The 112291-nt window shown below is 62.4% G+C and carries 107 protein-coding genes and 2 tRNA genes (2 of these 109 running past the window's edge); 55 read left to right on the forward strand and 54 right to left on the reverse strand.

Features of this window, described 5'->3' with window-relative positions; all coding sequences use genetic code 11:
- From ACZ51H_RS03455 to cyoA, 6 genes are all read right to left on the reverse strand, one after another.
- A protein-coding gene (locus ACZ51H_RS03455; RefSeq protein WP_464802446.1) for an ATP-binding protein crosses the window boundary here: on the reverse strand, positions 1-770 show its 5' portion. It extends 559 nt beyond the left edge of the window; the window shows 770 of its 1329 coding nt (coding positions 1-770); its start codon is at positions 768-770; its stop codon lies beyond the left edge, outside the window.
- Positions 767-1483, reverse strand: coding sequence for an SURF1 family protein (locus ACZ51H_RS03460; RefSeq protein ID WP_464802447.1), 717 nt, complete (start codon positions 1481-1483; stop codon positions 767-769). The genes ACZ51H_RS03455 and ACZ51H_RS03460 overlap by 4 nt, the downstream gene beginning before the upstream one ends.
- Complete coding sequence (gene cyoD / locus ACZ51H_RS03465; protein WP_464802448.1) at positions 1480-1869, reverse strand: cytochrome o ubiquinol oxidase subunit IV; 390 nt, start codon at positions 1867-1869, stop codon at positions 1480-1482. The genes ACZ51H_RS03460 and cyoD overlap by 4 nt, the downstream gene beginning before the upstream one ends.
- A complete protein-coding gene (gene cyoC / locus ACZ51H_RS03470; protein ID WP_464802449.1) occupies positions 1866-2510 on the reverse strand; it encodes a cytochrome o ubiquinol oxidase subunit III in 645 nt (214 codons plus the stop codon). Before cyoC ends, cyoD begins: the two co-directional genes overlap by 4 nt.
- 6 nt (positions 2511-2516) lie before the next feature.
- Complete coding sequence (cyoB, locus tag ACZ51H_RS03475; protein ID WP_464802450.1) at positions 2517-4535, reverse strand: cytochrome o ubiquinol oxidase subunit I; 2019 nt, start codon at positions 4533-4535, stop codon at positions 2517-2519.
- Positions 4536-4745: 210 nt separating this feature from the next.
- Positions 4746-5888 (reverse strand): ubiquinol oxidase subunit II, encoded by a 1143-nt coding sequence (gene cyoA, locus ACZ51H_RS03480; RefSeq protein WP_464802840.1) that lies wholly within the window; start codon positions 5886-5888, stop codon positions 4746-4748.
- Between the two features lie 166 nt (positions 5889-6054).
- On the opposite strand from cyoA, the gene ACZ51H_RS03485 reads away from it, so the two are divergent.
- Positions 6055-7386, forward strand: coding sequence for an MFS transporter (locus tag ACZ51H_RS03485; RefSeq protein WP_464802451.1), 1332 nt, complete (start codon positions 6055-6057; stop codon positions 7384-7386).
- Here ACZ51H_RS03485 and ACZ51H_RS03490 read toward each other — a convergent pair.
- The 4 genes from ACZ51H_RS03490 to ACZ51H_RS03505 form a co-directional block, all read right to left on the reverse strand.
- The gene (locus ACZ51H_RS03490; protein ID WP_464802841.1) at positions 7383-8228 is read right to left on the reverse strand and encodes a glycosyltransferase family 2 protein; all 846 of its coding nucleotides are present in this window, start codon (positions 8226-8228) and stop codon (positions 7383-7385) included. The genes ACZ51H_RS03485 and ACZ51H_RS03490 overlap by 4 nt on opposite strands.
- Before the next feature lie 4 nt (positions 8229-8232).
- Positions 8233-9507, reverse strand: a complete 1275-nt coding sequence (locus ACZ51H_RS03495) for an ammonium transporter (protein ID WP_464802452.1) — start codon at positions 9505-9507, stop codon at positions 8233-8235.
- A 323-nt stretch (positions 9508-9830) separates the two neighbouring features.
- Entirely contained in the window at positions 9831-10508 is a 678-nt protein-coding gene (locus tag ACZ51H_RS03500) for a head GIN domain-containing protein (protein WP_464802453.1), read from the reverse strand.
- A 141-nt stretch (positions 10509-10649) separates the two neighbouring features.
- Positions 10650-11876, reverse strand: coding sequence for an NAD(P)/FAD-dependent oxidoreductase (locus ACZ51H_RS03505; RefSeq protein WP_464802454.1), 1227 nt, complete (start codon positions 11874-11876; stop codon positions 10650-10652).
- A 189-nt stretch (positions 11877-12065) separates the two neighbouring features.
- Here ACZ51H_RS03505 and ACZ51H_RS03510 point away from each other — a divergent pair, with 189 nt between their 5' ends.
- The gene (locus ACZ51H_RS03510; RefSeq protein WP_464794661.1) at positions 12066-13964 is read left to right on the forward strand and encodes a potassium transporter Kup; all 1899 of its coding nucleotides are present in this window, start codon (positions 12066-12068) and stop codon (positions 13962-13964) included.
- 57 nt (positions 13965-14021) lie between these two features.
- Here the strand turns inward: ACZ51H_RS03510 and ACZ51H_RS03515 are convergent, their stop codons facing one another.
- Positions 14022-14453 carry a universal stress protein gene (locus ACZ51H_RS03515; protein WP_464802455.1) on the reverse strand — a complete coding sequence of 144 codons (432 nt, stop codon included), beginning with the start codon at positions 14451-14453 and terminating at the stop codon, positions 14022-14024.
- A 243-nt stretch (positions 14454-14696) separates the two neighbouring features.
- Between ACZ51H_RS03515 and ACZ51H_RS03520 the strand changes: the two genes are divergently transcribed.
- Both ACZ51H_RS03520 and ACZ51H_RS03525 read left to right on the forward strand, forming a co-directional pair.
- A complete protein-coding gene (locus ACZ51H_RS03520; protein WP_449471955.1) occupies positions 14697-14984 on the forward strand; it encodes a type II toxin-antitoxin system RelE/ParE family toxin in 288 nt (95 codons plus the stop codon).
- Positions 14984-15283: a HigA family addiction module antitoxin gene (locus tag ACZ51H_RS03525; protein WP_460987889.1), complete on the forward strand. Its 300-nt coding sequence runs from the start codon at positions 14984-14986 to the stop codon at positions 15281-15283. Before ACZ51H_RS03520 ends, ACZ51H_RS03525 begins: the two co-directional genes overlap by 1 nt.
- Positions 15284-15443: 160 nt before the next feature.
- Here the strand turns inward: ACZ51H_RS03525 and ACZ51H_RS03530 are convergent.
- Positions 15444-15520, reverse strand: a tRNA-Met gene (locus ACZ51H_RS03530).
- Positions 15521-15750: 230 nt separating this feature from the next.
- On the opposite strand from ACZ51H_RS03530, the gene ACZ51H_RS03535 reads away from it, so the two are divergent.
- The 5 genes from ACZ51H_RS03535 (at position 15751) to trxB (ending at position 20963) form a co-directional block, all read left to right on the forward strand.
- On the forward strand, positions 15751-17160 hold the full coding sequence (locus ACZ51H_RS03535; protein ID WP_460987890.1) for a circularly permuted type 2 ATP-grasp protein: 1410 nt from the start codon (positions 15751-15753) through the stop codon (positions 17158-17160).
- Positions 17161-17287: 127 nt separating this feature from the next.
- A complete protein-coding gene (locus ACZ51H_RS03540; RefSeq protein WP_449472041.1) occupies positions 17288-18220 on the forward strand; it encodes an alpha-E domain-containing protein in 933 nt (310 codons plus the stop codon).
- A 16-nt stretch (positions 18221-18236) separates the two neighbouring features.
- Entirely contained in the window at positions 18237-19109 is an 873-nt protein-coding gene (locus ACZ51H_RS03545) for a transglutaminase family protein (protein ID WP_460987891.1), read from the forward strand.
- A 24-nt stretch (positions 19110-19133) separates the two neighbouring features.
- Positions 19134-19871, forward strand: a complete 738-nt coding sequence (locus tag ACZ51H_RS03550; RefSeq protein WP_460987892.1) for a proteasome-type protease — start codon at positions 19134-19136, stop codon at positions 19869-19871.
- 129 nt (positions 19872-20000) lie between these two features.
- Complete coding sequence (trxB, locus tag ACZ51H_RS03555; protein ID WP_464794666.1) at positions 20001-20963, forward strand: thioredoxin-disulfide reductase; 963 nt, start codon at positions 20001-20003, stop codon at positions 20961-20963.
- 177 nt (positions 20964-21140) lie between these two features.
- On the opposite strand, the gene ACZ51H_RS03560 is transcribed toward trxB, so the two are convergent.
- Together ACZ51H_RS03560 and ACZ51H_RS03565 are read right to left on the reverse strand one after the other, a co-directional pair.
- Positions 21141-21431: a phosphopantetheine-binding protein gene (locus ACZ51H_RS03560; protein ID WP_464802456.1), complete on the reverse strand. Its 291-nt coding sequence runs from the start codon at positions 21429-21431 to the stop codon at positions 21141-21143.
- 29 nt (positions 21432-21460) lie between these two features.
- The gene (locus tag ACZ51H_RS03565; RefSeq protein ID WP_464802457.1) at positions 21461-22468 is read right to left on the reverse strand and encodes a GNAT family N-acetyltransferase; all 1008 of its coding nucleotides are present in this window, start codon (positions 22466-22468) and stop codon (positions 21461-21463) included.
- A gap of 50 nt (positions 22469-22518) precedes the next feature.
- On the opposite strand from ACZ51H_RS03565, the gene ACZ51H_RS03570 reads away from it, so the two are divergent.
- The 19 genes from ACZ51H_RS03570 (at position 22519) to ACZ51H_RS03660 (ending at position 46253) form a co-directional block, all read left to right on the forward strand.
- Positions 22519-24051: an acyl-CoA ligase (AMP-forming), exosortase A system-associated gene (locus ACZ51H_RS03570; RefSeq protein ID WP_464802458.1), complete on the forward strand. Its 1533-nt coding sequence runs from the start codon at positions 22519-22521 to the stop codon at positions 24049-24051.
- Positions 24048-25280, forward strand: coding sequence for a pyridoxal-dependent decarboxylase, exosortase A system-associated (locus ACZ51H_RS03575; RefSeq protein ID WP_464802459.1), 1233 nt, complete (start codon positions 24048-24050; stop codon positions 25278-25280). Before ACZ51H_RS03570 ends, ACZ51H_RS03575 begins: the two co-directional genes overlap by 4 nt.
- Before the next feature lie 133 nt (positions 25281-25413).
- Positions 25414-26058: an XrtA/PEP-CTERM system exopolysaccharide export protein gene (locus ACZ51H_RS03580; RefSeq protein WP_449472051.1), complete on the forward strand. Its 645-nt coding sequence runs from the start codon at positions 25414-25416 to the stop codon at positions 26056-26058.
- Position 26059: 1 nt separating this feature from the next.
- The gene (locus ACZ51H_RS03585) at positions 26060-27577 is read left to right on the forward strand and encodes an XrtA system polysaccharide chain length determinant (protein ID WP_464802460.1); all 1518 of its coding nucleotides are present in this window, start codon (positions 26060-26062) and stop codon (positions 27575-27577) included.
- Between the two features lie 11 nt (positions 27578-27588).
- Positions 27589-28506, forward strand: coding sequence for a P-loop NTPase (locus tag ACZ51H_RS03590; protein WP_464802461.1), 918 nt, complete (start codon positions 27589-27591; stop codon positions 28504-28506).
- The gene (locus tag ACZ51H_RS03595; protein WP_464802462.1) at positions 28503-30086 is read left to right on the forward strand and encodes a hypothetical protein; all 1584 of its coding nucleotides are present in this window, start codon (positions 28503-28505) and stop codon (positions 30084-30086) included. Before ACZ51H_RS03590 ends, ACZ51H_RS03595 begins: the two co-directional genes overlap by 4 nt.
- A gap of 19 nt (positions 30087-30105) precedes the next feature.
- The gene (locus ACZ51H_RS03600; RefSeq protein ID WP_464802463.1) at positions 30106-31317 is read left to right on the forward strand and encodes an XrtA/PEP-CTERM system-associated ATPase; all 1212 of its coding nucleotides are present in this window, start codon (positions 30106-30108) and stop codon (positions 31315-31317) included.
- Between the two features lie 9 nt (positions 31318-31326).
- A complete protein-coding gene (locus ACZ51H_RS03605) occupies positions 31327-32175 on the forward strand; it encodes an XrtA system polysaccharide deacetylase (RefSeq protein WP_464802464.1) in 849 nt (282 codons plus the stop codon).
- Entirely contained in the window at positions 32172-33242 is a 1071-nt protein-coding gene (locus ACZ51H_RS03610; RefSeq protein ID WP_464802465.1) for a FemAB family XrtA/PEP-CTERM system-associated protein, read from the forward strand. Before ACZ51H_RS03605 ends, ACZ51H_RS03610 begins: the two co-directional genes overlap by 4 nt.
- Positions 33239-34468 (forward strand): TIGR03087 family PEP-CTERM/XrtA system glycosyltransferase, encoded by a 1230-nt coding sequence (locus ACZ51H_RS03615; RefSeq protein WP_464802466.1) that lies wholly within the window; start codon positions 33239-33241, stop codon positions 34466-34468. The genes ACZ51H_RS03610 and ACZ51H_RS03615 overlap by 4 nt, the downstream gene beginning before the upstream one ends.
- Complete coding sequence (xrtA, locus tag ACZ51H_RS03620) at positions 34465-36000, forward strand: exosortase A (RefSeq protein ID WP_464802467.1); 1536 nt, start codon at positions 34465-34467, stop codon at positions 35998-36000. The genes ACZ51H_RS03615 and xrtA overlap by 4 nt, the downstream gene beginning before the upstream one ends.
- An 11-nt stretch (positions 36001-36011) precedes the next feature.
- Positions 36012-37907 (forward strand): XrtA/PEP-CTERM system amidotransferase, encoded by a 1896-nt coding sequence (locus tag ACZ51H_RS03625; protein WP_464802468.1) that lies wholly within the window; start codon positions 36012-36014, stop codon positions 37905-37907.
- Positions 37908-38001: 94 nt separating this feature from the next.
- Positions 38002-39351 (forward strand): sugar transferase, encoded by a 1350-nt coding sequence (locus tag ACZ51H_RS03630; RefSeq protein WP_464772210.1) that lies wholly within the window; start codon positions 38002-38004, stop codon positions 39349-39351.
- On the forward strand, positions 39351-40484 hold the full coding sequence (locus ACZ51H_RS03635; RefSeq protein ID WP_464802469.1) for a glycosyltransferase: 1134 nt from the start codon (positions 39351-39353) through the stop codon (positions 40482-40484). Before ACZ51H_RS03630 ends, ACZ51H_RS03635 begins: the two co-directional genes overlap by 1 nt.
- Before the next feature lie 63 nt (positions 40485-40547).
- On the forward strand, positions 40548-41300 hold the full coding sequence (locus tag ACZ51H_RS03640) for a class I SAM-dependent methyltransferase (protein WP_464772212.1): 753 nt from the start codon (positions 40548-40550) through the stop codon (positions 41298-41300).
- A 29-nt stretch (positions 41301-41329) separates the two neighbouring features.
- Entirely contained in the window at positions 41330-42619 is a 1290-nt protein-coding gene (locus tag ACZ51H_RS03645; protein ID WP_464772586.1) for a hypothetical protein, read from the forward strand.
- Positions 42616-43761 (forward strand): glycosyltransferase family 4 protein, encoded by a 1146-nt coding sequence (locus ACZ51H_RS03650; protein ID WP_464772213.1) that lies wholly within the window; start codon positions 42616-42618, stop codon positions 43759-43761. Before ACZ51H_RS03645 ends, ACZ51H_RS03650 begins: the two co-directional genes overlap by 4 nt.
- Complete coding sequence (locus ACZ51H_RS03655; RefSeq protein WP_464772214.1) at positions 43758-44510, forward strand: FkbM family methyltransferase; 753 nt, start codon at positions 43758-43760, stop codon at positions 44508-44510. Before ACZ51H_RS03650 ends, ACZ51H_RS03655 begins: the two co-directional genes overlap by 4 nt.
- A complete protein-coding gene (locus ACZ51H_RS03660; RefSeq protein WP_464802470.1) occupies positions 44511-46253 on the forward strand; it encodes an MFS transporter in 1743 nt (580 codons plus the stop codon).
- Position 46254: 1 nt separating this feature from the next.
- Here ACZ51H_RS03660 and ACZ51H_RS03665 read toward each other — a convergent pair whose 3' ends face one another.
- Complete coding sequence (locus ACZ51H_RS03665) at positions 46255-47949, reverse strand: amidohydrolase (protein WP_464802471.1); 1695 nt, start codon at positions 47947-47949, stop codon at positions 46255-46257.
- A complete protein-coding gene (locus ACZ51H_RS03670) occupies positions 47946-48815 on the reverse strand; it encodes an NAD(P)-dependent oxidoreductase (protein ID WP_196226316.1) in 870 nt (289 codons plus the stop codon). The genes ACZ51H_RS03665 and ACZ51H_RS03670 overlap by 4 nt, the downstream gene beginning before the upstream one ends.
- 97 nt (positions 48816-48912) lie before the next feature.
- Here ACZ51H_RS03670 and ACZ51H_RS03675 point away from each other — a divergent pair, with 97 nt between their 5' ends.
- The gene (locus ACZ51H_RS03675; RefSeq protein ID WP_449472074.1) at positions 48913-50160 is read left to right on the forward strand and encodes a threonine ammonia-lyase; all 1248 of its coding nucleotides are present in this window, start codon (positions 48913-48915) and stop codon (positions 50158-50160) included.
- Positions 50161-50283: 123 nt separating this feature from the next.
- On the forward strand, positions 50284-51102 hold the full coding sequence (locus ACZ51H_RS03680) for an arginyltransferase (protein ID WP_460987918.1): 819 nt from the start codon (positions 50284-50286) through the stop codon (positions 51100-51102).
- 36 nt (positions 51103-51138) lie between these two features.
- Here ACZ51H_RS03680 and ACZ51H_RS03685 read toward each other — a convergent pair whose 3' ends face one another.
- From ACZ51H_RS03685 to ACZ51H_RS03705, 5 genes are all read right to left on the reverse strand, one after another.
- The gene (locus ACZ51H_RS03685) at positions 51139-51516 is read right to left on the reverse strand and encodes a VOC family protein (RefSeq protein WP_464802472.1); all 378 of its coding nucleotides are present in this window, start codon (positions 51514-51516) and stop codon (positions 51139-51141) included.
- A 54-nt stretch (positions 51517-51570) separates the two neighbouring features.
- A complete protein-coding gene (locus ACZ51H_RS03690) occupies positions 51571-52422 on the reverse strand; it encodes an RcnB family protein (protein WP_449472078.1) in 852 nt (283 codons plus the stop codon).
- Positions 52423-52546: 124 nt separating this feature from the next.
- Positions 52547-53035, reverse strand: coding sequence for a GAF domain-containing protein (locus ACZ51H_RS03695; RefSeq protein ID WP_464802473.1), 489 nt, complete (start codon positions 53033-53035; stop codon positions 52547-52549).
- Between the two features lie 9 nt (positions 53036-53044).
- Complete coding sequence (gene arfB, locus ACZ51H_RS03700; RefSeq protein ID WP_464802842.1) at positions 53045-53449, reverse strand: alternative ribosome rescue aminoacyl-tRNA hydrolase ArfB; 405 nt, start codon at positions 53447-53449, stop codon at positions 53045-53047.
- Positions 53436-54113, reverse strand: coding sequence for an RluA family pseudouridine synthase (locus tag ACZ51H_RS03705; protein ID WP_464802474.1), 678 nt, complete (start codon positions 54111-54113; stop codon positions 53436-53438). The genes arfB and ACZ51H_RS03705 overlap by 14 nt, the downstream gene beginning before the upstream one ends.
- Positions 54114-54178: 65 nt before the next feature.
- Here ACZ51H_RS03705 and ACZ51H_RS03710 point away from each other — a divergent pair, with 65 nt between their 5' ends.
- A complete protein-coding gene (locus ACZ51H_RS03710; protein WP_464802475.1) occupies positions 54179-55165 on the forward strand; it encodes an acyltransferase family protein in 987 nt (328 codons plus the stop codon).
- A gap of 104 nt (positions 55166-55269) precedes the next feature.
- On the opposite strand, the gene wrbA is transcribed toward ACZ51H_RS03710, so the two are convergent.
- Positions 55270-55869 (reverse strand): NAD(P)H:quinone oxidoreductase, encoded by a 600-nt coding sequence (gene wrbA / locus ACZ51H_RS03715; protein ID WP_460987924.1) that lies wholly within the window; start codon positions 55867-55869, stop codon positions 55270-55272.
- Between the two features lie 113 nt (positions 55870-55982).
- Positions 55983-56702: a pirin family protein gene (locus tag ACZ51H_RS03720; protein ID WP_460987925.1), complete on the reverse strand. Its 720-nt coding sequence runs from the start codon at positions 56700-56702 to the stop codon at positions 55983-55985.
- Between the two features lie 108 nt (positions 56703-56810).
- Here ACZ51H_RS03720 and ACZ51H_RS03725 point away from each other — a divergent pair, with 108 nt between their 5' ends.
- Together ACZ51H_RS03725 and ctrA are read left to right on the forward strand one after the other, a co-directional pair.
- Positions 56811-57704, forward strand: a complete 894-nt coding sequence (locus ACZ51H_RS03725) for a LysR family transcriptional regulator (RefSeq protein WP_460987926.1) — start codon at positions 56811-56813, stop codon at positions 57702-57704.
- Between the two features lie 209 nt (positions 57705-57913).
- Positions 57914-58621, forward strand: a complete 708-nt coding sequence (gene ctrA / locus ACZ51H_RS03730) for a response regulator transcription factor CtrA (protein ID WP_196226306.1) — start codon at positions 57914-57916, stop codon at positions 58619-58621.
- Between the two features lie 204 nt (positions 58622-58825).
- On the opposite strand, the gene ACZ51H_RS03735 is transcribed toward ctrA, so the two are convergent.
- Positions 58826-59515 carry a hypothetical protein gene (locus ACZ51H_RS03735; RefSeq protein WP_464802476.1) on the reverse strand — a complete coding sequence of 230 codons (690 nt, stop codon included), beginning with the start codon at positions 59513-59515 and terminating at the stop codon, positions 58826-58828.
- Between the two features lie 100 nt (positions 59516-59615).
- On the reverse strand, positions 59616-60920 hold the full coding sequence (locus tag ACZ51H_RS03740; protein ID WP_464802477.1) for a S8 family serine peptidase: 1305 nt from the start codon (positions 60918-60920) through the stop codon (positions 59616-59618).
- A gap of 88 nt (positions 60921-61008) precedes the next feature.
- Between ACZ51H_RS03740 and ACZ51H_RS03745 the strand changes: the two genes are divergently transcribed.
- Both ACZ51H_RS03745 and ACZ51H_RS03750 read left to right on the forward strand, forming a co-directional pair.
- Entirely contained in the window at positions 61009-61497 is a 489-nt protein-coding gene (locus ACZ51H_RS03745) for an RNA polymerase sigma factor (protein ID WP_464802478.1), read from the forward strand.
- Complete coding sequence (locus ACZ51H_RS03750) at positions 61494-62189, forward strand: anti-sigma factor family protein (protein WP_464802479.1); 696 nt, start codon at positions 61494-61496, stop codon at positions 62187-62189. Before ACZ51H_RS03745 ends, ACZ51H_RS03750 begins: the two co-directional genes overlap by 4 nt.
- A gap of 24 nt (positions 62190-62213) precedes the next feature.
- On the opposite strand, the gene ACZ51H_RS03755 is transcribed toward ACZ51H_RS03750, so the two are convergent.
- From ACZ51H_RS03755 to ACZ51H_RS03775, 5 genes are all read right to left on the reverse strand, one after another.
- Positions 62214-62972: a metallophosphoesterase family protein gene (locus tag ACZ51H_RS03755; RefSeq protein ID WP_464802480.1), complete on the reverse strand. Its 759-nt coding sequence runs from the start codon at positions 62970-62972 to the stop codon at positions 62214-62216.
- A 45-nt stretch (positions 62973-63017) separates the two neighbouring features.
- A complete protein-coding gene (dcd, locus tag ACZ51H_RS03760; RefSeq protein ID WP_449472091.1) occupies positions 63018-63572 on the reverse strand; it encodes a dCTP deaminase in 555 nt (184 codons plus the stop codon).
- 8 nt (positions 63573-63580) lie between these two features.
- The gene (locus ACZ51H_RS03765) at positions 63581-64024 is read right to left on the reverse strand and encodes a cytidine deaminase (RefSeq protein WP_464802481.1); all 444 of its coding nucleotides are present in this window, start codon (positions 64022-64024) and stop codon (positions 63581-63583) included.
- A complete protein-coding gene (locus tag ACZ51H_RS03770) occupies positions 64021-64647 on the reverse strand; it encodes a glycoside hydrolase family 25 protein (RefSeq protein WP_449472094.1) in 627 nt (208 codons plus the stop codon). The genes ACZ51H_RS03765 and ACZ51H_RS03770 overlap by 4 nt, the downstream gene beginning before the upstream one ends.
- Before the next feature lie 72 nt (positions 64648-64719).
- Positions 64720-65202: a UPF0262 family protein gene (locus tag ACZ51H_RS03775; RefSeq protein ID WP_196226297.1), complete on the reverse strand. Its 483-nt coding sequence runs from the start codon at positions 65200-65202 to the stop codon at positions 64720-64722.
- Positions 65203-65321: 119 nt separating this feature from the next.
- On the opposite strand from ACZ51H_RS03775, the gene ACZ51H_RS03780 reads away from it, so the two are divergent.
- Positions 65322-66806, forward strand: coding sequence for a replicative DNA helicase (locus ACZ51H_RS03780; protein WP_196226296.1), 1485 nt, complete (start codon positions 65322-65324; stop codon positions 66804-66806).
- 42 nt (positions 66807-66848) lie between these two features.
- Here ACZ51H_RS03780 and ACZ51H_RS03785 read toward each other — a convergent pair whose 3' ends face one another.
- Positions 66849-67244, reverse strand: coding sequence for an MAPEG family protein (locus ACZ51H_RS03785; RefSeq protein WP_464802482.1), 396 nt, complete (start codon positions 67242-67244; stop codon positions 66849-66851).
- A 342-nt stretch (positions 67245-67586) separates the two neighbouring features.
- Between ACZ51H_RS03785 and cobA the strand changes: the two genes are divergently transcribed.
- The 5 genes from cobA to ACZ51H_RS03810 are packed head-to-tail and all read left to right on the forward strand — an operon-like array spanning position 67587 to position 71519.
- Positions 67587-68375 (forward strand): uroporphyrinogen-III C-methyltransferase, encoded by a 789-nt coding sequence (gene cobA, locus ACZ51H_RS03790; RefSeq protein WP_464802483.1) that lies wholly within the window; start codon positions 67587-67589, stop codon positions 68373-68375.
- Positions 68372-68668, forward strand: a complete 297-nt coding sequence (locus ACZ51H_RS03795; RefSeq protein ID WP_449472101.1) for a DUF2849 domain-containing protein — start codon at positions 68372-68374, stop codon at positions 68666-68668. The genes cobA and ACZ51H_RS03795 overlap by 4 nt, the downstream gene beginning before the upstream one ends.
- A gap of 2 nt (positions 68669-68670) precedes the next feature.
- Positions 68671-70302 (forward strand): nitrite/sulfite reductase, encoded by a 1632-nt coding sequence (locus ACZ51H_RS03800; RefSeq protein WP_464802484.1) that lies wholly within the window; start codon positions 68671-68673, stop codon positions 70300-70302.
- On the forward strand, positions 70295-70735 hold the full coding sequence (locus tag ACZ51H_RS03805) for a DUF934 domain-containing protein (RefSeq protein ID WP_464772232.1): 441 nt from the start codon (positions 70295-70297) through the stop codon (positions 70733-70735). Before ACZ51H_RS03800 ends, ACZ51H_RS03805 begins: the two co-directional genes overlap by 8 nt.
- Positions 70728-71519 (forward strand): phosphoadenylyl-sulfate reductase, encoded by a 792-nt coding sequence (locus tag ACZ51H_RS03810; RefSeq protein ID WP_464802485.1) that lies wholly within the window; start codon positions 70728-70730, stop codon positions 71517-71519. The genes ACZ51H_RS03805 and ACZ51H_RS03810 overlap by 8 nt, the downstream gene beginning before the upstream one ends.
- 144 nt (positions 71520-71663) lie before the next feature.
- On the opposite strand, the gene astD is transcribed toward ACZ51H_RS03810, so the two are convergent.
- Both astD and ACZ51H_RS03820 read right to left on the reverse strand, forming a co-directional pair.
- The gene (gene astD, locus ACZ51H_RS03815; RefSeq protein ID WP_464802486.1) at positions 71664-73097 is read right to left on the reverse strand and encodes a succinylglutamate-semialdehyde dehydrogenase; all 1434 of its coding nucleotides are present in this window, start codon (positions 73095-73097) and stop codon (positions 71664-71666) included.
- 125 nt (positions 73098-73222) lie between these two features.
- On the reverse strand, positions 73223-74617 hold the full coding sequence (locus ACZ51H_RS03820) for a protein adenylyltransferase SelO family protein (RefSeq protein WP_464802487.1): 1395 nt from the start codon (positions 74615-74617) through the stop codon (positions 73223-73225).
- 67 nt (positions 74618-74684) lie between these two features.
- Here ACZ51H_RS03820 and ACZ51H_RS03825 point away from each other — a divergent pair, with 67 nt between their 5' ends.
- The 4 genes from ACZ51H_RS03825 to ACZ51H_RS03840 all read left to right on the forward strand — a co-directional run bounded on the left by ACZ51H_RS03825 (position 74685) and on the right by ACZ51H_RS03840 (position 78396).
- Positions 74685-75554, forward strand: coding sequence for an alpha/beta fold hydrolase (locus ACZ51H_RS03825; RefSeq protein ID WP_464802488.1), 870 nt, complete (start codon positions 74685-74687; stop codon positions 75552-75554).
- Positions 75547-76686: a glycosyltransferase family 4 protein gene (locus ACZ51H_RS03830; protein ID WP_464802489.1), complete on the forward strand. Its 1140-nt coding sequence runs from the start codon at positions 75547-75549 to the stop codon at positions 76684-76686. The genes ACZ51H_RS03825 and ACZ51H_RS03830 overlap by 8 nt, the downstream gene beginning before the upstream one ends.
- 94 nt (positions 76687-76780) lie before the next feature.
- A complete protein-coding gene (locus ACZ51H_RS03835; RefSeq protein ID WP_460987942.1) occupies positions 76781-78184 on the forward strand; it encodes an NAD(P)H-dependent flavin oxidoreductase in 1404 nt (467 codons plus the stop codon).
- Positions 78184-78396 carry a DUF2093 domain-containing protein gene (locus tag ACZ51H_RS03840; RefSeq protein ID WP_196226283.1) on the forward strand — a complete coding sequence of 71 codons (213 nt, stop codon included), beginning with the start codon at positions 78184-78186 and terminating at the stop codon, positions 78394-78396. The genes ACZ51H_RS03835 and ACZ51H_RS03840 overlap by 1 nt, the downstream gene beginning before the upstream one ends.
- Before the next feature lie 545 nt (positions 78397-78941).
- Here ACZ51H_RS03840 and purU read toward each other — a convergent pair.
- From purU to ACZ51H_RS03855, 3 genes are all read right to left on the reverse strand, one after another.
- Positions 78942-79808 carry a formyltetrahydrofolate deformylase gene (gene purU, locus ACZ51H_RS03845; protein ID WP_464802490.1) on the reverse strand — a complete coding sequence of 289 codons (867 nt, stop codon included), beginning with the start codon at positions 79806-79808 and terminating at the stop codon, positions 78942-78944.
- Between the two features lie 71 nt (positions 79809-79879).
- Positions 79880-80899, reverse strand: coding sequence for a 2-oxoadipate dioxygenase/decarboxylase family protein (locus ACZ51H_RS03850; protein ID WP_464802491.1), 1020 nt, complete (start codon positions 80897-80899; stop codon positions 79880-79882).
- Between the two features lie 73 nt (positions 80900-80972).
- Positions 80973-82019 carry an SPOR domain-containing protein gene (locus tag ACZ51H_RS03855; protein ID WP_464794710.1) on the reverse strand — a complete coding sequence of 349 codons (1047 nt, stop codon included), beginning with the start codon at positions 82017-82019 and terminating at the stop codon, positions 80973-80975.
- Between the two features lie 180 nt (positions 82020-82199).
- On the opposite strand from ACZ51H_RS03855, the gene ACZ51H_RS03860 reads away from it, so the two are divergent.
- From ACZ51H_RS03860 to ACZ51H_RS03870, 3 genes are read left to right on the forward strand one after another with little or no spacing between them, the layout of a single operon-like run.
- A complete protein-coding gene (locus ACZ51H_RS03860; RefSeq protein ID WP_449472118.1) occupies positions 82200-82922 on the forward strand; it encodes an AAA family ATPase in 723 nt (240 codons plus the stop codon).
- A gap of 16 nt (positions 82923-82938) precedes the next feature.
- Positions 82939-83457, forward strand: coding sequence for a hypothetical protein (locus ACZ51H_RS03865; protein WP_196226278.1), 519 nt, complete (start codon positions 82939-82941; stop codon positions 83455-83457).
- A 13-nt stretch (positions 83458-83470) separates the two neighbouring features.
- Positions 83471-84769: an SPOR domain-containing protein gene (locus tag ACZ51H_RS03870; RefSeq protein WP_464802492.1), complete on the forward strand. Its 1299-nt coding sequence runs from the start codon at positions 83471-83473 to the stop codon at positions 84767-84769.
- A 239-nt stretch (positions 84770-85008) separates the two neighbouring features.
- Here ACZ51H_RS03870 and ACZ51H_RS03875 read toward each other — a convergent pair.
- The 3 genes from ACZ51H_RS03875 to moaA form a co-directional block, all read right to left on the reverse strand.
- Positions 85009-85083, reverse strand: a tRNA-Asn gene (locus ACZ51H_RS03875).
- 79 nt (positions 85084-85162) lie between these two features.
- Positions 85163-85939 carry an NAD kinase gene (locus ACZ51H_RS03880; RefSeq protein WP_196226276.1) on the reverse strand — a complete coding sequence of 259 codons (777 nt, stop codon included), beginning with the start codon at positions 85937-85939 and terminating at the stop codon, positions 85163-85165.
- Positions 85936-86949, reverse strand: coding sequence for a GTP 3',8-cyclase MoaA (gene moaA, locus ACZ51H_RS03885; protein WP_464802493.1), 1014 nt, complete (start codon positions 86947-86949; stop codon positions 85936-85938). Before moaA ends, ACZ51H_RS03880 begins: the two co-directional genes overlap by 4 nt.
- A 121-nt stretch (positions 86950-87070) precedes the next feature.
- Between moaA and ACZ51H_RS03890 the strand changes: the two genes are divergently transcribed.
- Entirely contained in the window at positions 87071-89089 is a 2019-nt protein-coding gene (locus tag ACZ51H_RS03890; RefSeq protein WP_464802494.1) for a putative bifunctional diguanylate cyclase/phosphodiesterase, read from the forward strand.
- Positions 89090-89095: 6 nt separating this feature from the next.
- On the opposite strand, the gene ACZ51H_RS03895 is transcribed toward ACZ51H_RS03890, so the two are convergent.
- The 4 genes from ACZ51H_RS03895 to ACZ51H_RS03910 all read right to left on the reverse strand — a co-directional run bounded on the left by ACZ51H_RS03895 (position 89096) and on the right by ACZ51H_RS03910 (position 94235).
- Complete coding sequence (locus ACZ51H_RS03895; protein ID WP_464802495.1) at positions 89096-89824, reverse strand: TorF family putative porin; 729 nt, start codon at positions 89822-89824, stop codon at positions 89096-89098.
- A complete protein-coding gene (locus ACZ51H_RS03900; RefSeq protein WP_460987950.1) occupies positions 89811-90221 on the reverse strand; it encodes a hypothetical protein in 411 nt (136 codons plus the stop codon). Before ACZ51H_RS03900 ends, ACZ51H_RS03895 begins: the two co-directional genes overlap by 14 nt.
- A 135-nt stretch (positions 90222-90356) precedes the next feature.
- Positions 90357-93818: a transcription-repair coupling factor gene (gene mfd, locus ACZ51H_RS03905; RefSeq protein ID WP_464802496.1), complete on the reverse strand. Its 3462-nt coding sequence runs from the start codon at positions 93816-93818 to the stop codon at positions 90357-90359.
- A gap of 147 nt (positions 93819-93965) precedes the next feature.
- Positions 93966-94235: an FAD assembly factor SdhE gene (locus tag ACZ51H_RS03910; RefSeq protein ID WP_460987952.1), complete on the reverse strand. Its 270-nt coding sequence runs from the start codon at positions 94233-94235 to the stop codon at positions 93966-93968.
- Positions 94236-94320: 85 nt separating this feature from the next.
- On the opposite strand from ACZ51H_RS03910, the gene recG reads away from it, so the two are divergent.
- Complete coding sequence (recG, locus tag ACZ51H_RS03915) at positions 94321-96384, forward strand: ATP-dependent DNA helicase RecG (protein WP_464802497.1); 2064 nt, start codon at positions 94321-94323, stop codon at positions 96382-96384.
- 84 nt (positions 96385-96468) lie between these two features.
- Here recG and ACZ51H_RS03920 read toward each other — a convergent pair whose 3' ends face one another.
- Together ACZ51H_RS03920 and tyrS are read right to left on the reverse strand one after the other, a co-directional pair.
- Positions 96469-96822 carry a PilZ domain-containing protein gene (locus ACZ51H_RS03920; protein WP_449472133.1) on the reverse strand — a complete coding sequence of 118 codons (354 nt, stop codon included), beginning with the start codon at positions 96820-96822 and terminating at the stop codon, positions 96469-96471.
- A gap of 75 nt (positions 96823-96897) precedes the next feature.
- A complete protein-coding gene (gene tyrS / locus ACZ51H_RS03925; RefSeq protein WP_464802498.1) occupies positions 96898-98115 on the reverse strand; it encodes a tyrosine--tRNA ligase in 1218 nt (405 codons plus the stop codon).
- Between the two features lie 130 nt (positions 98116-98245).
- On the opposite strand from tyrS, the gene ACZ51H_RS03930 reads away from it, so the two are divergent.
- Positions 98246-99334, forward strand: a complete 1089-nt coding sequence (locus ACZ51H_RS03930) for an anhydro-N-acetylmuramic acid kinase (protein ID WP_464772588.1) — start codon at positions 98246-98248, stop codon at positions 99332-99334.
- Between the two features lie 6 nt (positions 99335-99340).
- Here the strand turns inward: ACZ51H_RS03930 and ACZ51H_RS03935 are convergent, their stop codons facing one another.
- Positions 99341-100516 carry a vWA domain-containing protein gene (locus ACZ51H_RS03935; protein WP_464795053.1) on the reverse strand — a complete coding sequence of 392 codons (1176 nt, stop codon included), beginning with the start codon at positions 100514-100516 and terminating at the stop codon, positions 99341-99343.
- Positions 100517-100644: 128 nt separating this feature from the next.
- On the opposite strand from ACZ51H_RS03935, the gene ACZ51H_RS03940 reads away from it, so the two are divergent.
- The gene (locus tag ACZ51H_RS03940) at positions 100645-102024 is read left to right on the forward strand and encodes a methyl-accepting chemotaxis protein (protein ID WP_464802499.1); all 1380 of its coding nucleotides are present in this window, start codon (positions 100645-100647) and stop codon (positions 102022-102024) included.
- A gap of 5 nt (positions 102025-102029) precedes the next feature.
- On the opposite strand, the gene ACZ51H_RS03945 is transcribed toward ACZ51H_RS03940, so the two are convergent.
- From ACZ51H_RS03945 to ACZ51H_RS03980, 8 genes are all read right to left on the reverse strand, one after another.
- A complete protein-coding gene (locus tag ACZ51H_RS03945) occupies positions 102030-103052 on the reverse strand; it encodes a hypothetical protein (protein ID WP_464802500.1) in 1023 nt (340 codons plus the stop codon).
- Between the two features lie 92 nt (positions 103053-103144).
- Complete coding sequence (locus tag ACZ51H_RS03950; protein ID WP_464802501.1) at positions 103145-103558, reverse strand: GFA family protein; 414 nt, start codon at positions 103556-103558, stop codon at positions 103145-103147.
- A gap of 41 nt (positions 103559-103599) precedes the next feature.
- A complete protein-coding gene (locus ACZ51H_RS03955; RefSeq protein ID WP_464772249.1) occupies positions 103600-104445 on the reverse strand; it encodes an AAA family ATPase in 846 nt (281 codons plus the stop codon).
- A 66-nt stretch (positions 104446-104511) separates the two neighbouring features.
- On the reverse strand, positions 104512-105192 hold the full coding sequence (locus tag ACZ51H_RS03960) for a DUF6975 family protein (RefSeq protein WP_464802502.1): 681 nt from the start codon (positions 105190-105192) through the stop codon (positions 104512-104514).
- 137 nt (positions 105193-105329) lie between these two features.
- Entirely contained in the window at positions 105330-107378 is a 2049-nt protein-coding gene (gene rpoD, locus ACZ51H_RS03965; RefSeq protein WP_449472144.1) for an RNA polymerase sigma factor RpoD, read from the reverse strand.
- A 41-nt stretch (positions 107379-107419) separates the two neighbouring features.
- Positions 107420-109324, reverse strand: coding sequence for a DNA primase (dnaG, locus tag ACZ51H_RS03970; protein WP_464802503.1), 1905 nt, complete (start codon positions 109322-109324; stop codon positions 107420-107422).
- Positions 109321-109686: an endonuclease domain-containing protein gene (locus ACZ51H_RS03975; RefSeq protein WP_464802504.1), complete on the reverse strand. Its 366-nt coding sequence runs from the start codon at positions 109684-109686 to the stop codon at positions 109321-109323. The genes dnaG and ACZ51H_RS03975 overlap by 4 nt, the downstream gene beginning before the upstream one ends.
- An 89-nt stretch (positions 109687-109775) precedes the next feature.
- The gene (locus ACZ51H_RS03980) at positions 109776-110228 is read right to left on the reverse strand and encodes a GatB/YqeY domain-containing protein (RefSeq protein ID WP_464772252.1); all 453 of its coding nucleotides are present in this window, start codon (positions 110226-110228) and stop codon (positions 109776-109778) included.
- 155 nt (positions 110229-110383) lie between these two features.
- On the opposite strand from ACZ51H_RS03980, the gene carA reads away from it, so the two are divergent.
- The 3 genes from carA to ACZ51H_RS03995 form a co-directional block, all read left to right on the forward strand.
- Positions 110384-111547, forward strand: coding sequence for a glutamine-hydrolyzing carbamoyl-phosphate synthase small subunit (carA, locus tag ACZ51H_RS03985; protein ID WP_464802505.1), 1164 nt, complete (start codon positions 110384-110386; stop codon positions 111545-111547).
- Positions 111544-111912 (forward strand): ribonuclease E inhibitor RraB, encoded by a 369-nt coding sequence (locus ACZ51H_RS03990; RefSeq protein ID WP_449472150.1) that lies wholly within the window; start codon positions 111544-111546, stop codon positions 111910-111912. Before carA ends, ACZ51H_RS03990 begins: the two co-directional genes overlap by 4 nt.
- 129 nt (positions 111913-112041) lie before the next feature.
- Positions 112042-112291: the start of a hypothetical protein gene (locus tag ACZ51H_RS03995; protein WP_464802506.1), read on the forward strand. Its footprint extends 542 nt past the window's final position; 250 of the gene's 792 nt are visible here — the first part of the coding sequence; the start codon lies at positions 112042-112044; the stop codon falls past the right edge of the window.

A 112291-nucleotide genomic window follows, 5' to 3' on the forward strand; every position in this document is an offset into this window, starting at 1 on the left:
TCGAGAAGGGAGGGGTGCGCGGTGATTTCGGGCATGTGGCGCCAGTCGCCGAGCACGACCGCGAGTTGGGAGAGGGGGGTGCCCAGTTCATGGGCCGCGCCTGACGCGAGGAGGCCCATGCGGACGATATGTTCTTCCTCCGCCGCCTGCTGGCGTAGCTGGGCGAGATAGGCTTCGCGGGCTTGGAGGTTGCGGGTTACCCGGCTCATGAAAAGGACCAGCAGCACCGCGATCATGGCGAGGCATATCCAGGTGCCGAGGATGTGGAGGTCGAAGAGGTGCCCCTCCAGCGCGTCGGTAAGCTCCAGTGGCCGATAGACGACGGACAGTATTGCGGCGCAGAGCAGCGACAGAAGGACGATGCCCCAAATGCTCCAGCGGTCGAGCAGCACCGCGCCCAGCGCGACCTGAAGCAGGTAGAGGGCGATGAAGGGATTGGTGGCGCCACCACTGAGATAGAGCTGGGTCGTCAGCAGCAGCACGTCGAAGACGAGCGCCAGAAACAGCTCGATATGCGCAACGTCGGTACGGCGGCGCAGCGTTGCGAAGGTGGCGACATTCACTGCTGCCCCGATCGAGGCCACAAGCAACATGGCGGCGACAGGCAAGCTGATCCCCATGCCCCAATGCACGAAGAGGATCGTCGCGACCTGCCCGGCGATCGCGATCCAGCGAAGCTGGGCGAGCAGCGCCATATTCTTGCGCCCGGCCGCGTCCGCTGGCCATTGGCTGGGCAGCAGGCGGGCGCCGGTGGATAGCCACCGCTTCAAGACCGTCTTTCCTTCCATTCATGGCGCATGACGAAGATGTAGGCGCCAGCCGCCATCGCCGCCAGCGCGAACCATGTGAGGGCGTAGGAAAGATGGCTGTTGGGGAAGCGAAGGACGGTGAGGCCGCCTATGGGCAAGGATGCTGGCGGGCCGTTGCGTTCGGCATCGATGAAATAGTTGGCGACCGGCGCGCGAAGCTGGCGCGCGACGGCGATGGCGGCAACGTCGCGTGAATACCAGCGATTTGCTTGAGGATCGTTGGAGCGCAGGAAGCCGCCGCCCGGCTCGCTGAGGCGCATGAGGCCGGTGATGCGCACTTGCCCGTCCGGCCGGGAATAGATGCTGCGCGCATCAGGCGGGATGAAGCCGCGGTTGACGAGCAGGGTGAAGCCGCGATCGGTCATGAGCGGAGTAAGCACCCAGAAGCCCGCCCCGCGAACCGTCGAAGCCTGCACTAAAGTCGCGCGGTCATGCAGGAAGTGGCCGGTCGCGATCACCCGACGATAGGCGTCCTTGTCGCTGGCTGACGAGGGAGCCGGGACAGGGGCGGCGTGAACACGGCTTTCGACCTTTGCGATCAGGTCGCGCTTCCATGCCAGGCGATGCACTTGCCAGACGCCAAGACTGACCAGCCCCGCGACCGCCAGGGCGGCGGCCAGCGAGAAGATGATCAGGAACCCCGCCGATCGGCGGCGGGGTTGGGGGGCTGTCACGGCATCTGGCTCATGTCATGCACGCTCATATCCATTTGCGGCATCATATTGTGATTGAGATGATACATGACCCAGATCGATCCGGACAGGGTGATGACCACCAGCACGATCGTGAAGATCAGCGCCAGCATCGTCCAGCCGCCTTCCGAGCGGGTGTTCATGTGCAGGAAGTAGATCATGTGGACCAGTATCTGCACGACCGCGAAGCCCATGATGGTGAAGGCGGTCAGTTGCGGATCGCCCAGCACTCCCGTCATGACGAGCCAGAAGGGGATGGCCGTCAGGATCACCGACAGGCCGAAGCCGATCATGTAGCTGCCGAAGGTGCCATGGGCAGGGGCGTGCCCATGATGATCGTCGTGATGGCTGTGGTCGTGCGCGCTCATCGCAGCATCCCCATGAGATAGACGAAGGTGAAGACGCCGATCCAGACGACGTCGAGAAAGTGCCAGAACATCGACAGGCACATGAGGCGGCGCTGGTTGGCCGGGATCAGGCCCTTTTTGGCGACCTGCACCATCAGCGTCACCAGCCAGATCGTGCCGAAGGTGACGTGCAGACCGTGCGTGCCCACCAACGTGAAGAAGGCGGACAGGAAGCCCGAACGCATCGGGGTCGCGCCTTCATGGATGAGGTGCGCGAATTCGTACAGCTCGATCGACAGGAAGGCGAGGCCGAACAGGCCGGTGATGGCCAGCCAGCCCTGCGTCGCGGCGACCCTGTTCTTTTCCATCGCCAGCATGGCAAAGCCATAGGTGATGGACGAGAAGAGCAGCATCGCGGTGTTGAGCGCGACGAGCGGCAGGTCGAACAGGTCCTTCGGGCTTGGTCCCGCCGCATAGCTGCCGCCCAGCACCGCATAGGTGGCGAATAGGCAGGCGAAGATGAGGCAATCGCTCATCAGATAGATCCAGAAGCCCAGCATGGTGCTGGACCCTTCCGGATGGTGGGGCTCATGTTCCAGATGGAAGAGCGGGTTGCCGTCCTTGTCGAGGAAAGCGGCGTCTATAGTGGGTGCGCTTGCCATGTGCTGTTAGCCCTGCATCGCGAGCTGGCGCGTGCGCTCGCCCTCTGTGCGCTCGACGACATCCTTGGGGATGTAGAAGTCGCGCTTGTAGTTGAAGGTGTGGCCGATCGCGACGGCCAGGATGCCGATGAAGCTGAGGCCCGCGAGCCACCACATGTACCAGATCATGCCGACGCCGAAGGCCACGGACAGGCCCGCGATGATGACGCCGGTGCCAGTGTTGCTGGGCATGTGGATGGCTTCATAGCCCGAGAGAGGGCGCTGATAGCCGCGCTTCTTCATGTCCGCCCATGCGTCGCCATCATGGATGACGGGTGTGAAGGCGAAATTATAGTCGGGCGGCGGCGAGCTGGTCGCCCATTCGAGGGTGCGGCCGTCCCATGGGTCGCCGGTCGTGTCGCGCAGCTTGTCACGGTTGATGATGCTGACGGCGAACTGGATGAGCATGCAGGCGATGCCTGCCGCGATCATGAGTGCGCCGAGGGCCGCGATCTGGAACCAGATTTGCAGGCTGGGATCGTCGAACACGCGCATGCGGCGGGTGACGCCCATCAGGCCGAGGATATAGAGCGGCATAAAGGCGACCCAGAAGCCGACGACCCACAGCCAGAAGCTGCGCACGCCCCATGTCCGATCGAGCTTGAAGCCGAACGCCTTGGGCCACCAATAGTTGATCGCCGCGAACAGGCCGAACAGCACGCCGCCGATGATCACGTTATGGAAATGCGCGATCAGGAACAGCGAGTTGTGCAGGACGAAGTCCGCGGGCGGCACGGCGAGCAGCACGCCGGTCATGCCGCCGACCACGAAGGTCAGCATGAAGGCGACCGTCCACATCATCGGCAGTTCGAACCGGATGCGGCCGCGATACATGGTGAAGAGCCAGTTGAAGAGCTTCGCCCCCGTCGGGATGGAAATTACCATCGTGGTGATGCCGAAGAAGCTGTTGACGCTGGCGCCCGAACCCATGGTGAAGAAATGGTGCAGCCAGACGAGGTAGCTGAGGATCGCGATGACGACCGTCGCATAGACCATAGAGGAATAGCCGAAGAGCCGCTTGCTGGAGAAAGTCGAGGTGACTTCACTGAAGACGCCGAACAGCGGCAGGATGAGGATGTAAACCTCCGGATGGCCCCAGATCCAGATGAGGTTCACGTACATCATGGGGTTACCGCCCATGTCGTTGGTGAAGAAGGCCGTGCCGACATAGCGGTCGAGGCTGAGCAGCGCGAGGACGGCGGTCAGCACCGGGAAGGCGGCGACGATCAGGATGTTGGAGCAGAGCGAGGTCCAGACGAAGATGGGGAGCTTCATCATTGACATGCCGGGCGCGCGCATCTTGACGATGGTCGCGATCAGGTTGACGCCGGATAATAGCGTGCCGATGCCTGCTATCTGAAGGCCCCAGATATAGTAATCGACGCCGACTCCGGGACTGTAGGCGATGCCGGACAGGGGTGGATAGGCGAGCCAGCCGGTGCGCGCGAATTCGCCCACGAACAGCGACATCATGGTGATGACGGCGCCTGCCGTGGTCATCCAGAAGCTGAAATTGTTGAGGAAGGGGAAGCTGACGTCGCGCGCGCCGATTTGCAGCGGGACCATATAGTTCATGATCCCGGTGATCATCGGCATCGCCACGAAGAAGATCATGATGACGCCGTGCGCCGTGAAAATCTGGTCGTAATGATGCGCGTTCAGATAGCCTTCGGAGCCGTTGAAGGCCCATGCCTGCTGAAGGCGCATCATGAGGGCATCGGCGAAACCGCGCAGGAACATGATGAGGCCGAGGATCATGTACATGATGCCGATGCGCTTGTGATCCACGGTGGTGAACCAGTCGCGCCACAGCATGCCCCAGAGGCGGTATTTGGTGACGAGGCCAAGGACCGCAGCGCCGCCGATGACGACCGCGACGAAGGTGCCCATGACGATCGGCTCGTGGATCGGAACGGCGCTCCAGTCGAGGCGGCCGAAGATCAGTTTCCAGATGCCGCTATTTTCGGATGCGGGATGAGGGGACATGGGGGTCAGGGCCTTGGGAGGGAGGGGGAGGGGGAAGCTGGGTTTAGCCCCTCCCCTTCAGGTTCAAACGAGGCACGTGACTCGTTTGAAGGGTTGGGGTGGGGTCGGGCCGGATGGTGCGGCGCTTGGGGCGCTCCCCCACCCCCGGCCCTCGAACGGAGTCGCGTGCCTCCGTTCGACCTGAAGGGGAGGGGTGAATTAGTGATCAGTTCAATGCCCATGATGACCGCCTGCATGCCCGTCGGCATCCTTCTGCCCCGGCGCTTCATGGCCTTGCGCAGCAGGCGCGCGCTCCGCCGCTGGCGTCATGCCGACGGGCTGGGCGATTTCGCCCTTCTTGCCCGGCTCAACCGGGTGGAAGCCGCCGACGTCGATGGTGCCGTCATGGCGCAAGCCTTCGGTGTCACGCGCCGATTCCTTTCCGCCGCCGCCCATCATGTCGGTCATCATGACCTCATCCATGCAGCGCTTGCCGGGCTGGGCGCACATGTTGAGTGCGGCGTGGAAGAGCTTTGGCTCGACACCTGCGAAGTACATGGGCGGCACTTTTTCGCTCGGCTGCTCCAGCTTCACATAGGTGGCGCGGTCGAGTTTTGCGTTGCTGGCCTTCACTTGCGCGACCCAGCGGTCGAAACCGGCCTGGTCCATCGCCTTGAAGCGGAAGCGCATATTGGAGAAGCCTGCGCCGGAATAGTTGGCGGAGAAGCCTTCGAAAGTGCCGGGCTTGTTGGCGACGGCGTGAAGGACCGTCTGCATGCCGGGCATGGCGTAGATCTGGCCTGCAAGCGCGGGCACGAAGAAGCTGTTCATGAGCGTCGCGGAGGTGATCTTGAACTCGATCGGCTGATCCACGGGCGCGGCGAGTTCATTCACCGTGGCGATGCCGAGTTCGGGATAGATGAACAGCCATTTCCAGTCGAGCGCGACGACTTCGACCTGAAGGCGCTTGGCGGCGGGTTCGACTTTGCGTGCGTGATCGAGGCGTTCGATCGGGCGATAAGGGTCCAGCAGATGAGTGCTGGTCCAGGTGATCGCGCCGAGCGCGATGATGATCAGCAGCGGGGCGGACCAGATCAGCAGCTCAAGGCTGGTGCTATGGTCCCAATCGGGATCATAATCCTTCGCCTGCGCCTTTTCCCGGTAGCGCCAAGCGAACCAGATCGTCGTGGCCATGACGGGCAGGATGATGAGCAGCATGAGCAGGGTGGAAATGACGATCAGGTCACGCTGCTGCACTGCGACATCGCCCGCGGGGGACATGACCACCCAGTTGCATGCGCCGAGCGGCAGCAGCAGCAAGGGGGCGAGTCGGCGCGGAAAAGCTCGGGAAAAGGGGCGAGGGCGTGCGGTCATGAAGCCCGCATAAGGGGGTGGCGTGGCGATCGACATTGGACCTTTTGTCCTATCCCCTCGCAGGCGCAAAATGGGGCATTGGCCTTTCGACCACCGGGGCGATTCGCTATGCTGCAACGATGTTTGGCATGGATCGTTCCCGCAGCATGAAGGCCAGTCCAGACCGATGAACGCCGCGACCACCACGCCATCCTCCACGCAGATGGAGCGCGATGCACGCCTTGTGACGGCGAGGGACCATCGCGTCGCTCCGGGTGAGATCGCCATTGGCGTGATCATCGGGCGGACGTCGGAATTTTTCGACTTCTTCGTCTATGCGATCGCGTCGTGCATCGTGTTTCCGGCGCATGTCTTTCCCTTTTTGAGTCCGCTGGCGGGGACGCTTTGGTCTTTTGCGATCTTCGCGCTGGCGTTTGTGACGCGGCCGATAGGGTCGTTCATCTTCATGGCGGTGGATCGGGCCTATGGGCGGGGCGTGAAGCTTACTATTGCGCTGTTTTTGCTGGGCGGATCGACGGCGTTTATCGCGTTCCTGCCGGGTTATGAGACGGTTGGCATATGGTCGGCGGTAATGCTGGCGGTGCTGCGGGCGGGGCAGGGGATTGCGCTGGGCGGGACGTGGGACGGGCTTGCGTCGTTGCTGTCGCTGAACGCGCCGCAGAACAAGCGCGGCTGGTATGCGATGATGCCGCAGCTGGGCGCGCCGCTGGCGCTGGTGGTGGCCAGCGGGTTGTTCGCATTCTTCCTGTTCAATCTGTCGCGGGCGGATTTCCTGGATTGGGGCTGGCGCTATCCCTTCTTCGTGGCGTTCGCGATCAATGTGGTGGCGTTGTTTGCGCGGCTGCGGATCGTGGTGACGCATGAGTTCGAACGGCTGTTCGAGGCGCGTGAGTTGCAGCCTTCGCCGGTGCTGGAGACGGTACGGACGGATGGGCGGAATATCGTTATCGGCGCCTTCGCTCCGCTGGCGAGCTTTGCGCTGTTTCACATGGTGTCGGTGTTCCCGCTGTCGTGGATCGCGCTTTATACGAAACAGCCGCTGGAGCGCTTTCTGGTGATCGAGGCGATCGGGGCGAGCGTGGGCGTGCTGGCGATCATTGTTTCCGGATTTGTCGCGGACATGGTGGGGCGGCGCAAGCTGCTGGCGTGGTCGGCGCTTGGGATCGGGATATTCAGCATTGCTGCTCCGTTGCTGCTCAATGGCGGGGAACTGGCCGAGATCGCGTTCATGATCCTGGGGTTCATGCTGCTGGGGTTGAGCTTTGGGCAGTCTTCGGGCGTGGTGGCGTCGAATTTCTCGACGGCCACGCGCTATACGGGGTCGGCGTTGACGTCGGACCTTGCCTGGCTGGTGGGGGCGGGCTTTGCGCCGCTGGTGGCGTTGGCGCTGTCGGTCACATTTGGGTTGGCGGCTTCGGGCGCTTATCTGTTTTCGGGCGCGGTCGTGACGGGGCTGGCATTGTTCATCAACAAGGAACTGGCGGGCAAGGACCGCTAAGCGGCTGCCTGCCTCATCCGGGCGAGCGCTTTTCGGTCGAAAAAGCCGGTGGGGCCGGAGCGCGGGGCGAGGCGAGGGAGCCATGCGGCGTAGAGGCTGCGAAGTTCGCGCGGCAGGGCGTCAGGTCCTTGCCCACCCATGATGTCGGACACGATGCGGTTCTGGAAGAAGCGCAGCGAATAGTTAGTCATCCGGCGATATTGCATGCGCCAGCTTGCAGGGTTGGTGAGGCGGACGGGTTCGCAGAGGAAGCCTGCTTCTTCGCAAGCGATGACACGCTCACGCTGCCAGGCGGCGTCAGTTTGCAGGTCGGTATGAGCCCAGGCGGCGACGAGGCCATCGTCGCCGATCAGATCATCGGGCAAATACAGGCGCCGCGCGCGGATGCGGTTCACGAAATGGCCGGACAGTGCGTAAAGATCGCCGAAGAGGCCGCCGTCTGTTGACAGCAGGTGGCGGTAATGCGCGGCCATGCGCCCGTTGAGTGGCATGCCCGCCGCTGCATTGATTCCGTCGCCTCCTACCGCTGCCACCAGCGCATCGATGGAGCCGGGTGCGATCCGGGCGTCGCCATCGAGGAGGATGACGGCTTCGTCGGTCCCGTCCAGCAGATCATGGATCAGGTGGTTCCATGTTCGCGACTTGCCGCCCTGGGCGATGTCGTGCACCCGGACATTGGCTCGCCCGGCTGCGATGTCGCGGGCGCGGACGGCGGTGGCGTCGGTCGAGCCGTTGACGAGGACATGATAGACGGTGTCCGCCCGGTCCAGCGGGAGCGAGGTGAGGCAGGTGCCGATCCGCCGCTCCTCCTGATGGGCGAAGATGCCGACGGCGATGCCCATGATGTTAGCGGAAGTCCCAGCCTTGTTGGCCATGATCGACCTGATCAAGACCCTCAGCGGCTTCCTCTGCCGTTAGACGCGTGGGCAGTACGACCGAGAGCAGCAGCGCGACGATAGAGGTTCCCGCCATGGACCAGAGAGCGACGGCGATGACACCGGCCAACTGGCTCAGCATGGCCGTCGTGAGGCTGATATCGCCTTCGAAACCGACGCCGCCAAGGAGCGGCTGAACGAAGAGCGGCAACAGCAGGGCGCCGATCAAGCCACCGAGTCCATGCAGCAGGAAGACCGACGCCGGATCATCGACGCCGCGCCCGAACGTCGCCTTTGCGATGCGGCAGAGAAGCGCGGCGGCAAGGCCGATGAGCATTGCGCCTCCGGGACCCGAAAGTGCGGCGGAGGCAGATATGGCGGCGAGACCAGCGATAGCGCCTGACATAATGCCGGTGGCGCTTATGCGGCCGGTCGCGGCGCGATCCGACAGCGCCCATGCGAGGGCGCCCGCGCAGGCCGCGAAATGCGTGTTGAGGATGGCCGTGGCGGCATTGTCCGTGGCGCCAAGAGCCCAACCGCCGGAAATGCCCGCCCAGCCGATCCAGATCAATGCGCCACCCGCGAGGCTGAGTACAGGTGCGTGGCTTGCGCCGGCTTGTCGGGGACGGCGACCGAGGATCAGGGAGAGTGCGAGCGCGGAAAAGCCTGCGCTCATGTGCATGACGAGGCCGCCGGAAAAGTCGATGACGCCGAGCGCTGCAAGCCAGCCGCCGCCCCAGATGCCATGAACCAGCGGGGCATAGACGATCAGCAGCCAGAGCGGGGCAAGGGCCGCCATCCAGCCGAAGCGCGCGCGTCCCGCCGTGGCGCCGGGGAGGAGGCATACGGCAAAGAGCGCCAGGGCCATCTGGAACAGGACAAAGGCGGATTCGGGAACGGTCAGCCCAGCCTTCAGGGAGCCGAGGTTGGCGAGTAGGAGGTTCGCTCCGCCGCCCAGCCATGCGCTGCCCGGTGCGAAGCTGAGGCTGTATCCGGCGATGGCCCAGGCGAGCGATGCGCCCGCTGCGACCGTCAGAAGCTGGGTGCTTGTAGACAGCGCGCTTCGCACATTGACGAGGCCCGCGTGGCGCAGGAGCAGGCCCGGAATCCCGGCGAGCAGTATGAGGAGGGCGCAGAGGATCATCCAGGCCGTGTCTCCGCTGTCCGCGACGGCCACCGCTACCTGCGCTTCTGCCGTTTGGGGCGAGGCCATGAAGAGGAAGAGGAGAAGTGCGCGAGCGAACATGGGACGATCCGGCAATGTCTGGTGCCCTATGTCTATGGGGTGGCGGTAAACACTTTGATAAGGTTAGTGGGGGCGGGGTTGTGGGGCGGGGTTTTCAAGAAAGAGAAGGGGCTTCGACAAGCTCAGCCCGAACGGGGTTGCGTGATCGCGACAAAAGCCCCGGCGCGCTAGAGCATGATCATATGTGAGTGATCGTCACCCCGGACTTGATCCGGGGTCCCGCTTCTTTTCTGACGCCGCCGAGGCAGCGGGACCCCGGGTCGAGCCCGGGGTGACGGAAAATCAGCCTTAATGCCGATGCTTCCGTGTAGGACGATCAAGCTCTAATAGGCTTCGCCGCCGCAGGAGATGCGGCCGGTGCCGCGATTATCGACCTGACAGGCGGCCTTGCCCACTATGGTGACGTTGCCCGATCCTGATGCCGATATCTTGGCGGTTACGTCGGCGGTCAGGGCGACATTGCCGGGGCCGTCATTGCTGACCGTCGCCTGGCGGACGCGTAGACCATCGGCAGCTACGGCGCCCGGACCATTTACGCGCACTGTCGCTATTGCCGCTCGCCCGGCCAAGGTTGCGCGGCCTGCGCCTGCGAGGCCGAGGCTAAGCTGATCGAGGTCAACCGCCGCGACGCTGACATCGCCATTGCCGCCAAGCACGATCTCTCCGCGCAAACCCTTCATCCGACTGACCGAGATGGAGCCGCCGCCGGTCAGCACCAGCCTTTCAAGCGTGCCGGTCGAGAGCCGGACGGTGGCACGGCCGCCGCTTTTCTCACCGGGTTGGGCGCGGTCCATCCTGATGGTCAGCAGGCGCCCCGATACATCTATGTGCAGCCGTTCGATCAGGGATTGATCGCCATCGACTTTGGCGGAAGCGCCAGCGCCCGTGGTGATGATCACCTCCACAGGCGCGTCGACCCGGATCGCGTCGAAGCTGGTGATGGTATAGCCGCGCGTTGCAGCCATGGCCGGTAACGGTAGCAGCGAAGCGGCTACTATCATGAGGTGGAGGGGCTTTCGCGATCGACCTGTCATGGTGCCGCCCTACCGCAAAACGCTTTCGACAAAGTTGATAGCGTCGTGCCTTGAGGCGGCAAATTCCCACGCGATCAAGTTGATCAGACGCCGCAAAGAGGGGCTTCGTCAGGCGAGGCCGACTTCCTTCAGCGGGACCGAGGAATCGGCCAGCTGCGCCTGATCAAGCAGTGCGCCGGAAAGGACGTGGGCGCGGCCCTGCACATAGTCCTTCACTGCATTGACGCAATCGAGCGCGATGAGCTTTCCGGCCTTCAGATATAGGACTGAGAAGCTGCGGGTTGCCGGATCGCCGCGCAGGATGGTGTGGTCATGGCCGATCGAAAGGCCCACGGTCTGGAGCTTCAGATCATATTGGTTGGACCAGAACCAGGGCACGGCGTCATAGGCTTCTTCCTTGCCCATGATGTGGGCGACGGCCGTTTTTGCCTGATCATTGGCGTTCTGCACCGACTCAAGGCGCAGCTGGGCGCCGCGCGCGAAGCGGTTGGCGTGGGATGCGCAGTCGCCGACAGCATAGATGTTGGGCAGGCTGGTGCGGCAATATTCATCGACATCGACGCCATTGCCGCCAACAGCGCCCGCTGCGATCAGCGGGCCGGTTTCGGGGATGATGCCGATGCCGACGATCACCATGTCGGTTTCGATCCGCTCGCCATCCTGCATCAGCACGGCGGTCGCCTTGCCGTTCTGCACCTCGATGCAGTCCATCTTGGCACCGGTGCGCAGATCGACGCCATGGGCGCGATGTTCGGCTTCGTAGAAGCGGGAGAGTTCTTCCCCAGCGACGCGGGCGAGGACGCGGTCGAGCGCTTCGAGCAGAACAACCTTCTTGCCGAACTTCGTCAGGACGGCGGCTGCTTCCAGCCCGATATAGCCGCCGCCGATCACGACGACATGATTGATCTGGTCCATCTTCGCCATCATGGCGTCGACATCGTCGCGGCGGCGGACGGCATGGACGTTGGGCGCGTCGGCGCCGTCGCAGGTCAGCATGCGCGGGCTGCCGCCCGTGCACCAGATGAGCTTGCCGTAGGAAATCTGCTCATTGCCGACGGTGACGGTCTGATTTTCCGGATCGACGGCCTTCACCCGGTGGCCGAGAAGCATGTCGATCTTGCGCTCTTCCCAAAAGGCGGCGGGGCGGATGAGGATGCGGTCGAAGCTCTTGTCGCCCGCGAAATATTCCTTCGACAGCGGCGGGCGTTCATAGGGCGGGTATTTTTCGTCACCGATCATGGCGACGGACCCTTCAAAGCCGAGTTGACGAAGCGAAATGGCCGCCTGCGCGCCTGCATGGCCCGCGCCTACGATCAGAACGTCATAATGGCTCATCGGCCAGCATCCCCTCAGTCCAAGTTGCTGCCGTCCTTGGCGCGCTTTCCCCGGACTGACAAGGGGTAGGCGGGACTTTTGGAGTTAGCGGGGCAAAATATAAAATAGCGGATGGCCGCCTGTCCCCCATGGCGCTGCCATCCCTGGTTGTGGCATAGGCGCTCGCCAAAGTTGGGGGTTTTCTGCCTTATGGCTGACAAGGATTTGCCGGTTAGCGGGGGGAGCCATGCAGCGCATGGTCCGCTACATGGCCTCGCGCTCGGCGCGTTGGGGGTGGTGTTTGGGGACATCGGGACCTCTCCACTCTATGCGCTGAAGGAAAGCTTTGTCGGCCACCATCCGCTGACGGTTGACCCGGCCCATATCTATGGCGTGCTGTCGTTGATCTTCTGGACCATGACCATGGTCGTCACGGTCAAATATGTGTTCATCATCCTGCGAGCCGACAATAATGGCGAGGGCGGGAGCATGGCGCTGCTGGCGCTGATCGGGCGGCGGATGGGCGAAACGCGCTGGACACCGACGGTTGCGGCGCTGGGCGTGCTTGCCACCGCGCTCTTTTATGGCGATGCGATCATCACGCCGGCGGTCTCTGTCCTCTCGGCGGTAGAGGGGCTGACGGTGGTACAGGCGGGGCTGACGCCGTTGGTGCTGCCGATTGCGATCGTGATCCTGATCGCCCTGTTCGTGATCCAGAGCATCGGCACGGCGCGAGTCGGTGCGCTGTTCGGGCCGATCATGGTGGTCTATTTCCTGGCGCTCGCAATTCTGGGCGTCACCAATATATGGCGGCACCCGGAGATCTTCGCCATCGTCAATCCATGGTGGGCGCTGCGCTTCTTCCTGATCGACCCTAAACTGGCGTTTCTGGCTTTGGGATCGGTGGTGCTGGCGGTGACGGGGGCGGAGGCGCTTTATGCCGATATGGGGCATTTCGGGCGCAAGGCGATCAGCATCGCGTGGCTTTACGCGGCGCTGCCGTGCCTGATGCTCAATTATCTGGGGCAGGGGGCGTTGCTGCTCGATGAGCCAGCGGCGGCGCAAAATCCGTTCTTCCTGCTTGCCCCCGAATGGGCGAGGCTACCGCTGGTGATCCTAGCGACCTTGGCGACGGTGATCGCGAGCCAGGCGGTCATATCCGGTGCCTTTTCCGTGACGCGGCAGGCGGTGCAGCTGGGTTTCCTCCCGCGCCTGCGCATCCTGCATACCAGCGCATCGGCGGCGGGGCAGATATATATGCCGCTGATCAACTGGACGCTGCTAGTGCTGGTCATCATGCTGGTGCTGGGCTTTGGCAGTTCGAGCAATTTGGCGGCGGCCTATGGCATTGCGGTCACTGGCACGATGGTCATCACCACCTGCATGATGGGGGCGTTGATGTTCAGCGTCTGGCGCTGGAACCCGTTCGTCGCGGGCATGGTGACGGGCCTGTTCCTGATCATCGATGGCGCATATTTTCTGTCGAACGCGACGAAGATTCCGGATGGGGGATGGTTCCCGCTGCTGGTCGCGGCCATAGCTTTCCTGGTGCTGACGACCTGGGCTTCTGGGCGACGGATCATGCGTAACCGTCTGCGCGAAGATGCGATGGACCTCGACTTGTTCATCAAGTCGGCCGGAGCGTCACTGAAGCGGGTGCCGGGTACGGCGATCTTCCTATCCTCAACGACGGAGGGTGTTCCGCCGGCCCTGCTCCACAACGTCAAGCACAACCGCATCCTGCATGAGCGCAACATCATCCTGACCGTGCGCGCGGAAGATGTGCCGCATTTGCCCTATGACGGCCGTACCAGCGCCGAAGATCATGGCGCGGGGTTCTATCGCCTGATCCTGCGTCACGGCTTCATGGAAAATGTCGATGTGCCTGCGGCGATGAAGGCGGTACGCGACTGCGGCGGGCCGATTGGCGTTGCCGACACCAGCTATTTCCTCAGCCGGGAGACGTTGGTGCCGTCATCCCGCCCCGGCATGGCCATATGGCGCGAGCGGCTTTTCGCGTGGATGGTGCGGAATGCGGAAAGTCCGATGGCGTTTTTCAAGCTGCCTACCAATCGGGTGGTTGAACTGGGGTCGCAGCTGGAAATCTGATCCAGCGATCACGCCGCCAGCCGATGGCGGGCAAGCCATCGGCTGGCGGGGCATCAGTTAGCCGATCTCTTTCTGACGAGCGATGAGCACGCTGATCGGCGAATTGCGGACGATCGCGGCGGCGTTGGAGCCGAGCACGCGGGATGAGAGCGACGGCTGATGGGAGCCGATGATGATGAGGTCGGCGCCCACCCGCTGCGCTTCATCCAGAACTTCATCACGCACTCGGCCGGGATGGGATGCGAAAGTGGCATGGGTCAGGCCGAATTCCACCTTCCATTCGTCTACCTGGCGCTGGGCCTCTGTTATCTCCTGCGTGTCGAAATCGACTGTGATCGCGCCCTCATAATTTACCGGGAGGAAGTATCGCACATAAAGGATGTGCACTTTCGCACCGCCCGCGGAAAGCGCCGCTGCCGCCGCCAGTGCGGACTTTGCATGATCATGATCATGGATGTCGATAGCGACCAATATAGATGAAAAGGCCATGGTCTCTCCTCTCTTGATCAGAACGGTCTATCAGGAGGGGCGAGCGGAAAGGTGTAGCGTCTGTAACAAAGAGTTTCAGCCGAGATGACAGCGCGCAGATGTCCCGGCGCCGGACGCCAAAGAGCGTGAGGATGGCGCGATTGGTGCGAATCTGAAGGATTGCCGGAGGTAGGTCCCTCTTTTGTTAACCGCAAAATGTAAAGCCACACTTGACATGAGTGTGTAAAGCGCTACTTTCCATCTATGGAGATCGAGAGCATCAGCCACAAAGCTCTGCGGCGGTTTGTTGAGACAGGCAAAGCCAAAGGACTACCTGGCGATCTGGTCGATCGGCTGTTCAAGATGGTCAACTTCATCATTGATGCCGACACGCTGGACGAACTTTCAACACCTCCAAATTACGGGCTTCACCCCTTGACCGGCGACCGTGCCGGGACATGGGCGATGACCGTGACTAGAAACTGGCGCCTGACCTTTTCGCTTGATGAGCAGGGCGCCGTCGTAGATCTGGACCTGGAGGATTATCACTGATGGCTATCAAGATTCATCCGTCGTTCGCGGTCCATGCGGGCGAATGGCTCAAGACCGAGATTGTCGAGGCGCATGGCGTTTCGATCAACGATCTGGCCGAGGCGTTCGGCGTCAGTCGGCAGTCGATCAGTTCGCTTCTGAACGGGCGGGCGGCCCTTTCGGCTGATATGGCGATCCGCTTCGAGCATGCCTTTGGTGTGAAGGCGGAGACGCTGATGCGGATGCAGGCGCGCTACGAGTTGGGCAAGGCGCGCGAGCATGAAGCCGATCTGGCCGTGCGGAGCCTGATCGCTGCGTGAAATAGCGTCCGCGTCATGTTGCATCCATGCTGCATGGAGGCGCCGTAACCTAACGAATTTGACGAAATTCTGCGGATTTCACGGGACGCTGTGAACATCAAAAAAGGCCGTGCTTACGGCCGGCCCGAAGGCAAAAATCAAGGATATCCAGGCTTTCCGATGGTAGCGGAGGAGGGACTTGAACCCCCGACACGCGGATTATGATTCCGCTGCTCTAACCAGCTGAGCTACTCCGCCCCATGGGCTGCGCCGGGCAGTCGCCCTGCGGTGCGCGCGCTATAGGCAGAGGGACTTGTGGGGTCAACGGGGTTTGGCGACGGCTGTGCAAATTCTCTTCAGGGGAGGTTGCCGGACGTCGTGCGCGGGGAAATCTTGGCCGACGCCCTTTTTGCGCTTGCAATCGTTCCGTCACGTTGCACTAATGTTGCAATGCACAACCGGGCTATGCCCGAGGGAGGATCGACGCTTTGCCCTTCCACGAAATGTTTGAGCCGGATGGTTCGATACGGCCTTGCTATGCCGAAGTGCAGAATTGGGTGGATCGGACGGGCATCGCCGGGCTCAACCGCAGATTGGATGAAGCGGAAGCGATCTTCAGACGTATCGGCATTACCTTTGCGGTCTATGGCGAGGGGGGCGATCCGGAGCGATTGATCCCGTTCGATCTGTTGCCGCGTATCTTCACCGCGCAGGAATGGCGCGTGCTGGACCGGGGCATCCGGCAGCGGGCGCGGGCGTTGAACGCGTTTCTGCACGACGTCTATCATCGGGGCGAGATCGTGAAGGCGGGGATCATGCCTGCCGACATCATCTACCAGAACAGCGCCTATCTTGCCGAGATGGCGGACTTCACCCCGCCGGGGAAGGTGTACAGCCATATCGTCGGGATCGACATTGTCCGCACCGGGCCTGCGCGATTTGAGGTGCTGGAGGATAATTGCCGCACGCCGTCGGGCGTGTCCTACATGCTGGAAAATCGCGAGATCATGACGCGCATGTTCCCCGAACTGTTCGCGCAGGGGTTGGTGGCGCCGGTCGATGATTATCCCGCTGAACTGCTCAAGAGCCTGAAGGAAGTCGCGCCGCCCGCGTGCAAGGGTGATCCTGTGGTCGTGCTGCTGACGCCGGGATCGCTCAACAGCGCCTATTATGAACATAGCTTCCTGGCCGATCTTATGGGCGTGGAGCTGGTGGAGCCCGCGGACCTGTTCGTCGATGAGGATCGGGTGTGGATGAAGACGACGCTTGGCCCCAGGCAGGTCGATGTCATCTATCGCCGGATCGATGACGAATATCTTGATCCGCTGGTGTTCCGGCCCGATAGCCTGCTGGGCATTCCCGGCATCTTCAACGTGTATCGTAATGGCGGGGTGACGCTGGCTTCGGCGCCGGGCGCGGGGATCGCGGATGACAAGGCGGTCTATATCTACGTTCCGGAGATGATCCGATTTTACCTGGGTGAGCAGCCGATCCTGGGCAATATCCAGACATGGCAGTGCGGGAAGCCGGACGAATGCGCCTATGTGCTGGAACATCTGCACGAACTGGTGGCGAAGGAGGTTCATGGGTCGGGCGGCTATGGGATGCTGATCGGCCCCAAGTCCACCAGTGCGGAAATCGCCGCTTATGCGGAGCGCATCAAGGCTAATCCGGGCGAGTTCATCGCGCAGCCGACGCTAGACCTTTCGACGGTGCCTACCCTTGGCCCGGCTTCGGTGGTCGGGCGGCACGCGGATTTCCGGCCCTATTGTCTGGTGGGCAAGCAGATCAGGCTGGTGCCGGGCGGGCTGACTCGGGTTGCGCTGACCGAAGGGTCGTTGGTGGTGAACTCCAGTCAGGGGGGTGGGGTGAAGGACACATGGGTGTTGCAGGATTGACGGAGGTGCGCGTCCCTTTTCTTCATCGTCATCCCAGCGAAAGCTGGGATCTCTTGAGGCTGCGTGGTGCCGGTGGGCCTGAGATCCCAGCTTTCGCTGGGATGACGGGGAGGAGGTGGGTGCGCCCATGCTGAGCCGGACTGCCGAGAATCTTTACTGGATGGCGCGTTATATGGAGCGGGCGGAGGCTACGGCTCGTTTGCTTACCATGGGACAGCGCATGGCGATCCTGCCGGGGGCGCACCATCGCGACGAATGGCGGTCGGTCGTGCGGGCAGCCGGGGTCGATGGCCTATTTCCCGAAGGCATACAGGTGGCCGAGAGGGACGCCATATCCTATCTGATGCTGGACCTTGATAATTCCAGTTCCATCCGGTCCTGCCTGCTGAAGGCGCGCGCCAATGCCAAGTCGGCGCGCACCATGCTGACCCAGGACATGTGGGAGGCGCTGAACGAAGGGTGGCGCAAGCTGGACAGCTATGATGTGGGTGAAGCGCGGCAGCAGCTTCCGGCGCTGATCGATTGGGTGAAGACGCGGGTCATGACGTTCCGGGGTGCGGCGCATTCCGGGCAGTTGCGCAATGAAGGGCATGACTTCCTGCGGGCCGGGTCGGCGCTGGAGCGGGCGCAGATGACGTTGCGGCTGTTGGACGTTAAATATTATGTATTGCTGCCAGAAACCGAGGTGATCGGGGGCAACCGCGATCATTATCAGTGGACGTCGGTGCTCTACGCTCTGTCTGGAGCACGGGCCTATCATCATGTCTATGGCGGCACTTATACGCCCTGGCAGATCACCGATTTCCTGATGCTGAACCGGCTTTTCCCGCGCAGTGTGGCCTATTGCTATGAACAGCTTGCCTATCGGCTCAATCGGCTGGCGGGTTGGCACAATGGGCGGGGCACGTGCCATGAGACGGTGCGGCAAATGGTGAACGATCTGGAACAGTTGGACAGCGGAGAGATTTTCCGCGTCGGTCTGCATGAAACCGTGTTGGGCGGATTGAAGATGACCAACCAATTGGGCGCGGAGATCGCCCAGACCTATCATTTCGGATGAAGGAGCGCGGTACGCCTTGAAACTGCTGGTCCGCCACCAGACGACTTATCGTTATGCCGCGACGGCAGGCCGGGTGGCGATGCGCCTGAAGCTGATGCCGATCGACACGGCCTCGCAAAGGGTGCTGGAATGGCGGGTCAGTGTGAATGGTGAGCCGGTTGAAGGTTTCCGCCGCAACAGCTTTGGCGAGATGGAGGCTGTCTGGATACGGCATGACCGGCTGGACAATGCGGTGGTCGTTGCCGAAGGGTTGGCAGAGACGAACGAAACGAGCGGCGTTCTGGGCCATGGAAACGGTGGGGTGCCTTCGCTCTATTTTCTGCGGGAAACGCAGCTGACCCGGACTTCCGACGCCATTCGGGACATGGCGCTTTCCCTGCCGGATGATGGGGGGACGCTTGCGCGGTTGCATGCCTTGTCGGCGGCGGTCAGCGACGCTGTGGCTTATCGGGGTGGAGTGACGTCTTCGGATACCACGGCGGCGGAGGCCTTCGCGTTGGGGGCGGGAGTTTGTCAGGACCATGCGCAGATATTCATTGCGGGCGCGCGCGCCCTCGGCATCCCGGCGCGATATGTGACGGGATACCTGCTGGCTGAGGGGGGCATTGCCCTGCATGAAACCCACGCCTGGGTTGAGGCGTGTGTGCCGGATCTGGGCTGGGTCGGGTTCGATCCATCAAACCGGGTCTGTGTGACGGAACGCTATCTGCGGCTGGCGTCGGGCCTGGATGCCAATGCGGCGGCGCCCATCCGGGGGTCCGTGACGGTGGCGGGCGATATCTGGATTGACGCGGACGTCCGGATCGCGCAGGCGGAGGACGGGGTGGAAGAAAGGCAGCTGCAACGGCAGCAACAACAAAGCCTTCAGCCTGCCATCCCGCAGGGTTGAACGGATATAGGAGCCCGATGGGCGATGACCTATTGTGTGGCGGTGCGCGTGGACCAGGGATTGGTCATGCTGTCGGACACTCGCACCAATGCGGGGATGGACAATATCGCCCGCTTTCGGAAAAGCTTTACCTATAGCGTGCCGGGCGAACGGTCGCTGGTGCTCATGTGTTCGGGCAACCTGTCCATCACGCAGGGCGTCAAGACGATGCTGGGCCGCGCGATCAAGGATTCGCAGGTCGATCCGGACGTTGAAAGCATCCTGAATTGCGCGACGATGCACCGCGCGGCGCAACTGGTGGGGGATGCGATGTGCGAGATGCAGCAGCATTATCGCAGCACCATCGAAATGCAGGGATCGGGTGCGGACGCGTCGATCCTGCTCGCGGGGGAACGGCGGGGGGGGAAGCCGCGCCTTTACCTTATCTATTCGGCGGGCAACTTCATCGAAGCGACGGAGGACACGCCCTTCTTCCAGATTGGTGAGCATAAATATGGCAAGCCGATTCTGGATCGGATCATCAAGCGCGAGACGAGTCTGGAGGACGCGACAAAGGCGGTTCTGGTGTCGATGGATTCTACCTTACGATCGAATCTGTCGGTCGGCATGCCGCTGGACCTGACGGTGATCGAGCGCGGCCAGTTCGATTTCCGTGTCCGCACCCGTATCGAGGCCGATAACGAGGAATTTCAGCTGCTTTCGCTCAGTTGGTCGGCGGCGCTGCGCAAGGGGTTTGAGGACCTGCCTAACGTCATTGACTGACGGTTGGAGTGGCAGGGGGAGGCGGAGCTTGCCCGCGCCCAAGCAATTCCATGCGATAGTCAGGCTTGCGCGCCCGGCGCCGCTGCCTATTTCATCCCGACAAACGAATCCAAAGAGCTGGGGAATTTGATGACCGCTACCCATTCCACTCGCATGCTGATCCTCGGTTCGGGGCCGGCCGGGCTTTCGGCCGCCATTTATGGGGCGCGCGCGGGGCTGGCTCCGATCGTGGTGCAGGGCATGCAGCCGGGCGGGCAGCTGACCATCACGACCGACGTCGAGAATTATCCTGGCTTTCGCGACGTGATCCAGGGGCCGTGGTTGATGGAGCAGATGCAGGCGCAGGCCGAGCATGTCGGCGCGCAGATGATGTATGATCAGATCGTCGATGTCGATTTGTCGGAGCGGCCTTTTCGCCTGACGGGCGATAGCGGTACGCGCTATTTTGCCGACTCTCTGGTGATCGCGACGGGTGCGCAGGCGAAGTGGCTGGGTACGGAAGGCGAGCAGCTGTTGCAGGGTAAGGGCGTTTCCGCTTGCGCGACTTGCGATGGATTTTTCTATCGTGGCAAGAAGGTAGTGGTGATCGGTGGTGGCAATACTGCGGTCGAGGAAGCGCTGTACCTCACCAACCATAGCCATGACGTCACGCTGATCCATCGCCGTGATTCGCTGCGGGCGGAGAAGATCTTGCAGCAGCGGCTGTTTGCGCATCCGAACATCAAGGTGCTGTGGAACCAGAAGATCGAGCGGTTTGTGGGCGGCGGCAATCCCGAAGGGCTGGTTGGCGTCGATCTGGTCGATACGGTCACGGGCAAGGCTTCGCATATCGAGACGGACGGGGCGTTCGTGGCGATCGGGCATCAGCCTGCCACCGAGCTGTTCGCGGGCAAGCTGCCGATGGATGAGGGCTATTTGATTGTGGAACCGGGTACGACGCGGACCTCTGTTCCGGGGGTGTTCGCGGCGGGTGACGTCAGCGACAAGATTTATCGGCAGGCGGTGACGGCGGCGGGTATGGGCTGCATGGCGGCGCTGGACGTGGAGAAGTTCCTGGCCGAGGCGGATTTCGAGGCGATGGCGGCTGAGTGAGAAAGCGTGGAGCGGGGTGCGCGCTGCGTGCCTCGCTTTGCGGGGTGAGGGGGAGCTTCGCTACCCTCCGTTCGCCCTGAGCTTGTCGAAGGGCTTTTCTTTCTTTTAAGTGAAGTGAAGGGCTTCGACAGGCTCAGCCCGAACGGGGATTAGGTGTCTGATAGACTGGGGAAGCGCTCAGGCTTCTAGCTTCGCCCGCGCAAAGGCGACCAGCGTACCAAAAGTCTCGAAGGTTTCGCCGTCGATGTCGTCATCCTCGATCAGGATGTCGAGGCGGTCTTCCATTTCCGTCAGCAGCGTGGCGACGGCCATGGAGTCCAGTTCAGGCAGAGCGCCGAACAGGGGCGTGTCGGCGTCGAAGGCATCGACGCGTTCCTGCGACAGGGCCAGCACATCGCGAAGCAGATCGCGCATCGCGTTTGACATGTCGCTTGTCCGGTCGACCGGCATAGAGGTTTTCGCCCGCATGATGGGGGGCTTACCTAATCGTTCCGCCTTCAGCCCACAAGGGCGGAAATCGCGGTTCGCGCGGCGGGAAACCATGTCGAGGCAAATCGTGGATTGAAGAAGTCGAGACGGTGGAGCGTTTGCCGCTGCTCCATCCATTCCGCCTTGTAGGGATTGTCGCCGGTGCCGTAGTCGATCACGCTGACCTTGTCGGTGTCTATGGCATGGGCGAACATCGCGTGGCTGAGCAACGTGCCTGGAGAAGCGCCGTCGAAAGCGCGATCATGTGCGAGCTTGTGGATGAGGGCGACGTCATTTTCGACGGTCCAAAGCTGGGTCGCCACTGGCTGGCCGTTGAGGCGCGCGAAGCCGAGCCGTAGGGTTCCGGCGGCGGCCTCTCGCTCTGCCAGCGCGCGCAGGAAGGAGAGGCCGGGCTCGGGCTGCTTCCAACTGCTCGCATGTACCGTCACATAGTCGTGCCACAGCGCGTCATCGACCTGATCGCGAATCTCGATGGTGAAACGGCTGGATCGGGCCTTGCGCTGGACCTGATTGCGCAGGCGGGTTGGCCGATCCGCCCAATAGGCGGCGAAGTCGCGGCTGTTCAGGGCGAGCATATGGCGTCCACCCATGGGTCGGCGGACGCCGAACCAGCCGCTGCGCCGGAAGGCATCGAGGAGCATTTCCGCCGTATCGCCTACCGGATAAAAGTCGATGTGGCGGCCGGTCTTGAACAGTTCAGCGGCGAGTATTTCTGCCAGACGGTGGCGCATCGGTTCATCAGGATCGCCGAGATATACGGGCGACCAGGCGAAGCTGTACCAGTTGGCAAGCGCGCTCTGCCGCTCGGGAGAGGGCGATAGCAGGAATAGCCATGCCTCGACCTGTCCCTCGATCGCCTGAAGGACGCGGATGGGCTGATGCGCGAAGCAATGTTCGTGCAGCGATTCGAACCAGTCGATGCGGTCGAACAAGCAAGCCGTCGCGGCGCGATCCATCCGTCCGCCCAGCGCCTGCCGGGCATCTGCGATCGTGCTGTATTCCCTTGTGACCAGCAAATCATTATCTCCCCGGCACTGTCCCCATGCCTTAGGTGAAAAGTCTGGAAATGGAGTTAAGCAGCGCCACCCTGATCGATGGCGAGGAAGTTCGCCCGATCGACCACCTGTTGTTGCGGGGTGAGGCGGCGCGTCCGGCGCTGGATGGCCGGTCGGGATCGCAGGATTATGCAGAGCTTGAAACGACGCTGGGTCGGCTGGCGGGGTGGCTGGCGGGATTCGGGCTGGAAAAGGGCGCGCGGGTTGCAAGCTGGATTGCCAAGGGGCCGGTCGCGGCGCTGATGCCATTGGCGGCCCCGCGCGCGGGACTGGTGCATGTGCCGGTCAATCCGCTGCTGAAGCATGCGCAGGTCGCGCATATCCTCGCCGATAGTGGCGCGCCGTTGCTGATCGGTACTGCGGCGCGGCTCGATACTTTGAAGTCCGATGATGTGCCGGGCGACTGCCGTTTGTTGCGGGAGGAGGATGCTGCGGCGGCCATGAGCGGTGGGGATGGAATGCCGCCCTCCGAGGCCGGGCCGCATGATCTGGCGGCGATCCTCTATACCAGCGGTTCGACCGGGCGGCCCAAGGGGGTGATGCTCAGCCACGCCAATCTATGGCTTGGTGCGGCGAGTGTGGCTCGTTATCTTGGCTTGAGTGCCGAGGACAGGACCTTGTGCGTGCTGCCCTTCAGTTTTGATTATGGGCAGAATCAGCTGTTTTCAACCTGGTATGCGGGCGGGTGCGTCTATCCGCTCGATTATCTGACGGCGCGTGACGTCATGAAGTCGGTGGACAAGCGTGACATCACGACCTTGGCCGGGGTGCCGCCGCTTTGGGTGCAGTTGACCGAGCTTGAGTGGAAGCAGGAAGTGGCGGGGAAGCTGAAGCGCCTGACCAATAGTGGTGGCGCGCTCACCCGGCCGTTGGTGGCGAAATTGCGCGGCCTTTTTCCCAAGGCCGACCTTTATCCCATGTATGGGCTGACGGAGGCTTTTCGCTCCACCTATCTGCCGCCAGCCTTGGTGGACAGCTACCCGGACTCGATGGGATCGGCGATACCGCATGCGGAGATACTGGTTGTGCGGTCTGATGGCAGCCTGACGGACGATGATGAAGCGGGTGAGCTGGTTCATTGCGGGCCGCTTGTAGCGCAAGGCTATTGGCGGGATGAGGTACGTACGGCAGAGCGGTTCAAGCCTGCGCCGCCGTCCTCTCGCTATGGCGGCATGGCGGTCTGGTCAGGGGATAGCGTCAGGCGGGATGCGCGAGGGCTGCTCTATTTCGTTGGACGTGATGACGCGATGATCAAATCCTCGGGCAATCGCATCAGTCCGACAGAGATTGAGGAAGCGGCGGTGGCGGTGCCCGGCGTTGCGGAAGCGGTCGCGCTGGGGATTAAGGATGAACGGTTGGGGCAGGCGGTGCTGCTGCTCATCCGCTCGGCCGACGCTGATGCCGAGGCGACGGTCGAGGCGAGGTTGAAGACCGAATTGCCGAACTTCATGCAGCCCCGGACGATTATCAGGCTGGCGGATTTCCCTCGGACGCCTAATGGCAAGATCGACCGAGTGGCACTGGCCAAGGAATATGACAGATGAAGCCGATGGGACCTGTTCCGCCCTTTTTCGAGGGTGAGGAAGGCATGTTGCTGATCGGCGGATGCGGCGCTGCGAGCCTGGTGGACGAAGCGGGGGACACGCCGCTGTTCGTCTATGACATGGGGATCGTCGAGCGGCAGGTGCGCGATTTGCGGGAGGCTATGCCGCGGCAATTGTCGATCCATTATGCGGTGAAGGCGAATCCCTATCCGGCGCTGCTGGAACGCATGGCGCGGTTGGTTGACGGCTTTGACGTGGCTTCGGGCGGGGAAATGGCGCGAGCGCTGGAAGCCGGGATGGATGCCGCGCATGTGAGCTTTGCCGGGCCGGGCAAGCGTGATGACGAACTCGCCGCCGCGATCGACGCTGGGGTTACGTTGAACCTTGAGTCGGAAGGGGAAGCGCGGCGTGCGCTTGCCATTGCCCAGAAGCGGGGGCGGACGCCCCGGCTGGCGGTGCGGGTCAATCCGGATTTTGACCTGAAAGGGTCGGGCATGCGCATGGGCGGCGGGGCCAAACCCTTTGGCATCGATGCGGATCGGGCGGCGGGGCTTGCCCGATCGTTGATCGATGCGGGAGCTGACTGGCGGGGCTGGCATATCTTTGCCGGATCGCAGGCGCTGGATGCAGACGCGCTGATCGACACACAGGCGGCAACAGTGGGTTTGGCGGCGCGGCTTTCGGATGCGGTGGGTGCTGCGCCGCCGCTCGTCAATCTGGGTGGAGGATTCGGCATTCCCTATTTCCCGGGCGATCAGCGGTTGGACATTGCGCCGATCGGTGAGGCGCTGGGCCAGACGCTGAACGCCCGCCCGGACATATTGGCGGAGAGCGAGTTCGCGATGGAGCTTGGCCGCTGGCTGGTCGGTGAGGCTGGCGTCTATCTGACCCGTGTGGTCGATGTGAAGCAGAGCCAGGGCGAGACGTTCGTCGTGGTAGATGGTGGATTGCACCATCAACTGGCGGCGAGCGGCAATTTCGGAACGGTGTTGCGGCGCAACTATCCGATGGCGGTGGCGAACCGTTATGGCGCGCCGCCTGCGGAGGAGGCCGTCACGGTCGTAGGGTGTCTTTGCACGCCGATCGACAAGCTGGGCGACAAGGTTGCTTTGCCGCCGGTGGTGGAAGGGGACCTGATCGCGATCTTCGCGGCGGGGGCCTATGGCGCTTCGGCTAGTCCCGCCGCCTTTTTGGGGCACCCGCCCGCGCTCGAACTATTACTTGGCTGATATACCAATAGTTTGACGCCTAACCGTATCTTTACCCTTTAGCGGCAAGAAGAGGCCCAAAGCCCATCGCTTTGCGGCCGCTTCACCTGTCTGGCGGCCGTGCTGGCGTGCGGCCGCATGATGAGGTGAAGATATGCGTTTCCTGTCGGTTTCCCGGGCTCTGATCGGCGCATCGTTGCCTGCTTTGGCGCTGTCGGGCTGCGCTTCGGGAGGCGGTGGCCCCCAGTTGCCCTCTGCGTCCTTTGTGGCGCAGCAGGAAGGGCCGGGCGAGGAATATGTGATCGGGCCGCTCGATGACCTGACCGTATTCGTATGGCGCAACCCGGAATTGGGTGCGAAGGTTCAGGTGCGGCCGGACGGGCGGATTACCACGCCGCTGATCGCCGACATGCCGGCCGTGGGCAAGACGCCTAAGCAGCTGGCCGACGACATGAAGGTGGCGCTCACCAAATATATTGAAAATCCGCTGGTGTCGGTGATCGTCAACAATTTCTCGGGCACTTTCAGCCAGCAGGTGCGGATTGTCGGCGCGACCGAAAAGCCTGCCTCCATTCCTTATCGCGCTAACATGACGCTGCTTGACGCCATGATCTCCGTCGGGGGGCTGAGCGAATATGCGGCGGGCAACCGGGCGCGGCTCGTTCGCTTCAACAAGGAAGAGGGCAAGCAGCAGGAATTCAACGTCCGTATCGGCGACCTGCTGAAGCGCGGCGACAGCAAGGCGAATGTCATGCTGGCCCCGGGCGATGTCATCATCATTCCGGAAAGCATGTTCTGATATGGCCGGTCTTTACGACGAACTGCTGATCGCCCTTCACGGCATATGGACGCGGCGCTGGCTGGCGCTGGCCGTGGCGTGGGGCGTGTGCATGCTGGGGTGGCTGGGCGTGGCTCTGGTGCCCAACAGCTATGAGAGCAAGGCGCGGGTTTATGTGAACACGCAGTCGCTGTTGCAGGACAAGGTCGGCATTACGCAGGTCCAGTCGCAGCAGGATTTGGACCGCGTGCGCCAGACGCTGGCCAGCACCGCCAATCTGGAGCGGGTCGTCAAGGAAACCGACCTCAACCAGACGATTAGCGGCCCGCGCGACATGGCGGCCAGGATCACGGCGCTGCGTGAAGGCATCACCGTGATGGCGCAGGCTGACCCGAGCATGATCGACATCAGCGCCAAGTCGGCGGACTCCAGCCTTTCGGACGGAGCCAATGCGCGGATCGCCCAGCAGGCGGTGCAGAAGCTGATCGAGATTTTCCAGGAAACGAATCTGTCCTCCGACCGTGTCGAGACGAAGCAGAGCCTTGCTTTCCTTGACCAGCAGATCGCGGCGCGCGGTCGTCAATTGGCCGCCGCAGAGCAACGTCGTGTCGAGTTCGAGCAGCGCTATGCCGGGATGCTGCCGGGCGCGGGCTCCATCGGTCAGCGCATGGACGCGGCGCGGATGGAGATCAACAATATCGAATCGCAGCTGGTGCAGGCGTCGAGCGCGCTGAGCGCCATGAACGGCCAGCTTGCCGGAACACCGCAGGTGTTGCCGGGTGTTGGCGCGTCGGGTGGTCCTTCCGCACTGGCTCAGGCGCAGGCGGACCTTGCCGGAATGCGTGCGCGGGGTTGGACCGCTGACCATCCCGATGTGATTGCAGCCCAACGGCAGGTCGATGCGCTACGCCGTCAGGGCGGCGGTGGTGGCGGGGCGGCTGGTTCGCCCAACCCTGCTTATCTGTCGATCAAGTCGATGCAGGCGGAGCGGGCGGCGACGGTTCAGGCGTTGCAGACGCGCAAGGCGCAGCTTCAGGCTGACCTTAACGCCATGTCATCGCGCCAGACGGACGAGCCCGGCCTCGCCGCCGAGCAGGAAAAGCTCGACCGCGATTATGAGGTGCTGAAGACCCAATATGACAAGCTGCTCGCTGACCGCGAGGATGTGCGCCTGCGCGGCGATGTGAAGACCGAAACGGGTTCCGTCCAGTTCCGCGTGATCAATCCGCCGAGCGCGCCCACCGCGCCGTCCGCGCCCAACCGGCCGTTGTTGCTGCTGGGCGTGCTGATCGTCGGGATCGGCGCGGGCGTGGGTAGCGCCTTTGCCATGGGGCAGCTCAAGGGCAGCTTCCCGACGGCGGCACGGCTGGAGCGGGCGGTTGGATTGCCGGTCATCGGTTCCATTACGCAGACGGTTAGCGCCGCGCAGAGGGCGGTCGAGAAGCAGCGGTTGAAATGGTTCGCCGGTGCGAGCGGGGGGCTGGCGGCGCTGTGTGTGCTGCTGATCCTCGTCGAATTCATCCAGCGTGGCATGGCCTGAGGAGCGGCAAGATGAACAAGCATAGCTCCCTTTCCAAAGGTTCGCTGATCGAGCGGGCGACAGAAATCTATGATTTCAGCGCGGCCTTGCAGGGGCGTGCCGCTCCTGCGGTTGAGGTGCCTGCTGGCGAGCCTCTGCCTTCGGTGGTGGAAATCGCTCGGCCGGTGGCGGCGGAGACGGGATATCGCGCGCCTGACTGGCGTGGGCCGGTGCAGAGTATCGATCGGGTCGCTCTGGCCGAAAATGGTTGGCTGTCGCCCGATAGTCCGGCGACGGCGATCAGCGAGGAGTTTCGGCTGCTGAAGCGCGATCTGCTGGCGCAGCTTGGTGATGATCCGCGCGGCAATCGCGTGCTTGTCTGCTCAGCGCATAGCGGGGAGGGCAAGAGCTTCTGCGCGATCAATCTGGCGCTGAGTTTGGCGGCGGAGAAGGATCGGGAGATATTGCTGGTCGATGCTGACTTCGGCAAGCCGGGCATTCCCGAGGCGCTGGGGCTGACGAGCGGGCCGGGGCTGATGGACGCCATCGCCGATCCGTCAGTCGCGATCGAGGATTGTGTGATCCGGACGGACATTCCGTCCTTTGCCGTCCTGCCTGCGGGGCAGCGCAGCAACAACGATACCGAATATCTGGCTTCGGCGCGGACGGAAACGTTGCTTCGCCGCCTGACCGATGGGCGGCCGGATCGGATCATCCTGTTCGATTCGCCGCCTTTGCTCGCTGCGTCGGCGGGTGCCGTGCTGGCGAGCCATGCCGCCATCGCGTTGCTGGTGGTGCGTGCCGACCAGACCAGCGAAAGCGCGCTGCGTGACGCGGCGGGGATGCTGAAGGCGGCTGGGCAGGTGCAGTTGCTGCTGAACGGCGTCACATTCTCTGCCAGCGGCCGCCGTTTTGGCAGCTATTATGGCCAAGGGAGCGACGACGCATGATGCTGCGTACTTCCCTGGGGTTGCTGGGCGCGCTAGCGCTCGCCGCTTCGCCCGCCATGGCGCAGGAGCGAAAGGTCGAAGTCATGCCCTATCTGGGCGTCGATCAGACTGTGCTCGTGCCGCTGAAAGGTGGTGGCGATGTCCTGACCTATACCAATGTGACGGCGGGATTGACGGCGCAGTTGCAGACGCGCCGTGTCGAGGCGGTCGCTGACATTCAATATAATCACAGCTTTGGCTGGGGGCGTGAGGCCAGCGATCAGGATGTGATCAGCGGTATCGTGTCGGGCCAGTATCTGGTGTCGCATGGGCTGACGCTCAATGCGGGCGCGCTTGCGACGCGCATACGCACCGATGGCCTGTCGGGTGCGGCGACGCTGAACGATAGCCAGACGAGCCAGGTTTATGCCGGTTATGTGGGGCCGTCCTATGCCTCATCCTTCGGCGACATCGACGTCACTGCCTCCTACCGCCTTGGCTATGCGCGGGTGGATGAGGATGTGAACGCCGACTTTGCGGGAGCGCCTAATGTGGGCTCCTTCGCGGACTCGGTTTCGCATAGCCTGGCCGGTTCGGTCGGCGTGGCGCCGGGTGTCTGGCTGCCGCTCGGCATCGTGGCCAGCGCAGGATATGACCGGGAGGATGCGAGCGAGCTTGATCAGCGGTTCGAGGATGCATGGGGCCGCGTGGATGCGACGCTGCCGGTGTCGCCGACTGTCGCCCTTGCCGGCGGTGTAGGCTATGAACGGATCAAGATCAGCCAGCGCTCGCCCGAGCTAGATTCGAGCGGGGTGCCGGTCATCCGCAACGGCCGTTACGTCACTGACGATAGTTCGCCGCGCGCGCTGATCTATGATTTCGATGACATCATCTGGGACGTTGGCGTGCTCTGGCGTCCCAACCGCCGCACCTCGCTGGAAGCGCGTGTCGGCGAACGCTATGGCGGCATGAGCTATACGGGCAGCTTCGTATGGCAGGGTCGCGGCCAGTCCTTCGCGCTCGTGGTATTCGACGGCATCGACAGCTTCGGGCGGATCATCACGTCGAATGTCGCGGCGGTTTCGGGCAGCAGTTTGAATGTCGTGCGTAATCCGTTCACCGGCGATTTCACCGGCTGCGCCTTCTCGCAAAGCGGCGGCGGGCAGTGCTTCAACGACGCGCTGACGGGAGTTACCGACGCGAACTTCCGCTACCGGGGCGTTGCCGCCCAATATGCGGCGCAGCGGGGGCCTTGGGGCCTTGGCGTCGGCCTTGGCTATTCACAGCGCAAGTTCGTGACGCCTTCGGGCCAGACGGTGTTCGTGCGCGGGGCGCGGGACCAGAACTGGTATGGCACGGCATCGCTCAGCTATGTGATCGACAGCCGGTCCAGTCTGGATAGCGCCGTTTATGCCAATTATTTCGATGCGAGCGGCGCGCGGCTCGATGTGCTGAATCTCGGCGCATTCACCAGCTACAACCGCCTCATCAACCGCAATCTTCAGGCATCCGCTTCGCTTGGGCTCGATAGTGCCAAGGCGGATGATCTGGATGCCGTCATCAACGCCATGGGCCAGGTCGGCCTGCGGTACAGCTTCTAATCGCGTCCGGAGACGAGAGATGTACGACCAGTTCTACGGATTTGAGGGCCGCCCTTTCCAGCTGACACCCGATCCGCATTTCTATTTTGAAAGCGCGACCCACAGGAAGGCGCTGTCCTATCTGGGTTACGGTTTGGCGCAGGGCGAGGGCTTCATCGTCATCACCGGCGACATCGGCGCGGGCAAGACCACGTTGGTCGGGCATCTGATGGCGACGATCGATCCGGCGCGGCTGACCGCCGTCAAGATCGTGTCGACGCAGGTGGGCGGTGACGACATGCTGCGGCTGACCGCGCAGAGCTTTGGCCTGCCGACCGACGACATGCCCAAGGCGCAGATTTTGCGGCAGATCGAGGCGTTCCTGCATGGTCAGGCGCGGGCGGGGCGGCGGTCGCTGCTGATCGTTGATGAGGCGCAGAACCTGTCTGTTTCGGCGATCGAAGAGTTGCGCATGCTCTCCAATTTCCAGTTGGGTGGGCAATCGCTGTTGCAGATATTCCTGCTGGGCCAGCCGGAATTTCGCGACCTGCTGAAGTCCGCGCAACTGGAGCAGTTGCGGCAGCGCGTGATCGCGACTCATCATCTTGATCCGATGCAGCCAGAAGAGATTGAGCCCTATATCCTCCATCGCCTGTCGATCGTCGGGTGGAATGGCGATCCGCAGTTCACGCCGGAGGCGTTCGCGGCGATCTATGCAGCGACCGGGGGCGTGCCGCGCCGGGTCAATGTGCTGGCCAGCCGCGTGCTGCTGCTCGGCGCGCTCGATCAGCTGTCGGAGATCGATGCGGCGGCTGTTCAGGCGGTGATCGAGGATATGGGCGCGGACAGCGATGTTGCCGTGCAGCCGATACCGTCATCCGTGTTGGATCGCGCGGAGGAAGCGCCCGCTGCGGCTCCGGTTGCGGCGCAGGCGGAACCTGCGCGCGAGACGCTGCGCGCCGAACTTAATGCGCTGCGGTCGCGTCAGCCCGAGCCATCTCCCGCTCTGATGGACGAGATTGCCACGCTGCGCGCGGAGGTCGATTCGCTGCGGATCGAACAGGTCGCCATCCAGGCAGTGGACCCGGAGGCGCTGAAGGATTGCTTCACCCTGATTGAGGAACGGCTTTCCTCGCTGGAATTCCGCGTGGGCGAACAGGATACCGCGCTGCGCCGGGTGCTGACGTTGCTGGTGGACTGGGTGGAGCGTGAACAGCGGATGGGCGACGCGCCGCACAGCGCTGCTGCCTGACGCTTCATCATGGTGCTGAATGCTCTGTCGGTCGATGTGGAGGACTGGTTTCATGTCGGCGCTTTTGAGCGCACGATCAGCCGATCCTCTTGGGATGGACTGACGCATCGGGTGGAGCGCAATACGGATGCGGTGCTGGCGCTGTTTGCCGAAGCGGGGGTCAGCGCGACATTTTTCACGCTCGGGTGGGTGGCGGAGCGTTATCCTGCGCTCATGCGGCGGATTGCCGAGGCGGGGCATGAGGTCGCGAGCCATGGCTATGATCATGCGCGGGTGTTTACGCTCGGCCCGGAGGCGTTCCGCGCGGATTTGCGCCGGTCGCGGGCTTTGCTGGAGGATGCCAGCGGTCAGCGCGTCATTGGCTATCGCGCGCCGAGCTTTTCCATCGATCACCGCACGCCTTGGGCGCACGCCATATTGGCGGAGGAGGGCTATCGCTATTCCAGCAGCGTCGCGCCGATCCGGCATGATCATTATGGCTGGCCTGAGTCACCGCGCTTTGCCTGGCGGCCGGTGGCGGGGAGCGATTTGCTGGAGCTGCCGGTGACGACGGCCGAGTTTGGCGGGCGGAGGTTGGCGGCTGGGGGCGGAGGGTTTTTCCGCTTGCTGCCCTATGGCTTTTCCCGCTGGGCTATACGGCAAGTGAATGGGCGGGAGAAGCAGCCCGCCATCATCTATTTCCATCCCTGGGAGATTGATCCGGATCAGCCACGGGTGGCGAGAGCGCCGCTGCGATCGCGCCTGCGCCATTACAGCAATCTGTCCGTCATGGCGGACAAGCTGCGGCGGCTGACTGCTGATTTTTCCTGGACGCGGGTGGATGCGCTGGTCGCTCGTGAGGCGGAGTTGGCGGCATGAGGCCGGACGGCGGAGCAGGTGTCGGCGTGGTCACGCTTGATTTGGATGATCCCGCGCAGGTGGCTGCGGCGGATGCCTACATTCAGGGCAAAGAAGAAGGCACGCCTTTTCACCGGCCCGCGTGGATCAAGGCGATTGAGCGGGGCACTGGCAACCGCGCATATATGTTGGCGGCAGTGGCTTCGTCGGGGCAGATCGCGGGCCTTCTCCCGCTGACGCACATGAAAAGCCGCCTCTTCGGTGAAGCGCTCGTGTCTTCGGGCTTTGCCGTCGATGGCGGCATATTGGCGAGCGATCCCGCCACCCATTGCGCACTCGCCTGCGCGGCTGAAGGATTTGCGCGCGATCGCGGTGTCGCTTCGGTGGAACTGCGCGGCGGGCCATCGTCCGGCGAAGGCTGGACCGTTCATGACGGGAGCCATGTCGGTTTCGTCAGGCCGATTGCTGCCAATGATGAGGCCGAGTTGCTCGCCGTCCCGCGTAAGCACCGGGCGGAACTGCGTAAGGCCTTGGCTAACCCGGCGCTGCGGTTTGAGGTTGGGCGCGATGAGCAGTTCCTGCGCGCGCATTATGATGTTTATGCGCAGAGCGTGCGCAATCTGGGGACGCCGGTTTTTCCGAGGCGCCTGTTTAGCGAAGTGCTGGCGGCGTTCGGCGAGGATGCCGACATATTGATTGTCTATGAGGGCGACCGGCCGGTTTCGGGGGTGCTGACGCTCTACCATCAGGGGCGGGTCATGCCTTTTTGGGGCGGGGGTGTCGCGGATGCGCGGGGGCTGCGTTCCAACGAGCTCATGTATTACCGGCTGATGGGCCATGGCCGGACGCGCGGCATGCGCCTGTTCGACTTCGGCCGGTCCAAGACGGGAAGCGGGCAGGCCGCGTGGAAGAAGAGCTTTGGCTTCGACCCGGTGCCGCTGGCCTATCATAGCTGGTCGGCGACGGGCGATCGGCGCGACATCAATCCCAACAGCACGCAATATCAGCGGCGTGTGGAGATGTGGAAGAAGCTGCCGCTGCCGATCGCCAACCTGATCGGTCCGCTGATTTCGCGGGGGCTGGGATGACGGGCGAGATAGTTTTCCTCTGCCACCGCATCCCCTTCCCACCCGATCGGGGCGACAAGATTCGTTCCTATCACATATTGAAGCGGCTGGCGGAGATAGCGCCCGTGCATGTGGGCTGCTTTGCGGATGACGATCGCGATCTGAGCTTCGCATCGGCCATGGCGGAGATGACGGCGAGCCAGTGCGTGCTGAAGCGCAACCGTTCGCATGTGGTGGCGGGTCTCGCTGGGCTGGCGAAGCGGCAGCCGATGCTGGTGTCCCTCTTCGATGATCCGCGCATGCATCAATGGGTGCGGAGGATTTTGGCGGAGCGTCCGATCGCGGCCGTGATGGGCTATTCGGTGCAGATGGCGCATTTTGTGCCAGTGCTTCCCGATCGCGTTCGCTTCGTCGTGGATTTCGTTGATTTCGATTCGGCCAAATATGCGAGCTATGGAGCGGGAGGCGGCGGTGCCATGGGGTGGATCAACCGGCGCGAAGGGCGGGTTCTGCTCGATTTTGAGCGGGCCACTGCCGAGCGCGCTGACGTCAGCGCTTTCGTTAGTGAGGCCGAGGCCGCGCTGTTCCGGCAGGCTGCGGGCCTGAACGCCGCGCGGGTCATCGGCATGGATAATGGTGTGGCGCTGGATTATTTCGATCCGGCGGCCGAATTTGATGGGGTTGCGCGGCCGGCAGGTCCGCTCGTCGTGTTCACCGGACAGATGGACTATCGGCCCAATGTCGAGGCGGTGGAAAGCTTTGCGCGCGATAGCTTGCCAGCCTTGCGAGCCAGACATCCCGAGGCATGTTTTGCCATTGTCGGGCGTAATCCTTCGCCGCAGGTTAGTGCGCTGTCGCAGTTGCCCGGCGTCGTTGTGACTGGCGCGGTGCCGGATGTTCGCGGCTGGCTGGCGGCGGCTGATATTGTGGTTGCGCCGCTTCGGATCGCTCGCGGCATACAGAATAAGGTGCTGGAGGCGATGGCCATGGCGCGGCCCATAGTCGCGTCGCCGCAGGCGGCCGAAGGCATCGATGCGCAGGATGGAGCGCATTTCCTCATCGCGACTGATCCTGTCGAAGAGGTCGAGAAAATATGCGCGCTGCTGGCCGATCCTGATCGGGCGCGGCGTCTGGGCGAGGCTGCCCGCTCGCGAGTGGAGCAACGCTATCGCTGGTCGGAAACGCTTAAGGGCTTGCCGGATATGCTGTTCGGTCCTGTGTCCGCTTTAGGCAGCCGGGCCGCATGACTGACAGGACTCTGCCTTTGTCTCGAGCGCGCAGCGTTGGCGTGGAAGGCTGGCGCGGGCATCTCGCCGCGCTTGGTGTTCTGGCGTTCCTGATCCTGACGCTGTTCCATCGCGATGCGGCGGGAATGGTATCGATATGGTGGAACGCGTCCACTTTTGGCCACTGCCTCTTCATCCCGTTCCTGATCGCGTGGCTGGTGCAGCAGAGACTTCCCAGTTTGCGCCAACTTGAGCCTGTCGCATGGGCACCCGGATTGATCTGGATGGCGCTGGGCGCGTTCGCCTGGCTGTTGGGAGCGGCGGCGGGTGTCGCTGTGTTCCGCCACGCCGCGATCATCCTGATGTTGCAGGGTTGCGTCGTCACGTTGCTCGGGCCTGCCGTGGCGAGGGCGCTGCTGTTCCCGCTCTTCTACGCCTTCTTCATGGTGCCGGTGGGGGAGGAACTGGTCGCGCCGCTGCAATTGATCACGGCGCGGCTGTGCATGGTTTTTCTCGATATTGCGGGCGTTCCTGCGCATCTGGACGGCATCTTCATAACTACGCCCACCGGCTATTTTCGGGTCGCGGAGGCGTGCTCGGGCGCGAAGTTCGTGATTGCGATGACGGCCTATGGCGCGCTGGTCTGCAATGTTTGCTTTTCCAGCTGGCCGCGCCGCATCCTCTTCATGGCCGGTGCACTGCTATTGGCGGTGCTGGCCAACGGCTTGCGCGCATTCGGGACCATATGGATCGCGCATCTGACCAATATCGAGGCTGCGGTCGGCTTTGACCATGTCATGTATGGATGGGTCTTTTTTGCTATCATCATGGCGGTGGTGATGGCAGCGGCGTGGCCCTTTTTCGACCGACGGCCGGGTGATTCATGGTTCGATCCCGCCAAGCTTGGAAGTGCCGGTCGTGCCCGTCTGCCGCTTATCATCGCAGTTGGTGCAGCGAGCCTGTTGGTGCTTACCGCGCCCGTCTGGCTGATCGTGAGCGCGGCGGTGAGCAAGCCGCTGCCCGGTGCGCCGACTCTCCCGGCGGTCAAGGGCTGGGCACCGACTTCCGCGCAGCCCCGCTACCCCTGGAGGCCGCGATTCGATGGCGCGGATTATCTGGTCCTCGGGCGCTACCGAAATGCGACGGGCTATGTGGTCGACCTCGCCATCGCCAGTTTCGATCGGCAGGACGAGGGGCGCGAGCTGGTCGGATTCGCCCAGGGCGCTGCCAATCCCGACCAGCGTTGGTCATGGTCATCCCCTGCGCCCGCTCCTGCGTACGGGCTGGGCGAGCAGATGACCGCCCCCGGCCCGGTGGTCCGTCATGCCGTCAGCTTCTACAAGGTGGGAGACGGCCCCGTCACTGGCAGCGCACCGCGCGTGAAGATCGACACGATGCTCGCTCGGTTGCTCGGCCGCGACCAGCGCGCCGCTGCGATTATCGTCTCGGCCGAAGAGAGGCAGGGCAAGCCCGCCGACGCCGCCATCGCGCTGTTCCTGCAAGATATTGGCGATGTGAAGGATTTGGCTGACCGCAGCCTCGGCATCCGCTAAAGCCCGTTCGCATGTGCGGGATAGCGGGCATCTTCCACCTTGAAACGGCCAAGCCGGTCGATCCGGCGCGGGTTCGCGCTATGCTGGACGTGATGCCGCATCGCGGACCCGATGGCAGTGGCATGTGGACGGCGCCGGGCGTCGGGCTGGGCCATGTGCGCCTTTCCATCATCGACCTTGGCGGCGGGGCGCAGCCCATGCTGACCGAGGATGAGAGCCTAGCCGTCACCTTCAATGGCGAGATTTATAATTTCGCCGAAGTTCGCGCGGAGCTGGAAGCCAAGGGCCATGTGTTTCGCACGGACAGTGATACGGAGGTCATCCTCCACGGTTACCGCCAGTGGGGCGAGGCCTGTGTCGAGCGGTTCCATGGCATGTTCGCCTTTGCCCTGTTCGACGCGCGGGCGCAGTCGCTGTGGCTGGTGCGCGACCGGCTGGGGGTGAAGCCGCTTTATTATGCGCAGCTTTCGGACGGCAGTTTGATCTTTGGGTCGGAATTGAAGAGCCTGCTTGCCCATCCGCTGCTGCGCCGCGCGCCCGATCTGGCGGCGGTGGAGGATTTCATGGCCTATGGCTATGTTCCCGACGATGCCTGCATCGTAGCAGGCGTGCGCAAGTTGGCGGCGGGTCATACGCTGCGGCTGGTGCGTGGGCGGCCCGTGCCTCAGCCGCAGCGCTATTGGGATGTGAGCTTTGCCGAACGCAGCAGGGCTAAGCCGGAGGCGCTGGAAGAGGAACTGGTCGCTCTGATGCGGCAGGCGGTGCGGTCGCGCATGGTTTCCGACGTGCCGCTGGGAGCATTTCTGTCCGGCGGGGTGGATAGTTCCAGCGTCGTCGCCCTGATGGCGGAGGCGTCTAATCAGGCGGTCAAAACCTGTACCATCGGCTTCGATGTCGCGAGCCTGGACGAAAGCGCCTATGCCGACCGGATCGCCCGGCGCTTTGCTACCGACCACCGTATGCGGATCGTATCGCCCGATGATTATGGGTTGATCGATACGCTCGCCTATCATTTTGACGAGCCTTTCGCCGATGCCTCCGCGCTGCCCACCTATCGGGTGTGCGAACTGGCGCGGGAGAAGGTGACGGTCGCCTTGTCGGGCGACGGCGCCGACGAAGCCTTCGCCGGATATCGCCGCCATCGCTTCCAGATGCAGGGGGAGCGGGTGCGCAGCCTTATCCCCGCATCGGTGCGCGAGCCGCTGTTCGGCACTTTGGGCCGCTGGTATCCCAAAGCCGATTGGGCGCCCCAAGCGCTGCGTGCAAAATCGACTTTCCTCGAACTGGCGGGTGAGGGGAGCGAGGCTTATGCGGCATCCGTTAGCGTGACACCTCATGCGCTGCGCCAGAAGCTGTTCAGTCAGGACATGCGCAGCCGACTGGGCGCCTATCGGGCCGAGGACCGCTATATCCGTGCCATGGCGGAAGCGCCCGCGCGCGATCCCCTCGACCGGGCGCAATATGCCGATATTCATATCTGGTTGCCCGGCGACATCCTGACCAAGACCGACAGGATGAGCATGGCTGTCGGGCTGGAAGCGCGCGAGCCGTTGCTCGATCATCGGCTGGTGGAGTTCGCCGCCCGCCTGCCGGTCGCCCAACGTATCCGGGGTAATAGCGGCAAATATCTGATGAAGAAGGCGATGGAGCCTTACCTGCCCCACGATATTCTCTATCGTCAGAAAATGGGCTTCGTGACGCCGATCAGCAACTGGTTTCGCGGGCCGCTGGCGGGGGAGGCGAGCGCCATTGCGGGTGGCTCGGCGCTTGCCCGAACCGGCTGGTTCGACGCCAAGGCGCTGGGGCGCATCGCGGCCGATCACAAGTCCGGTATGGCTGATCATGGCCGCTTGCTTTGGCAATTGCTGATGCTGGACAAGTCGCTGACCCGCTTGTTCGGCCTTTGACCGGCTGGCAAAGAAGGCGCTTTCACGCAAAGCCTTGCATGGCAGTCCCGCCGGTGCCAACGGAGCGGGCGGGTTAAGGACAAGCAGGACGCAAGTGACAGTTTCGAAGGAAATAGTTCGAGCGCGACTTTATCTGCTGTGCCTCCTTGGGGACCTAGCGGGGCTGTTCCTGTCATTTCTGCTGGCGAACTGGTTCGTGCTGGGCGCGCTGCTGGGCGAGCCCGGGAAGCCGCATGGCCTCGTGATGTTCGCCATGGTCGCACCGCTTTATATATTGCTGGCGGTGCAGGGCGGGGCTTACGGCATTCACATGCTGGACGACATCCGGCGGGGCATCTTCCGTGGGCTGCTGGCGCTGGCGCAGGCGGCGTTGCTGATGCTGCTGGTGGTCTATTTGGGAAAGATCGCCGAGCAGCTTTCGCGTCTGACCTTTGTCGTCGGCCTTGGCTTTTCGGCGATCAGCGTCGCGCTGGTACGGCTGGCGATTGCCCGGCTTGGCGCTCGCTTGCTGGGCGAGGTGCCGCACCTTACCGCCGTCATCATGGATGGCGTGGAGATAGAGACCGGCCCGCATATGGAAGTGATCGACGCGGCCGCCGCCAACTTGCGGCCTGCCAGCCACGATGCCGACATGGCGGCACGGCTGGCGGCGGCGGTCGGCATGGCGGAGCGTGTGATCGTCGCATGCCCGATGGAGCGGATGAGCGACTGGTCGGTGGCGCTGAAATCCCTGTCCGCGCGCGGTGAGATCGTGGTGCCCGAATTGCTACGTTTTGCGCCAGCGCGGGTCGATGAGTTCGATGGGCAACCGACCATCATCGTGGCGGGCGGCCCGTTTCAGTTCCGGGACCGGATCATCAAGCGGATTTTCGACATCATCGTAGCGACAGCCGCGACCATCGCCATTTCGCCGGTGTTGATAGCAGCCGCGCTGGCGGTGAAGCTGACCAGCCCCGGACCCGTGATCTTCAAACAGCCCCGGATCGGGCGCGATGCGCGGCCCTTCAATATCTACAAGTTCCGGTCGATGCGGATCGACGCGGCTGACCACAAGGCGGACAAGCTAACGGCGCGGGATGATGATCGGGTGACGCCGGTCGGACGCTTCCTGCGCCGGACGAGCATCGATGAACTACCGCAGCTTTTCAACGTGCTGCGCGGCGACATGAGCATCGTTGGACCGCGTCCACATGCCGCAGCGGCGAAGGCGGGCGACAGCCTCTATTGGGAAGTCGATGAGCGCTATTGGGAGCGACATTGCATCAAGCCTGGCATGACCGGCCTTGCGCAGGTTCGCGGTCATCGCGGATCGACAGACCATCATCAGGACTTGATCGACCGGCTCCAGTCGGACCTCGAATATGTGACGAAATGGTCGATCTGGCGCGACCTGCGTATAATCATGGCGACCATCGGGGTGCTGGTGCATCACAAGGCTTATTGATGCGCGGTTTGGACCTGATCATTTTGCTCGTTCTTGTTGGGTCGGTCGTAGCGTTGCTCTGGCCGTTCCTCTTTTACCCGCTAATCCTGCGCGCCCTTCCGACGAAGCCGGAGGCGCCGCGCGCGGGTGAAGTGCCCTCGGCTTCGCTGCTTTTCTGCGCCTATAACGAGGCAGCGGCGATGCCGGAGAAACTGGCCAATCTGGCGATGTTGAAGCGCCGCCATCCCGGCCTTGAGATTCTGGCCTTTGATGACGGCTCTTCCGATGAGACCGCGTCGCTGATAGCCGCGCGGAGCGATCTGGTGACGCTGATCCAGGGTCCGGGGCGCAGCGGTAAGGCGCATGGCATGAAGCAGCTTGCGGCGCGTGCTGTCGGCGACGTGCTGATCTTCACCGACGCCAATGTGATGCTGGACGAGGACGCGATCGGCCATCTGCTTGCTCGCTATGCGGATCCGCAGGTGGGAGGCGTTCTGGGTTCGCTGCATTATATGGGCGAGGGAGAAAGCGCGACGGCGTCGGTGGGTTCGCTCTACTGGCGGATGGAGGAGCGTCTGAAGGACGAGGAGTCTCGCACTGGCAATGTGTTGGGGGCGGACGGTTCGATCTTTTCCATCCGTCGCGCGCTCTATCCTGTGTTTCCTGACAGTGTGCTTGACGACCTGACGGTGTCGATGGCGGTGGTGTTCGCGGGATCGCGGCTGGTCAAGGCGAAGGACGTCATCGCCAGGGAAAGACTGGTTGCGGGCAGGGGCGATGAATATCGGCGAAAGGTTCGAATTGCCGCGCGAGCTTGGCACACGCATCTGCACCTTCGGCCTCAGCTTCGGCGTATGAAGGCGCTCGACCGTTTCAAATATACGTCCCGCAAGATCATCAGGTGGTTTGGGGGAGTCTCCATCCTGACCGGGGGGATTGCGGCCCTGTTGCTGGCACTCCGCATCTCGCCTTTGCTGGCTCTTGGTGGGATGGTGTTCGCGTTACTTTTGCTGACGATGGGCTTGCGGGCGAAGTCGGGGCCTTTGGCGGCGGTGACCGACATTCTCATCGCCTATGCTGCGACGCTTCAGGGGGTCATGAAAGCCATGTCGGGCCGCACGGTCACCGTCTGGAATCCCGCAAAGTCACGCTGATCCCTCTCGCCAAAGGCGGGGCATCATGTATAGGCCCTCCCCAATGCTGATCGGAGCCAAGGCGTGATTACTTTCCAGCGGGTGGCGAAAGCTGTCGGCAAGCACCTGACCCGGACCATGCTTGCTCTGCGCAAGGCGACGGGTGCGCGCGCAAACCGGGCGTGCCCCGCATGTGGGCAGTCGGTCGTCGGCTTCTTCCGCTATGGCGAGAATGTGGAATGGGGGTGCCCTAGTTGCGGAGCCTCGCCGCGCGAACGGCTGATGAACCATTTGATCGCGGAAAAGGCCCTTATAGTTCCGGAGCATGGGTCCATCCTGCACATGGCGCCTAACGAAGTCAGCCTTGTCCGTCGCTTTTCTTCCGCCGCCGATTATGTGCCCGCCGATCTTGATCCGGCGCGCTATTCGGTGCCCGGCATGCGCCGCGTGGACCTGATGGCGTTGGAGGAGGCTGAACAATATGACCTGTTCTACGCCAGTCATGTCATGGAGCATGTGCCCGACGATCATGCCGTCCTGCGCAATATCTATCGCGCTTTGAAGCCCGGCGGCGAAGCCTGGCTGATCGTGCCGCTGTGGGACAAGCCTACCGAGGATGGCAGCTTCGACATTCCGCCCCGCGAGCGGGAACGGCGATTTGGCCAGTGGGACCATGTGCGCCAATATGGTCTGGATTTCGCCGATCGTATTCGCGCCGCGGGTTTCCAGTTGGAGGAGATCGACGCGAGCGGGATCGATGCCGATACGCGCCATTTCTTTGCGCTGGATGACCGTCTGTTTCGCGCCCGCAAGCCAGTAGGAAGCGCCGCCCGGTGAGCGCGCTGGTCGGCAGGACCATCGCCAGGATGGAAGGGTCTGCCCGCTTCATCGCCCTCATCAAGCTCGCCAATGTCGGGCTGACGCTGATCTGGGGTTTTGCTGTAACTTATGTTTTCGTGCGCGTCCTGCCGCTGCGCGAGTTTCAGGCGTTCCTGCTGCTGGTCGCCTTCGGCAACTTCACCATTTCGGCCGAGTTCGGCCTGACCAGCATTATCTATGCCCGGCTGCGGCGTCATTGGCTTGGCCATGACGGAGACAGCGGGGACGGCTTCCGTCTGGAAGAAATGGGCGTCCTTTTCCTGTTTCTGGGCATGCTGATCCTTGGCGGGGTGGTGATCCTCCTCGTCGCGCTGGTGGCGGGCGGGATCGACACGACGATGCCGCTTCTCTTCATTCTTTTCTTCCTGTCCGCCTGCATCAACCTTCCGGCGTTGCTCGCGAAACGGGCGCTGGCGGCGGTCGATGGGAATTTCGTTTGGGAGATGCTGGATTGCGTGCGGCGGATGATGACCATCGCGCTGCTGCTGCTCATCCTCAAAGGATTGGACGCGCGTCTTTCGGTGGCGCTGCAACTGGTCATCAGCATGGCTGTGATCGGATATGCCATCAAGTTGGTGCATGGTCGGTTGGGGATGACGACGCGGCACTGGCTGGCCTTTCGCCGGGGCGGGGCATATGTGCGCACCCATTATTTGCGGGATATAAGTGCGTCGGCGCTGTTCACCGTGTCGGAGATCGTGGCCTATAATGCGCCCTATTTCACCATAGCGTTCGCCACGCAGGACGCGCGGCCGATGCTGCTTTTCGATTTCCTGTTTAAGATGTCGCGGGCGCTTTCCATGGCCATCCGCGCCATGGTGGAGGCCGCGCTTCCTCGCATCACCCTTGCTTTTCATGGGGGAGACCGGACCCGCCTGCGCCAGTTGCTGACACGCGCACTGGCGGCTGGGTTTATCTTCGCCTTTGCCGCGTCGGCTGCGTTGCTGATGCTTGGGCAGTGGGTCTTCGCAAAGCTGTTCGCTGGACGAGCCGCCATTGGTATGACCGATCTGCTGCTGATTGATGGCGCTTTGCTAGCGCTGACGCTGATCTGCGTGTCGGTCTATGTCCAGGCGGCGCTCGGGCGCTTTTCCCACCTGCTCAAGCGTTCTCTTCCCTTCCTCGCCGGATCGTTGCTGAGCGTGCCGCTGGCCATGATGCTGGGTGATTGGTTCGATCGAGGCTTCCTCGCGATTTATGCGCTGACGATGATCGTGGTTGCGGCGCTTCACGCCCTGTCGTTGCGACGTCTGCTGCAAGGTTCGGCCGCGCGATGAAGATTGCAATGGTCGATCCGTCGCTTTTCACCGGGCGATATGATGACAGCCTGTGCAGCGGTCTTGCTGGACTGGGCGCGGATGTCACTTTGTTCGGCCGCCCGATGCGATCCACTGACGCCATCGCGCCGGAATATTATCGATACGAACCGCGCTTCTTCCGCCGAAGTGAAGCGCTGCGAGCGCGATTGGGGGAGGGCAAGGCCTTTCGTCTGATCAAGGCTGCCGAATATGGTGCTGCCTGCGCGCTTGGCCGGGTCAGTGCGTTGACAGCAGCGGACGTTGCGCATTTCCAATGGCTGCCACTCGCGCCCGCCGACCGCCTGCTGTTGCGCCGATTGAAGGGGCGGGTTCCACTGGTCCATACGGTCCACAATGCGGATGCCTATCATGCCGATGCAGGCGTGCAGGGCAGGGGATATCGCGCTTTGCTCGACCTGTTCGATGCGCTGATCGTGCATGGCGATACGACGCGGCAGGCTTTGGATGCGCAGGGGATCGCACCTACCCGCGTTCATGTGAAGCCCCACCCCCCGATGCGTCTGGCACCGGCAACCTCGGCCGATCTGGCCGCTATTCCCGATCCCTCGGTTCCGCGCCTGCTCTTCTTCGGCACGATCAGGCCCTATAAGGGCGTCGATATATTGATCGAGGCTTGCATGTCGCTCTGGCGGGCGGGTCATGCTTTCGAACTGGTGGTGGCGGGTAAGCCCTTCATGGATGTAACGCCATTGCTGGAAAGAGTCCGGGCTGAGGGCTTTGCCGACCGGCTGATTGCCGACCTTGGCTTCCTCACCGAAGGGCGGCTCGACGCGCATATGGCAAAGGCCGACGCCATCATCTTCCCCTATCGGCACATCGATTCCAGCGGCGCATTCCTGTCTGCCCTGCACCATGGCAAGGCGATGGTAACATCGGATGTGGGTATGTTCGCCGCCTTGCCCGAGGGAGTGGCGATCCGCACAGCGGCCGGAAATCCGGACGATCTTGCTCAAGCCCTCTTGCGGCTAATCCAAAGCCCCGCCATCAGGCAGACGGCTGGCGCGGCGGCACGCGCCTATGGTGAGACTATGGGCAGTTGGAAGGACATGGCCTTGGCAACGATCGGCATCTACCGCTCCGTTATGGCCTCGCGCGCATGAGCCGATATGTCCGCGAACTGGCCGACCGCGCGCTGGCGATCCGCCTCGCCATCGCCGGGCGGGTGCATCAATATCCGGAGATCCAGGCGCTTCGTCGGTTTCTTTCAGCCTTTGCGGTCGATTGCGTGTTCGATGTCGGCGCCAACCGGGGGCAATATGCGGTGATGTTGCGCAAGGACGTCGGCTTTTCCGGCACGATTCTGTCCTTTGAACCCAATCCCGATATTTTTGCCGAGCTATCCCACCGGGCGGCCTCCGATCTCAAATGGCATGTGTTCAACCTCGCCTTGTCCGACTTTCAAGGAACCGCCAGTTTCAACATCATGGCGGCCGATCAATTCAGCTCGCTCAAGAAGCCGTCCGATCGGCAGGATGCTATCTTTGCCGAGCGCAACAAGGTCACCCGGACGGTCGAGATGCAATGCAGGCGGATCGACACGCTTCTGCCGGAATTGCGGGCGGAGCATGGATTCTCCCGTCCGTTCCTGAAGATGGACACGCAGGGTCATGACCTTTCCGTCTGCGAAGGCGCGGGGGCCGCGATCGCCGCCATGGCGGGCGTGCAGACCGAACTTGGCGTGCGGCCCATCTACGAAAACGGCACCAGCTATCAGGCGATGATCGATTGGCTGGAGCAGCGCGATTTTATCCCCTCGGCCTTTTTCGCCAACAACAAGGGACATTTTCCGCTGCTCGTCGAAATGGATGGCATTTTCGTCAACCGGACGCTGCTGCCGCAGGAAAGCTGAATGTACGTTCCGCCCGCCCGGCCTATCGATGCCCGCCGCCTTTTCCTGGCGGGTGCCATCGGCCTGACCCTTTGGCTGGGCGCCACTTTCCTGTGGCATGTGACGTACCGGCAAGGTGTCAGCCTGGCCGTCATCCTGTTTCTGGATCAGGATTTCCCCGCGCTGCTGGGCGGGCTGTTACTGCTGACGCTGGCGGCGCTTTTTGCCGAGGGGATGGGGTTCCGCCTGCCAAAGCCCCGCGGGCGGGTGATCGTGCCGCTGATCGTCGTCTTTGGCCTCGTCGCCTGGGCGGGCCATTACTGGCTGTTCCAGAACTATTCGATTTCGCGAGACGAGGAAGTCGCGCGCTTTGCCGCCGCTTATATGCGAGAAGGATTGTTCGCCCGGCCGATCCCCGCCGAATGGGAAGCCTATCGGCGCGCGATCATGCCGGAATTCTTCTCTCCCTTCGGCGCTGCCGACTATTGGACCGCTGCCTATCTGCCGGTGAACAGCGCGATCCAGGCTCTGTTCTGGCAATTGGGAGACCCGAACCTGGCGGGTCCCGCACTGTTGATCGCCGGGCTCTTTGCCCTGTGGCGCGTGGCGCTGCATCTGTTCCCGACGCGGGACGATGCCGTTTGGGTGACGATGCTGCTTGGGTTGTCGTCCACGCAGCTCTGGGTCACGGCGATGACCCCTTATGCGATGACGGGCCATTTCGCGCTCAACATGGTCTGGCTCGCGCTTGTCCTCCGGGGTGGGGTGATCGGTCATGTCAGCGCTGGCGCCGTCGCGCTGGTGGCGGCTGGCCTGCATCAGTGGCATTTCCCGCCGATCTTCATCGCGCCCTTCATATTGTGGATGCTGCTATCGCGCCGCTGGGCTGTGGCCGCATTTCACGTCCTGATCCTCATCGCCATCGTTGTCGTGTGGGCAAAGCTTTGGCCCGGATTTCTCGTCCAGTCGTTGGGGCCTGCCGCCGATGTCCGGCCTTCCGCAGGAGTGGCGGACAAGGTGGGGAGCCTGTTCGAACGCCTGGGGGACCGCTGGCAACCGCTGGTCAACCTCAGCCGCTTTGCTGCATGGAACAACATATTGATGGTGCCCCTAGCGGCGCTGGGCGTGATGGCGATGCAATGGCGCAAGGCATTGCGGGGGCAGGAAATCGCGTTGCCGCTGGCGTTCGGCTGCTTTGCCGGTTGCGCGCTGGCGCTGGCGCAGGGCTATGGCTGGGGCTTTCGCTATGCCCATGGCTTCATCGGGCCGTTCTGCCTGCTGGCGGGACTAGGCTGGGCGCGTTTCCGTCCAGCGGCGATGCGGCCCATTTACCTAGCCGTGGCGATAACGGTCGCGATGAGCGCCTTTCTGGTCTGGCGCACGCATGTGTTCGTCGCGCCCTATGCCGCCAGCCATCGTATGATCGATGCGTCGAAAGCCGATGTGGTGCTGGTCGATCCGCGCGGCGGATTATATGTGACCGATCTTGTGCGCGGCCGGGACGGTGTGCCGGGGCGGCCCATGGTGATGAACCTTGGCATGTTGACGCTGGGGCAGGTGGACGAGCTTTGCCAGCATTATGTCGTCGAACTGTTCGACCGCGCCGAGTTCCGCCCGTTGGGCATACCGCTCGCTCGCTGGAATCTCGGGCGCATGGACGCGCTCCGCGCACATATGAAGGCTGCTGGATGCGACAAGCCGGTGTTGCCGCCGCTGCCTGAAACCATCGATGATGCGATGAACGCGTCGGGCGACGTGCTATAATCTAGGGCTTGGCGCCCTTCATGAAGACCCGCTTGCCGCCGATCCATGTTTCCAGAACCTGCGTCGTCCGTATGTCGGTGGGCCGAGCGACGGAGATGTCCCGGTCGATGAGGATGAAATCCGCCCTCTGTCCGGGGATCAGGCTGCCAAAACGCTTATCCGCGAAACCCGCAAAGGCCGCCTGCCGCGTATAGCCGTCAAGCGCTGCCTCAAAGCTCACCCGCTGTTCCGGCATCCATCCGCCTGCCGGTTCGCCAGATGCATCCTCGCGGCTCATAGCGATGGCCATGCCGACAAAGGGGTTCGGACTAGTCACAGGTGCGCCGGAGCCGAACGCCAATGGCGCGTGATTGTCGAGCATCGCTTTCCATGCATAGCCGCCCTTCAACCGGTTCTCGCTCATGCGCGCGACCGCCATGCGCCAGTTTGCGGCCTGAAGCGCAGGCTGCATAGACGATATGACGCCATTTTGCCCGAAGCGGGGGAGGTCAGTTGGGTCGACAACCTCCGCCTTTTCAACCCGCCAGCGCCTGTCGCCCTTGTAGGTTTGGCCCAGTTCCGTGATCGCATCCAGCAGTTCGCTGTTAGCCGCGTCTCCCGATGCGTCCACCGCGATCTGGAAATTGTCCATCGCCGCGCGGCTCATCATGTTGCGCAGCTGCGTGGATGGGATGATCGAATATCCACGCTGCCCCGGTGCGTCGGCATAATCGGCCTTGAGCCATGCTCCGCGCGACGAGAGCGATCCGTCCAACGCCAGTTTCAGCCCGCCCATGCGCAGTCGGTCATCATAGAGCCACGGCGTCGGCTCAGGTCCTGCAATCAGCACCATATTGTTGAGGCCCTGCGCATAGGAGATGATCCGCAGGCGCAGCGCGCCGCGATCGGCCGAGCGGCGAAATGCCTGCCAATCCTCGATCGTGGTGCCCATGTCGGCAATGCCGGTGACGCCGTTCGCCAGCAACAATTGCTGTGCCTTTTCCAGCGCGATGTCGCGGTCCTTGGGGGCGGGAGGGGGGGCGACCCGCTGGATAAGGTCCATCGCCTTGCCGACGAACACACCGGACGGCTTGCCCCCGGTCATTTCGATCCGGCCACCGGCAGGCGCCTTGCTTGTGGTGCTGATGTTAGCGGCTTTCATCGCCGCTGAATTGGCCCAGCCCGCCTGACCATCCGCGCTTTCCAGCCATATTGGGACATCGGCGGAGGCGGCGTCGAGATCGGCAGCGGTGGGCGCCCGATTAAGGCCCCAAAGCTCGGCATTCCATCCCCGGCCGATGATCCATTTCCGTCCGGGATTGGCGGCGACATATTCCCGTATCTTGCCCTGCGCGTCAGCCAGTGAGCGCGTGCCGGACAGGTCGAGCGTGATCTGCGTCAGGCCCAACGCCATGACATGGCCATGCGCGTCGATCAGGCCGGGGATCAATGTCTTGCCACCGCCGTCCAGTTGGAAGTCCAGACCCTTCGGCCAGCTCTCACCCTTCTTCAGCTTTTTCTGGCGGGGCGGCGCTTCATAGCGTCCGGGCAGCAGCTTATCGACCTTGCCCTCATCGTCGATCAGCAGAGCGCGAAAGCGCACTGTGCGTCCATTGGCGTCGACCGCGATGCCATTCACATTGTCGATGACCCCCGACGCCAAAGCGGGAAAGGGCAGGGCGAGCGCGGTGATAGCCGCCAAAAGGGCGCGCTTCATGCCTTGGTGATCCGCCTCACCAGCGCGCTTGTATCCTGTCGGCTTCCGCCCATCGCCTGCACATCGGCGTAGAATTGATCGACCAATGCGGTCACCGGAAGGGTCGCGCCATTGGCACGCGCCTCTTCGAGGGCAAGGCCAAGATCCTTGCGCATCCAATCGATGGCGAAGCCGAAATCGAAACTGTCCTGTGCCATAGTCTTCCAGCGGTTATCCATCTGCCAGCTTTGCGCGGCGCCGCCGGACACGGCTTCGAACACCTTGTCCAGATCCAGTTCGGCGGCTTGCGCAAAGCGTAGCGCTTCGGAGAGCCCTTGCAGAACGCCCGCGATGCAAATCTGGTTCACCATCTTGGTCGTTTGCCCGGCTCCCGCGCCGCCGACATGCACGATACGGGCGGCATAGCTTTGCATGACGATCCTCGCGGCCTCGACCGCCGGTCCCGTGCCGCCGCACATGATCGACAGGCGCCCGTTTTCCGCGCCTGCCTGACCGCCCGATACGGGGGCATCGACGCAATGAAGTCCGCGGCTTTCCCCTTCGACGAACAGTTGCCGCGCGATCCGCGCCGATACCGTCGTATGGTCGATGAACAGGCTGCCCGGCTTCATCGTCCGGAACGCGCCTTCCTTGCCGACGGTGACCTGCGAAAGGTCATCGTCGGTGCCAACGCAGCTGATGACGATTTCGGCATCTTCCGCCGCCTTGGCCGGGGTGACCGCTACGGCGCCGCCATAAGCCTCGGCCCACTTCTTCGCCTTTCCGATGGAACGGTTGTAGACGGTCAATTCGTGTCCGGCCTTCGCCAGATGCCCGGCGATCGGGCCGCCCATGACGCCCAGACCGATAAACGCGATATTAGCCATATGCCTCGTACAGTTAGCCGCGTGGCCTTTTGCCATAGGACGAGATTTCGCCAAGGGCCAGTTCCTTCCGAGGTAAATTTCCGCTAGGGGCGAGCGCATGAACACGTTGAGCAAGATCGAAAGCGCGATGCCGCTGCCCGTTACCGTCGATGACATATTGGCGGCGCGCGTGCGGATTTCGGGCGCGGTCGTGCATACGCCAACGCTGATCAGCCAGACTTTGTCGGAAATGCTCGGCTGTAAGGTCTACCTGAAGTTCGAAAATCTCCAGTTTACCGCTGCCTACAAGGAGCGCGGTGCGCTCAATCGCCTGCTTCAGCTGGACGCGGCGTCAAAGGAAAAGGGCGTGATCGCCGCTTCCGCTGGCAATCACGCGCAGGGGCTTGCCTATCACGGCCGCCGTTTGGGCGTGCCCGTGACCATCGTCATGCCCGTGACCACGCCGACGGTTAAGGTGACGCAGACGCAAGGGCATGGCGCGACGGTCGTGCTGCATGGCGAGAAGTTCGACGACGCCAGCACCTATGCACGCCAACTGGCCAAGGAAAATGGCCTGACCTTCGTCCACCCGTTCGACGAACCCGACATCATGGCCGGGCAGGGCACTGTCGCGCTGGAAATGCTGGAGGACGCGCCCGAGATCGACACGCTGGTCATCCCGATCGGCGGTGGCGGCTTGTTTTCCGGCATGGCCACTGCGGCCAAGGCGATGAAGCCCGACATCCGCATCTATGGCGTGCAGGCGGAACTTTATCCGTCGATGTACAGCCATATCAAGCAGGCGAACCTGGCCTGCGATGGCGATACGCTGGCCGAAGGCATCGCGGTGAAGGAGCCGGGTGAGCTGACGCGCCGCTTTGTCGAGCGCCTGGCCGACGACGTCCTGCTGGTCGATGAACGGCATCTGGAGGAGGCGTTGAGCCTGCTGCTCCAGATCGAAAAGACGGTGGTCGAGGGCGCGGGCGCGGCTGGGCTTGCCGCGCTGTTGATGCACAAGGACATGTTTGCGGGCCGCAATGTTGGGCTCGTCCTGACGGGGGGCAATATCGACACGCGCCTGCTGGCGAACGTGCTGCTGCGCGATCTTGCGCGGTCGGGTCGTCTGGCGCGCCTGCGCATCATCTTGCAGGATCGCCCCGGCGCGCTGTTCCATGTCGCCCGCATCTTCGATCAGGAAGCGGTCAACATTCTGGAGTTGTCGCATCAGCGCATCTTCACCAATCTTCCCGCCAAGGGCCTTAGCCTCGACGTCGAATGCGAAACCCGCGACGGGGAGCATCTTGATCGCTTGATCACAGCCCTGCGCGCCGCCGGATATGAGGTAGCGCCGATCGAGGTTGCCTGATCGGCCTCCCGGCGTAGGGAGTACGTTTTTTTTCGTGGTAAATGACCTTTTCACGGAAGGCTGCGGGCGTCATAGTCTGTCCATGACTCAAGTTTCGCGCAGCGTTTTGACGGAGACCGTGGGGTGAGCGCACCATTTCGTTTTCCGCGCTTCTTTGTGACGAACCCCAGCCCGTGCCCTTATATCCCGGGCCGGAGCGAGCGGAAGGTCTTTACCGAACTTAACGGCGACAATGCGGCGGAACTTAACGATGCGCTCGGCCGCATCGGCTTTCGCCGCAGCCAGAATGTCGCCTACCGGCCAAGTTGCGCCGACTGCTCCGCCTGCGTGTCGGTTCGCGTGGTGGCAGGAGAGTTCACGGCCAACGCCACGCAACGCAAGCTCATTCGCCGCAACAGCGATTTGATCGTCACGGCATGCAAGCCATGGTCCACCGAGGAGCAATTCGAACTGCTCCAGCGCTATCTCAAGGCGCGTCATCCGGGCGGCGGCATGACCGAGATGGACGAGATGGATTTCGCCGACATGGTCGAGCAGACCCCGGTCGAAAGCCATGTCGTCGAATATCGCGAGCCCGGCAAGAATGGCCGCCCCGGCAAGTTGATCGGTGCATGCCTGACCGACCGGCAGGGCGATGGCCTGTCGATGATCTACAGCTTCTTCGACACGGAGTTGGAGCACCGCAAGGGCCTGGGCAATTTCATCATCATGGATCACATCCTGCGCGCCGCGAAGGCGGGCCTGCCCTATGTCTATCTGGGCTATTGGGTCGAAGGGTCGCAGCGGATGCAGTATAAGGTCCGCTACCGCCCGTTGGAAAAGCTGAGCCGCAGCGGTTGGGTTCGTTTCGACCCGCAGGAGCAGGCGCAGGCCATCCGGGGCGTAGTTCCTCGCGACGAACCGCCGTTGCCGATCGAACTGGCGGGCATCTTCCGGAAATAGCCTCCTCGGCCTCGACCGCCACAAGGCTGCATGCGTCTATCTCGCGGCAAAGGTCACAGCCTCGATCTTGTTTCCATCCGGATCGCGCACGAACGCCCCGTAATAATGGGCGTCGTAATTGGGGCGAACGCCCGTCGTGCCCTCGTCCGTTCCGCCAAGTTCCAGCGCCAGTCGATAGAACTCGCGGACGGCTTCGCGATCGGCCGCTTCGAAACAGATATGAATGCCGTTGCCGGGCGCCGCTCGATCCCCATTCACGGGCGTTTCGACGCTGAACGCCACGTCCGTCACGCCATAATCCAGTGAATGCGGATAATCGCGTATGTTGCGATAGCCGAGCAGCGTCATCAGCGGGTTGTAAAACGCCCGCGCGCGTTCGACGTCATTTGTCCCAACCGACACATGATGGATCATGCCGTCTCTCCTGTCCTTGCCCACTGGGTCTTCAGACAGGCTAAACCCCTGATCCTATTTGCAGTTGCACCTGCGTTTGACGCCATGGCGACGCGTCGTCGTTTCGGTCACATAGCTGGTGGTAGTGACCGTCGGCGTGATGACCACTGTCGTTGTCGTGGCACCCGGATAATAATAGCCGCCCGCGATGTAGCCGGGGGCCTGCGTCGTCGTCACGACCGGGGCGCCGGGGCCATCATGCCGAACGATCGGCGGTGGTGCGCCATAGGGCGGAGCGTCATAATCCACTCCATAGTTACTGCGCGCCTCGCCTTCGAAACGGCCTTCATATTCGCCGCTCACCGTGCGGCCGTTTTCGTCACGCCAGGTGCCGGTCCAGCGCCCTTCATATTCATGGGGTGGGGGCGGAGGCCCGTCATGCGCGGTCACATCATCATCATAGGGGACGCCGGGCCGATCCGGTTCATGATCGCGCGCATCCCAATCGACATCGCTGCGATGATCCCGGACGCGGCCGTGACGATCGACCATCACGGCGTCGTCATAATAGCGGGACCAACCATAGCCATCGGCGGGCGCAGGCAGGCCATAGCTTCCATAATTGCCGATCCGGTAGGTGGGGCTCACCCAATAGGATGGCAGGACATAGCCCATGACCGGCCGCCGGTAAGCGCCCCAACCGCCCGGCGCATACCAGCCCGCGAACCAGCGACCCTGAACGCGCGGACCCCAGCGGTGGACCATCGTTCCGCGGTGCATTCCGGCATGAACCGGCCGCATGCCGGAAAAACTCTTGCCCAGGACAGGGAGCGTTGCGCCAGTCCCGGCGGCATCACCTGCTAAAGCCGGTGTAGCGAGGCCGAGGGCAAGGCCCGTGCCCGCCAGCATGATGCTCCAGATCCGCATGCAAAACTCCCCGTTGTTCATGGCTGCCTTGAGCATGGCCGTGACGTTAACGTCTGGTTTAGCATGATGATCCGCCTCGATCCACGCGGGGGGAACGCCCCGCCTGTCCCGAAACGGAGCAGGGTTATGTGGCGAGGCGAGCGGCGATCCGTTCGATCAGCATCTCAAGCCCATTCTGGTCGGCGATATCGAAACGCGCCGGGGCAGGGCTATCGAGGTCAAGCACAGCAACGACGCGGCCATCGACCGTCACGGGCACGACGATCTCCGACGCGCTGGCCGCATCACAGGCGATGTGGCCGGGGAAAGTGTGGACATCCTCGACCAGTTGCGTCTCTCCCGTTGCCGCCGCCGTGCCGCAGACGCCCCGGCCCAAGGGAATGCGGATGCAGGCTGGCTTCCCCTGAAACGGGCCAAGCACCAGTTGACCTTCCACCATGCGATAGAAGCCTGCCCAGTTAAGGTCCGGAAGAAATTGCCAAATTAGCGCCGCGACATTGGCCATGTTGGCGACAGCATCGGGCTCGCCGTCCGTCACTGCCTCTACTGCCGACAGGAGGTCCGCATAGAGCGTTGACTTGTCGCCATCGGCTGGCGCCTTGAAATCAAACATTGGCAGTCCTCAATCCATCCGCACCTTGCCACGCCCCTGCTTCACTGAACTGCGCGCCTTCTTGGCGTCCACGCGGCGTGCCTTTGCCGCCTTGCCCGGCTTCGTGGCGATGCGCCGGGGATCGCGCTTGTAGGCCTCGGCTATCATCTCGGCCAGCCGGTCGCGGGCATCCTGGCGATTGGCCTCCTGCGTGCGGAAGCGGGACGCCTGAATTACGATCTCCCCGCCAGAGGTCAGGCGTGATCCCGCCAGTTCCTTTATTTTTCGGAAGGCATGAACTGGCAATCCCAAGCGATAGAGGGCCACCCTTAGCTGAACGGCAGTGGCGACCTTGTTGACATTTTGCCCGCCGGGGCCACCGGCGGTTATGAAGCGCTCCTCCAGCGCATCTTCCGGAATGTCAAAGTCCGGCATCATCCAGATACTCCGGCCCGAAACCAGCCGCCGCAAAGGTGGCGGGCAGGGGAGCTGTCGCCTCTGCTGGAGCCTTGCTCCCGCGCGGGACGCTGAGGAAACGGCTGTGTAGCAGCATTGGTCCCTCGCCGGTGCCATATATCGGGTCGCCAGCGATGGCGAAGCCCAAGCCATATAATGTATGAGCGCGAATCTGATGGGTTCGTCCGGTGCGTGGTGTGAAGACCATCAGCGAGCGGCCGTCCTTCACCGCCAGCTTTCGCCATTCGGTCACGGCGGACTTTCCTTCCTTCGCCGCGATAATGCGCCAGCCCTTGGCCGCGCTGCTGACTTTCTTCAGCGACAGTTCGATGACGCCGCTTTCCGCGTCCGGCACGCCCTCCACGACCGCGACATAGCGCTTGCTGACCGTTCCTGCCTCAAACTCGGCGGCATAGCGCTTGTGCGCCTTGGGATTGCGCGCCAGCAGCAGGCAGCCGCTGGTGTCCCGGTCCAGCCGGTGCACCGGCAGAGGCCAGCGCTGAAAGCCGAAGGTCAGTGACGAAAGGTGGTTCTCCAGGCTCAGCGAACCGTCGCGCGGCGCATCGACCGGCAAGCCGGCGGGCTTGTCGAGAATGATGGCTTCACCATCGATGAAGAGGACTCGGTCATGCAGTAGGGTCAAGGAGTGGTTCCGGGAGCAGTTGGAAAGATTGACGGGCGCGCGCTGTCCTATAGGGCGTGGAAGCCATGGAGAACAGGGGGAACGAGGTTCAGCACAAGTCGGCGCCATCGGAACGGGTGCAGGGTGGCGGGCGACTGGAATGGATCGATGTGGCGCGCGGCATTGGTATCATCGCCGTGGTGGCCGGACATGTGTGGAGGAGTGGCCCCCTGCGCGACGCGCTCTACAGCTTCCACATGCCGCTATTCTTCCTGCTGTCGGGCCTGCTTTCCCGCCCGCAGCCGCCCAAGGGGTTCGCCCTGCGGCAATTGGCGTCGCAGATGCGCCCCTATGCAGCCTTCCTGGCATTACTGATCATTGCGGATCAGATCATCGAGCCGATGAAGGGGCAGCGGCCTATCTTCAACCAATGGCCGGACGACATATTGCCGATCCTTCTTGGCGGATCATGGCTGCGCGGTCCCTACACGATATTCTGGTTCGTACCCTGCCTGATGGCCGCGCGGATGCTGTTCAATGCGTTGCTGTCCCGTTGGCCCGATCCGCTCGACCGCCGCTGGTGTATCGCGATCCTACCTGTCCTAGTTGTAGCGTATGTAGCAGGGGAGGTTACGCAAACGTCCGTGCTGGGGTTGCTGACGGTGCCCATGGCCCTTGTACTGCTCTGGATCGGAGCCTTATGGCAGCAGGTGCCGTGGAGGCATTGGATGTGGCTCCCCTTGGGCGCGCTGGCGCTGGCGGGGCTATCCGGTCTGCTTCCCACGCTTAACATGAAGGCCGCCGATTACGGGTGGCCGATCCTGTCGCTTGCTTCGGCTGTGGCGACGTCTCTGCTGATCTTCCGCATTTCGGTCCATGTCGCGCCTTTTGGCGGATGGTTCGCGGCGGTGGGCAGGGCCTCACTTGTCATCATGTATTTGCACGTCGCGGTCATCCACTACCTTTCGCCCTATTTGGACAAGCCCTGGTTGCTGCTCCATGCGCTGCTGTTGCCCATCGCCGTCTATTATCTTTTGCGCGCCAGCCCGGTCGGCGGTCGCCTGTTCCTCTGAAAAAAGAGGCCGGTGCATCCATCCTATGCACCGGCCCCTATCGTTGTGCCTTGCGACCCAAGGCTCAACCGCTGCACCGAGAGGGGAAGAGTGCAGCCAAATTTCTACCCGTGCAGCTTGATTGCCGTCTCCGCGATCCGCCGTCCCTGATACCGGGCGCCTTCCAGTTCATCCTCGTCAGGCTGACGGCTGCCGTCGCTATGCGCGATAGTCGTGGCGCCATAGGGTGCGCCGCCACGCACCTTGTCGACGCCCATCTGCCCGGCGTGGCCATAGTCCAGCCCCACGATCACCATGCCGAAATGCAGCAGATTGGTGATGATCGAGAATAAAGTCGTTTCCTGCCCGCCATGCTGGCTAGCAGTAGATGTGAAGGCGCCGCCCACTTTTCCGTTAAGCGCGCCGCGCGCCCAAAGGCCGCCTGCCTGATCAAGGAAAGCCGCCATCTGGCTCGACATGCGGCCGAAGCGGGTGCCGGTGCCGATGATGATTGCATCATAGTCGGCGAGTTCCGCCACCGACGCAATCGGAGCATCCTGCTCCAGCTTGAAGCCCGCATTTCGGGCGACCTCCAAGGGCGCGGTTTCGGGCACTCGCCTGATGTCAACCTGAGCGCCAGCGGCGGCCGCGCCTTCCGCAACAGCCTTCGCCATCGTTTCGATGTGGCCGTAGGACGAATAATAGAGAACCAGCACCTTAGCCATGAAGTGTCTCCAGTCTTGGTAATGCATTGATCGGAAAAAGGTTTCTTGAATAATGCGACCGCTCGCCCCCTCAGGGGGGCAAGGTGAGCGAGCGGCCGATAGGCCTTCCGGGCCTATTCGCTATCGACGAGGACGATTTCGCTATCCTCGATCGCGGTGATCGTGATGGGCTGGCCGCCCAGGATCGCAGCGCCGTCGCGCGCTTCAAAGGTCTGGCCGTTGATCTCGACCCGCCCAGTCGCGGGCACGAGATACAGGTGCCGTCCCTCCGCGCTTTCATAGGTCACGCTGGTGCCAGCCTTTATGGTGCCGCCCAGCAACCGCGCGTCGGCGCGGATGCGCAGCGCGTCCTGATCTTCCGCATAGCCGCTGGCCAGCACCACCAGACGTCCGGCACGATCGCCTTTCGGAAAAGGCTTGGCGCCCCAGCTTGGCGCGCCGCCCTGCGCCTTGGGAATGATCCAGATCTGGAACAGCGTGCTTGTCTCATCCTCCAGATTATATTCGGAGTGACGGATGCCGGTGCCTGCGCTCATCACCTGTACGTCGCCAGCCTCGGTGCGGCCCTTGTTGCCCAGGCTGTCCTGATGCGTGATCGCGCCCTTGCGAACATAAGTGACGATTTCCATGTCGCGGTGGGGATGTGGAGGAAATCCGGTGTTCGCCGCGATTTCATCGTCATTCCACACGCGGATCGCGCCCCAGCCCATGCGGTCAGGGTCATGATAGTCGGCGAAGGAGAAATGATGGCGGGCGTTGAGCCAGCCATGGTCGGCATGACCCAGCGTCTCGAAGGGGCGACGCTCGATGCGGTTTCCTGCGGCGGTGATCATATTTGTGCCTTTCGTTGCTGCGGGAAAAGCGTTCCCGCTTGCTTCCAACTGATTTAGCGATCAGGATCGTTTCTTAAACCGGCAGCATTGAAACGGATTGTTTCCTTTATGCGTCTTCCTGACCTTGAAGCCTGGGCGATGTTCGCCGCCGTCGTGGAGCATCGCAGCTTCACCGATGCCGCTAAGGCGCTCAGTGTGTCGAAAGCGACGGTTTCAAAGGCCGTCACACGCCTTGAGCAGCATCTTGAGACCAGCCTGTTTAATCGCACCAGTCGCCGCCTTGCCCTGACCGAAAGCGGCAAGCGTCTCGCCAGTCACGCCGCCCGGATTTTCGAGGAAGGGCAGGCGGCGGAGGAAGCTGCTCGCCAGGATACCGACGAACTGTCCGGAACCATTCGGCTAGGCGCGCCGATGACGTTCGGATTACTCCGCATCGCGCCGCTGGTCGCGCAGTTCGCCAAGCTTCATCCCGCCGTCGACATCAATCTTCATCTCTCTGACGCGCGGATAGACATGATCGAGATGGGGCTCGACGCCACCCTCCGCATTGCCGACATGCCCGATAGCTCGCTCCGCGCGAGGCGGTTGGGTGACGTCAAGATGCATGTCATCGCTTCTCCCGCCTATTTGGAGGAGCGGGGCAGGCCCAAGCATCCGTCCGACCTCGGTGCCCACGACTGTCTTTGCTATGCCAATGCGCCGACGCCTGACGTATGGCGCTTCTCGGGGCCGGGGCAGCAGAATGTCGTGATACAGGTAAGGGCGCGCCTAACCGTCAACAGTGGTGAAGCGATGCTGCCGGCGCTCCGGGCAGGCATAGGCGTTGCTCGGCTGCCCGATTTCATAGTGGGCGAAGCGCTCGCTTCAGGTAAACTGGAGGAGGTCCTGATCGACTGGAGGCCGCCGCCACTTGGCTTGCATCTGGTCACGCCGCCCTCGCGATTGCGGCCTGCGCGGGTCGAGGCGCTGCTCGACTTCATCGCTCGCAACCACGGTTGCTGAAGCTTCGTTGCGCAGGTGAATCTATCTTGACTCAAAATGAATCACTTCGACAATAAATCTTTTCAAACAGATTCAAATTCCCGCGACTCGCGCATTTCTGCGGGTTAGCGAAAAATTAACCTTTGTCCTTCAGAAGTTTTTTGGTTAATGAATTGGAGCAGACGCCGTTCTTAGGGGTTGACGGGATCTGCAAGGACAGGGGCTTCAATATGCGCGTTCTGCTAATAGAAGATGAACCGACAACGGCCAAGGCGATCGAGCTTATGCTCACGACCGAAGGCTTCAACGTCTACACTACGGACCTTGGCGAGGAAGGGCTCGACCTGGGTAAGTTGTATGACTACGACATCATCTGTCTGGATTTGAACCTGCCGGACATGCACGGCTATGACGTGCTGAAGAAGCTCCGCGCCGCCAAGGTGCAGACGCCGGTGCTTATCCTTTCCGGCATTGCGGAGATGGACAGCAAGGTTCGTTCCTTCGGCTTTGGCGCCGACGATTATGTGACCAAGCCGTTCCATCGCGAAGAACTGATCGCGCGCATTCACGCCGTGGTTCGCCGCTCAAAGGGCCATTCGCAGTCCGTCATCCGCACGGGTAAGCTGGCCGTCAATCTGGACGCCAAGACCGTGGAAGTGGACGGCAACCGCGTCCACCTGACCGGCAAGGAATATGCAATGCTGGAGCTGCTCTCGCTCCGCAAGGGCACGACCCTGACCAAGGAGATGTTCCTTAACCATCTCTATGGCGGCATGGACGAGCCCGAATTGAAGATCATCGACGTCTTCATCTGCAAGCTGCGCAAGAAACTCGCTTTGGCCTGCAGTGGTGATAATTATATCGAAACCGTGTGGGGCCGTGGCTATGTGCTGCGGGATCCCGATGAAGCGGAAGAGGTCGCGACCAAGGTCGCCTGACCCTGCAACCTTGCGCGGGTGCCAAAAGGCCGGTGATCCTATGGGATCATCGGCCTTTGTCGTTGATGCGACCGTGCTCGATCAATCTCTCCTGATATGGAAAAGGGCCGGTGACCTCTTGGATCACCGGCCCTGTCTTGTCAGGCGGAGGGGCGGAAAGGGGGCGGGCTTAAAGCCCGAAGTGGGGAATCCGCCCGAGTGGGGTCAATTGTCCGCCTGACTGGACGACGTGCTGTCGCTGGAGCCTGATGCGTGGCCGCTTCCCGATAGCGTGCCGGTGGCATTAAGCGCCGCGCCTCCATTGAGAGCGTTGCTGGCGCTACCGGCTGAGTTTGCCGCGCCGGACTGAGCCGCGCCAGACGCGTTACCGGCCGCCGATCCAGCACCGCTCAGTGCGCCACCGGCCCGGTTGCGTGCCGCTTGTGCGGTAGCGCTGGCTTGCCCTTGCGCCGCTGCACCTGCCGTGACCGCGCGATCTCGCGCTGCGCCCGCCGTCTGGCTGGCCTGATCCCGAACGCCGCCTACTGCATTGGCGACATCATTGGTGCCCAGCGTGTCGGCGGTCAGGCCACCGCTGGCGGATCCACTGGCTGAACCCGCCGCGTTTGCGCCGTGGCTCTTTCCCTTGTGGGTTACAGAGCCAGTCGCCGCACCGTCAGCCCGGCCAGAACCAGAACCCTTCGCCGCAACCCGCCCATTGTCCAGATCGATGCTGCGGTCGAGGCCGATGCCGCCCGAGCCGCTCAATGCGCCGCCGAGCGATCCACCAGCGCCGCCCAGAGCGCCGCCAAGGCCACCGCCCAGGCCGCCACCACCACCCAGCAGCTGGGCAGACGCAGGAACCGCAGTCAGGGCGGCAAGGCAGGCAGTGGCAAGAATGATTGTCTTCTTCATCGATCGTCTCCTTGTTCGTTGTCGATCCGATGCAAGGACAACGGGATGGCGATGCGATTTAATTCCTGGCGCCGAAATATTTTTGACAAGATGCTGATATTCAATCAATATTTCTGCAATTGCCGCAGATAATACCATGCCCGAATGCCTTGCTGCTTTCCGGCTTGGCCTCCTCGATCAGCCCGCTCAGGCTACCGTTCACAAACAGCCGCCCTGCGACAAGCGGCGCGGCGAAAGAGGTGCCTCGCACGCGGCCCTTGCCGCCATCGGTGCGCGCGGCATTCATGTCCGCGCCGGGCGCCGCGAAATCCACATGCCGGGCGCGCCCCGCTTCGGGAAGCAAGCGCCCGCGGCCATCTACGCCCGTCACCGCCACGACATCAGGATAGGATGCGGGATAGGCGGGTGGCGCAGCCGGACCGTCATTGCCGACCGCCGCTACCACCGTAACGCCCTTTTCACGCGCCAGCCGGATGGCTCCTGCCAGCAGAGGATTATCGGGTCCGACCAGGCTTAAGGTGACTACGTTGACCCCGCGCGCCGCCATCCATCCCAGCGCTCGCACGATCGCGAAGGCACTGCCGCCCGCTGGATCATCACCATAAACATCTGCGACCAGCAGCGGCGTACCCGGCGCCGCGCCCCGAATGGACCCGGTTCCACTGATCAAGGACGCCACCGCCGTGCCGTGCGAACTGGCACGAGGCGCGCCGCGAACGAAGCCGCGCTGCTCGACCGCGCCAGTGAGTGACGCGTGACGGGCGACGCCACCATCGATCATTCCCGCCGCTCGAGATCGGACAGGCCCTGTCCCCGCCAAGGCTGCACTCCCCGACTTGGGCGCCGCACCGCCGGGGAAATAGAGATTATCCGCGCTCACCTCCGCCTCTGGTGCGATCGAGCGCACCTGCTTCAACGCGCGGGAGAGGCTCCGGCCGGGCGGCACCGTGAGGCGCGTTAGGAGCAGGTCGATCCCCTCGATGGGCTCGCTTGCCACCGCATAGCCCGCGCGATGCAACGCTTCGATGCTGGTCTGCTTGGCACCCGTCAGCAGGATGACGCCACGCCGCGCGGCCTCTTTCCGATCGTCCAGTTCCACGCTGTCGCCATGCCGTCGTAGCAGATCACCAATCCGTGCCGCTCTCGCCGCCACGAGGCGTTCTGCCAAGCGGGTGGGAGGAACCCGATTCAGCGCGCCTTCCGCGTCGTTGAGCAAGTCCGGAACCATCCCTCCTACCTGCCCCAAGGCCCCATTGGGGGACGGCAACAATTGTGCTTGTGCCGCCGGACCTGTCAGCAGCAGTCCCGCAACGATCCAGGAACGTAGGGCCTTCATCTCTGTCTCTTCATCCTCGACTGGCGCGGAGGCGAATTTTCCGCTCCTTTCGCATCCATAATGAGTCATCGCGAATTTATTTCCGGTAGATATACCTCTTCGGGGATGAAACGAACGGGCACAGCCGTTTCATCCTTGAACACGTGATGGAGACCGGATGTCGTTCGAAAACGATCTGTTGGCGATCCTCCCCCGGCTGCGCCGCTTCGCCGTCAGCTTGTCGAGGGATCGGGCCGATGCGGACGACCTTTGCCAAGCAGCGCTGGAGCGAGGGCTGCAGGCGCGCGAGCAATGGCAGCCGGGGACTAGGTTGGACAGCTGGATGTATCGTATCATGCGCAATCTCTGGATCGATGAAGGCCGTTCGCGGCAGCGCGCCGTGCGGACTTTCGCACCCGAAGAGGCAGGCGAGCATGTCGGCTATGCTGGCGACCAGCATGTAGAGGCGCACGTCATGCTTTCCGACGTCGATCGCGCGATGCAGGCTTTGCCCGACGAGCAGCGCGAAGCCATCGCGCTCGTTCTCGTGGAGGGGCTATCCTACAAGGAAGCAGCCGAAATTCTGGGCGTGCCCACGGGTACGTTGACCTCGCGCTTGGTTCGTGGACGCGGCGCCCTTATCGAATTGCTGGGAGAAGCAGCATGACCGACATTGATGAAGCCATGCTGATCGCCTGGGTCGATGGCGAGCTGGACGAAATCACTCGCCGCCGCGTCGATCGCGCCGTTGCGGACGATCCTGCTTTGGCCCAGCGCCTGGAAATGCACCGGCATTTGCGGCAGCGTCTTTCCGGTCACTATGCGCCGGTTGAAGCTGAGCCGGTGCCACCGGCCATGCGCGCGCTGTTGGAGGAACGGGCGAAGGTCACGCCCATCACCCGTGCTGCGGCGCCCAAATGGCGCAGCTGGGGCATCGGCGGCGCGATCGCCGCCAGCCTTGTCCTGGGTCTCGGCGTCGGCCGTTTGTCGAGCGGCCCCGCTGGACCAATTGCGGTCAAGGATGGCGTCATGACGGCGAGGGGCGCACTCGCCTCTGCTCTGGAGACGCAACTTGCTTCGGCTCAACAGGACAAATCGATCCGCATCGGCCTGAGTTTTCAGCGCAAGGGCGGAGGCTGGTGCCGCAGCTTCGAAGGCAGCGCCCTGTCGGGAGTGGCCTGCCGGGAAGGGGAAGGCTGGCAGGTTCAGCAACTGATTCCCGGCACCCCCCAATCGACGGATTACCGTCAGGCATCCTCCACCGACGCCCGCATCATGGCGACGGTAAGCACCCTGATCGAAGGCTCCCCCGCCGACGCGACCCAGGAGGCTGCCGCGAAGGAGAAGGGCTGGCGCTGAACTTCGGACGTCTTTCCGTTCTGGCTAAGTCTGCAAATACCAGCGCTCTGTGCCCTCAAGGCCGATCGCCGTCAGTTTACCGCTGTTCCAGGCGCCCGTGTCTATCCCGATCCGGTTGGCCTGCTCATCGACTTTGCTGGTGATGCTGTGCCCATGGACCACCATATAGGGATGGGCTTGCCGGTCATGCAGGAACTCCCCCCTGATCCAGCGTAGGTCCGCTGCGTCCTGCTCCTCCAGCGGCAGACCGGGCCTGATCCCGGCATGAACGAACAGATAGTCGCCCATCACCAGACTATCCGCAAAACCGTTCAGGAACTCGATATGCTCCCGGGGTACATGTTCCAGCATCCATGACGCGATGTCCTTGTCCGTCATCGCTGTGCTGACGCCGGATTCCAGCCCATAGCTTTCAAGCGCGGCCAGGCCCCCAATGCGGCGGCAATAGCCCGCATATTGCGCATCGCCCTTCGCGGCGCCGACAAAGACTTCCTCATGATTGCCTTTGATCAGGTGCACATTCGGGGATGCCCGCCACAAGGATATTGCATGCTCAATGACGGCGGCCGATTGCGGCCCGCGATCCATCAGGTCGCCCAACAGGATGAGATGGCAGGGTAGGGTCGTGCGGGCCGAGTCATCCTGATCGATCAGCCGCAGCAGCTGTTCGAACAGGTCGAGCCGCCCGTGAATGTCCCCGATGGCATAAACGCGCCGACCCTCGCCTATGTCGGGCACGAACGAGGGCGTTGGCGATGCACCGCGGCGGAAAAACTTCAGCATGACTGGCGCCGATCGATATTCATCCTCGCCCTTGTCGCACGTCCCCTAGAGTCGAGGCAATGTGACGCCTTGCTGCCCCATATATTTCCCCGCCCGGTCGGCGTAGCTGACCTCGCACGGCTCATTACCCTTGAGGAAAAGGAACTGGCAGGCCCCCTCATTGGCGTAGATCTTGGCGGGGAGGGGCGTGGTGTTGGAAAACTCCAGCGTCACATGGCCTTCCCAGCCCGGCTCCAGCGGCGTCACATTCACGATGATGCCGCACCGCGCATAGGTGGATTTGCCAAGGCAGATCACCAGCACATCGCGCGGCACCCGGAAATATTCGACCGTCCGGGCCAGCGCAAAGCTGTTGGGCGGAATGATGCAACAGTCGGTCTTGCGATCGACAAAGCTGTTCGCCGCGAAATCCTTCGGGTCCACCACCGCGCTGTCGACATTGGTGAAGATCTTGAACTCGTCTGCCACGCGCGCGTCATAGCCATAGGAGGACAGGCCATAACTGATGCAGCCGTCCCGCCGCTGATTTTCCACGAATGGCTCGATCATCCCTTGGGAAATGGCCTGCTCGCGAATCCACTTATCCGACAAAATCGACATGATTGTTCTTAACTCTTCCTGGAAGGGTCATGACCCAAATCATTGGGTCCAAAAGAGAAAGGCAAAAGCTCGGCGACGCTATGCTGGACCACGGAGTCGCCATCGCCCGCCGCACAATAAATGGCGATGGGCCGCCCCGCCACCTGCTCTGCTTCGTTCAGGATCTGACGGCATCTTCCGCAGGGCGTGACCGGGTCAGCACCACCCCCGACGACCGCGATTGCCTCGACGTCGCCAAGCCTCCCCTGCGCATTGGCGGCTGCCAAAGCCACCGTTTCAGCGCAGAGCGACAGGCCAAAGCTCGCATTTTCGAAGTTCGCGCCGACGACCACCTCGCCATCGGACAACCGCACGGCGGCCCCGACAGGAAAGCGGCTGTACGGAGCATAGGCATTTGCCCTCGCCGCGCGCGCTGCCTCGATCAGGCTTTGGACATCCGTATCAATAGTCATGGCGCGACCACGCCCCATCTAACCGGGCCATCGATGCCATCGATATGACGCATGTCATTCGCCGTCCACATGACCCATCGGCGGGTAGCATAATCAGGCGGGAAGAAGTTTCCATCCAGCCAGAGCGTCCGGTTTATGCCCGACGCGATGTCATATTCTTCCTCGAAAGCCTTAGAGATGTTGAGGAGCACCGGCTTGCCTGCATTGCTCTCAACCAGGTTCACCAGCGTATTGAGTTCAGACAGCACCGCGTCTCGCCCCGGCCGCGCAGTGCAGCCAGGATCAAAGTCGAGCCGGATCACCGGGGGCAGGGCGGCATTGTCCCGTGGCACTGTCGTGACGAAGCGTGTCGCCTGACCAGCGGCGCGGCCGCACAGGCTGAAATCCAGCACAGCGCCGTAACGCAGTCCCGATGAACGCGCCGCAGACCAGTTCCGCGCAAAGGCGGGGTCGCGGCCCTCTGTGCCCTTGGCCGCTCTTATATAGGCGAAATCGACGCCATTGGCCGCCAGCGTGCCCCAATCGATGGCGCCTCCGTCAGCGGAAACAGCCACCCCCTGAACCGGATAGACGTCGCGCCCCGGCGCCCAGCGGCAGGCATAGCTCCACGCACCCAATGCCAACAGGCCAATGACCAGCGCGCCCGCAAGGATGCGGACCAGAAACCGGCCGGAAGAATGCTGGCGAATGTCCCCTTACCCCTTGATATGCAGCACGCAGATCAGCGTGAACAGGCGTCGTGCCGTGTCGAAATCGACCTTGATCTTGCCATCCAGCCGCTCGATCAGCATTTCCGCCGCGTCATTGTGGATGGCCCTGCGCGCCATGTCCACCGTTTCAATCTGTTGCGGGGAGGCATTGCTGATCGCCTGATAATAGCTGTCGCAGATCGCGAAATATTCCCGGATCGGACGCCGGAACCGGCCCAGGCCGAGGATGATCGCCTCCAGCGGCTCGCCATCCTCCCGCTTGATCTCGATCACCAGCCGCCCATCCTCGACGCGCAGCAGCACGCGGTACGGACCTGCATAATCATCGGCATGGGTACGCTGGGGCGCGAAATAATTATCTTCCAGCAGGTCGAATATGGCGATCCGCCGCTCCTGCTCGACATCCGCGTTGCGCCAAAGGATCGTCCGCTCGTCAAGCGTGATGTCGATGATGCGCGGGTCGGTCATGGGTCCATAGTCCCTGCTTCTGCCGACGATGAAAAGCAAGGGGGAGTTCTCCACAGCTTTGCCTGTCGGGACATAGCTTGCCCCTTGCGCAGAACCCCGACGAGCGCGATGAGAGGCGCATGGTCGAACTGGTGCAGATTAATCCCGCCGCAGAAGCAGGCATCCCCGAACTCCCGCGCAACGTGGAGGCGGAAGCCGCGCTGCTGGGCGCGCTGATGATCGACAATCGCATTGCCGAGGATGTTCAGCTCAAGCTCAAGGCGGAGCATTTCTTCGAACCTCTGCATGGCCGCATCTATGAAGCCGTGATGAAGCTGGTTGAGCGCGACATGGTAGCCAATCCGGTCACGCTCAAGCCGATGCTGGAGCAGGACCCGGCGCTCAAGGAATTGGGCGGTGTCGGCTACCTCGCGCAGCTCACGGGGAACGGTGCCGCCCTGCTCGGCGCGCGCGATTTCGCCAGCCAGATTTATGACCTCGCGCTCCTGCGTCAACTTGTGAATGTAGGGCGAGAACTGGTTGAAAATGCTCTCGATACCAGTGAGGATGTCAACCCGCGCGAACAGATAGAGATGGCCGAAGTCGCGCTCTATAAAGTATCGGAGGGCGAGGGTGAAACCGGCTCCGTCAAAAGCTTCGCCACCGCCACCACCATGGCCGTGCAGGTGGCCGAACGGGCGCTCAACAGTGGCGGTCACGTTTCGGGCATCACCACTGGCCTCAACAGCCTGAATGAAAAGATCGGTGGCCTCCACAATTCGGATCTCATGATCCTTGCGGGCCGTCCGGGCATGGGCAAGACCTCGCTCGCGACCAACATCGCCTATAACGCCGCGTCCCGCTGGATGCGCGACCATGTCGATGGCATTCCGCCTGAAAAGAATATGGGCGCCAAGACGGCCTTCTTCTCCCTCGAAATGTCCGCCGATCAGCTAGCTACCCGCGTGCTCGCCGAACAATCGGGCATCAGCGGGGAGGCGCTCCGCATGGGTAAGATCAGCCGCGCCGATTTCCAGAACCTGTCCCGCGCCGCGCGTGATCTTCAGGAGCTGCCGCTGTTCATTGACGACACGCCAGGTCTGACCATAGCCGCCTTGCGTACCCGCGCGCGCCGACTGAAGCGGCGTCATGACATTGGCCTCGTCATCGTCGACTATCTCCAACTGCTACAGGGCAGCGGCAGGGGCAGCGATAATCGCGTGCAGGAAATTTCAGAAATTTCTCGTGGTCTCAAGACCTTGGCGAAGGAACTTAACGTCCCGGTTCTGGCGCTTTCACAGCTGAGCCGTGCGGTCGAGCAGCGGGAGGACAAGCGACCGCAGCTGTCCGACCTTCGCGAATCCGGCTCGATCGAGCAGGACGCCGACATGGTCTGGTTCGTCTTTCGCGAGGATTATTATGTCGCCGCGAAGGAGCCGGGTAACAAGGAGAGTAGCGAGCATCTTGAATGGGCGCAGGAAATGGAGCGGATCTACGGCCTTGCCGAACTGATCGTCGCCAAGCAGCGTCACGGTTCGACCGGCCGTATCCGTATGAAGTTCGACGCGAAGATCACCCGCTTCTCCGACCTCGCGGACGGCGGTTATATGGGCGATTATGAGTGATCTACTGAGTTCGGCTCTACTCGAACTAAGGGGCGAGGGCGCTCAACCCGTAATGAGCGCCTGCAACACCAATATCAGACCAATCACCCCAACCATATAAACCAGCGTCCGCACCACCGGCACGCCCATCGCGTAAAGCGGAAGATAGACGATCCGCGCGCCCAGCCACAGCCATGCGCCGATCGCCGTCAGGTCACTCGTCCGTCCCGCGACCACCACGCCGAGCAGCGCGACGATCGCGATGGGGTAGGTCTCAAGGAAATTCGCCTGCGCGCGTACCAGCCGTCCGGCGATCGGCTCCAGCGGTGGCAAGCTCTCGTCCCGCGCGCCCATATTCCACTTCGGCCCATATTGCTTCGTCTTAAAATGCGCCGCCGCAAAAATATGCACCAACAGGAGCGCGCAGCTCCACGCCAATATCTTGAGCTCGATCGCCATGCGGTGTCCCCTTTCCACAGGTAAGAGGGCTACGTTATCGCTATTCCTGCGCTCGCGCCATGAGGCTTGTTCGACAGATGCTGTTCCATTATGCCTGCCCAATACGGACGTCCACTATCTGCGCGACGGCAGGATCGCGCCACTCAAGCTGACGGCGAACGGCGTTATTTCCTCACGCTAGTGGAGGAAGCGGCCGAGTTCATCCGGCCCGAATGCGACTGATTTTGCGGGGTGTGACGGGGGCGGGTGCCCGGACTTGGACACCCATCCCCCAAATTTTCCTTCGCCATGGGCAAAGCATTCTGAATTGAAACGGTTGCGCGCTTCCGCCATCTGGCCAGCATGGCCGAACAACTCCCTGCCACCGTCTTTCTCGTCGGCGCCGGTCCGGGTGATCCGGAACTGCTGACGTTGCGCGCTGCGCGCCTGATCGCGCAGGCGGATGTCATCGTGCATGACGGATTGGTGTCGGCCGAGATATTGGCCATGGCTTCGGCGGGCGCGGAACTGATTTCCGTCGCCAAGCAGCGCAGCCGCCATTCGATGCCGCAAGAGGGCATCAACGCCTTGCTGGTAGAACTGGCGATCGGCGGGCGTAGCGTCGTGCGGCTGAAGGGGGGCGATCCATTCGTATTCGGTCGCGGGGGCGAGGAAATGGAAGCATGCCGCGCCGCTGGCGTGCCGGTCGAGATCGTGCCGGGGATCAGCGCGGCGATCGGCTGCGCGGCGCAGGCGCAGCTTCCCCTCACCCATCGTGATGCGGCGAGCGCGGTGACCTTCGTCGCGGGCCAGTGCAAGGGGCTGACAGAACAGGACTGGTCCGGGCTTGCTGGCCATGGCCGCACGCTGGTGATTTATATGGGCGTGGCGACGGCGGCGGATATCGCCGACAAGCTTATCGCCGATGGCGTGTCGCCAGCTATTCCGGTTGCGGTGCTGGAAAATGGCACGCGTTCCGATATGCGCACGCTGCGCACCCTGCTCGCCGATCTGGGCGACATGGTGGCGCGTGAAAAAGTAAAAAGTCCGGCCCTGATTGTGGTCGGGGAAGTGGCGGCCTATGCGCTGGCGCAGGACGTGCTGGCTGGCTGGGCCACACAGGCGAACAATGGGGCGGAGATGCATTCGTGAAGATTTTGACCGGCAATGACCTTGGCACCGGGGACGTGATCTGGTGGGCGGGCGACGGCTGGTCGCGGCAGGTCGGCGAATCCGTCGATGTGGGCGACAAGGGCGACGAGCTTGCCCGTGCCGAGGAAGCCGCGCTGCGGGTGGTCGCTCCTTATGTGATCGACGCCACCCTGACCGACGAAGGCGTGCGCCCGGCCCATATCAAGGACCGCATCCGCGCTCTGGGACCGACCGTGCGCCCCGACCTGACGCTTAAACCGAATGACGCCGATGCCGGCAACTGGGTGATCTGACCATGTATCGTTATGACAGCTATGACCAGTCCATCGTGGACGCCCGCGTCGAGGAATTCCGCGATCAGGTGCAACGCCGCCTGGCCGGACAACTGACCGAGGATCAGTTCAAGCCGCTGCGCTTGATGAACGGCCTCTATCTTCAGCTGCACGCCTATATGCTGCGCGTCGCCATCCCCTATGGCACGTTGAACGCGCCGCAAATGCGCAAGCTGGGTGAGATCGCGCGTAAATATGACAAGGGCTATGGCCACTTCACCACGCGAACGAACCTGCAATATAATTGGATCAAGCTGGCCGACGCGCCTGACATTCTGGCCGAGTTGGCAACGGTCGAGATGCATGCCATCCAGACCAGCGGCAATTGCATCCGCAATATCTCGTCGGACCAATATGCTGGCGTCGCCGCTGATGAGGTGACGGACCCACGCCCTTGGGCCGAGCTGCTGCGTCAGTGGTCGACCTTCCATCCAGAATTCACCTATCTGCCGCGCAAGTTCAAGATCGCGGTGATCGCCAGTGAAGAGGATCGCGCGGCGATGCGGCTGCACGACATCGGCCTGAAGCTGGTGTCGCGCGATGGGCAGATCGGCGCGGAAGTTTATGCCGGTGGCGGCATGGGCCGCACGCCGATGGTCGCCCCTCTTATCAAGGACTTCGTGGCCGAAGATGAGATCGTACCTTACTTGGAAGCGTGCCTGCGCGTCTACAATCGCTACGGCCGCCGCGACAACAAGTACAAGGCCCGGATCAAGATCCTGGTCCATGAGCTGGGCGTCGAGGAATATAAGCGTCAGGTCGAGGAAGAGTTTGCGCATATGCGGGAGCTGGGCCTCAACCCGCCACGTGAGGAACTGGACCGCATCCGGCCCTTCTTCGCCAATCCGACTTATGATCAGGGTCTGAGCGACGAGATCGACCGTAGCGACCCCGCCTTCGCCCTGTGGGTGGACCGGCAGGTCGCGGCGCACAAGCAGCCCGGCTATGCGATCGTCAACATCAGCCTGAAGCCGCGCGGCGGCATTCCGGGCGATGCTTCGGCCGAGCAGATCGAGTTGGTGGCGGACCTCGCCGAACGCCATTCGTTGGACGAACTGCGCGTGACTCATGCGCAGAACCTTGTCCTGCCGCATGTGAAAAAGGCGGACCTTTATGCCATCTGGCAGAAGCTGGACGAGGCCGGGCTGGCGGAAGCCAATCTGGACCTGATCGGCGACATCATCGCCTGCCCGGGCCTGGATTATTGCAGCCTTGCCAATGCGCGGTCGATCCCGCTGGCGCAGAAGCTTTCGGAACGGTTCGCGGACGCAGGCCGCCAAAAGGAGCTGGGCGAGCTGAAGGTCAAGATCTCCGGCTGCATCAACGCATGCGGGCATCATCATGCCGGGCATATCGGCGTGCTGGGCGTGGATCGTAAGGGCGTGGAGAATTTCCAGCTCTCGCTCGGCGGATCGGGCGCGCAGGATGCTGCCGTTGGCCAGATCACGGGGCCGGGCTTTTCCGAAGATGGCGTCGTGGATGCCATTGAAAAGGTCACCGACCTCTATCTCGCTGAGCGTCAGGAAGGCGAGCGCTTCCTCGACACCTATCGCCGTCTTGGCATGAAGCCCTTCAAGGAGGCGATCTATGGTTGAGTTCCTGACTTTTCGCGACGGTGAAGCCGCGCAGGAACCTGCTGTCACGGTCGAATCCTTCACCGGCCAGTCCAATTCGACCGCCGTGCGGATCGAGGCGGGTGAGGATGCGCGCGAGTTGCTGCCCTATCTCGACCGGCTGTCGCTGGTTGAAGTGAACTTCCCCGCCTATGGCGACGGGCGCGGCTATTCGGCGGCGCGTATCCTGCGCGAGGCTGGATATTCGGGTGAACTGCGCGCGGTGGGCGATGTGCTGGTCGATCAGATCAACGCCATGCGCCGCTGCGGTTTCGACAGCTTCCGCCCCGACAAGGCGCTGGACGATGCCGCCGTCGATCGCGCCCTTAATCGTTATGCCGACGTCTATCAAAAGACCGTCGATGGCCGCAGCCCGGTTTGGGCGAAGCGGCACCCGGAGAGTATAGATGGCTGAACCTGCCCGCCAGCTTGACGTAATCGACGCCCGGCCTGCCTTCACGCAGGCCGACGCGGACGCGCTGAATTCGCGCTTCGAAGGCGTGGATGCATTAACGATGCTCAAGACCGTCTTTGCCGAAGGTCTGGCAGGCAAGGTGGCGGTTGTGTCTTCCTTCGGCACGGAAAGCGCCGTGCTGCTGGATCTGGTGGCGCGGGCGGATAAGAGCGTGCCGGTGATCTTCGTCGATACGCTCAAGATGTTCACGGAAACGCTGAACTATCGCGATACCCTCATCAGCCGGATGGGTTTTTCCGACAGCCGGTCGGTCACTCCCAATGCGGAAGTGCTTGCGAAGAAGGACGAGACGGGCCTGCGCTGGTCCTATGATCCTGATGGATGCTGCGACATCCGCAAGGTCGAGCCGATGCAGCGCGCCAAGGACGGGCTGGACGCGTGGATTTCTGGGCGCAAGGCGTTTCAATCCACCACCCGCCAGAATATGCCGCGTTTCGAGGTGGAAGACGGCCGCCTGAAGATCAATCCGCTCGGCGATTGGACGAAGGACGATCTGGAAGCCTATTTCGCGGAGCATGACCTGCCGCGTCATCCTCTGGAAGCGCAGGGTTATCTGTCGGTGGGTTGCGAGCCGTGCACGTCGAAGGTGCTGCCGGGTGAAGACCCGCGCGCAGGACGCTGGCGCGGTTGGGACAAGGTGGAATGCGGCATTCACTCGCCCGTGACGCCTGTCCCCGCGCCCGTGGTTGATCCGGAAGACCCGGCTAATCAGCCTGTGTTCTGATAAAATGAGCCGACTTCGGTTGGCGAAACGAACAGCAGCATCGCGTCGTCCCAGCGGAAGTTGGGATGACGCGACGCTCGTTCGATCCCGTGCGGCTGAGGATGTAAGCTTACGGCTTTCGCTGGCATGACGCCGGGATACCCCTCAATCCCCCATCCCACTGACATCCACTTCCTTCAGCCCAATCCCGATCGATGCCCGTGGCTGCTCGATCTCCGCCGATGAAACCGGATAGGCACAATAATCCGCCGCATAAAAAGCGCTCGGCCGATGATTGCCGGAAATGCCTAGGCCTCCGAACGGCGCGGAGGACGAAGCGCCGTTGGTCGGCCGGTTCCAGTTGACAATGCCTGCCCGGATATTCGCCCAAAACTGATTATATTGCTCGGGCGACCCGCCGATCAGGGAAGCCGACAGGCCATAACGGCTATTGTTCGCCTCCGCGATCGCCGCTGGGAAATCGGGAACGCGGATTACCTGTAGCAACGGCCCGAACAGCTCCACGTCGGGCCGTTCCGTCATCGCAGTCACATCGATGATGGCGGGGCTCAACAACGGCCGGTCTTCCGACAGCCGTACCAGATGCTTTATCGGCCGCCCGCCATGGCTCATCAGATAAAGGAAGCTTTCGGTCAGCTGGTCCGCCGCATGATTGTCGATCACCGGCCCCATGAAGGGGGCAGGGTCGGCATGCGGGTGATCGACGATCAGCCGGTCGGCGATCTTCTTGACCTCGCCGATCAGCATGTCGGCCAGCTCTTCCTTGACGATCAACCGGCTCGCCGCCGTGCAACGCTGGCCGCTGGACAGGAAAGCCGACTGCACCACCAGGACGGCGGCGCTGGCGATATCGCCGGTGTCCCAGACGACGATCGGATTATTCCCGCCCATTTCCAGCGCCAATATCTTGCCCGGATTGCTGGCGAACTGCCGATTGATCGCCAAGCCCGTCGATGCCGAACCAGTGAATAGAATGCCGTTCACGTCGGCATGGGCTGCAAGCGCCTTGCCCTCATCCGGCCCGCCCAGCACCAGACGAACCACATCCTGCGGCACGCCCGCCTCATGGTAGAAGCGCACCAGCATTTCGCCCACCGCTGGCGTCTTTTCGGACGGTTTGAACAGCACGCCGTTCCCGGCCAGCAGGGCAGGAATGATATGGCCATTGGGCAGATGAGCGGGGAAATTATAGGGGCCGAGCACCGCCATGACGCCATGCGGTTTGTGCCGCACCGACTGGCGGGCGCCCATCGCCGATTCCAGTCGCCGCTGCCCCGTCCGTTCCGAATAGGCGGCCACCGAAATGTCGACCTTGTTCATCACGGCCGTGACTTCGGTTCGCGCGTCCCAAAGCGGTTTTCCCGTCTCCCGCGCGATCAGGTCGGCCAACGCCTCTTCATTGGCGCGCACGACATTGACGAAGCGACGCAGCGTCTCGATGCGATAGGAAATCGGTTGTGCAGCCCAGGAGGGCCAAGCCGCCCTGACCCTTGCGACCTCAGCCTCTACATCGTTGGCAGTCCCCTGCCACAACAGTGCGCCAGTGGCGGGTTCAATCGAAGTCAGCGTCGCGGACATGCAGCCGATATGGCGGATAACAGCCCATTAGGGAAGCGGCGCAAAACAACTAAAACTCCCTCTCCCCTTTAGGGGGAGAGGGTGGGGGAGAGGGGGGGCGAGCGCAGCGAGCAAGCCCACCCGCCTCAAGGCACCGCCGGCCCATCCCCCATAGCCTCACCCATCCGCCGAACCGCCGCCACCTTCTCGTGCAACAGCGACCAGTCATCCCGCTCGGCAATGGCGCTCCAGATCGCCTCAACCTCGTCGATATGCATCGAACAGGGCGTCGCATCGCTCCAATAGCCATGCCCCCTGTTGCCACTCGCCTCCATCCCCGCAACAGCCTCACGGAACAGAGCCCACGCCTCACCCGAATAGTCCGCCCCGTCACGCGGCTCTCCACCGCGCCAGTCATGGAAAAAAAGGTCGATCGGCGTCCCGCTCGCGGCCATGCCATTGACGGCCGCCTGGATCATGGCGTTCGCCTCTCCTGAAGGGACCACGCCCAGCCGCCAGCAAAAGCGTCGGACCATTGCCTGCCCGAGCAACTCTGGAAATCGCTCCAATTGCTCGATCAGCGGCTGCGCCTCCACCAACGGCCTCAACGAAACAGCCAACTGCGCCACGTCCCAATGGATCGCCTCTGCTTGTCGCCCAAAGGCATAAAGTCCGGCATGATCGAAATAGGCCGCCGTAAAGCTCGGCTCCCACAGTGGCGTGAAGCGCCAAGGCCCATAATCGAAGCTCTCGCCGGTCACATTGATATTGTCGCTGTTCAGCACGCCATGCACGAACCCCGCGACCATGTAGCTTGCCGCCAGATCGGCCGTCCTTTCGACCACGCGACCCAGCAATTGCGCGGGGGCGTTGTTCCCCGGCTCCTCGTCATAAAGCGTCCGCAGCGAATAATCGGTCAGCCGCTCCAACAGCGGTTTGTCATCGAAATAGGCGGCGCGCTGGAACGATCCAATGCGGATGTGCGAATGGCTAAGCCGTACCATCACTGCCGCGCGGGTGGGGGAGGGCTCGTCATTACGCTCCAGCGCCTCGCCCGTCTCGATCAGCGAGAAGGTCTTTGATGTGTTGCCGCCCAGAGCCTCCAGCATTTCGGTCGCCAATATCTCGCGAACCCCGCCTTTCAGCGTCAGGCGGCCATCGCCGAAGCGGCTATAGGGCGTCTGGCCCGACCCCTTCGTTCCCAGGTCCAAAAGCCGTCCCGCATCGTCGCGCAGCTGCGCGAAAAGGAAACCGCGCCCGTCGCCTATGTCGGGATTGTAGGTCCGGAACTGATGTCCATGATAACGCAGCGCCAAGGGCTGCGGCAGGTTGCCGGGCAGGGAGGCGAATCGCCCGAAATGACGAATCCACTCGTCATCGCTCAGCGTTTCCAACCCCACGCTGGCTGCGGCCCGATCGTTACGATATCGTAAAATCGTCTGCGGGAAGTCGGCGGGGGCGACCTCATCGGCGAAATCCGGCTGTAATCCGAAGATTTCCTTTGCCGGATTGTATCTGTTTGCTTGCGAGGATTTGTCCATGCGGCGATATGGGGGAGCGGGGCAGGAAGTTGCAACCGCTGGACATTTATTTGAGGGCGCACGACCGTTGACCAGCTTCACCGACGGCTATTGGTGGTCGCCCGACGGCCTCAGGCTCCATTATCGCGATTATGGCGGGGGCGAAGACGGTCGCCCGCCGCTACTGTGCCTGCCGGGCCTGACCCGCAATGCGCGCGATTTTGAACCCTTGGCCGATTGTCTGGCGGGCGATTGGCGCCTCATCTGCCCCGACATGCGCGGCCGGGCCGAAAGCGCGCAGGCCAAGGACCCGATGACCTATGTCCCGCTAACCTATTTGCAGGACATCAGCCGCCTTCTCGCCGACCTTGCCATCACCCGCTTCGTCGCGATCGGCACTTCGCTCGGCGGCCTCATCACCATGTTGATCGCCGCGACTCACCGCGAGTGGCTGGCGGGCGCGCTTTTGAACGATGTCGGGCCGAAGCTCGAACAAGCGGGCCTAGACCGCATCCGCACCTATGTGGGCGTTGGCCAATCGCACCAAAGCTGGGTTCAGGCCGCCCGCGCCCTCGAAGAGGCGAACCGAGATATCTACCCGCGCTATGGCCTCGAACAATGGCTAGCCATGGCCAAGCGCCTGTACCGACTCAACAGCGGAGGCCGCGTAGTGCTGGACTACGATATGCGCATAGCTGAACCCCTCCGCTTGGCCGGAGGTGAGGCCGGGGTCGACCTGTGGCCCGTAATGTCTTCCTTCCATGGCATTCCTTCACTGATCCTGCGCGGCGAACACTCCGACGTTATCAGCGCTTCAACAGCCGAACGCATGCTGTCAGATATGGGCTCGAGCGCTGAACTCGTGACCGTTCCCGACGTCGGCCACGCGCCGATCCTGGACGAACCGGAAGCTGCCGCCGCCATCGACCGCCTACTCGCTCGAGTCCTGTATGGCTGACGCTCATCAGCGGCCGCCCCGCCTTCTTCATGTTCACGGCAGTTTTTCCCTCGGCGGCAAGGAAGCGCGCGCCGTCCGCCTGATGAACCTGTGGGGCAACCGCGCCAGCCACACGATTGTCAGCGCGGCGCCCGAAGCAATGGGCGCCCGATCGGCGATCGCGCCGGGAATAGATGTCAGCTTCCCCGATCCTCCACGGCTCACCGGCCGTCCCGGCCCAGGCCGCTTCCGGGCTTTAGGACGGTTCATGTCCAGTTTTGACCTCGTTCTCACCTATAATTGGGGCGCGATGGATGCTGTCATGGCCCATCGTTTCTGCTCATCCTTTTTCCCGATGCCCCCGCTCATCCATCATGAGGACGGCTTCAACATCGAGGAGGCTGAGCGCCTCAAGACAGGGCGCAACCTCTACCGTCGGCTGGCGCTCCAGCGCGCCCAGGCCGTCGTCGTGCCGTCCATCCGGCTAAACCAGATTGCCCGCGCGATGTGGCATCAGCCTGCGCGGAAAGTTCATCTGATCCGCAACGGGATCGACGTCGCACAATATCTCCAACCCGTTCCCGGAGCCATTCCAGGGTTGGCGCGCTCACCGGGCAAGCTGCTTGTCGGCACGCTGGCCGGTTTGCGCCCGGTTAAGAATATCCCCCGGCTGGTCCGCGCTGTCGCGCCGCACCGTGATAAGTTGCAACTGGTAGTCATCGGAGAAGGGTCTGAGCGCGACGCGATCATGGCGGAAGCGGCGCGGCACGGGCTCGATGACATCTGCATGCCCGGGTTCCTGCCCAATCCTTCGTGTTTGATCGGCTTGCTCGATATCTTCGCCCTTTCCTCCGACAGTGAACAATTCCCCATCTCCCTGGTGGAAGCGATGGCCGCGCGCCTGCCGGTGGCGTCAACCGACGTGGGAGATGTCGCTCAAATGGTCGCGCCGGAAAACCAGCCATTCATCGCCTCTGATGAGGCGTCGCTGTCCGACGCGCTAGGACGGCTGGCCGCAAGTTCCGAGCTTCGCAACCGTCTGGGTGACGCGAACCTGCACCGGGCGCAACGCGATTTTGAAGAGGCCGCAATGGTGGATGCTTATGCGACGCTTTATGGACAGGTACTATCCAGCCCCCATATTTTGCGGTAGGGCGCGGCCGTAAATTCGTCATCGGTCGTGAAAGCTGCTATAGAGCGGCCCTTAGTCGACGGGTGACCCAGCAGATGTTGCGCGGGAGATTAGGTTGTTCAAGGGTTTGAAGCCCATCATCTATGGTGGTCGTGAAGTATGGCCGCTGGTCGAGGGCGGGAAAGGCGTGGCCGTCTCCAATCACGCCAGTTCCGGTGCATGGGCCGCTGCGGGCGGCATTGGCACCGTGTCGGCGGTCAATGCCGACAGCTATGATAGTATGGGCAATGTCATTCCCCAGATCTACCACGGTCGTACTCGCCGCGATCGTCACGAAGAATTGATCGCCTATGCCGTCGATGGTGCGGTGGAACAGGTGAAGCGCGCCTTCGAAATCGCTGGCGGTAAAGGCGCGATCAACATCAACGTGCTCTGGGAAATGGGCGGTGCGCAGCGCGTGCTGCACGGCGTTCTGGAAAAGACCAGGGGCATGGTGGCGGGCGTCACTTGCGGCGCGGGTATGCCCTACAAGCTCAGCGAGATCGCGGCCTCTTATGGCGTGAGCTACCTCCCTATCGTCAGTTCGGGACGTGCCTTTCGCGCCTTGTGGAAGCGCGCCTATTCGAAGGCGTCTGAATGGCTGGCGGCCGTGGTGTATGAGGACCCGTGGCTGGCGGGCGGTCATAACGGCCTTTCCAATGCCGAGGATCCGCGGGAGCCTCAGGATCCTTATCCGCGCGTCAAGGCGCTTCGGGAAACCATGCGCGAAGGCGGCATATCCGACGAAGTGCCAATCGTCATGGCAGGCGGGGTCTGGCACCTCAAAGATTGGAACGACTGGATCGACAATCCGGAACTGGGCACCATCGCGTTCCAGTTCGGCACACGCCCGCTGCTGACGCAGGAAAGCCCTATCCCCCAGCTTTGGAAGGAACGCCTGACCCAGCTGGAACCGGGCGACGTACTGCTTCATCGCTTCTCGCCGACCGGCTTCTACAGCTCGGCGATCCGGAACCCCTTCCTGCGCCAGCTTGAGGCGCGGTCGGAACGCCAGATCCCGTTCAGCACGGAGCAGGCGGGCGATCACACGCATCAGCTTGATGCGGGCGTGAAGGGCAAGAATTTCTGGGTAACGCGCGGCGACCTGTTGCGCGCGCGCGAGTGGGTGGGGCAGGGCCTCACCTCCGCTCTCAAGACTCCCGACAACACGCTGGTATTCGTCACGGAAGAGGAACGCGCGGAGATCCGCAAGGATCAGACCGACTGCATGGGCTGTCTCAGCCAGTGCGCATTCTCTAGCTGGATGGACAGTGAAACGAACTCCACCGGCCGTCTTGCCGATCCCAGGAGCTTCTGCATCCAGAAATCCTTGCAAGAGGCGGTGCATGGCGGGGACCTGGACAAGAACCTCCTGTTCGCCGGACACGGCGCTTACAAGTTCAAGCAGGATCCTTTCTATTCCAACGGTTTCGTGCCGACGGTGAAGCAGCTCGTAGACCGCATTTTGACGGGCGACTGATGGCGGAGATTCAGGGATTGGCGGTGCTGGAATATCACACGCCACATTTCGACATAGTGCGCCCGGGCCAGTTCGTCCTTTGTGCGGTTTCGGGCGCACGTATCGATCTTGACGACCTTAAATATTGGAGCGCCGAGTTTCAGGAGGCCTATCGGGGTCCCGTTGAGGCGACCCAGTCCTTCCTGCGTCATCGCGGCTTAGTGACGGCCTGACCGGCGCCGCACTTTTTGTTCCCTTTCCTGGTTTGATGCGTTATCCTGTCCACGCAGGCGACAAAGATCGCCGCGTGCGGAAGGATGTCGGCGATGTCGCGAATTGATATCTATGGCGATCGGATATGTGTCGTCACCAGCTTCCTCATTGTGGGCTGGTTTATTTACGACATTCTATTTTGATCGAACCTCGGCAACGGCGGCAAGCGTAAGTGACTGCCGTTAAAGCAAAGCTATGTTTCCTTTCAAAAGCGGCATTGTAGAAAGGCGTCGAGCTTAAGGCTCCGCGGCTTTTGAAGGATGACAGCTTGCTCCGCGTCAACAACGGCTAAAGCGCACGGCCCCCATGCGACCACGCAAGGTTTCGTGTTCCTCCGCATAAGGAGAAGACGATGAGCCCTCGACCCATTGTTGCACGCCGCAAACGCCCTCGCGACACAGGGCGCGACATCTACATTCCACACTCATCCTGGTCGCGGAAGCCCAGAGCTACGGCTGATGCCGTGATTGCGCCCGAAGACTTTTGGGCCAAACTCGGCATCTGATCAGCGGAAAACGACGGTCTTTCCACCATTCAGGAGCACCCGGCGGTCAGCGATCCAGCCGACCGCCCGCGCCAGAACCTGCGCCTCGATGTCGCGGCCGATGCGGATCATGTCTTCGGCCGTGGCACGATGGTCGACGCGCTCCACGGCTTGTTCGATGATCGGCCCTTCATCGAGGTCGGCGGTCACGAAATGCGCCGTCGCGCCGATCAGTTTGACGCCGCGCTCATGCGCCCGGTGGTAGGGCCGCGCACCCTTGAATCCCGGCAGGAAGCTGTGGTGGATATTGATGCAACGTCCTTCGATCTGTTCCACAAGCTTTTCGGACAATACCTGCATGTAGCGTGCGAGGATCAGATAATCCGATCGTGATCGGCTGAAAACGTCCAGCAAAGCGGCTTCCTGCGTTGCCTTATCTCCGTTCGGCGGAAGCTCATGATAGGGGATGCCATGCCATTCGGTAATCCGGCGCATGTCCGGATGGTTCGACACCACCCCCATGATGTCGATGGCCAACGTCCCTGTCTGCCAACGGTGCAGGAGGTCGGCCAGACAGTGCGAGCCCTTGGAAACGGCGAGCAGCATCCGCGGCTTTTCCTGTGCGGCGGTGATACGCCAGTCCATGCCGAAGCGCGCGCCTACGGCATCGAACTCGCCTTGCAGTTGCTCGGTATCCGTGATCCGGCCATCGGTTGCCTCAAAAGCCACCCGCATGAAGAAGCGCCCCGCTTCCCTGTCGGCATATTGCTGGCTGTCCGTGATGAAGCATCCGCGTTCCGCCAGGAACTGGCTGACCGCCGCAACGATTCCCACACGGTCGGAGCAGACAAGCGTCAGCACCCATGATGGGATAACCGGATTGTTCAAAGGGAGCCTCCGCGAATGATCGGGAAAGCCGTTGCCTTATGCCGCTCCCATGATCAAGCCGTTAAAGGAACTCAGCCATTGGCGCTCGTCATCGCGAAAATTCCGGTGGCATTCCCCGCGTCGAATGACAGGTCCAGCAACCCGTTTGCGGGATCGACATCCCGGCTGATGAATTCGTAGAAAGAACCGGGTACTTGCCGCACCTTGTTTCCGGCAAATAGCCGTTCGACCGGGTCCGCGCGAAGGGCGGTCTGCTTCACGCGGCCATTGCGGGAAATTTCAACCTCATCCTTGATCGGCCATCCTTCAGCTTTCAGCCATTCGGCCAAGGCCGCGACGTCCGCCACCCGGTCGGTGGCATGATTGAACGCGTTACCCTCCGTCGCGATCCACGCGGCTTCAGGCGACCGCGATAGCAACAGCTCATAATCTTCCAACGTGGCAGGATCATGCTGCCGATCGAAGGCAGACACCAGGACCGTCAAGGTCGTCCGCGCATGCTCGAATGGGACAAGCTGTCCAGATTCATAGGCGCGCAATACTGCCCGCGTTTCCGGATCGAGCGGATCGCGCGACGTGCCAAAAACGCGCGTCGCGACTGTAGCAAACTCGGCATCAAAACGATCCACATGCAGTTCCGAAACGAAGAATTGAGGAATGTCTTGGGGAGCGTCGGCATGCGCATAGGCGCGGCCGGTCATTTTCAGCCGGTCCAGCGGATAAACCCCAGCCAGCGTATAGCCCAATGGCTTTAGGATACGCGTGAAAGCGTCTTCCCCGGCGGGCAAAGCTCCCGTGGGGCCTTGGGGCAGGCGGATCGTTCTTAGTGCTCCATGATCGAACACCACTTTGCCACCGCTGGCCAACCTGTCCGCCACATAAGCAGCGCCGCTCGGAACCCTTTGCAGTAGGCCGTGAAACAGAATGACGTTCAAGGCCATGGCAAGCGCTGCCCGAGAGACATAAGGGCCGGTTTCCGCCAGCAAAGGCGGTGCGATCGTAAGCGCCGCAAGCACTTGCTCCGCAGCACTATCGCCCAGCGTGGCCCTGACCAGCGCTGTTACATTTCCCTGATCGCTATCGACGGCCATGGCGCGCTCCATATCGGATATGACCGTTATCGCGCGCCGATCCCCGACTTCCAAGAGCCAGTATTATGTCTCGTCACATTTTCCGGGGCATGCAATCGGCACCGGCAGCCTTGATGGCACTGCATAGCCGAGACGCTTCCGCGTTGTTTGCCAACGGCCCAGCCTGCAACCTGGTCATTGCTCCGCCTTTCACCAGAAAAAGCTGATAGGCCGACAGGCCAGCCACTTTGCCGCGCAGACTGGTCCAAAGCGCGCGCGCGCGGGCTTCTTCGCTAAACGCTCCTAGCTGTACGCGCCAGGGTCCGCTGGCTGCCACCTTGGGCTCTGGCGTCTTGCTGGCCTTCGCCTTTTCAACGACTGGCTTCGGCGTTTGGGCGGCGGCCACGGCGGCCTTGGGCGCATCAGATTTCGGCTTCGGCAATGGCTTGACGGGCGCAGGCTTTTCCGGAGTGCGCGCAGGTCGCAGATCGGCGCTCGCCATCGACGGCGCTTCTTCGCGCAGAATGGGCATGGCGGACAGGCGGCCATTGGCTTCCGCCAGCGCCGCTACCTCGTTCTGGCCCATCTCCCGCGCCAGCGCGAGCCCCTGCTGACGTTGATCATCAGGGATATATTTATCCATCTGCTTCAGGCTGGCCGTCGCCTGCGCCAGGCCCGCCGCCGCCGCCCGGCTCATCAGGGCATAGGCGCGGGGCCAGTTCTTGGTCGTCAAATCTCCGTTAAAAAGGGCCGTGCCGACGATATATTGGGCGCGCGGTTCGCCCCGCGCCGCGGATCGCTGCAGATAGGGAAGGGCGCTCGCACGCTCCCCTTGCTGAAACATCAGCAGGCCGAGATTGTCCTCGGCCCGAACGTGACCCTGCGCGGCGGCCTTCCGATACCAATCGAGCGCGACGGCCATGTCGGCTTTGACACCGCGTCCAAGCTTGTTCGCCTGGCCCATGTTGAATTGCGCATCAGGATCGCCTGCCTGCGCAAGCGGCCGCCAGACGCTGACGGCTTTTTCATAATCACCCTGCTGCCAGGCATCGACCCCGGCTTTTACATCGGCAAGGGCAGGCGGCGCCAGACTCAGCATCGTTGCGGCGGCCAAGATGCCCCAGATGTACTTCATGTGCATGTGCTCCTGAAAGAACAGCGTAGCCCCAGCCTATGAGCGAACAAGGTTAACGCTCGCTTAGCATTAGAAGGCGCATTCTTCATACCATGCTTCCTTTTGAAGGATGCGCCGAAGTTAACCAATTTTTAGGTGCCGCCGTGGCAGTCCAATAGGCAATTGGATTTTCTGGGGGAAACGCGCGTGCGCATACTCGCATTGGCATCGCAAAAAGGCGGATCGGGGAAGACCACCTTGTCTGGTCACTTGGCCGTTCAGGCGCAAAGGGCAGGCGCTGGCCCCGTCGTCCTGATCGACATCGATCCCCAGGGGTCCCTTGCCGACTGGTGGAATGAACGTGAGGCCGAATTTCCCGCCTTCGCCCAGACGACGGTCGCTCGTCTCGCGGCCGATCTTGAAATTCTGCGTCAGCAGGGCTTCAAACTTGCGGTGATAGATACGCCCCCGGCGATCACCATGGCCATTCAAAGCGTCATCTCCGTCGCCGAACTGATCGTGGTGCCGACCCGTCCCAGCCCTCATGACCTGCGCGCTGTTGGTGCGACGGTGGACCTGTGCGAACGGGCAGGCAAGCCGCTGATCTTCGTGGTCAACGCCGCTACGCCGAAGGCGCGGATCACATCGGAAGCTGCTGTGGCGCTTTCCCAGCATGGCACTGTTGCGCCCGTGACGCTGCATCACCGCACTGATTTCGCCGCATCGATGATCGACGGCCGCACGGTGATGGAGGTTGATCCCAACGGCCGTTCGGCGGGCGAGGTTACGCAATTGTGGACCTATGTCTCCGACCGTCTGGAAAAGAATTTCCGCCGCACGGTCTTCTCGGTGCCCAACGGCACGGCGGGCACCAGCGGCGCGGTTCGTCCAGCGACGGGTGGCTTCGGCCGCCGCGTCGTAGGTCAGTAAAGGGAGGGAAGACATCATGGCCGAACCCAAGCCACTCGCTTCGCTGACCTCCGGACTTCTCGCCCGCAAGGGCGCTGCCCAGCCCGCCATGCGCCGCCCCATCATGGGCTTCGGCCATCAGGCAACGGCAGCGCTGCTGCAGGATGATTTGGGCTGGAACGACATGGGTTTCGACGTGACCGAGCCCGAGCCGGTGCCTGCCGAGCCTCGCGCCGTTGTCGGGCTTACCCCGATGACGCTGCCGCCGGTAGCCGCGCCCATCCCTTCCGTCGTTGTCGAGCGAGAGGAATTGGCCGAGCGCATGGAAGAAGCGGTCAAGACGATCGCTCCCGCCATCCGTACCGGAACCAAAGGCCGCAAGGCCGCCTTCACGCTGCGGCTGGACGCGGATCGGCATCTTAAGCTTCGCCTTGCGAGCGCCGTCGCGGGCCGTTCTGCCCAACAGATGGTGACCGAAGCACTCGATATTTTCCTCGCCAGCCTGCCGGAAATCGACCGGCTCGCGCAGCAACTGCCGCGCGACGAAGCAGAGTAAGAAGGATCAAGCCATGAAGCGCAGCGCTCTTTCCAAGGCGGCACTTTCGTCGCTGATCGTTGGAACCACGATGGTCGGCTGCACCGGCGCGGCATTCCGTCCGTCTGCGATCGCAGCGGCCAAGGAGGATCCCAGCCGTGTGACAGCAGCCATCGACAAGGCGTTGATCAGCCGGGATGGCGTTCGCGCAGTCGCGGCGGCAGAGGCGGCGGTCAAAGCTGCTCCACAAGACGCAAATTATCGGCAGTTGCTGGGCCGCGCCTATATCGCGAGTGGCCGTCTCATTTCCGCCGAAACCGCGCTCACCGACGCCATGACCCTTGGCAATCGCGATTCCCGCACGATCGTCAGCCTCGCCCTGGTGAAGGTAGCGCTTGGGAAGAATGATGCTGCGCGCGAGCTGCTCGCAACCAATTCAGACGTCGTTCCCGCGAGCGACTATGGACTCGCCATGGCAATGGCTGGCGACGCGGCAGAGGGTGTTCGCATCCTGTCCGAAGCCATTCACGATCCCTCAGCCACCGCGCGCACGCGCCAAAATCTCGCCTATGCCTATGCGCTGGCGGGACGGTGGAAGGATGCGCGCGTGATGGCGGGCCTCGACCTCGAACCGCTCGCCGCCAATCAGCGCATCGCTCAGTGGGCGCAGACCGCTGCTCCCGATTTCGCGCAGCAGCGCATTGCCGGTCTGATGGGCATAGCCGTTGATGGCAGCGACGCGGGCCAGCCCGTCGCGCTCGCCCTCGCGACCGAAGCCGCGCCCGTTCAGATGGCAGAGGCCAGTGCGGCCGAAACGCCGACCGCTTCCGTCGCCGAGGAGGTTGCCCCCGAAGCGACGCAGCAGGAACCGGTTCAGCAGGCGGTCGCCTTCACGCCTTATGTCGCTCCGGCGGTGCCCATGAAAGTATCTCATGCTCCGGCAAAGGCCGCAGGGCTCCGCCGGCAGGCAGTCGCTCGCGCTCCGCTCGCGGCTCGCCCAGCACTTCGTTTCGATGGCAATGGGAACAGCCCGTGGGTCGTTCAACTTGGCGCCTATTCAAACGCGGCGATCGCCAAGGAGAAATGGTACGACATCGCCCGCCGGAACAGCGCGATAGCCGCGTTGCCGGTCCTCACCAGCCAGATTACCGTGAACGGCGTCAGCTATGCCCGCCTTGCGGTCAGCGGCTTTGACGATCGTGTGGAAGCGGCGGCGCTATGCCGCGCAATCCGCGCTCGCCGTGGCCAATGCTTCGTTCGGGAAAAAGCCCCCGGCGCGGCGCCGCAGCGGTGGGCGCTGGCATCCAAGCCGCGCCAGTTCGCTTCGCGCTGACTTAACGTCTTTCAGATCGATGACCTCATCCCCTCATGGGGATGGGGTTTGTCGTGTTTACGCTCTTTTGAGACGCTGAAGGGCGTCGCTTCGGCGGCGAGCAATTCATCTCTACAGTCTCAACATACGAAGCGACGCAGCGATATTCCGGCAAGCGAATATGCGCGCGCCTTGTCCGCCCGCTCGGACGAATTCCGCTACTTTCCGCAAATTTCTGGAGCCGCCCAAGTGGGCGAAAGTGGCTCCCCGAGTAGGATTCGAACCTACGGCCATTCGATTAACAGTCGAATGCTCTACCGCTGAGCTATCGGGGAGCAGCCCGGCTCTCGCTGGGCAGGCCGCGCCTATAGCAGCGAGATTCTTCGGATGGCAAGGACAGAATTGCGAATTTTTTCAGGCGATGAATTGTTCCGCTGCGATCCGGTCATCCAACGTATGTTCGGGGTCGAAAAGGAGGGTGAGAGGCGTCCCTCGATCGATCTGCACCTCGACCTCGGCGACGTCACGGACTTCGCGCTGATCCGCGACCGCGCTAACGGGGCGCTTCACCGGATCAAGCACGGTGAAACGGATCGCCGTGCTTTCAGGCAGGATCGCCCCACGCCAGCGGCGGGGACGAAAGGGGCTGATCGGCGTCAACGCGACCAGGCCCGAACCCAGCGGCAGGATAGGACCATGCGCGGACAGATTATAGGCCGTAGAGCCAGCAGGCGTTGCGACCAGCACGCCGTCGCATACCAGTTCAGTGAGCGCTGTTCGGCCATTTACATGGACTTCCAGCTTCGCCGTCTGGCGCGTCTCACGCAGCAGCGACACTTCATTGATGGCGGGAATCGAAAAGCGTTCGCCATCGACGGTATCGACCGTCATGCGCAACGGATTGACCTTGAAAAGCTTGGCCGCCTCGATCCGCTGTTCCAGCCGTTCCAGCCGCCATTCGTTCATCAGGAAGCCGACCGTGCCAAGGTTCATTCCGAACACAGGCATGATCCGGCGGTTCTCCAGCATGGAATGCAACGTTTGCAGCATGAACCCGTCGCCACCCAGCGCGATGATCATGTTCGCCTGTTCCACAGGGACGAACTCATAGGCGGCGCGAAGCCGTTCTTCGGCGGCCTTCGCAGCTTGGGTGGGGGACGCCAGAAGGGCGCGCCGTGGTTCCTCGGTCATCCGCCCGTTACACTCATGTGGCGGCTAACCGCTGCGGTCGGCGCATCGCCGCCGATGCGAAAATCATGCTTGGCTGGCTTCAAACGCAGCGCACGATCGATCAGTGGTTCGACCGCCTCGATGCCACCTTCACGGAAGGCGGTCTTAAGGTCGACATGATCCTCATGTCCCAGGCACATGAATATCTTCCCTTCGCAGGTCATGCGCATACGGTTGCAATCTGCACAGAAATTGTTGGTCAGGGGCGTGATAAGCCCCAATTTCACACGCATCCCGTCAACCGCATGATAGCGCGAAGGCCCGCCCGTGCGATGCTCGATGGGCCGCAATTCACGCTGCTGCCGCAGTTGTTCCACTACTTCCGTCAGCGGCAGATAATGATCAGTGCGATCCTCGCCAGTCTCGCCCAGCGGCATCGTCTCGATCAATGTCAGGTCAAATCCCTGCTGGTTGCACCATTGGAGCATCGGCAGGATTTCATCATCATTGACACCTTTCAGCGCCACCATGTTGATCTTGACCGCGAGACCCGCCGCCTTCGCTGCCGCCAGCCCCTCAAGAACCGGCCGGATGTCCCCATTGCGCGTGACATGGGCGAACCGCTGGGGATCCCGGCTGTCGAGGCTGACATTGATCCGCCGTACGCCCGCGTCGAAAAGCGCCTCGGCATGCTGGGCCAGCCGCGTGCCGTTGGTGGTCAAAGTCAGTTCGTCGAGCTCTTCGCCCAAATGGCGTCCAATGCGCCGCACCAGGTCGACAATGTCCCGCCTGACCAGCGGCTCGCCACCAGTCAGCCGGATCTTGCGAACGCCCCGGGCGATGAAGAGGTCGGCAAGCAGCGCGATCTCCTCCAGCGTCAGCACCTGATCCTTGGGCAGGAAGGTCATGCGCTCCGCCATGCAATAGCGGCAACGCAGGTCGCATCTATCCGTGACCGAAATCCGCAAATAGCTGATCCGGCGACCCAACGCATCGGTCATGCCCGTGCGCCGAAGATCGGGGCTGTTCATGCTGGACTAGCTAGGCCATGGCAAAGTCCGGTGCAAGCACTGCCGGTTGCAGGAGCGTGAACGGGTCGCTAACGCCTGTCTGCTATATGCCCGCCATGCGCTGTACCCCGGGAGTTTTGATGTGAGCGGTGAATCCGCACTGCATGGACAGCGCAGCCTTTTCATTCTGTCGCCCGGTGACAGGGATGGCTTGTCGCGTGCGGCTGGTCTGGCTGGCTGGCGTGCCATCGCGGCCCGGCGCACGAAGGATGCGCCGCAACGGTTCCTGCATAGCGATGCTCAGATCGCCCTTGTCGACATGCGCGATGCGACGGACGGAGCCAGCGGCCTCATCGATGCCTTTTCCCCGGCTGTCGAGGCGGGCGGTGGAGCGCTCATCGCCCTGATCGACGCGCAGGCGCTGGGGTCTGTCACGGGACTGCTGGAAGTGGGTGCGACCCATTTTCTCGCCGCTCCATTTTCAACCGATCAGTTGCGGGCGACGCTCGCTTCGGCCCAGCGTCTCGTGGACCGTCTCGGCGGCGGCACAATGCCTAGCCAGCGCGCCCAACGCATACGCCGTGGCGACGCGCTATTCTGGGAATTGGAGCGGGGAGGGCGATCCCTGCGTCTCAGCGACAATCTCGCCCGGCACCTCAACCTCGATCGCCAGACGATCAGCCCTGCGCAGTTTGCTCGCTGCCTGCCCCGTGCGGAACGGCGGTCGGTTATTGCGGGCCTGCGCGGCATGATGCGATCGGGTCGGCCAGAATCCTTTGCCCATGCCGCGCCGGGGCGACCGGGCGACCGGCTCGTTCATCATCTCCGCTTGATCGACGGCGTCGTGGCTGCCGATGTCGAGTGGTTGTCTGATATGCATGGGGACGATGCGACCGGCCGGGATGACCTGACCGGCCTTCGTTCGCGGCAGGCAGCGCTGGAGTGGTTGGAAAAGCGTTCCGGCCTTGCCACCACGATCCTCCTGCTCTCGATCAGTCAGTTCGACCGCATGAACGCCGCCTATGGTCAGGTGGTCGGCGACGCCCTGCTCGGCCGGATTGCGAGGAGGATCGAGCGGATGGCGGCAGACGCCGCGCCCGGCGCTATCGTGGCCCGCATCGCCGGGACCGAATTTCTCGTCGGCCTCACGGGCGAGGCAGCTGCCAGTGACCGAGCAACCTTCCTCGCGCGCCAGTTAATCGGCGTCATCGTCCGGCCTTTCAGCGCGGGGGACCACCTAATCCGCCTGACGGCCCGCTGCGGCATCGCTCAGTCGCGAGCAGACGATGATGCAACCCGACTGCTCCGGCGGGCGGGAACCGCTCTGGCGGACGCGCGGGCAGGGGGCGGAGAGGGTATTCGCATCTTCTCGGCCGAAAAGCGCAGCCGTCAGGTCGATGCCGACCAATTGGAAACCGACCTGCGCCTTGCGCTGCACAGGGGAGAAATCGGCATCGTTTTCCAGCCGCAATATCCGGTAGGGGGCGAACACATGACGGGTGTGGAGGCGCTCGCCCGTTGGAACCACCCTCAATATGGCCCCCTCGGCGCGGGCATGCTTTTCGCGACAGCGGAGCGATCCGACTATATGCTTCCGCTTTCGGCCCACATCCAGGCCGAAGCATTGCGTCAGGCGGCGGCCTGGCCCCGGACGCTCTCGCATCTTCGTCTGTCGATCAACGTGACCGCTGCCGACATCGCGCAGCCGGGCTTCATGTCGCAGTTCCTCAACCTCGTTGACGAAAGCGGCTTTCCCCGTTCGCGCCTGACGGTTGAGATCACCGAAAGCGGCCTCATCGAAAATATCGCTGCGGCCACCGCGCTCCTCACCGCTCTGCGGGCAGAGGGTCTGGCGGTGGCGGTCGATGACTTTGGCACCGGCTATTCCAGCCTCGCCTACCTAAAGAGCCTCCCCCTCGACTATCTCAAGATCGACAGCGGCCTGGCCCAGGACATTGCGGGTACTGCCCGCGACCGGATCGTGGTCCGGGGCGTCATCCACATGGCCAAGTCCCTCGGCATGAGCGTCATTGCCGAGGGGGTCGAGACACAGCAGCAACTCGATCTGCTGGCGCGCGAAGGTTGCGACTATTATCAGGGCTTTCTGCGATCCGCCGGGATATCCTCCGCTGAACTGGCCGCGATGGCGCTGAAGGGCTGAGGCAGCCTAAAAGGCGATACCGGCCCGGCCGATCAGGGTTGCTCCTGAGTGACGCGCTTCGCCATCGATGCTGCTATTTGCATAACGCACGCCCGCAAACCATTGCCGCTTCAGATAATCGATGCTGATCCCGTGGTCCCAATATGTGCCATCAGGCCGCAGGCGGGCTGCATCTTCCATATTGCGGGTCCGGCCGCTCGAACGACCGACATGCGCCGAGACGGTGAACGGCGTGCCGGGGATACCCGCCGATGCCGAAGCCGAGAGGTAAAGATTATCTCCGCCAATCGAGCTTTGTCGTGGTGCATAGCTGGCGTTGACGTCAATATTTGCCGGGCCGATCAGGAATCCTGCACCGGCTCCAACCTCGCCATATCCCTGTCCCGACGCACCCGGAAACAGGTGATATACCCCTCTCGCAGAAAGCCGCCATGCGCCCATTTGCCGGGCATAGGATGTGCCAAGGTCCACCACGGCATCGGCTCCACGGTGACGGCTGCTGTTCCATAAGGATGTCGCGGCGGCATCGAAGCTCAATCCCTCCGTCGCCTGTATGACGATTGTTCCCCGCGCGACCGGGTCGCCATCGCTCCAGCTCAACCCCCGCCTGCGTTCATCGCTTGCCACCTCGGCGGTCGCCGAAAACCGGTCAGCATATTGCGCGAAGGCGGGAGAAGAAGTGGCGGCCAGCATGATTGCCGCCGCCACCATCAAGCGTGCGTCAGTTTGAGGCAAGATTGCGCACCGCATCCAGCTCGGCCACCAAAGGCGCGCGATCCCTCTCGGCCACCGCTACCAGATGTTCGCGGACCGCCGCTTCATGCTGCGCCATATTGCGTTCACCCGATTGGCGGCCGGGGGTACATGCCCCATGCTCGCTGCCGGAAAAACGCTTGTCATGGGAAACCGTGCGGGCCAGCGCCGGACCATGATTGAGTGCGCGGTCCACGATGACTGTCGCGGTCCACTGGCACCGCTGCATATCGATGCGGTTGGGTGTTCTCGCGCCAACCGTCCTGGTGGCAAACTCGACGCGAGCCGAGTAGGTGGCTTGCACCGGCGTTCCGCCATGGTCGATCTGCACGCTGTGCGTGGCGGCAACCGCTGCCATCGCTACGAAGGTCAAAATCATGTCAATCTCCTTCTCGATGCCGGACTTTGCTGTCCAGTCATCGACGGAGCATTTAGATGGCTGATGTTGCTGTTACTTTGCTGACGCACGACAAAGCGGTGCTGGCGAGAGGCGCAATCTCACGGCCATCCACTGTCAGCTAGCCGACTTCGCCAACCCCTTTGACAATTGCAGCGCTCCGTTCAGCCGCGCCGCCGGGTCTGCCCAGGCGCGATTGACCACGACCTTGCTATCCGGCCGCAACCGCGCCACGCCATTAAGCCGCTGGATATAGGCAACCAGTCCCTCCGGCTTGGGGAAGCGATCTTCGAAGAAGCTGACGAGCGCGCCCTTTGGCCCCACATCGATCTTCGAGATATTGGCCGTCACGCAATTCTGCTTGATCTCGATGATCTTGAACAGATTCTGCGTCGGCGTCGGCAGCTTGCCGAAGCGGTCGATCAACTCCGCCGCAAAAGCCTCCAGCCCCTGCCGATCCTCCACCTCGTTCAGGCGGCGATACAGTCCCATGCGCAGGTCAAGATCGGGCACATAATCCTCCGGTATGAGGATCGGCGCATCGACGCTGATCTGCGGCGAGAAGCTGTCCCGCTTCTCAATCCCGGCGCCGCCTGCCTTGGCCTCAAGGATCGCGTCCTCTAGCATCGACTGGTAGAGTTCGAACCCGACTTCCTTGATATGGCCCGATTGCTCGTCACCCACCAGATTGCCCGCGCCGCGAATGTCGAGGTCGTGGCTCGCCAGCTGGAACCCGGCGCCCAGCGTATCGAGGTCGGACAGCACCTTCAGCCGCTTTTCCGCCGTTTCGGTGATCACCTTGTTCGTGGGCGTCGTGAAATAGGCATAGGCCCGCGTCTTCGACCGCCCCACGCGCCCGCGAAGCTGGTACAGCTGCGCCAGCCCAAACCGATCCGCGCGATGGATGATGAGCGTATTGGCCGAGGGAATATCAAGGCCGCTCTCAACGATCGTCGTCGACAGCAGCACGTCATAACGCTTGTCGTAGAAGGCCGACATGCGCTCCTCAACTTCGGTAGCGCTCATCTGGCCATGGGCAACGATGGGCTTCACCTCCGGCACTTCGGTGCGCAGGAACTCTTCCACCTCGGTCAGGTCGGCAATGCGCGGCACGACGAAGAAGCTCTGCCCCCCGCGATAATGTTCGCGCAGCAAGGCCTCGCGGATGACAACCCCGTCCCAGGGCATGATGTACGTCCGCACCGCCAGACGATCGACCGGCGGTGTCTGGATCACGGACAGTTCCCGCAAGCCCGACATCGCCATTTGCAATGTCCGGGGGATCGGCGTTGCCGTCAGCGTCAGCACATGAACATCGGTCTTCAGGCTCTTCAACCGCTCCTTGTGCGTGACGCCAAACCGCTGTTCCTCGTCCACGATGACGAGACCCAGCCGTTTGAACTCCAGCCCCTTCGCCAACAGCGCATGGGTGCCGACGACAATATCGATCGTCCCATCGGCCAGCCCGGCCTTGACCGCCTTCGCTTCCTTGTCCGGCACCAGCCGCGACAGCCGCCCGATATTGACTGGAAAGCCTCTGAACCGCTCCTCGAAATTCATATGATGCTGCCGGGCGAGCAGGGTGGTCGGGCAGATCACCACAACCTGCATCCCCGCCATCGCCGCCACGAAAGCGGCGCGCAAAGCCACCTCGGTTTTGCCGAAGCCCACATCGCCGCACACCAGCCGGTCCATCGGCCGCCCCGCGCCCAGATCCTCGACCACGTCCATGATGGCGCGGTCCTGATCTTCGGTCTCCTGATAGGGGAAGCGATCGACAAAGGCCGGATAGCCCGCGCTATCCGGCTCCGCCACCGTCGCCGCCCGGAGCGCGCGCTCGGCCGCCGTCTTGAGTAACTCACCCGCAATCTCGCGGATGCGCTCCTTCATCTTCGCTTTGCGCCGCTGCCACGCCTCGCCGCCCAGCCTGTCGAGGCTCACCCCCTCGCTGTCGGAGCCGTAGCGGGAGAGAACCTCCAGGTTCTCGACCGGCACATACAGCTTGTCGCCGCCCGCATATTCCAGCGCCACGCAGTCATGCGCCGCCTTGGCGACCGGAATCTGCGTCAGCCCCTCATAGCGCCCGATCCCATGGTCCATATGCACCACCAGATCGCCCGGCGAGAGCGTCGCCAATTCCTGCAAAAAGGCGTCGGCATTCTTCTTCCGCTTGGCCCGCCGCACCAGCCGGTCGCCCAGCATGTCCTGCTCGGTCAGCACGGCCACATCGGGCGCGGCAAAGCCATGGTCCAGCGGCAGGACGGTCAGCACCGTGCTGCCCCCCGCAGCGATCCCCAGCGCCTCTTGCCAGCTATCCGCCGCCGCGACCCGTTTCAGCCCATGATCGACCAGCAGCCCCGAAAGCCGCTCCCGCGCGCCCCCGGAGTAGCTGGCGATGACGACTTTCTTCTTCGCCCGCTGGAGGGAATCGATATGCTTCCCCACCGCCTCATAGACATTGGCGTTCTGCGCCCGCTCCGGCGCGAAATCGCGAGGCCCATCGACGGCGAAATCGATGACGGAGGCGCTTTCCGGTTCATGAAACGGCGTGGTCGCATGCATCGGCCATTCGCGCACGATGCCGTCCCATTCTTGCTGCTCCAGATACAGCGCCTTGGGCTCCAGCGGCCGATAAGCCCCCGGATCGGACGACTTCGCCTGCACCCGATTGGCGTGATAGTCCCGGATCGCCTCGAACCGAGCCTCCGCCGCGCCCGCCACGCCATGATCCAGCACGACCACGGTATCGTCGCCCAGATGCTCGGTCATCGGCACCAGCCGTTCCTCGAACAGCGGCAGCCAATGCTCCATCCCTGCCAAGCGCCGCCCGTCGCTCACCGCCTGATAGAGCGGATCGCCGGTCGCCGTCGCCCCGAACGTCTCGCGGTAACAGCCGCGAAACCGCTTGATCGTCTCTTCATCCAGCAAAGCTTCGGAAGCGGGAAGAAGGGTGAAGCCCTCCACACTCCCGCTGGTCCGCTGGTCCGCCGGGTCGAAGCGCCGCACAGTCTCGATCTCGTCGCCAAAGAAATCGAGCCGCAGGGGCTGTTCCTCACCACCGGGAAACAGATCGACTATGCCCCCGCGAATGGCGAACTCGCCCCGGTCATGCACAGTATCGGTGCGGACGTAGCCATTGGCCTGCAACATCTCTGCGAGCCGCGAAATCGCTATCCGCTCCTTGGGCGCGAGCTTCGCCACCAACTGCCGCACGCGGAAAGGCGTCAGCGTCCGCTGCGTCAACGCATTGAGCGTTGTCAGGACAAGCTGCGGCCCCTTGGGCTTCCCCTGCAACGCATAAAGCCCCGCCAGACGCGCCGAAGCCGTCCGCAGCGAAGGACTGGCCCGGTCATAGGGAAGGCAGTCCCAAGCCGGGATTTCGACAATCTCGATCTCCGGCGCAAAATAATGCGCCGTATCTGCCACCGCTCGCATGAGTTGCTCATCCGGCGCGACGAACAAGGCGCGCAAAGGCGCTGCCCGAGCGATGTCCGCGAGCAACCATGGCTGGAATCCCGCCGGAACCCCGGAAAGGGTGATGGGGGAGGAGGCTTTGAGGATTTTCAGAAGGTCGGTCATCTACATCTCAGTCCCCCTCCCGCAAGCGGGAGGGGCTAGGGGTGGGCAATCCAGCAGAGGCGGCGCAGGCCCACCCCGCTGCGACTAGCCGAACCTGCGGCCCGGCAAGTCTCACTGCCCCTCCCGCTTGCGGGAGGGGAGAAGAAGTCACTTCCTCCCAATCTCCACAAAATCCATCTTCACGAACTTGTCCCACATCGGCCCGCGCCATTGCTCGGGCAACGGCAATGTCCCCAAAGCCCAAGCCATGATGTCGGCATCCTGTTCCTCGATAAACCGCTCGAACCAGTCGATCTCCTCCGCGCCCCATTCGGCATGGTAGCGATCGAAAAATCCACCCACCGCCAAGTCCGCTTCCTTGATGCCGCGATGCCAGGCACGGAATTGCAGGCGGCGGATGCGGGGATCTTCGTTCACAATTTGTTCCTTGCGCGGGCATGCCGAATACACCGATCAGATGTTTGCGCATCGTCCCGGCTGGGCTAGATGGCGTCAGATAGCCATGCGACCCGATATCCTCAACCCACTCTTCACCGAAATCGAAGCCCTGAAGGGCGTCGGCCCCGCGCTTGCCAAGCCGCTGGAGCGCTTGGGGCTGGCCCGCGCCGTCGATGTCCTATTCCACCTGCCGGTCAGCTTTGTCGATCGCCGCATGGTGGACGAGTTGATCCTGTCCGACTCAGGCCGGGTCATCGGCATAGAACTCACGCCTACCGACTACCGCGCGTCCGGCAGCGCCCGCGCGCCTTTCCGCGTCATCGCGCAGGACAGGCACGGCAATACGGTCGCGCTCGTCTATTTCGGCCGCAACAGCGCCTGGCCCCGCAAGCTGCTGCCCTTGAACGAACCCAAATTCATCTCCGGCAAGCTGGAGGCCTATGGCGAAAATCTCCAGATCGTCCACCCCGACTATGTCCTGCCGCCGGAGGAAGCCGCCACCATCCCGGCGCGAGAGCCAGTCTACGGCCTTTCCGAAGGCCTCACCAATAACCGCCTGCGCGACCTCGTAGGGCAATCACTGAGCCGCGCCCCGGATCTCCCCGAATGGATCGAACCCAGCCTGCTCGCCCAAAAGGGCTGGCCGACATGGCACGAAGCCCTCACCCGCATCCACGCCGACCCCAGCGATGCCAATGCGCGCGAACGCCTCGCCTATGACGAAATCTTCGCAGGCCAACTCGCGCTCATGCTGGTCCGCCAATCCTCCCGGAAGCGCCGGGGCATCCCCATCGAGGGGGACGGCCGTCTTCGCGCCATGCTCGAACTCCCGTTCGCCCCGACCGGCGCGCAACGCCGCGCCTTCGGAGAGATTGAAGGCGACATGGCGCAGCCCGTCCCCATGCTCCGCCTCCTGCAAGGCGACGTCGGCTCGGGCAAAACCCTCGTCGCGCTCATGGCCCTCCTCAACACGGTTGAGGCAGGCGCTCAGGGCGCACTCCTTGCCCCGACGGAAATCCTCGCTCGCCAACATTATGAAACGCTGCGAAAGATGGCGTCCGGCCTCCCCGTCACCATCGCCATTCTCACCGGCCGCGAAAAGGGCAGGGTGCGCGAATCCACCCTGATGGGCCTTGCAGACGGCAGCATCGATATCCTTGTCGGCACCCACGCCATCTTCCAGGACGCCGTCCGCTACAAAAATCTCGCCCTCGCGGTGATCGACGAACAGCACCGCTTCGGCGTCGCCCAGCGCATGATGCTGGCCGCCAAGGCCGAGCGCACGCCGCACCTGTTGGTTATGACTGCCACCCCGATCCCCCGCACGCTGACGCTCACCTATTACGGCGAGATGGATGTCTCCCGTTTGGACGAAATGCCGCCCGGCCGCCAGCCGATCCAGACCGTGGTCATGTCCGCGAACCGTCTCGATGAAGTGGTCGAAGCACTCGCCCGCCACATCGAAACCGGCGGCCAAGCCTATTGGGTCTGCCCCTTGGTCGAGGAAAGCGAGACCAGCGACCAGGCCGCCGCCGAAGCCCGCGCCGAAATGCTGAAAATGCGCTTTGGCGATCTCGTCGGCCTTGTCCACGGCCGCATGAAAGGCCCGGAAAAGGACGCCGCGATGGAGGCTTTTTCCACCGCCCGCACGAAAGTCCTTGTCGCAACCACTGTGATCGAGGTCGGCGTCGACGTCCCCAACTCCAACCTGATCATCATCGAAGGCGCCGACCGCTTCGGCCTCGCGCAACTCCACCAGCTGCGCGGTCGGGTAGGGCGCGGCCAGAACCACAGCGTCTGCATCCTGCTGCGAGGCGGCGCCCTGAGTGAAACCAGCCGCGCCCGACTAGCGCTCATGCGCGAAACCAATGACGGATTCCGCATCGCCGAAGAAGACCTCCGTCTCCGTGGCGCGGGCGAAATCCTCGGCACGCGCCAGTCGGGCGAAGCGCAGTTGAAGATCGCCACCCCTGAACATCTGTCCGCGCTGCTCGACAGCGCCCGCGACGACGCGCACCTCCTGATCGATCGCGATGGAGGGCTAGACGAAGCGCGCGGCCAAGCCGCCAGAACCTGCCTTTACCTGTTCGAACGAGATGCTGCGGTGGGATTGCTCCGAAGCGGCTAATTCGCGCGGGCTGCTCAGCGCGCGAAATGCCGGAGGCGCTTGTCCGGTCACGTCAACGGATCGAAGCGGGCTTCGAACAGCTCCTTACCAGGCGGTCTGCCGTGGCGGGATGAGCGACAGCATGGCCTCATAGACTTGCGGATCAATCGGCTGGCAAAACTCCACCCCGACCCGGCCATCCTCTGACCATCGAACGTCGGCCTGAACGTCCTTGACGACGGGCAGCCAGATGGCGACCCGTTCGCCAATCGTGATCTCTGCATCGGTTCGGCACATCAAGCCGAGTTCAGAGATGTTGATGACCCGGACGCCATGGGTTCGGCCTCGGGCAGAGATATGGCTGACCATATCCACCAGCACGCGGGGCGTGCGGCGCTGATTGATGGAAGGGTCCCGTGAACGGGCGACCTGGGCGAGGCTGGCGAGCACCGAAGACATGATCGGAGCTTAAGGTGAGGAAGGTGGCGCCTTCCTTACCAGCTTTACTTAATTCGCCTTTAACTCTCTAAAGTTTCAAGCAGTTACCAGCCCATGTTTCTTAGCGCCGAAACTCACCTTGTCTCCGGGCTTCAGCGCCAGCATGGGGTCGCTCACGACCTCGCCGTTCACGCGAATGGCGCCTTCGGCCAGCTTGCGTCTGACCTCTTTGTTGGAAGCGGCAAAGCCAAGTGCTGAGGTGCCCTGAACTATGGTCAGCCCTTCGGCCCCCACACTGATCGTCGGCAGATTGGCGTCCGAAGCGCCCTCTTCAAAGGTCTTGCGCGACGTTTCTGCGGCAGCAAGCGCGGCATCGGTTCCCCGGCACAGCGCCGTCGCCTCATTGGCCAGAACCTTCTTCGCCTCATTGATCTCAGCGCCCTGAAGCGCAGCCAGCCGTGCGACCTCGTCCATCGGCAGGTCGGTGAACAGCCGCAGCCGGTTGGCGACGTCCGCGTCTGCCGTGTTCCGCCAGAACTGCCAATAATCATAGGTGGAAAGCTGGTCTTCGTTCAGCCAGACCGCACCACCCACCGTCTTGCCCATCTTCGTGCCATCGGCATTGGTGAGTAGCGGCGTGGTCAGCCCGAACACCTGCGTTCCATCCACCCGGCGCGCCAGTTCGACGCCGTTGACGATATTCCCCCACTGGTCTGATCCGCCCATCTGCAACCGGCAGCTCGACCGCCGCGACAGCTCCAGAAAGTCATAGGCCTGAAGGATCATATAGTTGAATTCAAGGAAGGACAGCGACTGCTCACGATCCAGTCGCAGCTTCACCGAATCAAAGCTCAACATGCGATTGATCGAGAAATGCTGACCGATCTCGCGCAAGAACGGGATATATTCAAGCCGGTCGAGCCATTCGGCATTGTCGAGCATGATCGCGTCGGTCGGCCCGTCGCCGAAGGTGAGGAACCGTTCGAACACGCGCTTGATGCTCGCGACATTCTCCGCGATCGTCTCGGTGGTGAGCAGCTTGCGCGCTTCATCCTTGAAGCTTGGATCGCCGATCTTCCCCGTGCCGCCGCCCATCAGGACGATCGGCTTATGCCCCGCCTTCTGCAACTGCCGCAGCATCATGATCGAAACGAGGTGCCCGACATGCAAAGACGGAGCCGTCGGATCAAAGCCGATATAGCCCGGCACGATCTGCTTGGCGGCAAGACCATCGAGCCCCTCTGCATCGGTCAGTTGATGAATGTAGCCACGTGCCTCCAAGAGGCGGAGCAGATCGGACGAGTAGCTGGTCATAATGCGGCGCCCTCTAGCATCACGACACAACAACGTCACTCCCCGTCATCCTGAACTTGTGTCTCGATCCATTCCGCTACACAGAATGGAGGAGAGCAAAAGGATCGAAGCGGTGACACACAGCCAACCCATGCTGGCGATCGGCCTCATGTCGGGCACCTCGCGTGACGGCATCGACGCCGCGCTCATCGAAACCGACGGAGAGGGCGTCAGCAATCCCGTCACCTTCCATGCCATGCCCTATCGGGAGGGCTTTCGCATTCGCCTGGCCGAAGCGTGCCAGCGCGCCATGGCGATGGACAAGCCGGACTTTGAGCCTCTCATTCAGTCCGTGGAAGCCGAACTTACCGAGCTTCATGTCGAAGCCGTCACCGATCTCCTCGCGCGCAGCGGGCATATAGCGCAGGATATCGCCGTTATCGGTTTCCACGGTCACACGGTTGCGCATCGGCCGGAATGGCGCTGGACATGGCAGATCGGCGATGGTGTCGCATTGGCGGGGGCGTTCGGAATTCCCGTGGTCGGCGACCTGCGCAGCGCGGATGTTGCCGCAGGGGGACAGGGGGCGCCGCTAATGCCTATCTATCACCGGGCCTTGGCGAACGATTTGCGTAAGCCGACCGCCATATTGAACCTGGGCGGCGTGGCCAACATCACCGCCATCGGAAATGACGGCGAACTCCTCGCCTTCGACACCGGCATGGCGAGCGGTCTGATCGACAATTGGATGCAGACGCATAGCGATCGGCCGTTCGACGAAAATGGCGCCACTGCTGCTCGCGGCCAAATCGATGAAGCGCGGCTCGACAGTTTGATGGCAGACCCCTGGTTCGACACGCTGCCTCCCAAGAGCATCGACCGTGAAGCCTTCACCCTCGACGCAATGCATGGCCTGTCGCTTGAGGATGGCGCAGCGACGTTGACCGCGTTCACCGCCAGGGCGGTTGCCCGCGCGCTTGACCATCTCCCGTCCCGGCCGTCCTCCATCTATGTCGGCGGAGGTGGCCGCCACAACGCGACCCTGATGGGGATGCTGGCCGCTTTCACCAGCGCAGAGGTACGCCCGGTCGATGATCTCGGCTGGGATGGCGACGCTCTTGAGGCGCAGGGCTTTGCCTATATGGCGGTCCGCCACCTCAAATCCTTGCCGATCAGCTTTCCCGGCACCACCGGCGTTCCCGCCCCAATGACGGGCGGCGTCCTATTCGATCCTGCCTGACGCCGCTTAGCGCTTTCGGGTCAGTTCCCGCATCCCGTCATCGATGCCCTCAAGGGTCAGCGGATACATGCGCTGGCTCATGATCTCCCGGATCATTCGCGTCGATTGGCTATAGTCCCAATGGTCGCGCGGCGTGGGGTTCAACCACACGGCAGCCGGATAGGTATGCAGCAACCGGCTCATCCACACCGCGCCGGGTTCCTCGTTCATATGCTCGACCGATCCGCCCGGATAGCTGATCTCATAAGGGCTCATCGCTGCATCGCCAACGAAGATGACCTTATAGTCATGCCCATATTTATGCAGGATATCCCATGTTGGAATACGCTCTGAAAAGCGGCGCCGATTGTCCTTCCACACGCCTTCATAAAGGCAGTTGTGGAAATAGAAGAACTCCATGTTCTTGAACTCGGTCGTCGCGGCGGAAAACAGCTCCTCGCAAAGTCGGATGAACGGGTCCATCGATCCGCCAACGTCCAGAAACAGCAATAGCTTGACCGCATTGTGCCGCTCGGGCCGCATCCGTATGTCGAGCCAACCTTGCCGTGCCGTGCCTCGGATAGTGCCTTCCAGGTCCAGCTCATCCGCTGCCCCCTCGCGCGCAAAGCGTCGCAGCCGCCGCAACGCAACCTTGATGTTGCGCGTGCCCAGTTCCTTGCTGCTGTCGAGGTTCTGGAACTCGCGCTTTTCCCAGACCTTGATCGCGCGCTTGTGCCTGCTCTCGCCGCCGATCCGCACGCCTTCGGGATTATAACCGCCATTGCCGAAGGGCGAAGTTCCGCCCGTGCCGATCCACTTGTTGCCGCCTTGATGGCGTCCCTTCTGCTCCTCCAGACGCTTCTTCAGCGTCTCCATAATCTCGTCCCAGCTGCCCAGAGACTTGATCTTCTCCATCTCCTCGGCGCTCAGATATTTCTCGGCGACGAGGCGCAGCCACTCCTCGGGAATTTCGGCCTCGACGCCGCTCGCAACCAGCACGCCCTTGAAGACCTTGGCGAAGACCTGATCGAACCGGTCGATCAGCCCTTCATCCTTCACATAGGTCGCCCGCGCGAGATAATAGAATTCTTCAGGCCGTTGACCGATCACGTCACGGTCCAGCGCCTCCAGCAAAAGCAGATGCTCCTTGATGCCAGCGGGAATGCCCGCAGCCCTGAGCGCGTCGAGAAAGTTCAGCATCATGATGACCGCCTTGTCTGACAGCCCTGCCATGGATGCAAGGGGCTGCGCATGGTTGATCAAATGTTAAGTGTTGCATCGCATCGTTAATAAGGCACTATTCACAGGCGGGCGGTTTGGGGTGGCACTCCTTGAAAAATGAGCATTTATTGACCGATCTGGGTGAGCGTTCCGGCGACGTTGCGCTGCAATGCAGCGAGACGGCGGGCTTCCTCGGGGAACTTACTCGGCGCATTCAATCCGACTCGCTCCGCCTCTCACAGTTGCAAACCAATATGGAGGCTCTGGCGGTCAGCCAGAATGAAAGCGTGGTGGCGGCTCAGGAACTCAGCCTCACGTCCCGGCGTGCTGCCCGCATCATTGCCGAAGGGCATGAAGCGATCACCCAGTCTCTCGCCCAGGTTGCGGGGCTGGTCGAGCATGTCACGGGGCTGGAGGGAAGGCTTCGTCAGTTTCTCGGGGTCATCGAAGCAGTCGGCGGTATATCCGATCAACTCGGCGCGATCGCGCGTCAAACGCGGCTACTGGGCGTCAACGCCGCGATCGAAGCGGCACGCGGTGGAGAGGCCACGCAGGGCTTTGCCGTCGTGGCCGACGAAATCCGCCGCCTCGCCGGGCAAGCGGGCGAGTCCGCCGCATCGGTCGGTGACAAGCTCGGCCAGCTCGACCGCGACGCGCGCCATCTGATCAGCGGCGTGGAAGCCAATATCGGACGCGGCCGCGACGTCAGCGCCCATATCGACACGTTGAGCGTCACCATGGCGGAAATCGCCTCGCTCGTGACCCAATTTGGCGAGCGTTCCCACGCCATCGTCACCTGCACCGATGAAGCCGACGCCGACGTAGGCGCGCTACGTGCTGGCCTCACGAACTTCAGCGAATCCGCTGCCGAAAGCACCCAGCGCGTCGAAATGGCCAAGGCCCAGCTCGAGCAGCTTGAGGGCATGGCGAACGACATGCTCAACACCGCCGCCCATGGCGGGCATCAGACCCGCAACAGCCGCTACATTGCCTATGCCGAAGATGGCGCGGCAGAAGTGTCGCGCCTGATCAATGACGCTCTGGCTGCGGGTGAACTGACGCCATCGGCGCTATTCGACAGCAATTATCGCCCGATCCAAGGCTCCCACCCGCCGCAATATGAAAATGGCTTCATGGTCTTTGCCGACCGCGTCCTCCGCCCGATTCTGGATCGCCAGACCGGGCAGGATAATGCCATCGTCGGCTGCTGCCTGATCGACATGAACGGCTATCTGCCGACGCACATCACGTCGCGAAGCCAGTCTCAGCGGCCGGGCATGCCGGAATGGAACATGGAATATGCCCGTAACCGGCAGATTTTCATGGATAGCCAGACCCGCCGCGCGCTCGATGGTGAGGGAGACTTTTTCCTTTTCACCTATCGTCAGGACCTTGGCGAAGGCCGCTATCGCGCGCTTCGCAGCGTGTTCGTTCCGCTAATCTTCGAAGGCCGCCGCTGGGGCCTGTATGAGGTCGGCTACCTCATCTGATCCCGTCAGTTCGCCGCGCCCTGGCGCACTATGACCTCCCCATTGGCGGCATAGGCAGCAGTCGTCCGCGCCTGCGCCGTCTGAGGGTCCTTGCCATCGAGAATCTTTGCGATCTGCCCGAAGCTCGGCACGCGGTCATAAACGCCATAGAGCTTCGTCTCGCCGACCGAATGTATCGATAGCTGATAGCCCTTGCCGTCAGCTGCTGGATCGAAGGCAAGCACCGTGCCCGCATCGTCGATCGGCACGATGACCGATCCGCCAGACGCACCCTGCTGCGCCAGAACATCATAGCTGCCTTCGCTAGTCTGCACCTGTCCCCGGATGCAGAAAGACCTGGCCACCCCGCGAACGGCGCGGACATCAGCCCCTGCGGCAGGAAGGGAAGCGGTAAGTTGCGCGTCCCTGTCATCACCCGCCGGGCAGTCCGCGAACCGCACCGGAAAGACTGGCCGTACCGCAGCCGCATCATCGAAATGCAAGCTGCCGAGCATGCCATCCAGCCCTGCCAATACCTCCTTGCGCCGTTCGCTGGGACCTGTGACGCGCAGCTTCACGAGCCAGCGTCCAGCCTGGGCAAAAGCCGCCGCCGTGGTCAGCGCCCCGTCGGCGGCATCATCATAAACCGCACGGATCGCGCGGCCACCTTTGCCCTGCAACGGAACGCTTTCATAAGCAGTGCGGCGTGTCTTCGGTCCAAAACGATCCGTCACCGCGCGGTCGGTCATGTAAGCGGCGATCGACGCGTCAGCATAGCTGGGCAGATAGACGTACAAAGTCGCCTGCACCGCCCCGTCCTCCGACAGATATTGGGCATAATTGTCGATGCCCTTGCCGCCGTTCGTAACCTCTCCACTCTTGGACAGGGAAAGCCCCGCGATCGTCTGGGGCAGACTGATCCCCGAAGCGCGGGCGCGAAGGCTCCCATCGCTCGCTACCCACGCTTCCCGCACATCGGCACCCTGCGCCAGTGCGGGCACCGGCAAAGCCAAGAGGATCGGCAACAGCGACAAAGAGAGTTTCGGCATAGGCATCCTTCCCATTTCACGCCGTCTTGTCGCGGCTCTGAAATTTATCGGGGAAGGTTGAGCGAAACCGCAAGGCTAAGGCAAGCGGCCTTTTACGCGACTGGCGGAATCTGCGCCGGATAATGCGGCAGTTCCGGGTCCAGATGCGCCCAATGCGGGGCTGCCTCCGTCCAGATCACCGCCTGCGGTGCCAACAGGCCCGGATCATCCAGCACGCCAGCCCTGATGAAAGTCAGGTGCGGCCGCGACTCGGCAATGCTGAACAGGGGTGTTCCGCATTCGGGGCAAAAGCCACGGCGCATCCTGTTGCCGCTGTCGGCGATTCTCTCATGCCAACGAACCTCGCCCTCGCTTTGCACCTTCTCCGTCGGAAAGCAGACATTGACCGTGCCTGATCCCCCGCCGAGATATTGGCACAGCCTGCACCAGCACATGCGCGCCGCCATAGGTTCCGCATCGATCTTGATGCGCACCGCTCCGCACAGACATCCCGCTTCATGCGCCATGCGCGCCTCCGTCATTGCGCCGGGCAGGGCAATCCCAGCCTTTACCGCCCCTGCCGTCGCGCCATGAATGCCAGACGTTCGAACATCATGATATCCTGCTCATTCTTCAGCAGGGCGCCATGAAGCGGCGGAATGGCCTTGGTCGGATCGCGATCCTGCAACACCTCCAGCGGCATGTCTTCATTGAGTAGCAGCTTCAGCCAATCGAGCAACTCGCTGGTGGACGGCTTCTTCTTCAGGCCCGGCACATCGCGTATCTCGTAGAAGAGGTCGAGCGCGCGGCTGACCAGGATCTTCTGAATGCCGGGAAAATGAACGTCGACAATGGCCTGCATCGTCTCCCGGTCGGGGAATTTGATATAGTGGAAGAAGCAGCGCCGCAGGAAAGCGTCAGGCAATTCCTTCTCATTGTTGGATGTGATGACCACCACCGGCCGTTCCTGCGCCGCGACCGTCTCGCCCGTTTCGTAGACGTGAAACGCCATGCGATCGAGTTCCTGCAACAGGTCGTTGGGAAACTCGATGTCAGCCTTGTCGATCTCGTCGATCAGCAGCACGGGCAGGGTAGGGGAGGTGAAAGCCTCCCACAGCTTGCCCTTGCGGATATAGTTGCTGATGTCATGAACACGTGGATCGCCTAGCTGGCCATCGCGCAGCCGTGCCACCGCATCATATTCGTACAGGCCCTGATGCGCCTTGGTCGTCGATTTGACGTTCCATTCGATCAGCGGCGCGTCGAGCGCGTTGGCGATTTCCTGCGCCAGCACCGTCTTGCCAGTACCGGGCTCACCCTTCACCAGAAGGGGGCGGCGCAGCAGCACCGCAGCGTTCACCGCGACCTTCAGGTCGTCGGTTGCGACATAATCTTCCGTACCTTCAAACCGCATGAATCTTCGCTTTCCTCTACTGCCACCCGAGTAGGGAAAGCGATCCAGCGCCGCAATCGGTTATTCCTACGGTTTCTGCCGCCGAACCTCGGCACGCGCCTTCAGCAGGTCCCAAAGGCCACGCTGCTGGCTGAGCAGCTGCCGCGCGCCAAATTGTATGGCCCGATCGGCCGCGCCGTCACTACCAATCGCTCGCGCTACGGCAAAGGTCTGCGCCCGGTCGGGAAGATCGGATGGAGAGGGTTCAAGCCCCACGCGAATCGCCGCCATGTCGAGCACGTCGCGTACAGCCTGCCAGTCCAGCACCAGCGCCATGGCTGCCCCCATGGCACATCCGCGCCTGTCCGACTGAGCCAGCATATCCAGCGCATGACGTTGCTGGCTGACGATCGTCTCACAGTCGCTCTGCCCCGCCGTACTGGGTATCGGGCCTAGCGCCACCGCAACTTGCGTCAGATAGGCCCGCTCACGCGCAAACGCCTGCCCCGCCTGGACTAGCCAGCCCCGCGCCGCGCTGTCTGCCGATCGGTTCGCCGCGTGATCGATGACGCCGGGATGACGTCCGTGCAGCAGGCAAAGATAATGCGCGGCATCGGCGAGGTCCGGCAATGTCAAGACAGCATCACGGCTCATGATGGTCCTTGCGCTGCTCGCATGAGCATGAGCCGCCGTTCCATCAGCCGCCACCAGCGCCTCGATCACCTGAGATATGTCGCCTGTCGCCAAGCGTGTAGCTGCTTCGTTCATGATAACCCCTGCGGCCGCCGCGCCAGTGTGTCTGTTGCCACGACCATAGGAAGTTGAGGTAAAAGAGCGGTTTATGAGACGAAAAAAAGGGCGGCCCTGAAGCCGCCCTTCCTGATCAATTCACCGTATCCAAGGCCCTATTGGTCGAGGAAACTCCGCATTTTCCGGCTGCGGCTCGGATGCTTGAGCTTGCGGAGCGCCTTCGCCTCAATCTGGCGGATACGTTCGCGGGTCACGCTGAACTGCTGGCCCACTTCCTCCAGCGTGTGATCGGTGTTCATGCCGATGCCGAAACGCATGCGCAGCACGCGTTCCTCACGCGGCGTCAGTGAAGCCAGAACGCGGGTGACCGTTTCTTTCAGGTTCGCCTGAATTGCCGCGTCCACCGGGATGACCGCATTTTTGTCCTCGATGAAATCGCCCAGATGCGAATCTTCCTCGTCGCCGATCGGCGTTTCAAGGGAGATCGGCTCCTTGGCGATCTTCATCACCTTGCGTACCTTCTCCAGCGGCATGGAAAGGCGCTCGGCCATTTCCTCCGGCGTCGGTTCGCGGCCCTGCTCATGCAGGAATTGGCGGGACGTGCGCACCAGCTTGTTGATCGTCTCGATCATGTGGACCGGAATACGGATGGTCCGCGCCTGATCCGCGATCGACCGGGTGATCGCCTGCCTGATCCACCAGGTCGCATAGGTGCTGAACTTGTAGCCGCGGCGATATTCGAACTTATCGACGGCCTTCATGAGGCCGATATTGCCTTCCTGAATAAGATCAAGGAATTGCAGGCCACGGTTCGTATATTTTTTAGCGATGGAGATGACGAGGCGGAGGTTCGCCTCGACCATTTCCTTCTTCGCGATCCGCGCTTCGCGTTCGCCCTTCTGCACCATGTTGACGATACGGCGGAACTCACCCAGCGACATGCCGGTCGCCTGCGCGATTTCACTGACCTCGGTACGGATGCGCTCGACGGCGCGTGCTTCGGCTGCCGCAAAAGCCGCCCATTTCTTGTCGAGGCCCTGAACCTTGTCCAGCCAGGCGTCGTCCAGTTCATGGTTCACATAGCGGTCGAGGAAGTCCTTGCGGCTGACCTTATGCCGTTCCGCCAAACGCAGCATCTGCCCGCCCAGCGCGGTCAGGCGACGGTTATAGGCATAGAGCTGATCGACCAGATATTCGATCTTCTGCTGGTGGAACTGGACGCTCTCGACTTCGGCAGTCAGCCGCTCGCGCAGCTCCTGATAATCGTCCTCGGCCTTCTGGCTCAGCGTTTCGCCATTGGCCATCGCGGCCATGCGCGATTCCTGCGCACGCGAGAAGGCGCGGAAAATCTCCGTAATGGTCGCGAATTTCTCAAGCGCCATTGGCTTGAGCGTTTCTTCCATCTGGGCGAGGGAGAGGGTGTTGTCTTCCTCTTCTTCCTCTTCCACGCGCCGGGCACGGCGTTCGGTCAGGCCGTCCTCATCCTCGTCGGAATCGGCTGCCTCTTCCTCGGGCTCCTCCTCTTCCTTGAAGCTGGGGCCAGCGGTTTTCTCGCTGATCTCGCCGTCATCGTCCTCGGCGCCTTCCTCCAGATTCTCGGGCGCCGGGTCCTTGGAAAGCATCGCGTCGAGGTCCAGGATCTCGCGCAGCTGCATCTCGCCATTGTTGAGAGCGGTCGACCATTCGATGATCGCGTTGAAGGTCGTGGGGCTTTCGCACAGCCCCAGGATCATCGTGTCGCGGCCAGCCTCAATGCGCTTGGCGATGGCGATTTCGCCCTCGCGGCTGAGCAGTTCCACCGCGCCCATTTCGCGCAGATACATGCGCACCGGATCGTCGGTGCGGTCGACCGTTTCCTTCTTCTTCTCGGTGACGAGCTTGGGCGCGCCTTCTTCATCGCCCGAATCATCTTCGGCGTCCTCGGCATCTTCGCGCTCGCGCTGCTCGTCGCCGTCCTCGCTGGCCTCTTCATTCTCGACGATGTTCACGCCCATTTCGTTGAGCGCGGCCATGATGTCCTCGATCTGCTCGGAGGACATCTGGTCCTGCGGCAGGGCGTCGTTCAACTCGTCATAGGTGATGTAGCCGCGCTTCTTGGCGCGCGCGATCAGCTTCTTGACCGAAGCCTCATTCAGATCGAGCAGCGGTGCATCGCCGCTATCCACATCCTCGCCCGCACCCTTGCCTGTCGCCTTGCTCGCCATTTATTCGCCTTAGCTCCATCATCCCGCCGGGGGACGATCTATCAAACAATATCTTCGGACTGCGCCAGTTCCGCCAGGCGCTGGTCATGATCCATTTTCAACCGCTGGATCCGCTGCTGCTCGGCAAAGGTTTCCTCGTTAAGGTCTTCCCTTGCCCGCCTCGTCGCCTCCGCCAGCGCCGTCTCCAACTCCGGTCCCTGCGCCATCACCCGGATAGCCTCTTCCAGATCGCGCTGAACGCGACCGGGATCGGTCTTCATCCTGCTGGGGGTGAATGTGAACGTGTCGGCCCGGAGCATCCCCTTCGCCATATTATACACTTCACCTTGGCCCAATATGGTAAGGAGGCCCTCTGTTTCAACTGTTTCTTGTCGGAACGATGCGGCAATCATCGCCTGCATCAGTTCGGCCAGTGCCGAATCGCCGATATGCAGCGCCGAAAGCATCTCCCGGTGCATCATTATCTGCTCGGGATGCCGCAACAAACTCGCCAGAACCGCGCGCAGCAGCCGCTGCTCCATGCCGCTGACGCCGATCGCCCGCGCCTCGTTCCCGACGGGGGGCAGGGGGGGCTTCCAGTTTCCGCGCCGATCGCGCTGCCACCCTTGCCGGGTGCCCGTCCCACGCTGATGCCGGGGCGCGTTCGCCTGCGTCTGCCGCGCAAAAAACAGCGCATCATAACGCTCACGGAAAATCTGCACATAATGCGCCCGCACATCGGGATGGGCGATGGCGTTCGTGATCGTGCGCAGCCGCTGCTTGAGCGCCGCCCGCTGCTCGGGCGTATCCAATGGCGCTGCCTTCTGCTCATAAGCCCACAACCGCTCCACCAGCGGTTCGGCTGCATCCAGCACCCGCTCCATCGCTCCCGGCCCCTCCGCCCGGATCAGATCGTCCGGATCCTGCCCCGCAGGCAGCGTCGCAAAGGCCAAACTCATCCCCGGCCGCAGCAGCGGCAGCGCCCGCACAGCCGCCCGTATCGCCGCCTTCTGCCCCGCCGCGTCGCCATCGAAGCACAGCACCGGCACATCCACCATCTTCCACAGCCGCTCGATCTGATGCTCCGTCAACGCGGTCCCCAGCGGCGCCACCGCCTCGCCAAAGCCCGCCTGCGCCAGCGCGATCACGTCCATATAGCCTTCGACCACGATCACCCGCCCGCTCTGGCGGCTGGCCGGGGAGGCGCGATCGATATTGTAAAGCGTCCGCCCCTTGTCGAAGAGCGGCGTGTCGGGCGAATTCAGATATTTGGGCTCGCCAGCCCCAAGAATCCGCCCGCCAAAAGCGATCACCCGCCCGCGAATATCCCGGATCGGCAGCATCAGCCGCCCCCGGAAGCGATCATAGCTCTCGCGTTTCCTTCCCTTGCCGCCATCGCCTTCGCTCGCCTCGGGATCAATCAGCAACCCCGCCTCGATCAGCATCGGATCACCAAATTCCGCCAGCGCGCCTTTCAGCTTGCCCTTGGAATCCGCCGAATAGCCAAAACCAAAAGCCCGCCGCGTAGCCTCACTGATCCCACGCCGGACAAGATAATCCCGCGCCTCCGCACCCTCGATCCCGCCAAGCTGCGCCTCGAACAAAGCCTGAGCCGCCGCCATGACGTCATGCAGACCCTTAGCCTGCTCCGCCCGCTTCGCCGCTCGTGGATCGGGCGCAGGTACATCCATGCCAGCCGTCGCCGCCAACTCCTTCACCGCCTCCATGAAGGGTAGCCCACGCTGGTCGGTCATCCACCGGATCGCGTCCCCATGCGCCCCACAGCCAAAGCAGTGGTAGAAGCCCTTTTCGTCATTGATGGTGAAGCTGGGCGTCTTCTCATTATGAAAAGGGCAACACGCCTTATACTCGCGCCCAGCCTTCTGCACCTTCACCGTCCGCCCGATCAGCGTGGACAGCGAAGTCCGCATGCGCAGTTCGTCAAGAAAGGCGGGCGAGAGGCTCATGTGTCTAAAAGCCCCTCCCTTCCAAGGGAGGGGTTGGGGTGGGTGATCTTCTGCCTCTCCGGCAACGCACGCGCCCGATCAAGAATGACGCTCAATACGCCTTCAAGATTGTCCCGAACCTCCCAGTTGGAAAAACGCAGCACGACATATCCTTGATGAGCGAGATCGAAGTCCCGATCCCGGTCCTTCCGTGCATCGTGCAGATCATCATCTACCTCAACGATCAAACCGATCGAGGGACAAAGAAAATCGCAAATATATGGCTCGATGACTGCCTGCCGCCGGAATTTGAACCCGGCCAACTGCGACGCCCTCAGCGCGCCCCATAGCCGCCGCTCATAGTCGGTAGGTTCTCGCCGCATGTCGCGCGCATATCGGCCTAGCCTTGCATTGATGCGTAGCGCCATCACCCACCCCAACCCCTCCCTTCGAAGGGAGGGGCTATATCATGTCAGCCCAAAGCCGCCTTAACCAGCCCACTGGCCTTGCTCATATCAATCACCGACCCATGCCGTTCCTTCAGCACAGCCATGACCTTCCCCATATCCTTGACGCTGGCCGCGCCAACTTCCGCCTTGATCCCCTCGATCGCAGCGCGCGTCTCATCCTCGCTCATCTGCTGCGGCAGAAAGCTCTCGATCACGCCCAGCTCGGCCTCTTCCTTAGTCGCCAGCTCCTCGCGCCCTCCATTGCGAAACATCTCGATCGATTCGCGCCGCTGCTTCACCATCTTCTGCAGCACCTCGACAACGACCGTATCGTCATCCGGCACGTTCGAAGCCGTGCGCAATTCGATATCCCGATCCTTCAGCTTCGCCATGATCAAACGCACGGCGGCCAGGCGTTCCTTGTCCCCCGCCTTCATGGCTTCGACCTGGGCGCTCTTAACCTGCTCGCGAATCATGGCGATACGAATCCTGTTCTGCCGGAAAAGACCAGATATAACGCCAAAAGAGATTTTTTACAGTGGTTGACCGCGGGGCCTCACAAGCATAGGTGACCGGCCGTTTAACCCGCTGCAGACGGGTTCCCGCAAAAAGCATGAAGGACGCTAAGACCATGGCTGATGCCAAGACCCTCACCGTGCCCAAAGGAGCGACAGGGGTAGTGGTTTTCGCCGATGGCAGCGCGGTGTTCGGCCGCGGCTTCGGTGCAGTCGGCGATGCGGTGGGCGAACTCTGCTTCAACACCGCCATGACCGGCTATCAGGAAGTGATGACCGACCCCAGCTATGCCGGGCAGATCGTCACCTTCACCTTCCCGCACATCGGCAATGTTGGCACGAACCTGGATGACGTCGAAGCGGACAACCCCTTCGCCCTCGGCTGCGTTGTGCGGCAGGACGTGACGGAGCCCAGCAACTTCCGCAACGTCGAACCCTTCGACCAGTGGATGAAGGAAAATGGCCGCATTGGCCTCTCCGGTGTAGACACCCGCGCGCTGACCCGCATGATCCGCCTGAAGGGCGCGCCCAACGTCGTCATCGCCTACGATCCGGAAGGCAATTTCGACATCGCAGCCCTCGCGCAAAAGGCCGCCAATTGGCCGGGCCTCGAAGGCATGGACCTCGCCATCGAAGTCACGGGCAAGGAAAGCCGCCTCTGGAAAGACGGCGTGTGGAAGCTCGGCCACGGCTACGGCAAGGATGAAGCGGGGCAGGAACGCCCCCATGTCGTCGCCATCGACTATGGCGCAAAGAACAACATCTTCCGCAACCTTGTGAAGGCAGGCGCCCGCGTCACCGTCCTCCCCGCCACCGCCACCTTCGATCAGGTGATGGAGCAGAACCCCGACGGCGTGTTCCTCTCCAACGGCCCCGGCGATCCAGCCGCGACCGGCGAATATGCCGTCCCCGTGATCCGCAAGGTGCTGGAAGCCAACAAGCCCGTCTTCGGCATCTGCCTCGGCCATCAGATGCTGGCGCTCGCCGCCGGTGCCAAGACGATCAAGATGCATCAGGGCCATCGCGGCGCCAATCACCCGGTCAAGCGCCTGTCGGATGGTCTGGTAGAGATTACCTCGATGAACCACGGCTTCGCGGTGGACAGCGGTACGCTGCCCGCCAATGTGAAGCCGACCCATGTGTCGCTGTTCGACGGCAGCAATTGCGGCATCGAACTGACGGACAAACAGGCCTTCTCGGTCCAGTATCATCCCGAAGCCTCGCCCGGCCCGCAGGACAGCTTCTATCTGTTCCAGCGCTTCGTTGAGGGGCTTAAGTGAGCCTCAACCTGCCCCCGGTTGACGAAGCCCGCCTTGCGCAGGAGTGGGAGGCGGACAAGGAAGTCCTCGCCAACCTCGCCGCCAATGGCGACGTGGCGCGTCTGGCGCGCCCGGTGGACGTCAGCTTCAAGGGCAGCGAAAAGGATTTCGAGCGCGTTCTCACCATCGCCAGCCAGTTCGGCTTCGTCGAGCTGGACCGCGAAGAGGATGAGGATGGCGACCTGTTCCTCTTCCTCGAATGCGAACAGCCGGTCGATGAACAGTCGATCCGCGCGTTGACGAAGAAATGCCTCCAGATCGAAATCCTGTGCGGCGTCGAATATGACGGCTGGGGTTGCGAGGCCCGGACGGGGGGCGTGCATTGATGGCGATACTACTGAATGCTCCCATGGCCACCGGGTGTCCCTTTAGGAATGCGCTGCGTCATTATTTCGAAGCCTCGTCTGCCTGCAGGGCAGATTTTACCTGTTCCAGCGCTGCGTTGAGGGATTAAAGTGACTAAAGCTGAGGATATTCTAGAGTATATCTACTTAGAATATATTTCTGCTCCTTCCTTCTTGGCAGAGATGAGCGCGGCGAAGTCATCGTCAGATGTATCGTCTGTGCTTAGGTACTCTGTTAAAGATGCTATCGCGTTTTATGGTTATTCTAGCGAACTTTGGTACGATAATCTTATGCGGTCTCATCTCGGCGCGATCGCTGGTTGGGAGAACATGCGGTTTGGTAGCAAATCGGCAGCGTCCG

Source organism: Sphingobium sp. TomMM15 (assembly GCF_055397045.1).

What these genes read in the sequence shown, in the direction of transcription:
- cyoD (WP_464802448.1), bottom strand. Translation starts at nt 1,869, where the DNA reads ATGAGCGCGCACGACCACAGCCATCACGACGATCATCATGGGCACGCC.
- cyoC (WP_464802449.1), bottom strand. Translation starts at nt 2,510, where the DNA reads ATGGCAAGCGCACCCACTATAGACGCCGCTTTCCTCGACAAGGACGGC.
- cyoB (WP_464802450.1), bottom strand. Translation starts at nt 4,535, where the DNA reads ATGTCCCCTCATCCCGCATCCGAAAATAGCGGCATCTGGAAACTGATC.
- cyoA (WP_464802840.1), bottom strand. Translation starts at nt 5,888, where the DNA reads ATGACCGCACGCCCTCGCCCCTTTTCCCGAGCTTTTCCGCGCCGACTC.
- ACZ51H_RS03485 (WP_464802451.1), top strand. Translation starts at nt 6,055, where the DNA reads ATGAACGCCGCGACCACCACGCCATCCTCCACGCAGATGGAGCGCGAT.
- ACZ51H_RS03490 (WP_464802841.1), bottom strand. Translation starts at nt 8,228, where the DNA reads ATGGGCATCGCCGTCGGCATCTTCGCCCATCAGGAGGAGCGGCGGATC.
- ACZ51H_RS03495 (WP_464802452.1), bottom strand. Translation starts at nt 9,507, where the DNA reads ATGTTCGCTCGCGCACTTCTCCTCTTCCTCTTCATGGCCTCGCCCCAA.
- ACZ51H_RS03500 (WP_464802453.1), bottom strand. Translation starts at nt 10,508, where the DNA reads ATGATAGTAGCCGCTTCGCTGCTACCGTTACCGGCCATGGCTGCAACG.
- ACZ51H_RS03505 (WP_464802454.1), bottom strand. Translation starts at nt 11,876, where the DNA reads ATGAGCCATTATGACGTTCTGATCGTAGGCGCGGGCCATGCAGGCGCG.
- ACZ51H_RS03510 (WP_464794661.1), top strand. Translation starts at nt 12,066, where the DNA reads ATGGCTGACAAGGATTTGCCGGTTAGCGGGGGGAGCCATGCAGCGCAT.
- ACZ51H_RS03515 (WP_464802455.1), bottom strand. Translation starts at nt 14,453, where the DNA reads ATGGCCTTTTCATCTATATTGGTCGCTATCGACATCCATGATCATGAT.
- ACZ51H_RS03520 (WP_449471955.1), top strand. Translation starts at nt 14,697, where the DNA reads ATGGAGATCGAGAGCATCAGCCACAAAGCTCTGCGGCGGTTTGTTGAG.
- ACZ51H_RS03525 (WP_460987889.1), top strand. Translation starts at nt 14,984, where the DNA reads ATGGCTATCAAGATTCATCCGTCGTTCGCGGTCCATGCGGGCGAATGG.
- ACZ51H_RS03540 (WP_449472041.1), top strand. Translation starts at nt 17,288, where the DNA reads ATGCTGAGCCGGACTGCCGAGAATCTTTACTGGATGGCGCGTTATATG.
- ACZ51H_RS03550 (WP_460987892.1), top strand. Translation starts at nt 19,134, where the DNA reads ATGACCTATTGTGTGGCGGTGCGCGTGGACCAGGGATTGGTCATGCTG.
- trxB (WP_464794666.1), top strand. Translation starts at nt 20,001, where the DNA reads ATGACCGCTACCCATTCCACTCGCATGCTGATCCTCGGTTCGGGGCCG.
- ACZ51H_RS03560 (WP_464802456.1), bottom strand. Translation starts at nt 21,431, where the DNA reads ATGCGGGCGAAAACCTCTATGCCGGTCGACCGGACAAGCGACATGTCA.
- ACZ51H_RS03570 (WP_464802458.1), top strand. Translation starts at nt 22,519, where the DNA reads ATGGAGTTAAGCAGCGCCACCCTGATCGATGGCGAGGAAGTTCGCCCG.
- ACZ51H_RS03575 (WP_464802459.1), top strand. Translation starts at nt 24,048, where the DNA reads ATGAAGCCGATGGGACCTGTTCCGCCCTTTTTCGAGGGTGAGGAAGGC.
- ACZ51H_RS03580 (WP_449472051.1), top strand. Translation starts at nt 25,414, where the DNA reads ATGCGTTTCCTGTCGGTTTCCCGGGCTCTGATCGGCGCATCGTTGCCT.
- ACZ51H_RS03585 (WP_464802460.1), top strand. Translation starts at nt 26,060, where the DNA reads ATGGCCGGTCTTTACGACGAACTGCTGATCGCCCTTCACGGCATATGG.
- ACZ51H_RS03590 (WP_464802461.1), top strand. Translation starts at nt 27,589, where the DNA reads ATGAACAAGCATAGCTCCCTTTCCAAAGGTTCGCTGATCGAGCGGGCG.
- ACZ51H_RS03595 (WP_464802462.1), top strand. Translation starts at nt 28,503, where the DNA reads ATGATGCTGCGTACTTCCCTGGGGTTGCTGGGCGCGCTAGCGCTCGCC.
- ACZ51H_RS03600 (WP_464802463.1), top strand. Translation starts at nt 30,106, where the DNA reads ATGTACGACCAGTTCTACGGATTTGAGGGCCGCCCTTTCCAGCTGACA.
- ACZ51H_RS03605 (WP_464802464.1), top strand. Translation starts at nt 31,327, where the DNA reads ATGGTGCTGAATGCTCTGTCGGTCGATGTGGAGGACTGGTTTCATGTC.
- ACZ51H_RS03610 (WP_464802465.1), top strand. Translation starts at nt 32,172, where the DNA reads ATGAGGCCGGACGGCGGAGCAGGTGTCGGCGTGGTCACGCTTGATTTG.
- ACZ51H_RS03615 (WP_464802466.1), top strand. Translation starts at nt 33,239, where the DNA reads ATGACGGGCGAGATAGTTTTCCTCTGCCACCGCATCCCCTTCCCACCC.
- xrtA (WP_464802467.1), top strand. Translation starts at nt 34,465, where the DNA reads ATGACTGACAGGACTCTGCCTTTGTCTCGAGCGCGCAGCGTTGGCGTG.
- ACZ51H_RS03625 (WP_464802468.1), top strand. Translation starts at nt 36,012, where the DNA reads ATGTGCGGGATAGCGGGCATCTTCCACCTTGAAACGGCCAAGCCGGTC.
- ACZ51H_RS03635 (WP_464802469.1), top strand. Translation starts at nt 39,351, where the DNA reads ATGCGCGGTTTGGACCTGATCATTTTGCTCGTTCTTGTTGGGTCGGTC.
- ACZ51H_RS03645 (WP_464772586.1), top strand. Translation starts at nt 41,330, where the DNA reads ATGGAAGGGTCTGCCCGCTTCATCGCCCTCATCAAGCTCGCCAATGTC.
- ACZ51H_RS03650 (WP_464772213.1), top strand. Translation starts at nt 42,616, where the DNA reads ATGAAGATTGCAATGGTCGATCCGTCGCTTTTCACCGGGCGATATGAT.
- ACZ51H_RS03655 (WP_464772214.1), top strand. Translation starts at nt 43,758, where the DNA reads ATGAGCCGATATGTCCGCGAACTGGCCGACCGCGCGCTGGCGATCCGC.
- ACZ51H_RS03660 (WP_464802470.1), top strand. Translation starts at nt 44,511, where the DNA reads ATGTACGTTCCGCCCGCCCGGCCTATCGATGCCCGCCGCCTTTTCCTG.
- ACZ51H_RS03665 (WP_464802471.1), bottom strand. Translation starts at nt 47,949, where the DNA reads ATGAAGCGCGCCCTTTTGGCGGCTATCACCGCGCTCGCCCTGCCCTTT.
- ACZ51H_RS03670 (WP_196226316.1), bottom strand. Translation starts at nt 48,815, where the DNA reads ATGGCTAATATCGCGTTTATCGGTCTGGGCGTCATGGGCGGCCCGATC.
- ACZ51H_RS03675 (WP_449472074.1), top strand. Translation starts at nt 48,913, where the DNA reads ATGAACACGTTGAGCAAGATCGAAAGCGCGATGCCGCTGCCCGTTACC.
- ACZ51H_RS03685 (WP_464802472.1), bottom strand. Translation starts at nt 51,516, where the DNA reads ATGATCCATCATGTGTCGGTTGGGACAAATGACGTCGAACGCGCGCGG.
- ACZ51H_RS03690 (WP_449472078.1), bottom strand. Translation starts at nt 52,422, where the DNA reads ATGCGGATCTGGAGCATCATGCTGGCGGGCACGGGCCTTGCCCTCGGC.
- ACZ51H_RS03695 (WP_464802473.1), bottom strand. Translation starts at nt 53,035, where the DNA reads ATGTTTGATTTCAAGGCGCCAGCCGATGGCGACAAGTCAACGCTCTAT.
- arfB (WP_464802842.1), bottom strand. Translation starts at nt 53,449, where the DNA reads ATGCCGGACTTTGACATTCCGGAAGATGCGCTGGAGGAGCGCTTCATA.
- ACZ51H_RS03710 (WP_464802475.1), top strand. Translation starts at nt 54,179, where the DNA reads ATGGAGAACAGGGGGAACGAGGTTCAGCACAAGTCGGCGCCATCGGAA.
- wrbA (WP_460987924.1), bottom strand. Translation starts at nt 55,869, where the DNA reads ATGGCTAAGGTGCTGGTTCTCTATTATTCGTCCTACGGCCACATCGAA.
- ACZ51H_RS03720 (WP_460987925.1), bottom strand. Translation starts at nt 56,702, where the DNA reads ATGATCACCGCCGCAGGAAACCGCATCGAGCGTCGCCCCTTCGAGACG.
- ACZ51H_RS03725 (WP_460987926.1), top strand. Translation starts at nt 56,811, where the DNA reads ATGCGTCTTCCTGACCTTGAAGCCTGGGCGATGTTCGCCGCCGTCGTG.
- ctrA (WP_196226306.1), top strand. Translation starts at nt 57,914, where the DNA reads ATGCGCGTTCTGCTAATAGAAGATGAACCGACAACGGCCAAGGCGATC.
- ACZ51H_RS03735 (WP_464802476.1), bottom strand. Translation starts at nt 59,515, where the DNA reads ATGAAGAAGACAATCATTCTTGCCACTGCCTGCCTTGCCGCCCTGACT.
- ACZ51H_RS03740 (WP_464802477.1), bottom strand. Translation starts at nt 60,920, where the DNA reads ATGACTCATTATGGATGCGAAAGGAGCGGAAAATTCGCCTCCGCGCCA.
- ACZ51H_RS03745 (WP_464802478.1), top strand. Translation starts at nt 61,009, where the DNA reads ATGTCGTTCGAAAACGATCTGTTGGCGATCCTCCCCCGGCTGCGCCGC.
- ACZ51H_RS03750 (WP_464802479.1), top strand. Translation starts at nt 61,494, where the DNA reads ATGACCGACATTGATGAAGCCATGCTGATCGCCTGGGTCGATGGCGAG.
- ACZ51H_RS03755 (WP_464802480.1), bottom strand. Translation starts at nt 62,972, where the DNA reads ATGCTGAAGTTTTTCCGCCGCGGTGCATCGCCAACGCCCTCGTTCGTG.
- dcd (WP_449472091.1), bottom strand. Translation starts at nt 63,572, where the DNA reads ATGTCGATTTTGTCGGATAAGTGGATTCGCGAGCAGGCCATTTCCCAA.
- ACZ51H_RS03765 (WP_464802481.1), bottom strand. Translation starts at nt 64,024, where the DNA reads ATGACTATTGATACGGATGTCCAAAGCCTGATCGAGGCAGCGCGCGCG.
- ACZ51H_RS03775 (WP_196226297.1), bottom strand. Translation starts at nt 65,202, where the DNA reads ATGACCGACCCGCGCATCATCGACATCACGCTTGACGAGCGGACGATC.
- ACZ51H_RS03780 (WP_196226296.1), top strand. Translation starts at nt 65,322, where the DNA reads ATGGTCGAACTGGTGCAGATTAATCCCGCCGCAGAAGCAGGCATCCCC.
- ACZ51H_RS03785 (WP_464802482.1), bottom strand. Translation starts at nt 67,244, where the DNA reads ATGGCGATCGAGCTCAAGATATTGGCGTGGAGCTGCGCGCTCCTGTTG.
- cobA (WP_464802483.1), top strand. Translation starts at nt 67,587, where the DNA reads ATGGCCGAACAACTCCCTGCCACCGTCTTTCTCGTCGGCGCCGGTCCG.
- ACZ51H_RS03800 (WP_464802484.1), top strand. Translation starts at nt 68,671, where the DNA reads ATGTATCGTTATGACAGCTATGACCAGTCCATCGTGGACGCCCGCGTC.
- ACZ51H_RS03805 (WP_464772232.1), top strand. Translation starts at nt 70,295, where the DNA reads ATGGTTGAGTTCCTGACTTTTCGCGACGGTGAAGCCGCGCAGGAACCT.
- ACZ51H_RS03810 (WP_464802485.1), top strand. Translation starts at nt 70,728, where the DNA reads ATGGCTGAACCTGCCCGCCAGCTTGACGTAATCGACGCCCGGCCTGCC.
- astD (WP_464802486.1), bottom strand. Translation starts at nt 73,097, where the DNA reads ATGTCCGCGACGCTGACTTCGATTGAACCCGCCACTGGCGCACTGTTG.
- ACZ51H_RS03820 (WP_464802487.1), bottom strand. Translation starts at nt 74,617, where the DNA reads ATGGACAAATCCTCGCAAGCAAACAGATACAATCCGGCAAAGGAAATC.
- ACZ51H_RS03830 (WP_464802489.1), top strand. Translation starts at nt 75,547, where the DNA reads ATGGCTGACGCTCATCAGCGGCCGCCCCGCCTTCTTCATGTTCACGGC.
- ACZ51H_RS03840 (WP_196226283.1), top strand. Translation starts at nt 78,184, where the DNA reads ATGGCGGAGATTCAGGGATTGGCGGTGCTGGAATATCACACGCCACAT.
- ACZ51H_RS03850 (WP_464802491.1), bottom strand. Translation starts at nt 80,899, where the DNA reads ATGGCCGTCGATAGCGATCAGGGAAATGTAACAGCGCTGGTCAGGGCC.
- ACZ51H_RS03855 (WP_464794710.1), bottom strand. Translation starts at nt 82,019, where the DNA reads ATGCACATGAAGTACATCTGGGGCATCTTGGCCGCCGCAACGATGCTG.
- ACZ51H_RS03865 (WP_196226278.1), top strand. Translation starts at nt 82,939, where the DNA reads ATGGCCGAACCCAAGCCACTCGCTTCGCTGACCTCCGGACTTCTCGCC.
- ACZ51H_RS03870 (WP_464802492.1), top strand. Translation starts at nt 83,471, where the DNA reads ATGAAGCGCAGCGCTCTTTCCAAGGCGGCACTTTCGTCGCTGATCGTT.
- ACZ51H_RS03880 (WP_196226276.1), bottom strand. Translation starts at nt 85,939, where the DNA reads ATGACCGAGGAACCACGGCGCGCCCTTCTGGCGTCCCCCACCCAAGCT.
- moaA (WP_464802493.1), bottom strand. Translation starts at nt 86,949, where the DNA reads ATGAACAGCCCCGATCTTCGGCGCACGGGCATGACCGATGCGTTGGGT.
- ACZ51H_RS03900 (WP_460987950.1), bottom strand. Translation starts at nt 90,221, where the DNA reads ATGATTTTGACCTTCGTAGCGATGGCAGCGGTTGCCGCCACGCACAGC.
- mfd (WP_464802496.1), bottom strand. Translation starts at nt 93,818, where the DNA reads ATGACCGACCTTCTGAAAATCCTCAAAGCCTCCTCCCCCATCACCCTT.
- recG (WP_464802497.1), top strand. Translation starts at nt 94,321, where the DNA reads ATGCGACCCGATATCCTCAACCCACTCTTCACCGAAATCGAAGCCCTG.
- ACZ51H_RS03920 (WP_449472133.1), bottom strand. Translation starts at nt 96,822, where the DNA reads ATGTCTTCGGTGCTCGCCAGCCTCGCCCAGGTCGCCCGTTCACGGGAC.
- tyrS (WP_464802498.1), bottom strand. Translation starts at nt 98,115, where the DNA reads ATGACCAGCTACTCGTCCGATCTGCTCCGCCTCTTGGAGGCACGTGGC.
- ACZ51H_RS03930 (WP_464772588.1), top strand. Translation starts at nt 98,246, where the DNA reads ATGCTGGCGATCGGCCTCATGTCGGGCACCTCGCGTGACGGCATCGAC.
- ACZ51H_RS03935 (WP_464795053.1), bottom strand. Translation starts at nt 100,516, where the DNA reads ATGATGCTGAACTTTCTCGACGCGCTCAGGGCTGCGGGCATTCCCGCT.
- ACZ51H_RS03945 (WP_464802500.1), bottom strand. Translation starts at nt 103,052, where the DNA reads ATGCCGAAACTCTCTTTGTCGCTGTTGCCGATCCTCTTGGCTTTGCCG.
- ACZ51H_RS03950 (WP_464802501.1), bottom strand. Translation starts at nt 103,558, where the DNA reads ATGGCGCATGAAGCGGGATGTCTGTGCGGAGCGGTGCGCATCAAGATC.
- ACZ51H_RS03955 (WP_464772249.1), bottom strand. Translation starts at nt 104,445, where the DNA reads ATGCGGTTTGAAGGTACGGAAGATTATGTCGCAACCGACGACCTGAAG.
- ACZ51H_RS03960 (WP_464802502.1), bottom strand. Translation starts at nt 105,192, where the DNA reads ATGAACGAAGCAGCTACACGCTTGGCGACAGGCGACATATCTCAGGTG.
- rpoD (WP_449472144.1), bottom strand. Translation starts at nt 107,378, where the DNA reads ATGGCGAGCAAGGCGACAGGCAAGGGTGCGGGCGAGGATGTGGATAGC.
- dnaG (WP_464802503.1), bottom strand. Translation starts at nt 109,324, where the DNA reads ATGAGCCTCTCGCCCGCCTTTCTTGACGAACTGCGCATGCGGACTTCG.
- ACZ51H_RS03975 (WP_464802504.1), bottom strand. Translation starts at nt 109,686, where the DNA reads ATGCGGCGAGAACCTACCGACTATGAGCGGCGGCTATGGGGCGCGCTG.
- ACZ51H_RS03980 (WP_464772252.1), bottom strand. Translation starts at nt 110,228, where the DNA reads ATGATTCGCGAGCAGGTTAAGAGCGCCCAGGTCGAAGCCATGAAGGCG.
- carA (WP_464802505.1), top strand. Translation starts at nt 110,384, where the DNA reads ATGGCTGATGCCAAGACCCTCACCGTGCCCAAAGGAGCGACAGGGGTA.